This window comes from Cohnella lupini (assembly GCF_003386205.1).
Taxonomy (GTDB): domain Bacteria; phylum Bacillota; class Bacilli; order Paenibacillales; family Paenibacillaceae; genus Cohnella; species Cohnella lupini.
In genome coordinates this window covers 1-115,343 of the sequence record NZ_QRDY01000016.1, presented here as the reverse complement: position 1 = coordinate 115,343, position 115,343 = coordinate 1, and the positions used below count along the sequence as shown (strand labels likewise).

Below are 115,343 nucleotides of genomic sequence, written 5' to 3'. Positions count from 1 at the left end.
TACTCTATCGCGAAGAGGAGAGGGAAATGCTTCCCCTTTGCAAAGATCAAGGAGTTGGAGTCACTCCGTACTTGCCTTTGGCAGCAGGCCGGTTAACCAGAGATTGGAATGAGCAGACCTCGCGATCCGATAATGATCAAGTAGCAAAGGCATTATTCTCAAGAACGGAAGAAGCTGATCGCAAAGTTGCGGAAAGAGCTGCGGAGGTTGCTTCTAACCGAGGCCTTCCACGCGCACAAATAGCACTTGCGTGGTTGTTGCAAAAGGAAGAGATCACAGCACCTATTATCGGGTCGACCAAGATCAGCCATCTCGAAGATGCGGTTTCGGCTTTGTCGGTTAAATTGACAGCTGAAGAAATCACGAGCTTAGAAGAGCTATATGTGCCCCACCAACTGGTTTGAATAAGGTAAAAATAAAAATTTCTATTCGGGGGTGAACCGTTCTAAGTAATGTTGCCGCTTCCGATGCGACGAATAGACTGCGCTATGTTGCTGGTCCCGACGCAGAGGAGCTGGCTAAATTAAGATGGTCTCAGTCGGAAGAAAAATATATGGCAACGATGAGGGGTTTATTAGGTCACACCGATTGGTGCCGCCAATCCAAGAAACCAAATCCAGCGGCGAATTAAGCTGTTAGGAGCTCAAGGTGGATAAAAGTCAGAGATTGCGGGGCATCCATTATTGGGTGCCTCTTAATTTTGCCGCGCGAGCTGTTAATATTGAGTTCATAAAATTAATTTACCTTATATACGAGTCGGTTAGCATAATCACATGTGCTCCATGGAACACGAATACAACTATCACGGGGGGAACAAGCATGAAACAAAATGTCCTAGTTAGCGGGGCGAGTTTTGCCGGGCTCTCAACAGCCTACTGGATGAGTAAGTTGGGCTACAACGTCACAGTTGTTGAGATTGCTAAAGGTCTCAAACGAGGCGGCACGCCGGTAAATATCCGCGGAAATACCGTCGACATCGTGAAACGTATGGGGCTGCTCGACCAAATCCAGTCGAACCACTTAAAGATGGAATTGACGGAGTACAAAAATTCGAATGATGTTACAGAAAGAACGGAATTACGCGAGGATCTCGCGGATGATGAATATGAAATCGAGCGAGATGTATTGCTGAATATGATGTTCGGGGCCGTCAAAGACGATGTCGATTTTATTTTCGGCGATAGCATAGCATCGTTGAAGGAAGAAAGTAACGGCGTCGAAGTAGCTTTCAAAGGGGGCCCAAAGCGCTCTTATGACCTGGTATTCGGCTGCGACGGTATTCATTCGGTCGTCAGAAAAGCGTGCTTCGGCGAAGAGGCGGAATTTACGCATTTTCTTAAAACTTATTTCTCTATTACGATCGTGAATAAGTTGTTGATTAAGGAAAATACTACGCAGATGTACAACGAGCCGGGCAAGGCGATCATGCTGAACGCCTACAATAATAAAACAGATATCGTCCTTTGCTTTTCTTCGGATAAGGAAATTCCTTACGACTACCGAAACGAAGAACAGCAGCGGAATATCATTCTGAATCGGTTTTCAGGACTAGGCTGGAGAACACCGGAATTGCTGGAAGAAGTGGAGAACTCGAAAACCTTTTACTTCGACAAGCTTTGCCAAGTGAAAATGCCGTCGTGGACAAAGGGCAGGGTAGCGCTAGTTGGTGACGCTGGATACTGCGCTTCTCCGGCTGCCGGCATGGGCGGGTCACTTGCGATAGATGGGGCGTCCGCCTTAGCCGATGCTTTCCGGAAGTGCCATGGAGATTATGAACGTGCGTTCCAAGAATACAATAAGAGTTTCCGTCCTTTCCTAGAGGAAGTGCAAACCACCGCGGAAATGTTCGTAGATTTTCTTGTCCCTCCAACCGAAGAAGCCATTCGCGAAAGACATACGCAAGAAGTATAACAAAGCGAGAACAGAGAAAGGGGCCATCCCGTAAAGGATGGCCCCTGCCTATTGAAGGGTCAGCAAGTTGCCACACAGATAGCTTGAACGGCCAAGCATGCAGGAGCGCATATGAAAGCGAAAATGCTGCATGCGGCTTGGCAAATCGTGCCCGCTCTAAGGCATCTGGCGATGCACGCGGGATCGGTTCCTTTCCCGGGGTTCTGACGCTTAATCAGCCTTTTGATCACGCGTTCTAGCTTCGCGAATAGTCGCTCAAGAGCGAGCTCTAGAGACTTATCGATGCAGATCTTCAGTGTCGTGCCATCTTTAAACTTCACTTTTTTAGCACCTGTGCAATGGCAGCCTCTATTACATCCGCAACTGGCTTTGAACGGAATGATTGCTTTCTTGTTAATGAATCCTCTTGCGATTATATCGTCGTTCTTCTCCGCGAACACGATGTTGGCGCTGGTAATGCCTTTCACCTGCTTGCCGAAGAAAGCGGTAAGTCTGCTGCTCGAGCGGGTCAGCGATTGCAGCTTGACCGTGGCCAGGTTGCATGCGTTCTGCGTTACGTTCAGGAAGAAGTCGGAGATGCCGCGGTTTGGATTGGTAACGAATTCGATATTCGCGCTTAAGATGCCCTCGTGTTTGGTCTTCAAGCTTGCCGTTGCGTTAAGGGTGGCCGTTCCATTGATCGTGCGAAGCAGTCCAGGCATAACTTCACTCCCTCAGTACCCTGATAGTATTGGAATAGACACAATATATTCAGAGACATGAGGTCCGGAGTGATTGAGTTACCTATCTGATGGAGTGAAATATTGGCCGTGCTCCGCGCTAAGCTTCCAATTCATCTATTCCAAGAAAAGCGCCATCTTCTGATCAATCAATCCGATGAACGATGCCGCTCCGTTGTTGTTGCCATCGAACATGACGGATGTGAGGAAGATTTGCTCCCTTAGTTGCTGCAGTTTCGAAGAATAGACTTCCTCCTTCTCTACCAACGTGCCGGTCATCGTATCATATGCATAATCCAAGTTAAACTCCATGGGTTCATAAGCAAAACGTTGGCCGTAGAGGCTCTTCACTTCCTCTTTGGTCATGCCGATCTGAGCCCCGCGAGCCGTCTTGTAAATGTCTTGAGAGCCTTCCGAAAGTGCGAATCCTACTACCTTGTTGTCTCGATAAAACACAGTCACGCCCGATTTATAGTTAATGGAATTCGTTTGTGCCTGACTTCCGCTACCGAGCGCCTTTTCTATGTCCGATCTCGCGTCACCGTAACATAGCGACTTATTATCATCAACTCTAGTAATGCACATATCTTCCTTCGAGAATGTATCCGCCTGAAATTTCCCCATCTATTCTAACCCTCCTATTGATAACTCTAGTCTACTAATTCAGTTAAAAAATTACAAACCAGGAAGTTTGAGACGACAAACAGGCCGGTCCCCGATCGAATAGGGGACTGGCCTGTGTCGAGTACAAAATATTGAACATCGCAAGCACATATTTCTACCTTACGATAAGGCGGGACGAACAGTAAGATATAGGGGCAAGCGCGAGCTTTTCGTATCGCACGATAATGCTTTGGGAAGGAGGAACTAATGAATTGGTTCGGCTGGAGCATTCAAGAGATAACTATCATTATTGGAGGGAAGCTTTTAATGAGACGACACGTTAAAGGATTGTTCGTTTTGGTTTTCTTGCTTTCGATGATTCTCCCCGTCGGCATCGCGTCCGCAGATGCCGAGAGCTTTAAGATTTCGCAAACGGGCACTATTGTAACCGCTGTCAATCGCTCCATCGCCGTTACTTACGATTTATCTACCGGACGCGGCGCTTTTAAGAAAGGCGCAACGACGCTCTTGTCCAACTTCTATTCGGACTATCAAGTCGCCGGCTCTACGGCGCGCGTCCATTCCTATGATCCGGGAACGAGAACGGCATCATGGACGTCGATCGGCAACGACCAATACGGCAAGAAAGGCAAACGGCTGACGATTACGAACGTCTTGGACACCGGCTCGACGATCGTTCTGCGCCTGACGATGTACGATAACCAGTCGTACGTGCTAGCCGACATGACGGTGAACAACGCGACGAGCCAATCGATCGACGTGCTCGAACCGATCGCGGCGGACAATCTGGATATCGGTTCGGGCAACGATAAGCGGATCTATACGACGCCTTACACCAACAACTACGATTTCGGCGTCGCTCCCGTCCAAGATTTCGGCAAAAGCCAGAACGGATACGACAAGCCTTACGGAGTCGACGACGTCTGGAGCGCTTTTAACGGAACGAGCTATTGGGTCGCGGCCATGTTCGACGATGCCGGTAAGAACGGATTCGTAGCCGGCGCGGCCACGACGAAGAATTGGAAAAGCATGCAGCATCTCGGTCAAGCAACCGTCGCCAACGGGCCTCTGACCGGATTTTCCGTCTATAATGCCGGCGGTCAGCAGAGCGGGACTTCGGTGTCTTCGGACTTGTTTTTCCTCGGCTATTTCGACGACTACCGGACCGGACTTGAGACATTCGGGGAAGCCTATTCCGTCGGAGAGCCGATGCTGCCGTGGAGCGAGCCGGTTCCGAAAGGATATAACACGTATTACAATAATTATGTTAACGACTACGGAACGGCCGACGCGCTATTCAGCACGACGGATTACTTCGCGGCGAACCTCAAATCGCTCGGCTATAACTATATGAATCTGGATTGCTGCTACCAAGGCGTCAAAGACAAGTCGGTCGTCGAGAACCTGCACGATTACGTGAATTACGTGCATGGCAAAGGTATGAAGGCCGGGTCCTATGCCGCTCCTTTCGCGATTTGGGACAAGCTGACCGATATCGTGCCTACGACGTCTTATACTTTCGATGAAATCGCGCTTAAAGACGCGAACGGCAATAACATCATGTCCTATCTCAATACGCCGATCGTCGACGCGACCCATCCGGGGGGACAAGCCTACTTAATATGGCTGACGAACTATTACTTCGTGGAGCCCGGGTTCGATTACGTCAAGCTGGATTTCCTTGATTTCGGCATGTTCGAAGGCAGCTTCCACGACGCCACCAAGAACGGGATGCAGGCATACCGACTCGGTATGGAAGCCATGCGCGATACGCTGCTTGCCGCCCCTCAGAAAATATTCATTCACGAATCGATCGCGCCGTTGCTGCCTTCGGGTTATGCCCACAGCAGAAGAACCGGTTGCGATACGACGATAGGCCTGAACGATAACGCCGGCATTCAATATTCGGGCATGGAACGCCAAGCCTTGAATGCGGCTGCCTCTTGGTGGACGAACGGAACGTTATACAAGTACAACGACGGCGACATGGCGATATTGGAAAACGTCATTCAAGGCGTTTACGGCAAAACGACGCTAAATCAAGCGACACTCCTCTCTACGGCCATTTTAATGGGCGGAGGACATTGGCTGATCGGCGATAATATAACGATGGTCACGGAAGACCGAATGAAAACGATCGCGATGAACCCCAGCTTGATGGACGTATCGAGTATGGGCAAAGCAGCCAAACCGGTAAGCATGACGAATTTCTACCACAAAGGCGAGCGATCTCCGTCCGTCGTGTATATGAAAGACGATAGAGACCAAAAAGGAGATATGGACAAAAAGGACAAGAGTAAAGGCACGATCGTCGGGATTTCCAACTGGGATATGTACAACGCGAAGCCCGTGGTCGTGAATTTCGAAGATCTCGAATTAAAAGGCAACGTTCCGTACGCGATTTCAGAGCTCTACAGCGGGACGAAACTCGGGACGTTCACGGGCAGCTTCTCGCGCGTGCTCAAGCCCGGCGAGTCCATCATCCTTCGTATAACCAACAACGGCCACGGAGAAGGCGTAGACGTTCCCGTCAATCTGGCGCGAGGCGCCGGCGTCTCCGTAACGGCTTCTACCTACTACGGCGAAGGGAATGAAGGTTCCAAAGTGATCGACGGCGATCTCTCGACACGTTGGAGCGCCGCTTGGCCAGGAACCAACGACGAATGGTTGGAGATCGACTTCGGCTCGCCGACTGCCTTAAATCGCGTCGTCGTTAACGAATACGGCTACGACAAGCAAGAGTACCAAGCCTGGCAATACTCGCTTCAATACTGGGATGATGCTACGTCCCAATACGTCGACCTGACGAAAGGGTTGGTGCTCGGCGACCGCAGATTGCTGGACTTTCCGACCGTAACGACTTCTAAAGTCAGGCTATACATCAAAACGGCCCACTGGCTTAATTCGGTGACCGAAATCGAGGCGTATAACATCCCTGGCAACACGGGCTACGTCATCGCGCAGGACACCAGCAATGTCTCGTATTGGGGTTATTCGGACATTCGCGCGCAAGTTCAAAGAATGCAGACGTTCTCGCTGACAAGCGGCAATTTGCCGAAATTGGACGTCTATTATTACGAAAGCTATGTTAACAAGCTGCCTGAAGATAACCTGTATCTGGACGTCGTGGAGTTGGACGCTAATCTTAAGCCGGTCAAGAAGTTGTTCACCGCGGCTATCCCTCCCCACAATATCATGGGATCTCCGCAGCCATATTCGATCTACCCGAGACTGACCGGACTCGACGTCAATAAGAAATACGGGCTGGTCTATCGGTCGCCGAACGCGCTGGACGACGGATCGACGGACAATAAATACGGGTTCGGCTACATCAATCAAGACATCTATGCCGGGGGCATCGCCCAGTATTCCAACGATGGCGGAGCTACCTGGCAGCAACAGCAGGATACCGATCTCATTTTTACGATTTATAAATAGCAATTGCCTATAATAAACAAGAAGCTGATGCTCAAAGCATCAGTTTCTTTTTTGTATACGAAAAATTTAACAACAAAAATATATTGTTTAACAATAAATTATATGCTAAATTCAATATAAATTTAACGAGCGCAATAGAATCCGTATTACAGGGAGGCACTATATGATGAGCACCAGCGAACCCATAATCAGTCTGCGAAACGTAACGAAAAGAATCGGCCGTTCCACGATCATCGACGATCTGACGTTCGACGTTCCGCAAGGGGAGATTTTCGGCTTTCTTGGCCCGAACGGGGCAGGGAAAACGACGACCATCCGAATGATCGTCGGGTTGATGACGACGACTAATGGCCAGATTCTGATCAAAGGCAAAAATATTAAAACCGAATTCGAGCAAGCGATTCAGCATGTTGGCGCCATCGTCGAAAATCCGGAAATGTACAAGTATCTGACCGGATACCTGAATCTCGTTCATTATGCGCGCATGGTGCCGGGCGTGACGAAGGAGAGGATCGACGAAGTGGTTAAGCTGGTCAAGCTGGAGAGCCGCATTCACGATAAAGTGAAGAAGTACTCGCTCGGCATGCGTCAGCGTCTCGGAGTCGCGCAAGCGCTGCTGCACCAGCCCTCATTGCTGATTCTCGATGAACCGACGAACGGCCTTGACCCGGCGGGAATTCGCGAGCTGCGAGATTATTTGCGGCAGTTGACCCGTTTCGGCGGCATCACGGTTATTGTATCCAGTCATCTGTTGTCCGAGATGGAGCTGATGTGCGATCGGGTCGCCATCCTCCAGGGAGGAAAGCTTGTCGACGTGAAGCCGATTCAGTACTTCACCCAAGGGAGCGGGCAGGCTCAAACCTATCGGATCGAAACGCAGCAGCCTGAGCTCGTAATGGCGGCACTGAGCCGAATGGACGGTATAGAAGAGGTCAAGCTGGGCGTGGAGGGGATCGTTGAGCTGACGACCGAACGGGAACGCATACCGGAGATATTGGCGGAGTTAATGCAGCATAGCGTTCGGATCTACGGCGTCGAGACGGTTCGCCGGTCGTTGGAAGACGGGTTCTTGGAATTGACGGGGGGCAAGCAGATTGTTTAATTTGGTGCGCAATGAAAACATGAAGATATACCGGCGGGTGCGGACGTGGATCTTGGTCGGATTGTTGGTCGCCTTCGTGCTTTTCATCAATATCATGTCATGGCAATTCGACGGCAAAGAGTCGCAAGGCGACGGCTGGCGTACGGTGCTGCAACAGGAGAAGGAGCATCGGAACGAGGTTCTGAAGAAGCCCGGATTGGAGGCGGAGGACCGCACATTCAATCTGCAGCGGATCGCCGTCATCGACTATCATTTGGAGCGGGATATACGAACGGAGGATGGCTCGATCTGGGACGGCGTGAACGGTTCCGCGCAGCTGGCGATCTTGATCTCGGTGTTCACCATTATTATCGCGGGAGATATCGTAGCGGGCGAATTCGCGTCCGGAACGATCAAACAGCTCCTCATCCGACCTGCCAATCGTCTGAAAATCCTTATTTCCAAATACGTTGCTTCCTTAATGTTCGGAATCCTGCTGCTGTTCGCGTTATTCGTCGTATCCTTTCTGGCGAACGGGGTATTATTCGGCTTCGGACATCTGGATTTACCGCTGATCGAGGTGAAGGAAGGTGTAATCGTGGAAAATAATATGTTCCTCAACCTCTTGCAAACGTATATGCTCAACGGGGTCTCGACGATTCTGTACGTGACGATGGCCTTTATGATCTCGTCCGCTTTCCGCAGTAGCACCATGGCGATCGGATTCTCCATAGCTGCCCTGTTCGCGGGAAATATCCTTCTGGAGGCCTTGCAGAGGTTCGATTGGAGCAAGTACTTATTGTTCGCGAACACCGATCTCACCCAGTATCTGAGCGGGCAACCTTATCAAAGCGGCATGACGCTTTCTTTCTCCATCGGCGTGCTTGCGATTTATTTCGTAGCCTTTAATCTGATTTCATGGCTAATGTTCACGCGAAGAGACGTGACTTCTTAATGAACCGATCGTAATAAGGTCGCAATAGTTTATAAATAATTCGAAGTCCTAATAAAACCGGTCGTTCGGGCATTTGCCTGAACGACCGGTTTTCGCAATCATGAAATTAATTATAGGAACGTTACGGTGGTGGAATCGCTGCCGATCAAGGTACCGGAAATGTTGAAACATTCTGCTCGAATAAGATAAGTCCCGCCCGGCAGCATATTCTTAGTCATTGACGACAAGGTATGGCGTATTTCGTAGCCGCCTGAAGGAGCGTAAAGCTTACCGGAATTGTAAGTTCGGTTTCCTGCGTTGGTCTCCTGAATGAAGAGTTGATATTGGTAGGTACCTGCAGCCTTCGTAAAGCCGATATAGTTAGGAACCGTAGCGTTGGTGCTGTTCGGATACGGGTTAAAGAAATTGACCCCTCCGCTTGCGCTTGCTTGGGAGGCTATCCCGAGCAGCAAAGCAACGGCCATCACAAGCGATAAAACCTTTTTCATTAATTATTCCTCCTTTGATTTGGTTAATCGTACCTATTCCGGCCGAAATAGGTATTTAAACGTTGTAGAAAGCGCTTGCAGAGAGCATATCATAGTTTTGAATAAATATCTATATTTAGTATTTAATGGTTATAAACGAAATGGAGAGACTGCTGGAAGTCAACAATATGCGTGACCTCACTTAATAAGGCCTCTTTACCTAAGTATATCTAGATTGCGTACCGATAGCCGTGAGCGTTTACACGAAAGTTATGACAGCCTCTACTGTAATTAGAAGAAAGGCGGCAGATGAACCGGTTGCGATACGATGATCGGCCTGAACGAATCGAGACCCTTTTTTACCGCTTACAGAGTAAAAAAGGGTAGTCCTTTAAGAGTTTATGATACTCATAAGGACTACCCTGGATATTAAATCTAAACTCGGTTGATGTGACGATTATAATTTACTTGTTCAATTGTGCCTGCATTCTCAGCAAAACCGTTACAGCCTCTGCTAATGTTGTTTTACCGTTAGCATCGAATTTGTTCGCGCTCTTACCTCGTACAACGCCCAGTTTCTTCAGTGTCGCAACGTAATTTATCGCCCATGCTGGAATATCCTTGTTGTCTGCAAAACCTGTCGCGCTATTCGGCTCAACGGTTAGATTGAGCGATTTAGCGATCATCAACGCCATCTCGGAGCGCGTGATTTCGGCATCCGGACGAAATGAACCGTCCGTATAACCTACAATAATGTTTGCATTTACCGCTTCCCCGACTTCCTTCTGCGCCCATATACCGATCTTCGCCGCATCCGTGAAAGTAAGCGTCGATCCTTCCCCTGTCGGCTTCAACACATTCATCAGCATAACCGCAAAATCCGCGCGCGTAATTAAATTGCTGTCCGTTGAAACTCGAATTACCGTAACGGAATAGGTCTGCATTGTCGATCCGTCCTGTGCCGTCACCACCACCTCGAGCGCGTTGCTTCCCAGGTTTAAATGGATGGCTCCCGATGCCGTTCCGCTTGCCACCGCCGATCCGTTCACCTTCACCGTCGCATTGCTATCCGATAGGGCAGGTGTTACCGCGATGCTGCTCACGCTATTAGACACAATGGCCAAGTAGCTTGTCGCGTCGGGCGTGAAAGGCGAACTCAGCGTAGCGCCGGTCAGCATCAGTCCGCTCAAGTCGGCGTTACTGCTCAATGTCGGCACTGTTGTCGGTGCAGTTGTCGGCGCAGTTATCGGCGCAGCTGCCGCTCGAGTCACGGTCACCGTATACGCCTTCGTCGTCGTGCCGTCCTCAGCGGTAACTGCCACCGTGACCGTGTTGCTTCCTACGTTCAAGTCAATCGTTCCCGACGCCGTTCCGCTTGTCACCGCCGTTCCGTTTACCTTCACCGTGGCGCTAATATCCGAAACCATCGGTGTTACCGTGATGCTGCCCAAGCTATTGGCCACATCGGCCGTATAACTTGTCGTGCCGGGCGTGAACGACGGACTCAGTGTAGTGCCGGACAGGCTCAGTCCGCTCAAGTCGGCGTTACTACTGGCATGGCTATTTTGTAATATCGTTCCCGCATCCCCCACTACCACTGTTGTTCCGTTGCCGGAGCTGACGCCATAAAGAGGGTTTGCCACTCCAGAAGCGTGACTTGCCCAGCTCACTCCGTCACTGGAGGTCAGTATCGTTCCGTAAAATCCTACTGCCACAAACGTTCCATCGCTGTAGCCGATTCCCAATAGAGGATATGGGGTGCCTAAAGTTTGGCTCACCCAGCTCTCTCCATCACTGGAGGTCAGTATCGTTCCGTTTATGCCCACCGCTACAAACCTGCCATTGCCGTAGCTGACTTCAGCAAGGATCTCCAGAGTTCCTGACGGGTAACTCGTCCAGGTCTCGCCGTCACTGGAGGTTATGATCGTCCCTCTATCCCCCACCGCAACAAATGTGTCGTTGCCGAAGCCGATGCCCGCAAGATTATTCGATGTGCCCGACGCACGGTTAATCCAAGTCACGCCGTCGCTGGAGCTTATGATTGTCCCGCTAAATGCCACCGCAACAAATGTGTCGTTGGCGTAGCTGATACCCATAAGATTATCCGTTATGCCCGACGCACGGTTTATCCAGGTCATACCGTCACTGGAGGTTACGATCGTCCCGTTTGCCCCCACCGCCACATACATGCCGTTGCCATAGCTGACGCCAGAAAAATCCTCCGCGGTACCCGACGTACGGCTCGTCCAGCTCGCACCGTCACTGGAGGTCAATATCGTTCCGAATAGCCCAACTGCAACGTATATATCATTGTCGAAGGTAACATCTAAAAGAGGCATCATGTTACCTATCGTGCGGGTCGTCCAGCTCGCCCCGTCACTTGACGTCTCAATCATTCCGAAGTCCCCCACCGCCACATATATACCATTGCCATAGGTGACGTCTATAAAACTGTTCATGACGACTGGCGGAAGGCTTGTCCAGCTCACCCCGTCGCCCGAGGTCAATATCGTTCCGCGTATCCCCGCTGCAACATATGTACCGTCTTCGTAGACGATACTCAATAGATGATTCGTTGTACCCGACGCGCGGCTCATCCAACTCGCTCCGTCACTGGAGGTCAATATCGTTCCCATGTCCCCCACTGCCACATAAATGCCGTTGCCGTAGCTGATTCTGTTGAGATGATCCACAGTACCCGAAGTGCGGCTCGTCCAATTCACCCCGTCAACTGAGGTCAATATCGTTCCTGATATACCTACCGTCACGAACAAGCCGTTACCGTAGGTCACGTCTTGAAGAGGTTCCGCGGTAATCGGCGCATGACTCGCCCAACTCACCCCGTCGCTGGAGGTCAATATCGTTCCAGCCATACCGACTGCTACATACAGGCTACTGCCATAGATAACGTCAAGAAGGTGCTGTGCGGTGCCTGAAGTGCGGCTCGTCCAGTTCACTCCGTCATTAGAGGTCAGTATCGTTCCATCTACCCCCACCGCCACAAACATGCCGTCGTTGTATGTGACACCATAAAGATAATTTGCAGTGCCTGACGTACGGCTCGTCCAGGTTACGCCATCACTGGACGATATTATCGTCCCAGTACCCCCCACTGCCACATACATGCCATTGCCGTAGCTCACGCTACTCAAAGTCTCGCCCGTGGGCAACGGACTAATGACATTCCACTCGTCAAGAGAATCGGCAGAAGCAACAGCAGGGATCATTCCTGCTAATAGAAATAATACCGTTAATAAAGAAATACAACGTCTTACCATTGATTCTTTCACTCACCTTTACTAGAATTCGAATCGATTTATTTATCTGCCGTTGAGATTCTACCTACCTTTCTCGCATTATAGTTGTTAAATGGTTCAACTCTTTCATTTTAAGCGGGGCTGACTGTTCATTTCTTAATGTAGTCTTAATGAAAAGCCATGGCCGTATTCTATTTTTCATTGATGCTATAATGAAATCGACTCAACCGATAGATGGAGTGTGAGTAAAACATGGATCAAATTCTGATCGTCGATGACGAGCCCGACATTCGTGACCTGATTCGTTTACACCTGGAACGTGCGGGATGGGACATTGCAGAAGCGGAGTCCGGACGGCAAGCGATCTTCAGTGTGCGTGAGCAGCCTGTCTCATTGATCGTACTGGATATTATGATGGACGACGGCAACGGCTTCGAGGTGCTTCGCTACTTGCAGGAGCATCAACCGGAGACGCTGGTCATTGCGCTTAGCGCGAGGAAAGAAGTAGAGGATAAGATCGATGCGCTTGGACTCGGGGCCGATGATTACATGACTAAGCCGTTCAGTCCGATGGAACTGGTGGCGAGGATTCAGGCTCACCTTCGCAGGCGTCATCCCGAAACGTCTAGCGGGCCTGACGTTATTCAAATGAATAATCTTATTCTGGATATCGATAATTACGTTCTTATCAATGACGGGGAGAGGCATGAACTGACTCAGGTCGAATGCGAGCTGCTTCAAGTGTTCATGCGCAATCCCGATCGCGTGCTGACGAAGAGTGAAATCTACAAGCAGATCTGGCAGCATGAAAACTACGACGACAATAACCTTAGCGTCTTCATCAGCCGTATTCGTAAAATGCTTGAAAGCGCACCGGGCTCCCAGGCCCATCTTCATACCGTTCGCGGCATCGGCTATCGCTTCTCGGGAGACGGACGATGAAGAGTCGCACCAAGCTATGGCTGATGATGTTGTTCGGCGCAGTTGGAAGCATCGTCTTATTCTTTACGATATCCCCGTTGACGGGGAGAATTTGGAACCCGGGTTATGATCTACAAACGTTTACTTCCATCTCCCAAGAAGCGCTTACGGCCATTGAGCGGCAACAGGCCTACTCGTGGCCGGAAGTTCAGCCGATTCTGGAAGATGTGTTGCGCCCGTACCCCGAGATACGCCTGGAATGGCTGGATGAAGACGGATCGACGCTATTTGATACCTCCGGCGAGACAAATACCTACGATTTCCGCCAATTGGCCGATCGTGTTGTCCATATGCCGGATCATCTATGGAGCAAGAACGAGCCGATCACGCTCGCTTATTCCGTCGTCCATGACAACCGGCCCTATTACTTGCTCCTGAGTTTATCCGGCGAAGATATGAAGTCGGGACAAATGTATTTTTTCCTGCGAACAAACAAAGCTTTGATGGCATTTATCCTGCCTTTGCTGCTGGCAATGCTGTTTCCCTATCTTCTTTCCCTATGGTTCTTCTCATCGACCAACCGGCGCATTCGCAAGCTGAACGTAGCCGTGAACAAGATCGGCATCCGAAGCGACCTTATCGTCCTGAAGGACGAGTCGAGAGACGAAGTCGGCCAACTGACCCGTCACTACAACTCGATGGCCAAACGCATCCAAAGCCAGGCGGCCGAAATCGAACAGTTTGAAAATCGCCGAAAGGTACTGTTGTCTAACCTATCTCATGATTTGCGTACGCCGTTAACCATGATTTTGGGATACGCCGAGACGATCCGGACCGGCGCTTACAAGGACGAGAACGAGCTGCAGTCCGGGACCAAAATCATCCTGCAGCGCTCCCGCTATATGGACAAGCTTCTTGACCAGCTTCTGGACATTGCCCGGTATGAGCAGCATGTGCCCCAGTTGGAGCGCGCCTCGCATAATCTGTCGGAACTTATGCGAAAGGTCGCCGCGGATTATCTGTTGTTCCTGGACGGTAAGAACGTCGTTGTGGAGGCGGACATTCCAGATGCGGATATCGAGGTCATGATCGACGCGCCGCTGATCGAACGAGCTTTGCGCAATTTGATGGACAACGCCGTCCGTTACGGTGAAGAGGGGCATTATCTAGGAATTGGATTGGCGGAGGAAGAAGGGAACGTTATCCTGTCGGTCATAAATCGCGGCAAAGGTGTCGCCACGGAGTACCGCGAGCGCATCTTCGAGCGATTTTACCGGGTTGATGGTGGAAGAAAAGGCGAAGGACTCGGCATTGGGCTCTCCATCGTCAAGGAAATCGCGGAATCGCATGGCGGCAGCGTCCGGCTGCTTGATAACGTAGGTAGGACGGAAACCGTCTTCCAACTTAGGCTTCCTAAGGGGCTGTCCCATAAACGTTACTCCGAACAACTTCAAACCCGCTAAAGCCAAAGACCGACCTTGCGGGGTCGGCTTTGGCTTTTTTCTTGAATTACTCACCGCCAATAATCTCGTTATACTGTTGCGAGATTTTATTCCAGTCCGGATTCTCGGAACCGTAAACGATTAATAACTTTTGTATGGTATCGTTGATGCTGGGGTTCACTACTTTATCTCGCTGCAAATGAATGTCTAAAGCAACCAGCAAAATTTTCGCTAGATCCAAATCTTCTACGTTAATGGAACTTAAATCGTCCGCAGGAAAGAATTTTTCCAACATATGAAATGCCGATTTGCTATCTTCCTTTGAATATAACAAATCGTAGAGGATCTCGAAATCTTGTGCATAATCCCCGCTCTCGATGGTTCTAAAGAAAACTGGATCGGAAAGATCCGCATTCGGCGTTCCAATGTAAAATGTATTCCCGCCGACATCCGTCAGCATGAATCTTCGATCTTCCGCAAGATTTTTCAATTTCGATATTCGCGGTATGCCGGAACGGGGGATTTTTCCTAAGCGTTGTTTCAATCCGGCAGTGAAATCTTCATATACCCGATTTACGTCGTCCACTTCGATATAGCACATTTGGGGGTTTTCATGAGGCAATATTCTCTTGGTTACATAAAAATGCAGCTCAAGCGAACCGTAACGTACAACCGCGTAGGGATGTGGTCGGGTGTATATTTGAACGGTTTCGAATCCCAGGCTCTCATACAAGGAAACCTGCTCCTTTATCGAGGGGCACGGCAAAATCGGTTTGATGTTGATCATTACTTTCCACCTCTTCTTTCATGAAATTAACGGATACATCAAGCGTATCACATTCATGCAAATGATAAGGTTTGTTGAAGTTTATCGATTTATTAAAGCGATAGATAGGTGAAATCCCGTCATTTTCTTTAATGAAAAATTATAAGGTTGATCGTCCGACTGAGTGCGCTTTGTTGTCGATCCGGACGGCAAATCCATATGGGCGACTACAAGTTATTACAGCCGCGCTTGACATGCAATCAAATGGTTGCATATAATACGAACATGGACAAATTATTTAAGGCACTAGCGGATGGGACGCGAAGACAACTGCTCGACCTCTTGTTCGTCCATAACGGGCAATCCTTGGGCGAGCTCTGCAAACAAATGACGATGACTCGTCAAGCGGTCACGAAGCACTTGATGCTTCTGGAAGAAGCCAATCTGGTAACCGTCGTGTGGCAAGGACGCGAGAAGCTCCATTATCTTAATCCGGTACCCATCGGGGAGATTTACGAGCGTTGGATCGGCAAGTTCGAGCAACATCGGATTGACGCATTAAACACACTAAAGCAAGCCTTGGAGGAGGATTCTAATCATGAATAAAACGTCATTCGTGTACACGACTTACATCGCGACTACGCCTGAGAAGCTATGGGTAGCCCTTACTAACGGCGAATTCACCAAGCAGTATTTTTTCGGAAGCGAGATCATTTCGGATTGGCAAGTAGGCTCCGGATTTAAGCTGATCAACAAAGATAAGGTTAAGGTCGATCATTACGGGGAAGTTCTAGTCAGTGAGCCCTATCGCTTACTGACGATTACATGGAGCGTTAAAGACGTTGAAGGAGATCGATTCTCTAAAGTTACCTATGAACTAACTCCGATGAACGCTACGGTTAAGCTTACTCTCAGACACGAGGATCTATTAGAGAAGGATATTCGCAAGGATGAAGGTAAGATCGAAGGGTTCAATAACGGATGGCCCGTCATTCTCAGCAATTTAAAAAGCTTACTGGAAACGGGCAACATCCTGCCAGCCTTTTAACGGATCGACAACGAGGGGGAACTTTGAAGAACGAACTGAATACTGACCTCGAATACAGAGTCCGGCGAGATGACCGCCGTGCTCTGTATTTTTTATGATAACCTTAAAAGGTATCGTCCGTATGGTATTATGTAGGGTGCTACATAACTGCAAAAGGAGAAACTTCAGATGAAGCTCAGTAAGACTAACAGGTACCTCTGGCTTATGGCTGCAATTATATTGTTGTTCGTGAATGGAGCGACGGTTTACGGCGAGGAGGTCCCGTCTGCTTGGAAGGAAAGTTGGAAGGTCGACATTGAAGAAATGGCGGGTCATCGGATATACTCGCCTTCCTTTCCGCGTATTAGCTCGGATGGAACGGTTTACGTGAGGCTGTCTCCAAGATCCGAAGCGGACTATGCGGATTATGTTGCCATTGCTGCCGATGGCGCAGTGAAGTGGAAATATCGCTCCCCTCTCCGAAACATGGTGAATCTAAATCTTCGGGATTATGAAATAGACGCGAAGGGGAACTTGTATTTAAATTATTCATCCGGCCAATCGTTAATCGTTCATAAAATCGGAACGGACGGGAAGCTTCAAGCCCAATTTACTCTACCTGGGGCGAACGAGAAAAAACTGCAAGAGAGAATCGATTATAAAGCGGATGGTACGATTCGAATGGCTCTTGCGCTCGAAAGCGGAGATGTCCTAGTGTACCAGTTAACTTCTCAAGGGAAAGTAACGGGATACAAGAAGATCAATCAAAATTACAAGGAAAACGGCGGGGCGGATATCTCGAGCGATATGACATTCGTAGGCGATTATCTCGTCGTTCATCAAAGCGAATATATCGACGTTTATGATGAAAAAGGCCAAAGAGAGTTTCGCTTCGTCAAACAAAGCAATGAATGGTTTCAATTTGAAATGACGAAAGACAAGCAATTGATCGGAATTGGTCGAACGTATAATCGAAGCGGGGGAAATACGACGGAAAGCAGCCGCTTAGTTAGCATTAATAGGTCGGGAAAAGTAAATTGGTCTCTTGGATTAACAAAAGGGAGCAGCCTGTACAACCTGAAGAATAATTTCATCTACACCGTCACGGATCGTGAAAACGGGATAACCCGATTAATAAAAATCGACCCTTCTACGGGTAAAGAGACAGCTAGTTACGAGCCCAAGAAATATCTAGCCGTTGAAAATAATCATTTTGCAAATCAAAACCGCGACTATCAAGACGATGCCATTCTTCAAATTACCCAATACTCGGGATATGGAGGGAAAGGGTCGCAGGAAGCATTGCTGGATCCATCGACTCTAAAGGAATTATCTATAGAGCCGGTTTCTTCTATCGTTACCGAGAAAAAGAATGTACGAGCTACTTTGGACACGAAGCTATATGTTCAACGAAGCAATCAAATGTATGTTATCCTCTGGAATAGCATCGAGGTACGGCGGTTGCAAGTATGAAATAACCAACGATGATGCCCCTAAACCGGAACTCCTTGTATAAAGGAGCCGGTTTTTTTGTTATGTTTAATCGGTGCTTTAAAAAGATCGGCTGGGAGAGACGACATTTAATGAATAAACAAAAACAACTGAGATCCAGTTTTTTGCTTTTGATTACCGCATGCATCTGGGGGTTCGCTTTTGTGGCGCAGCGTCAGGGGATGTTGCACACGGGTCCTTTTACCTTTAATGCGGTTAGATTCGCCATAGGAGCGCTGTCGTTGATTCCGCTCATTCTCCTGTTGGACAGGAAATCCGGACAATCGTCGAAAGAGATCAAAGCCTCGGTGCAACATTCGGCAGTCGCGGGGTTCTGGGCGGGTATTATCCTCTTCTGCGGGTCGTCCTTGCAGCAAATCGGACTCGTCCATACCACGGCGGGAAAAGCTGCTTTCATTACGGGTTTATATATTGTCATTGTGCCTTTTCTTGGCTTGTTCCTGAAGCAACGCCTTAACTTAAACAGTACGCTAGGCGCGATCGTAGCGGTTATCGGTTTATATTTGTTGTGCGTGAGAAATGATTTGACGCTTGGCAAGGGAGACTTATACGAGCTCGTCGGAGCGTTCTTCTGGTCCGCGCATATTCTGATTATAGACAAGTTATCTCGTAAAACGGACGTGATCAAGCTTTCGTTCTTTCAGGTGCTGACCTGTTCGATTCTTAGTTTTGTCGTAGCCGCAGCTACGGAGAAGATCGATTTGACAGGCTTGTCGCAAGCTCTTATTCCCATTCTGTATGGCGGGATATGCTCAGTCGGGATTGCATACACTCTGCAGGTTATCGGGCAGAAGAATGCACAACCAACGCAGGCTGCTATCATTATGAGCATGGAAACGGTTTTTGCGGTTATTGGCGGGTATTTCATTCTTAATGAGCTGTTGGGAACACGGGGCGTCATCGGCTGTGTGCTAATGCTGGTGGGAATGATTGTTCCGCAGCTTCCGGGAATCCGAATCTCTCGCGGTATCGTTAAGCGCGACGGGGTGGCGTAGACAGCAAAGATTGGAAGGGCCGGGAATCTCCCCATTGGAGAGACTCCCGGCCCTTGCTTTTCCGGACAGATCATTTCAGCAGACGACTTCGGTTATAGGCGATCCCGCATGAACAGCGATGAATACCGAATAGCGAGTTATACAACGGATTCCATTGCTCAACGAGCCGGTGGAATACTTTGCGGGTTGTTAAACACGTTTTCCGGGTCGTATTTCGCTTTTACTCTCCGTAATCTTGGGAAGTTCGCTCCGTAATACACCGGCCCGGAGTTTTTAATTCCTTGGTCCGGAACGTTGATATAGGATCCCACGATATAAGGCTGTAACTTCCGGCGCGTATTGCGAACTAGGGCGATATTTCTCGCGGCATTGGATTTGTTGACCCATGAGCTATTCCACTCCACGTAATATTTCGCTTTACGCCAGTAGAATGCCGTTGCTCTTGGCGCTACGCGGCTTACGGCTCCGCCCCAGTTGAGGAAGAAGAATCCGGCGGGAGTACCTCCCTCTGCCTTCTCTAAAAATTCGCGCATGGACTTAATGGCCGCTTTCGGGAACGGACGCCTGCCGAAGCCGGAAGAGAACTGGTTACTGAACTTTTGAGTCAGCACCGGATCGGGAGGCAATAAGAAGTTCACGGCTTCCGGGTAAGGTAGCAGCTTAATCACTTTCGTGGGCGTTCCAACGCTCGTAACGGGCTTCAATAGGCGGATCGCCTCCGTTTTCGATCCGAGGAACAGACCGATCATCGATACATTGCCACCCTTTTTCGGGCCGATCGATAGTTCGCTGCCAAGTCTGGTATCGACGGAAGGCGCCCATCTTTGCCAGGCCTTGAGCACTTCTTCGAATTGATCCCAAGGCCAAGTGATGGTGTATACGGTCGCCTTCTCCGGTGCTCGAATCGTTCTGAATTTGTACTGGGTATACACGCCGAAGTTTCCGCCGCCGCCCCCGCGGGAAGCCCAGTAGAGATCGGAGTTACACTTTTTGTTGGCCCGAATGATTCTTCCCTTCGCGTCTACCATCTTGAGCTCGAGCAGATTATCGCTGATGAGGCCGATCGTCCGTTGGAGAGGCCCGATTCCCCCGCCGAGCGTGATACCGCCGATGCCAACGGATGGGCTATCGCCGAAGCCGCCAATGAATCCTTGCCGCGCGAGCGTTTTCGCGATTCTTCCCACTGTATTGCCCGTTCCTACGGCGACTGTTCCTTTTTTCTTATCCAGCTTGAGCGTCTTCAAGTCGCTTACATCGATGACAAGTCCCCCGTTGACCTGCGACAGGTTGACTTCCAGTGAATGCCTTCCGCTTCTTGGCCGAATGGGGACGTTATTCTCGCGCCCCCACCTGATGGCGTTTGCCACATCTTGCGTTTTCTGAGCGAAGACGAACACTTTGGGGAACTTGTTAGTGTGGGGATCCCAATTTTTACGTGCGGTTTCATAACCCGGGTCGCCTTTGAAGATAACTCGCCCGGTAAGCTTCGTTTTCGTTTTCAGTAATCCCAACTCCCTGAGAGCAAATTTATACGCTATGGTTCTACAAAGGAACCCTATATCGTATGAAGGACATCAGTCTAGGGAGTGGGCGGGCTATTAAATTATTACCGAGTGTTTTTGTGCAGTTTCATCACGGCCAATGGGGAGAGAATTTTTGGCGATGCGGATAAAATTTTGGGCGGCTATCGAGAGACTCCGTCCTTTTTTGTATGCCGCAACGTAGCTGCGGGTCGTGTTCTCGGCCATAATGCGGCAATAGGTCGGTTGCTGGCGTTCGGTGGTTGAACCAATGAGAATCTCCGGCACGAATCCTACTCCCATCCCGGTGGCGACCAAAGCGTTAACCGTGTCCCAGTTCATAGTCTCGAATACAATATGAGGCGTAAAGCCCGCCTCGTTGCATAGTCGATGCCCCATGGGCGTGAATTTTTGCTCCATTTTCAGAAAGATAAACGGTTCGTTCCTAACCATTCTCAGGTCTATAAAGGGCAAACCAACAGACATGGCAGGGGTCAAATTTCCATTCAACTCATGACTCTTAGGTATGGCAAGCAGAATTTGCTCCAGATAAACATGCTGATACTCGATTTCCTTGTGGGCTATGGGAAGCGGGATCAAGCAGAAATCCACCTCATCCTGTAGAATCAGTTCCTCCAGCACGGCGGAATGCTTCTCAAGAATGTCCAGCTTGACGGAGGGGTACTGCTTGCTAAAAGCAGGAATAATTCGGGGCAGATAGTGGTTGCTGTAAAATGGTGAAATTCCGAAGCGAAGATTCTCCTCCCTCCTGTTAGCGAGAGAAGAGATTTCTTGCGTTAAGCGCGAGCTCTTGTTGATGATCTCCTTTCCCTCTCTCACGAATAGCTCGCCTGCGCTTGTCAGCTTAACCGTATTGTTCTCGCGAAAGAATAAGGGCGCCTGAAGCTCGATCTCGAGCTTCTTGATGCACTGGCTTAGGGCCGGCTGGCTGATCGAGAGCTTCTGGGCCGCTTTGGAGAAGCTCAATTCCTTGGCAACAGTAAGGGCGTACTGAATGTCGCGTAATTGCATCTTCATCTTCCTTATAAGTTTATTTTATAACTGTATAGTATATAATTATCCGACAATTTTCAATGTGTATTGATGCGTCGGCTTTTTTTGATTAATTTTACATAAATATTGTAATTAATAGGAATTAATCAAGCAAAAAAGAATTAATAATGTCACACAACAGATTTTACAATGCGTTTACTCAACGCATATTACTCATGGGCTATAATTATTTTATATAACAAACATGAAAGAAGGGTTAATTCAAATGAAAAAATCATCAAGGTTACTCCTCTTATCCTTAATTCTTTGCTTCGTCGTCTCTGCGTGCAGCAATCCATCGACAACGAGCAATGCAACGAACGCGAGCTCGGAGTCTAGTACGAACGAAGCTTCGGATACGAGCGAAACGGCAGGTTCGAAAGAGCTGGATATTCTAAAAATCGGCGTGGCCGAGCTTCCTAAGCATATGGATCCTTCCCGCGATGTCGGAAATGCGAGCATTCGTATTCAATATAACATCTTCGAGACGCTGCTTCTCGCAGATCAGAAGGATAATTTCTCGTTAAAGCCGATGCTGGCGACGGAATGGAAGAGGATCGATGACTTCACGTTGGAGGTCACGCTTAGAAAGGGAGTCAAATTCCACAACGGAGACGAGATGACGGCCAAGGATGTTGTCTTCAGCTTTAAACGCTTGCATGAGGATCTGCAAGGACTCGAGTTGGCGGCTTCGCTATTATCCGTTGTTAAAGAAGTGCAACAAGTCGACGATTACAAGGTTCGGATCATTACGAACGCAATCGATCCTATTCTGGAACAGCGCATTGCTTCCAGTTGGGGCTCTTGGATCGTTCCGGCCGATTATATCACCGAGGTTGGCAATGAAGCCTTCGCGGCGAAGCCGATCGGTACAGGTCCATATAAAGTCGTTTCCTATTCTCCGGAGAAAGTCGTATTAGAACGCTTCGATGATTATTGGGGCGAGAAGCCGGCCGCCAAAACGATCGAGTACGACTACTACCCGGAAACCTCGGCTCGGATGACGGCGCTCGTCACCGGAGAGGTAGACATGATTACGCAATTACCGCTTGATCAAGTTCCTACCGTGGAAGCCAACAACGATCTCAGCGTAAAAGGGCTTACTCTCAGCAATATGCATGTACTCGTGTACAACACGAAGTCCGGTCCGCTAGCGGATAAGAAGTTACGTCAAGCGCTAAGCTTGTCCATCGACCGTCAAATGCTTGCCGATACGCTGTGGCAGGGCAAAGCTATCGTACCGAAGGGTCACCAATTCATGGAATTCGGCGATAATTATATCGATGATTATCCGACTGCGGAATACAATCTTGAGAAAGCCAAGCAATTGCTTGCGGAATCCTCCTATAAAGGGGAGCTCATCGAATACGAGCTTAAACCGAACTATTACACCTTCGGCAGCGAGGCCGCGGAAGCCATCGTAGATATGTGGAAGCAAATCGGCATTAACGCCAAGGTTAAATTTACGGAGAAGGTTGAACGCCAATCCGTCTCCAATTGGTCCAACACGATGCGTTTCCCTGATCCGAGCGGCGGATTGTGGCTGTTGTGGGGCCCGGATGCCAAGGATAGCACTTGGCCGGACATGAGCCAAGACTATATTCAAACGGGTACGGAGTTGTCCTCTATCTTGGATCCTGCCAAGAGGAAAGATCTGGCTAGAAAGCTCATGACGATCTGGGACGAAGAAGCGCCGGGAACCGTCCTCTACTACCCTTATGAGAGCTGGGGAGTCCGTAAGGGACTGGATTGGACGCCGTATTCCTCCCAAGCGATGGATTTCAGAGCGGATAACTTCAAGGTGCAATAAGGGTTCGGGTACTGAGGGGAAGGGATGACCATGGAGAATGTCTTAACTGTAAACAACCTGAAAACCTATTATTTTTCCAAAAATAATGTAACTCCCGCAGTGGATGGCGTAAGCTTCCGTTTACTCAGGGGCGAGGTGCTTGGGATTGTCGGCGAATCGGGCTGCGGTAAAAGTACCGTTGCCCGTTCCATCCTGGATCTGCTGGATCGATCCTATGCCAAAATTCAAGGCGGCGAGATTCTGTTCCATGAGCATGACCTCTTAAAGCTTAAAAAGAAGGACTTAAATCGGATAAGAGGCAAGAAAATTTCGATGATCTTCCAGAACCCGCAGTCCTCGCTGAATCCTGTATTTACGGTCGGCAACCAGATTGCGGAGATTCTGAACATTCATGAAAGAATGACTAAGCAGGAAACGAAAGCGAGAGTCATCGAACTGCTGCGGTTGGTCGGTATACCCGCTCCCGAGACAAGACTGACGAGTTACCCGCACCAGCTGTCCGGGGGCATGCAGCAACGGATCATGATTGCTATAGCCCTAGCTTGCAACCCGGAAGTCGTGATTGCCGACGAACCGACAACGGCTCTTGACGTAACCATTCAATCTCAAATCCTAGCCTTGATGAACCAAATCAAGACGAAGCTTCGGATGGGTATGCTCCTGATCACGCACAATATGGGCGTAGTCGCGGAGATGTGCGACAGAGTCATGGTCATGTACGGCGGAGTCGTGGTGGAACAGGGGGAGACGGCGAGTATATTCGCCTCTCCTTCTCATCCTTATACTAAGGGACTGCTAGCCTCTATTCCGAGCATTAAAGAGGACAAAGAGGAGCTGTATTCCATTCCGGGTGCAGTGCCGAAATTAACGGTTCCCGTGAACCATTGCCGCTTCGCGGATCGCTGCCCTCATGCGTTCGGCAAATGTCACGAAAGCGAACCGCCGTTCTTCGAAGTGGAGAACGGCCATCAAGCCAAGTGCTGGCTCCTCGAGGATACAGCCGGGAGAACTCATAATGGATAATAACAACGTGATCGTAGAGGTCAACAACGCGAAGAAATATTTTCCCGTCAACAAAGGCATGCTCGGCCAAAGAACCGTCGGTACGGTCAAGGCCGTGGACAACGTGAGCTTCAAGATCTACAAAGGAGAAACGCTAGGATTGATAGGGGAATCCGGCTGCGGCAAATCCACTCTTTCCCGCTTATTGATGGGTCTGATGGATGTTACCGATGGCCAAATTCTATTCAAGGGACAGCGTGTGGGGACTAAGGCATCGAAAGACTTTCGGAGGCAAACACAGATGATCTTTCAAGACCCCTACTCGTCCTTAGACCCTCGTATGTCCATCCGGCGCATTATTGAAGAGCCGCTTCGAATTCACTCGAAGCTGAACGCTAAGCAAAAGCTGGAGATCGTTCTGCCGTTACTGGAGAAGGTCAGTATTCCCGAAAGCGCGCTGAGCAAGCATCCCCATGAGTTCAGCGGCGGCCAGAGACAAAGAATCGGCATTGCCCGGGCTTTGGTTACGGAGCCGGAGTTCATCATATGCGACGAGCCCGTATCGGCGCTCGATATGTCCGTGCAAGCGCAAATTCTGAATCTGTTCAAGAAGATGCAGCACGAATTCAATCTGACTTATCTATTCATTTCTCATGACATGAGCGTGGTCCGGCATGTCAGCGATCGGGTTATGGTCATGTATCTCGGGAAAGTAGTCGAGCTTGCTTCGAAAAACAAGTTTTTTAACCGTACGCTTCATCCTTACTCCATAGCTTTAATGGACGCTATTCCCGTTTCCGAGCCGAACGCCGTCAAAGTAAGAACGCCATTGGAGGGGGATCTGCCTAGTCCGATTAATCCTCCTGCGGGATGTCCCTTTCAAACTCGCTGTCCTCACGTCAGTCAGGCATGCCGCGTCCGAATGCCACCGTTGAGAGAGGTGGAGCCCGACCACTTCGTCGCCTGCCATCTATTCGGCGAGGAGGGGATACAGTGAGCGCATTTATTGTCAAACGGCTTGCGAAGGCGCTGTTCACCATATGGTTCGTTCTTACTTTAGTATTCTTGTTAACGAGATTAACCGGCGATCCGACCACTTGGCTTCTGCCCGACGACGCTTCGGCAACGGTAAGAGCCGAGCTTCGCGTTTCTTTGGGCTTGGACAGGCCGATCGTCGAACAATATACGGATTATGTAAGCGCGTTGTTTACCGGAGATATGGGGAAAAGCTATCACTATCTGAGACCTGTCGGCGAGCTATTCGCCGAACGTGCAGGTCCGACGCTTACTTTGGCGGCGATTTCCTTTGCTCTTGCCATTCTGTTCGGAGTGCCTATCGGGATTATCGCCGCGGTTAATCGCAACTCCTTATTGGACCGGTTCACGATGGGTATCTCTATTGCAGGCTATACGATTCCTAGCTTTGTGTTCGGTATCTTAATGATCTTTCTATTTAGCCTTCAGCTACGATTATTGCCCAGCGGCGGAATGAGCACTCCTCTGCACTATATTATGCCGTTGCTGACGTTGACCGTGGATTCCGTAGCCAATATTGCTCGTCTAACGAGAAGCTCGATGCTAGATGTCTTGCGGCAGGAATACTTGGACAGCGCTCGCGCTAAGGGAGCCGGAGAACGAGTCGTCATCTACAAGCACGCCTTGCGCAATGCGCTCATTCCGGTCGTTACCGTCATCGGTCTACATCTGGGCACGATGATCGGCGGTACGGTCGTCGTGGAAACGGTGTTTGCTTTTCCCGGCATCGGCTCGCTCCTCGTGACAGCCGCGCAATACCGGGATTTTCCCGTTATTCAGTACGGCGTGATGATTGTTGCCACTACCGTCATTCTTGTAAATCTTCTAGTGGACTTAAGCTATGGCTTACTAGATCCGCGCATACGCGACAATTTTTGAGGTGGGACACCGATGAGAATTAAGAGCTACAGCATTCCAACCTTCATACTGGTGTTAATCATTTCTTTCTTATTGATTGTAGTACTCTCTATTCTGGCCCCCGTTTTTTTTCCTATTGATCTGGGAGCCACTAAATTGACCGCGCGGCTGCTTCCTCCTTCCTTCATGGAAGGCGGCAAGGCCGAATTCTTCTTGGGAACCGACAATCTAGGCAGGGATTTTATGATCCGGTTGTTCTACGGAACGAGGAATTCGCTGTTTATCGCTTTTGCCGGCTTGGTTATATCCGCGGTACTAGGTACGTTACTAGGTGTTCTAACGGGTCTATATAAAGGTCTGTTGGATTCGATTGTGTCATTTCTAGTAGACGTAAAGCTTTCAATTCCTTCGCTGATTATTTCGATTGTCTGCGCTTCCGTCTTCGGCTCCAGTAAACTCATTATGATTCTGATTATTGGACTGACGGGGTATCCAAGCTTCACCAGGCTGGCGCGTGGCCAGACTATCCAATTGAAAGAAGCCAACTTCATGGAAAGCAGTCGGGCGCTCGGCGCCTCTAAGCTGCGAATCGTGTTTGAACATGTACTTAGCAACATCTCTTCACCCATGATCGTACATGCGACCATGAAAATCAGTTCTTTCATCCTTCTGGAAAGCTCGTTGTCATTTCTCGGATTAGGTATCCAGCCACCCGACGTTTCGCTTGGCTTAATGGTCAGTGCCGGACGTGACTATTTGATCAGCTCGTGGTGGCTAAGTATTATTCCTAGCGTAGTTATTGTTCTGATTGTGGTACAGGTGTCGATGATCGGCGACTGGCTACGGGATCAGATGGATCCAAAACTCAAAAATTCATAAATTTAAAAGGGGCTTTAACCTATATATGTTACTCATCGCGCACAGAGGCGGCACGGACCGCTACCCCGAATTGACGTTAGAGGCTTCGCAATGTTCGTTAGAGCTAGGAGCGGATTATGTAGAGCTCGACATCCGCTTTACCAAAGATAATGTGCCCGTCATCGCCCACGATTCCGATGCTTTAAGGCTATTCGGCAATTCTTCGAAGATCAGCGATTTGACCGAGGAGCAATTTAAATCGTTGAAGTACCTTCTTAATGACAGTTGCCATCCCCATACGCTGGAGGAAGTACTTAAGAGCGGCGTAGCTCCTATTCTCTTTCACATTAAAGAAGGAGGCTCGGCTCTTACTCGGATATTGGAATACATTCGTGCGCATGGGTACGAGGACAAGGTGATTATGGGGGTCGTGACTGTCGGTGATGTTCGTCTTGTGAAGGCTTTCAATCACGAGATCAAGGTATTGGCCTTCATTCCTTCGAAGGAAGCGATCATGGAGTTCATTGAGCAAGGTGCGGATATTATCCGGTTGTGGGAGCCATGGGTCGATGAACCATCCGTGTCGCTTGTTCAACAGGCGGGTAAGCAGGTCTGGATCATGGCGGCTTACGGAGGCATTATCGGCAATACTTCGGCTGAAAAAATCGTACAGTGGAAGCACATGGGCATCGATGGCGTGCTAGCCGATCTCGTTGCCGAGAACAAGGCTCTTCTGTAGTTTTCGTTACATGGTTTTGTGAGGATAGGCATAAGGAAGACAGGCGAGGAATTCGTGCGCCTGTCTTCTTTCTATTCGTGGTGCTTAGCGGGTTTCTATATAGTTGCAATAGCATGCTATTCAGCGTATACTGCAATCATTAGTTGCAATAGCATTCTATATAAGGAGGTGGAGCAAGTGGAAGCAGATTGGACCGATGAAACCAAAGGCGCCGTAGAATCGCACGGGAAGTACATTTCGGCTATTTATCGACACATGCAGATTCTGATCGCAGCCGAGCTGGCGCCTTATCGGATCGGGAGCGGGCAGTATATTTTTCTGATGGCGATCGCGGGCCAAGAGAAGATCACGCAGAAGGCGCTGAGCGAGGATTTGCTCATCGATAAGACTACGACCGCGAAGGCGATCGCCAAGCTGGAAGCCGAGGGTTACGTTCGAAGAGAGGCCGATCCGGCGGATAATCGCTACCAGTTGCTCTATCTGACGGAAGCGGGCAGAGCGGTCGTTCCGAAGGTTCAAGAAGGGTTGAACCGCGTCAAGAGCATAGCCCGAAGGGGCATCAGCGACGAGGAATATGCGTTCATGCTGGTTCTATTGAAAAAGGTACTCCGCAATGTGAGCGAGTAACGAAAGAAGAATACGAAGGAGGATGGAAACATGATTATGGCTTGTCCGTTTATCGTAATCGATAATTGCAAAGAAGAGATCAAGTTCTATCGGGACGTGCTTGGCGGAGAGATTAAGATATTGAGAAAACAGGGGGAAGAGGTTTACAACGCGGATATTCTGTCGGGCGGCGTTACGATTAAATTTGCCGATACGCAGGCAGCGAGACCATCGTTGAAGGGCGACTATGTCAGGGTCTTCTTGAAGATCGAGACGGAAGAATCGTTTCGTCGCATATACGGGCAATTCGCGGCGGGCGGACATATTAATACGGAAACGTACGAGGCTCCCTTCAACGGATTGCTGGCCGTCGTCACGGATCGAAACGGCGTTTGCTGGGTTCTTTCTTACTATCGGGAATAGTCGAAGACGTCAATCGTTCTCCGAGCGATCATCCCCGTACAGCTCGTTCAAATGAGCGATATGACCGACTCCCCAGTCATTCATCGCTTGAATGACGGGCTTCCATTTCCCGACAAGGATGTCTAACGCCGTTTCGAATTTACAATAAGCAGCCATGGTATGTCATCGCGCAATCGGGCTTGCCGTAATTGTTCTACTTGGAGCCGTGGTACATGTTAAGCGTAAGGAATATAAGGAAATCGGCGTAAATATCGTGTTCTTGGCGTTAGCCGTATTCGTAGCGATCGGTCGCATGTGAGTAAAGAAGCTTCATGAAAAATAGAGCATCCTCCGATTTGCGGTCGGGGGATGCTCTATTTCATTCCTATACAATTGCGTCATCGAGCGTTGACCGGTCGTCCCAAGCCTGCTGCAAGGCTTGCGAGAACACTTCTTCCGATTGGGCGCCCGACAAGGAGAACTTACGGTCGATGGCGTAGAACGGAACACCCCGTATGCCTAAATCCTGGCTAGCTGCTTCCTCGTTGCGCACCAGATCGGAGAACTGATCTCCGGCCAGCATCGCGATCGCTTCCTCGCGGTTCAACCCTGCCTCGGCAGCTATATCCGCAAGCGTATCGTGGTCGCTTAAGGTTTTGTTTTCGCTAAAGTAAGCGCGGTATAGCAGCTCCGAAATCTCCAAGCCCTTTCCGTGCCGTTCGGCAAAATGGCATAAACGGTGCGCATCGAACGTGTTGGCCAGCACTAAGCCATCGAATTGAAAGTCAAGCCCGTCCGCCGCCGCTTGGTTTTTCAGGCTCACGTTACCCGCAATGGCTTGCTCGCGGCTCATGCCGTATTTTTTGGATAACATATCATATACGTCATAAGGCAGTTGCTCGGGCATCTGAGGATCCAACTCGAAGCTTCGGTAGACGACCTGAACGCGATCCCGATGAGGGAATTTCGCAAGCGCGTTCTCAAAGCGGCGTTTGCCGATATAACAGAACGGACAAGCAAAGTCCGACCAAATTTCCACTTTCATTTTATTCTCTCTATTCCCCACGATCGGTTACTCCGCTTCGCCCACAAGCGTAAACCTTTGGTTTACGTGCTGCGGATGTTCGATCTCGTCCAACAAGGCGATCGCGTAGTCGGCATAGCTCAAGTAGCTTTGACCTTGGCCGTTCAAGATAACATGGTCTTTGCCGAGCTTGTACTCGCCGGTTCGTTTCCCGTTCGGGTCGAAAAATCCGGCAGGACTAATATAAGTCCAGGTGATGGAATCGGTATTTTGTAACTCCTCCAACTGTTTGCCCGCATTCGATGCGGTTGGATATACGAAGTCCGGAAACTCCGGAGTGTCCATAAGCTTCAACGTATTTTGTTCATCGACGAATAGGCTTCCCGCGCCTCCGACGACGATTAGTTTCGTATTCGGAGCGTTCTTGAGCGCTTGAACCAAAGCTCTGCCCGAGTCGACATACAGATGTTCTTCGCCATCCGGCGCTTTGAACGTGTTAACGACGACGTCGAAGGCTCCCAGATCGGACGAAGTCAGGTTAAATATATCCTTTTCGAGAACGTTAACGTTCGAGTCGGCGATTTTCGAAGCGTTTCTCACGATAGCCGTCACTTCATGCCCTCGGTCCAAAGCTTCTTTCATGATCAAGCTTCCGGCTTTGCCAGTGGCGCCGATGATTCCGATTTTCATGATTATCCCTCCGTTTATAGATAAGTCGTTACAAGCCTAAGCATATTTCTTATATTATGTGTTTAGTCGGATTTTTAACAGTAGTCATTAATTTATAACCTAGTCTCATAAACAGAACTATCACGCGGCAGATCTGGCGAAGTGCGAAACAAATTAGATAAGCACGATAAAAAACAGAGGCTTCTCTTTCGAGAAGATCTCTGTTTGGTCGGTTACTCTTTTTCAAGCTGGGGAGCATTGTTATATCCGAATTCAATGACAGCGCCATTCGTGTCTTCTACATTCGAAATCGAAAGAGTGATAATATCCCCGGCCGGCAAGCCGTCATACCATGAACCCACGTCAAGGTCCACTTCGGTGCCGCTTTGAAGCAGAGTAGCGGAATCCGGGTTTATAGGTGGTGACATCATATTTATCATACTACTAAATAAGTAGTTCCCTACTGTTTCTGCTGTAACCTCATCAACTGGCATGTTAAAAGTCGCTCTCAGTATATTGAGGGATTGGTAACTGAGCCCGGTAACGGTCAGTTGTGGCGGACCCAGAAGGGTATAGCTCGCAGTCATGACATCGCTAGTGATTGCACCGGCTTTAACCGCTATTGCTTTAATCGTTATCGCATTGTCGATGATGATCGGCGAGCCGTAGACAAGACTGTTAACGGAAGGCGTACTGCCGTCAATGGTGTAGAGAATTTCCGCGCCGTCCGTCGTCGTGCTCAGGGAGATTGCCGTACCGTAAGCTACCGGACCGCTCATTGGGTTAGCCGTTGGAGTTTCGACAGTAATCGGCACCGGTGTTGGCGTAGGCGTTGGTGTTGGTGTTGGTGTTGGCGTAGGCGTTGGTGTCGGTGTTGGTGTTGGTGTAGGCGTTGGTGTTGGTGTTGGTGTTGGTGTTGGCGTTGGTGTTGGCGTTGGTGTCGGTGTTGGCTTGATTTCCTCAAACGTTTGCTTGGCTTCGAAGGAGCTTAAGACGAGAAGATCCCTAGTTGCGTTGGTGTTGCCGCCGAACTTTCCGTCCGGGCCATTGGACAACAATTTGAGGTTTATAGCGGCGGCGACGTAACCTTTAGCCCAATCGGATACCGTATCGTCGTTGAAGCCAGCGGTAGAAATCGCTTCGTCCTTTTTCCCCAATCCCTTGATCCAGAGCGCAGCAAGCTGCTCCTTGGTTACGTCGGCATCCGGGCTAAACTTGCCCGCCCCTGTCCCGTCGGTGATGCCGGCTTTTTTGAGCGCTTCGATATAGGGCAAAGCGAAGCTATTCGAATCCACGTCCGTAAAGCTGGAGGTTTGTAGGCTTGTATCGACATTCAGACCGAAGATTAGAGCGGCAACCTTGGCGAACTGGGCGCGGTTCATCTCTTCCTTCAACCCAAAAGTATCGTTCCCGACGCCTTCGAAAATTCCTTTCGAGATTAGGGCATCGAACTTGGCTTTCGTCGCTGCGTCCAAATCCTTCAAATCGGAAAAATCGGCCGTCGTTTTCGCGAACGCGATGGAACTAGGCAAACATAGAAGCGACGCCATCAAAAGACTTAACCATTTTCTTTTCATCTAATAAAGATCCTCCCCTAAAATGATATAAAAATCGATAACTTAGATCCATAGTACTAATTCGATCTCAACAAAATATAAACACGAAATGACGCGAAAAGTCCGAAAAACCCTGTACAAGAAAGGGAACTCCGGGTTTTTTCTATGGATTTCCACCATATGTAAATGACAAATCAAAACTCTGATTCTATCGAAATTTGTCATCCGCGCTATTTGATATTCAGCATCTTCTTTACTTCGGTTCCCGGCTCCAACTTGAATTCAGTTTGAAGTGTTCTTCTTAGCGCATCGTATTGTTTCATGGCAGATAATCGATCGTTATTCGCCAGATGCGCACGAATGAGCTTCGCATGAATCTCCTCGTTCCAGGGCACGAGCTTAAGCACCGTTTTCAACATTTTGATCCCTGACGACCAATCGTTTTCACCCGTATAATAGTCGTTTATCCTAAGCAGGAGAACCACGTAATCGTTCTCGACGGTTCTTCTTGCCTCTTCGGCCCAAGCGTAATGGTTCTTCTCCAGGTAATGTCCCGCGTATAATTTGGCGATGTCCTCGAAGTCGCGAATATTACTATGGTCGATAGACTCGCCCGAGGAGACGAAGCTATGAAATCGCAAGTAATCGCAATCCAAATCTCCGACGTCGATGCGGTAATAACCTCTATTGTGCTGAAGGATGCCTTCAATTCCGATGCTGGCTAAATTTTTGCGTAAGTAGTAAACCGATGTATTTAAGTAGGCGGTGGTCTTCTCCGATTCGCTTCCCCATAACGCATCCATTATCCGATACCTGTCTACGGCTTCTCCCCGATGATGGACAAGATAAGCGAATAGCTCCTCCGCCTTGGATGTACGCCATTTTATTTCCTCTCCGCCCGGTGTTCCTGCTTCCACCTTAAACCGGTTAAAACAGGTCACTTTGGCACGAATCCGAGGTCGGGAATCGGGTACAACATCGATCGCTGCCAGCAACCGTTGCGCATACCGGTCGCTCGGATGCTTGTTAAGGCGCATGGCTAACAACTCGGCGATACCCGGACCTTCGTCAACGAAGCTGCGGATGAAGCCTTGCGATTCTGCCAATACCAAAGCCGTTTCCAGTCGAACGAGCCCCTCTTCCAATCGTCCGATGGCATGCAGCGACATGCTTTGCATGATTATGGCTTTGATCCGGTCACGGAGTCGATCTTCTTTGAATAACAAGGCATCCAGACGTTCAGACAAAGTTAAGGCTTCTTCGGCGCGTCCGCATGCCGCCAGCACCTTGGACAGAGCCAGATGCTCGGCTACCGCACCAAGCGAGATTTCGTCCGAATACGTCATACCGCACCGATCCAGCCAGGCGGTCGCGGATGGAATATCTCCTTGTCGTATGGCTAGACAGGCTTGCTCCGCTTCGATCTTGCGCACGTATAAGTCATAATCCGGAGAATCGATCCTTGATTTTACTTGCTCCAACAGATTCGCGGCTCGGGTCTGATTTCCTAACGTCTGTTCGATTCGCGAAGCGCTTATGTAAATGTGGAGCATGGTTCGCCCGATAAGAGGCGTATCGTTTTGTCTGAGCACCTGACCGATGCAAGCGGCAGCTTCGTCCAGCCGATTCCACTCATAGAGTAGCTTACTATATGTAGCATAGAGCGGTCCTGCTAACGGATGCCCGTCTCCGAGCCGCCAAATACGGAACATGGCCGTCAGGAAGGAGGCAGACCCGTGATGATCGTTAATGAAGGCCAAGTGATCATCGAACTCTTCGAAGCTGTGATGATTGTTGTTCCCGATCGCCGTAAACAGGCCACCATTCGGCAAATGGCGATCGGCCAAGTAAAAGTATTCTTGAGTGTCGGCCAAGTCCTTGCGCAAGTAGGATGAGACCCCGCATAGAAAGTAAACGTTGCCCATGAGTTCTTGCCAAACGGTCTCGTTCAGAGTCTCCTTAAGCGCTTCATAGCGGGCTTTGGCCAAGTCTATCTTAGCGGAGGCTGCTTCCCATTGTCCTATTGCAATCAATAAGAGTAGATAGAACATTTCGACCATAGGACGCTGCATGATGAAGCTTTCCGGTACTTGCAGAACCCAACCGCTTAACGCGATCATTTTTTTGTGAATCAACTCGAGAAGACGATGCTCCATCAACCGAACGATATCTTCATACCGTCGTCCCGCTAAGTAATGTTCAGCCGCATCTTCGACGAAGCCTTGGCTCTCCAGCCAATGCGCGGCTCTAGCATGCGCTTGAGCCCGCTTGTCCGGATCGCGGATCGAGAAGGCGTGCCGCAGAAAGTCTGACAGTAAGTGGTGGTAACGATACCAATATCGCTCCTCGTCAAGCGGAATAATGAACAGGTTGAGCTGCTCCAGCCTTGCGAGCTGAGCCTGACAATCGTTCCGACCCGTTACGGCTTCGCACAAGGAATGGTTCATTCGCGTCAGAATAGACGTCTCGAGCAAGAAGCGCAACGGCTCCGCCAGATTCTCGAACACTTCCTCAAGCAAATAATCCGAGATATGCCGCGTCCTTCCGCTGAATCGCCGAAGAGACTCCTCCCGATTTGAGCTTCTCCCCAACGAGATCGCAGCAAGCTGTAATCCGCTGATCCACCCCTCCGTCTGGTGTAGCAGCTCCGCCGTCTGTTTCCTCGTGAGGGACAAGTCCGCCCTATTCTCGAAATAGACGAAACTTTCATCCAACTGAAATCTTAAATCATCCGTCGTGACGCGTTGAAGTTGTCCCTTAGCCAGAAGTCTTGCGGTCGGAATAGTCAATTCTGTTCGGCTTGCGATATAGAGGTGAAATAGAGGGGGCAAATGTTCAATAAAGTAAGCCATGGATTGGTGAATGGAGGGAAGGTTAATGAACTGATAATCGTCGATAACAAGCGCGATATCTTGCGTAATCCGATTTAATTCGTTCAGAAGCGTCTTGATCGCGGGCTCCGAAGACGGGGATGAGACTGATGGGGAAGAGGGGCCTTCCTTCAATAACGGCAATACCGAATGTCCGAAGCCGGGAATAAGGGCTTCGACGGAAGCCGTCACGTAACTCCAGAACTGGATCCAATCATTGTCTTGCGTATCCAGAGAAATCCATGCTACGGGAAGGCTACACGATTGAGCCCACTGGCTTAACGCCGTCGATTTGCCGTAACCGGCTTGAGCGGAAACAAGCGTTAGCTTGGTCTCTAGACCCTCGTTGAGCCTAAGCGTCAACCTTGGACGAGGAACAAGTGTACCGTGTATATGGGGAATAGAGAGTTTCGTTTTTACAATCACCGTGGGGCCTCCGCTACTTGCGCTAGATGATCAGCAATCTTTACTTTATTTGTATATTCTACGAAAGATGTCGGAAATCCTTCGATAAGATAACAAGAATCATCGGGAGCGGAAGCTAGGGAGGCGTGCGATTATATTTTTCTCCATTTCCTCTTATTAAGTTCTGAACCTATGGACTAAATCGTCTAATTCGGAGGCCATCTTCTGCAAGGATTCGGTCGCTTGGAACAACCCTTCCATGGAAGTTGCTTGATTAAGAGAGAAGTTAGCGACTCCAACCGAGCTTTCCCAGGCTGTCCTGGCGATGGATTCCAGCTCGGTAAAGGTCAATGCAATGTTAGTCGATTGCGAGGAAGCTTCCTCGGTAATATCCCGAACTTGTAAGCTTCGCTCTCTGACATCGTGAATAGCGTGAAGGATCTGTTGGAACGACTGGCCGGCTTCCGTCATCATATTCATTCCCGTCTGAACCTCGGTTCGGCTTGTTTGCATCGTCTCGAACGCCAATCGAATCTCGTTCTGAATGGAAGCGATGAGTTGGGAGATCTGCCTGGTGGCTTGCTTGGACTCATAGGCAAGTTGTTTCACTCGATCCGCTACGACGGAGAAGCCTCTTCCGTGTTCGCCGGCGCGGGCCGCCTCGATGGAAGCGTTAAGGGCCAGCAGGTTGGTCGTATCCGAGATGTCCTGGATCGTGCTGACGAAACGGGCGATTTCCTCCGATCGCTCGCCCAAATTACGGACGATGTCGGCGGAGCGTCCGAATGCCGTCTGAATCGACTTCATCTGCTCGACATTGCTGCGGATGACTTCGTTTCCCGCCTCCGCCTCCTTCACCGCGCTCCACGCGGAGTTATCGACTGTCTCGGAGAATTCGGCAATTTTTTGAAGTCCGTTATTGATTTGCATAAAAGAATTCACCGTCACGGCTACGCGATCGACCTGCCTTTCCGAGCCTAAGGAGATAGTCTGAGTAGCATCCCCGATCTGCTTGGCCGTTCGGACCGTCTGGTCCGCGGATTCGTTCAGCGTATCGACTCCGATCGTTAACTCGGAGGAGGAGTCTGCCACTCTTCGAATCAGACTGCGCAAGTTACGTCTGAGCAGGTTCAAAGCCTTGGCTGCATCGCCCAGCTCATCCCGTTGAAGAAGCCGAAGCTCGGCTTCTTGGAGGTTGCCTAATGACAAGATCTCCAAGCTCTCCACGATTTTAGCCGCGGGCTTGGAGATGGCACGAGATGCCCGCAATCCGATAATAATGACAAGAGCAAACAAACCGACCGTAACTCCGAGCGATTGAAGCAGCTCGGACTCGAAGCTCGCATCGCTAAGTCTTTGCGAATGAAGTCTCTGGGCGAAGCTGTACCACATTTGCCCGTTAAGCCCCAGCAATAAAGCCGCCAACGTGAATGAGATCATCAGCTTGATTTGGATCGTATACTTCATAGGGTACGCCTCTCTCTAGTAGAACATCTGCAATACCATGTCTATCGCTTTGATTCCCAGGAAGGGAATAATGATTCCGCCGATTCCATAGATCAGGATGTTCCTCAGCAGCAGTTTTTCCGCAATCATCGGTTTAAACCGCACGCCTCGCATGGCAATCGGAATAAGAGCCGGGATTATTAAGGCGTTAAAAATAAGAGCGGACAAGACCGCCGTCTCCGGCGAGTATAGATGCATGATGTTCAGCACTTCTATTTGCGGAATGACTCCCATGAGAATAGCGGGCAGGATGGCAAAGTATTTGGAGAAATCGTTCGCGAGGCTGAATGTCGTTAGCGCCCCCCGCGTGATAAGCAACTGCTTGCCAATGAAGATAACCTGAATGATCTTAGCCGGATCGGAGTCCAGATTGATCATATTGGCTGCTTCTTTGGCCGCGATCGTACCGCTGTTCATCGCGATGCCGACATCCGCTTGAGCCAATGCCGGAGCGTCGTTCGTGCCGTCACCCGTCATAGCCACCATTTTACCTTTCGCTTGTTCTTCTATGACAACTCGGATTTTCCCCTCCGGTTTACATTCGGCGATGAACTCGTCCACGCCCGCCTCTCTGGCGATCGTCTCTGCGGTGACGCGGTTGTCTCCCGTGCACATGATTGTCTTAATGCCCATTTGCCGCAGTTCGTCGAACTTTTCCTTCAGCCCGGGTTTGATCGTATCCTTCAAATAAATGAAACCAAGCATACGGTTACCCTTGCACACGGCTAGAGGCGTGCCGCCCTCCCTGGCGATTTCCTCGCTTAAACTATCCGCCAGATCCGGAGACTTTCCGCCAATTCTCTCGATATGAGCCTTGATTTCTTCGACTGCGCCCTTATAATAATCGGTATTCTGAAGAATTAGTCCGCTCATCCGGCTTTCCGCCGAGAAGGGCACGATAGCGCCACCGCCGTATTTTTCATCGTTCCACGTATATTCAAGATTTCTGGCGTATTCCAGAACGGATTGACCTTCGGGCGTCTCGTCGTAAAGCGACGTGCCAACGGCTGCTTCGACAAGCTCGCTCTCGGTCACTCCGGAGAGCGGGATGAAGCGGAACGCCTTGCGGTTGCCATAGGTAATCGTACCGGTCTTATCCAAGATGATCGTGCTGATGTCTCCCGCCGTCTCGACCGCTTTCCCCGACATGGCTAACACGTTAAATCGCGTTACGCGGTCCATTCCGGCAATGCCGATCGCGGATAGCAGGCTACCGATCGTGGTCGGGATCAGGCAGACAAGGAGCGCGATCAGCGTGGATGTTTCTATCGTGATTCCTATGTAGCTTGCAATCGGCACAAGCGTAATGACGACAATCATGAAAATAATCGTCATAATAACGAGCAATATATTCAAGGCTGCCTCGTTCGGGGATTTCTGCCGTTTGGCTCCCTCGACGAGCGTGATCATCCGGTCGAGGAAGGTAGCTCCTGGATCTGCCGTAATTCTGACCTTGATCCAGTCGCTGATTACTTGCGTACCGCCTGTTACCGAGCTGAAATCGCTTTTCGCCCGCTTCAGCACGGGAGCAGATTCTCCCGTAACCGCGGATTCGTCGACTGCCGCGATTCCTTCCACGACTTCCCCATCTCCGGGGACGAAGTCGCCAATCTCGATTAAGATCAGATCCCCTCGGCGGAGCTCCGAGGAAGGGACGATTTGTTGAGTGCCATCCTTCCGCAGACGTTTCGCATTTGAAGCCTTTTGCGTTTTTTTCAACGAGTTGGCTTGCGCCTTTCCTCTTCCTTCCGCTAATGACTCCGCAAAGTTGGCGAATAGGATAGTGAACAGAAGAATGAGGAAGACTATAAAATTGTAGCTCTGCCTACCCGCCGTATGGAACGTATCAGGAAATAAAATCATGAGAAGGACAAGAACGGCCCCTCCTTCTACGACGAACATTACCGGATTTTTAAGCAACACGATCGGGTTAAGCTTCCATACGCTATCCCTCAACGCTTTGAGAAATAAGCTACCGTTCATCCGATAATGGCTATAATTCGACATCTTACAAGCCCCTCCATAATCAAACCGATTTCAGAATTTTTCGATATGCAGCAGCGCATATACGAGATAGATGAAGAAGGCCACCGCAAACACGCAAACAATAACCATTTCGCTCCTCCTTGCTTGAGCCATAAAAAAGAAGTCCCGGAGCTAGTGAAAGACCACTCCCGGGCTTCATACTACGACAGCATCGTTAACAAAGTAAAATTCAAATGAGGCGACTATTGGTGACTAAAACGAGAAAAACCGTATGCTAAAGCGCGTTCATCTTTGCGTTTCCTTCTTTATCCAACATAATGCTAATTACTTCATAGGTTTTCATTAACATAGCATTGCGAAAAGGTCTTGCAATTTTGAGACGACCGGTCTATTATGGATGAAGGATAAGAGAAAGGGGAATTGTATATGAGTCCCAATACCCGGGAATTGATTATCGATGCCGCGCTCGAGTTGTTCCATTCGCGTGGTTATACAGCGACCGGCGTGCTTGATATTACGAAAGCTGCAGGCGTACCGAAAGGGTCGTTCTACCACTTCTTTGCAAGTAAAGAAGCGCTCGCCGAAGCGACGGTACAGAGGTACGCTCGCGGGACTCATGTGGAGCTATTAGCCACCACGGAACAATCCCCCTTGCGTCGTATTCACAACCATATCGACGGAATAATCGATACGGCCGAGCAAGACGGCTTCGGGAGAGGATGTTTGTTGGGGAATTTCTCGACTGAAATGCCATCGCAAAGCGAGCTCGTATCAAGTGTCGTCGCAGAATCCATTGGCGAATGGGTGACCCAACTAGCAGCGGCGATTACCTCGGCAAGGGAGGCGGGTGAAATCACTACGAATTCGGATCCCTTGAGATTGGCCAACCATATCGTCGCCAGCATCGAGGGTTCACTCGCTCAGGCTAAGGTTACGCGCTCTCGCTTACCTCTAGATCAGTGCGCTACCACAATCTTCACCGATTTATTGAACTAAAAGTCACAGTGCCCAATGATACTGACCGTAAAAAGTCAGTAATCGATCATGATCAGTAGACGACCGGTCTACTCAAAAAAGGAGAAATCAAAAATGTCCCAGTACACTGCACCTATCTTAACCGTTAATTCAAAAAATAATACAACCTTCGCCTATCGGCGCTTCGGTAAGACCGGTTCCACGCCGGTTGTGTTCCTCCAGCACTTCAGAGGCAATATCGACAACTGGGATCCGGCGCTCGTCGATAACATCGCAGCCGAACGCGAGGTTATTCTCTTCGACAATAGCGGCGTTGGACGCTCGACGGGAACGACTCCGCGTACGGTTACCGAAATGGCCCAAGGCGCATTAGCATTCATCGATGCGCTGGAGTTGACCCAGGTCGATCTGTTCGGCTTCTCGCTTGGCGGCTTTGTCGCCCAAGAAGTCGTGCTCCTTCGTCCGCACCTTGTTCGCCGGTTGATTCTTGCCGGAACCGGGCCGCAGGGCGGCCGTGGTATGCACGGATGGAACGAAGAGATTCGCGGTCATGCATACAAGGATGTCCAAGGCGCCGAAGACGTGTTCTTCCTCTTCTTCGCACCAACGCCGACCAGTCAAGCCAAGGGTCAGGAGTTTGTTGGACGTATCTTCACCCGGACGGAGGATCGCGATGAGTGGCCAACATTAGAGGTGCGCGATGCTCAAGCCGAAGCGATCATCAACTGGGCCATTCCGGATATGAGCAAGCTGGCACGCCTAGCGGGAATCGGTCAACCGACCCTCGTCGCCAACGGCAATAACGATATCATGGTTCCGACCGTGAATTCCTATCTGTTAGCCGGCCATATTCCGAATGCGGAGTTGATCATCTACCCGGATGCGAACCACGGCTTCTTGTTCCAGTACCCGCACGAATTTGCCGGAGAAGTGAACCGATTCCTGAACAAAGATTAAGTAGGGCATGAATATACAACAAAAGGGCCTCTCAAGAAACAAGCGGGAGGCTCTTTTGTTATATAGTGGTACTTCGGCTCATACGTTATCCTTTAACCGAGCCTTCGGTCTATGGCAGTCGCTTAGCGGAAAAATTTGATTTACAGGCATATTTTGGCGTGCTATATTGGATGTGTAACCATTAATAATTATATAGGTGGTTACATAAGGATGGGGATGAATGCGGATATTGAACGTTCATCGGATTCTGCCCGAGGAGATCGACTCTTTTATTGAAATCGGCAGCGCCTCCGGTCATGAAGCCGAAGTTAAGCAATACCTGGAGCAAATGATAGCAATCGGATCTATCCGCGCGGAATGGTGTTATATCGTGAAAGATGAGGAACGACCGCTCGGAAGGGTAGCCTTCTGGACGCTTCCCAAAGTCGGCAAGCCGCTTGCGATGGTCCTATTGGATATGTCTTGGAACAATAGCGATTATATGGATATCGGTCGGTTATTGCTGCAGAAGACGTTTGCGGATATGCAGGAATTAGGAGCGACGATAATAGATTATGTGTTAGACGCTCCGGTCGTGGCCCCTCAATGGCAAGGGAATCCGGAAGAACGAGCGAACTTATTGGAGCATGTCGGATTTCGGCTTAATCGCGAAACCTATCGATTCGAGCGGAAGCCCCCTGATATTGCGCAGAACGAACCGGATAGCAAAGGCCTGGTATTCAGAACGCTTGCCGAAGTCGGCGAGGCGGCCTATATCAACGCTATCGAGCGGGTAAGCAGTGCCATATTGGACCGTCGAGAGCAACGGGAATTAGTCCTTAAAGGGTCGGGGAATCATGCTAGGGACTATTTTCAAGATCTTCAGCAGATGGAATATGAACCTGAGTGGTGGCAATTGGCTTATACGGCGAGCGGTGATCTCGTTGGCTTGGTGATGCCGGCTTCAAGTCCTACTTTTTCCACGATCGGATACATTGGCGTTGTCCCGGAGCAAAGAGGGCACGGTTATATCGATGTTCTGTTGCGCAGAGGAACGTTAATCCTCGAAGAGGCCGGGGCCGCAGTCATTCGAGCGGATACGGACGTGAATAACATTCCGATGGCCAATGCGTTTCGACGCGCAGGATATACTCAATTCGCTACTCGGCGGGAGTACGGCATTGAGATTGGCTCATAGATTAATCGGTTCATAAGTTAAGCTGCCATTGCAGAACATAAAAACAGCTCACTCGGGTATCCGAGTGAGCTGTTTTTCATTTTAACGCCGCATCACCAGTTGTTGCCCGAGACTCTGTTGACCGTAAAGTTCGGGCTAAGAGCTTCGCCGTAAATGGACGTAATTCCCGGATTGTTCACTTTAACGTTCGTGAAGCTTGCCGAGCCGATAACCGGTCCTTGGCCTTGCTCCGCTCTAGCGACAAGCTTGATGCCGTAGCGGACCGGATTATTGATGTTGACGTTCTCTACGCGAATGTTTTGCATCGTAAGGGCATTCGGATGCATCGTCTGGAACATCAATCCGAAATAAACCGAATTGTTGATATCGATATTTTTGACCAGGATATTTTTGAATGCCCGGTCGCCGACGTAGAACCAGATCGCTCCGAAGTTCTGGTAATCGTTGATCTTGTCGTCCGCCGCGACGCTGGTCCAGAAATCTCCGCCGGTCCGGTCTAACGTAATTCCGTCGAATACCGTATCCACGTCACCGAAGCCCAAGGTGTTGTATCCGAAGCTGTAGCTGCTGATCGTGATTCCGGGGTAAGTCAGGGTGTCGGCGCCGTAGAGGTTCTGGAACAAGTTATCCGAGCCGCCATAGGCCGCGAAAGCAGCGGCGCGTCTTACGGCAACAGCCGTAAGGTTGGTGTACTCGTTTCCTACGTTGTAAGAGCCGCCGGCATCGACCGCGCTGAACAAGGCGAAGGAATCGTCCCCTGTCCCTCTAGCATAGTTGTTGTCGATAATGTTGTAAGACGAACCGTTCGTCATGTTGATTCCGTCCGCATACATATTTTTGATGCGGTTGTCGCGGAAAGTATTGTAGGAAGAGTTGACTCCCCAATACAAGCAGACGAAGTGTTCGGCCCATACATTCTGGATCGTAACGTTCTGCATGCCGTTGCCGTCGATGAATTTACCCGGTCCGTCTACTCGATTAATATAGTTGCCCCAAGCGGACAGGTTTTTGACGGTCGAACCGTTCGCGCTCGAAGCGATGTTAAATCCGACGTCCGAGTTGGATTGGTCTTGCGGAGCCGTCAGCTTGGTATGCCATGGACCTGCGCCGATGATTTCGGTAGCGCGTCCATAGATGAAGATTTTATTGGTGATGGTCCACGTTCCCTCAGGAATGAAGATCCCTTTCTTGGCGGGATCCTGCCTGAATTCGTTCAGCGCCGTCTCAATGGATTTCGTAGCCGAAACCTGAACGTATTTGCTCGGATCGGGGTTGGAAGCCGCCGGAGCGACGTTTTCCGTTTCGATCATGTCGACGTAGATCCAAGAGACGTCGCCGGCGTCTTTTTGGATTTTGATCTTCGTACCCGCCGGATACACTTGATCGAGCATCAGCTGGGAATCTTCATAGAGCCAGTAAGCTTTCGTGCCCGAATTGTCGTAACCGAGCCGACCAAGCGTAGTTGGCGATGCATACAAGTAAGAGAACTTGGAGGTTACATTGAATTTGCCTTTGCTTACTCCATCGGCATAGATACCGACCGTTCCCGTCGTATTATCCGCCACGGCGTTACGCAGGACGAGCGCATTGGCCGGAGAAGTCAGCGTAAACTCGACGTATTCTCCGTTCGCGTCCAAATATACCGCCGAGCGTCCGGAGGCTTCGCCGGCATAGTCGCCGGGAGCGAAGTTCGGAGCCAATCTCGTTCCGTTCGTGCCGTTGGAAGGCAGCTCGGCTTCAATTACGGTGAAAGGCATGTTAGCGCCCCGTCCGGAATAGAGGCTAGTCGTGCTTACGTTGTTTGCTTGCTTGATGCTGACTTCGTTCGCATCGACCGCAACCGTGGAGGTTATCGTGTAGCTGCCGTTGACCGCCGTCCACGTTCCCATACCGACATTGACGGATTGCCCGGCGGCTAATGCGCCGCTGTAGGAACCGCTCAAGGTTTGGATGGTTGCGCCGGCTGCGTTCTTAAGCACTAAGGTAATAGCGTGAGCGCCGCCCGCCGAAGCGATGTTGCCTTGGTTGCTCAGAGTAGCCGTGAAGGTGACGGTGTTGCCCGCGCTTGGATTGCTTGGGTTCCACGTCGTCGTCGCGACTAAATCGGAACTAGGCACGGGAGCGACGACGAGCGACGACGGACTCGCGAAGGCGTTGTTCGCGTCAGTCTGCTCGACGACGGTGTTGCTCTCGTCAACCTTGGAGCTGACGGCGTAAGTTGCCGCATTTTTAGACCCGGCATTGAAAGATACCGTTGCCGACTGGCCGGCTGTAAGGGCGCTAACCGGTGCAGAGCCTGCCAGCTGGTTGTTCAAGTAGAAGTTGACGGTAGAGGCGGGCGATCCGGCGTTGCCGATGTTCGTTACGTTCGCGCTAAGAGTAATCGCGTTCGTCTCGAGCGGAGAAGCCGGCGTCCAAGACATGCCCGTAATCGTCAAGTCCGGGTTTGGCGCAGCCGTGCCGAAAACTTGGAACTCGGCGATCTGACCTGCCGGGGCACCGGAGTTGGTCGTGATGTTCAATTGCAGACGTTTTACCGTTGCCGTAACCGGAATCGTGACAGTGTTGCCGTTGGATGGATTGAACGTATACGTTTGCGCCGAGACCAGGTTGCCGAATGTCGTCGTATCCTGGTTGTGGCCGAGCACTTGGATCGTTTGGGTCCTTGTTGCCCAAGCCGCAGCGGGGTTCAATTTCAGCACGATGGAAGTGATGTTCTGATTAGCTAACAGGTCGATCGTTAGTTGGCTCGGATTGCCGCCGCCTTCCCAATAGGTGTTGGTATCGTTATCGTTGGCGTTCGTAGCCACGAACGTGAAAGTTGAGGAAGATGCGGTTATCGGCTTGCCCGGTGCAATGTTGCCGCCCGGTGGTGGCGTTGGTGTTGGTGTAGGTGTTGGTGTTGGTGTAGGTGTTGGTGTTGGTGTAGGCGTTGGTGTAGGCGTTGGTGTAGGTGTAGGCGTTGGTGTAGGTGTAGGCGTTGGTGTAGGTGTAGGTGTTGGTGTAGGCGTTGGTGTAGGTGTAGGCGTTGGAGACGTTGGGTCTAAAACGATTTGGTCAAGATTGACGTTGGCTGTGTCACCGGAGTCATATTTGTACGCGATCGTGTTGTTACCGGCATTCAAGGTAATGTTCTCTACCTTATTGCCCCATGTATCCCAGTTCGCCAAGCTAGGCAACGAGGATTGACGGGTTTTCGTTCCGTTGACGTAGAGGCTTACCGTCCTTGCGTTACCGTTCGCATTACCATATTTCAGCGTTGCATTGTAGTTTCCTGCTGCCGCTACGTTCACCGTGAACGTCGTCGTTGCGCCTTGCGTCCAGTATCCATCGATGAATCCCGTCCCCGAGTAGCCGGTATGATCGGTGTTTACTTTCGCCCCGCCAGTCAATGCTGCGGATTCGGCTTGGTAAACATTCGAAGGCGTCGGCGTTGGAGTAGGCGTCGGCGAAGCTGTGCCATAAATTTCGAACTCGGAGATTTGCCCGGCTGGCCAGCCCGTATTCGCCGTAATATTCAGGCGAACGTAACGCGTGCTCGTCGCGGTAAAATTGATCGTGACGGAGTTATTCGCAACCGCAGGGTTGAATACATAAGCGGCCGAGCTTACAATGTCCGAGAACGTCGTGTTGTTCGTACTGCCTTGGACGGCCAGCGTTTGCGTTCGAGTTTCCCATCCGGCGGGGATTTTCAGCACGACCTGGTCGATAGTCGTATTCGCGCCGAGATCGACTTGGATCCATTGAGGAAACGCGTTGTTCGTGCTTTCCCAATACGTGGCCTGATTGCCGTCTTTCACGTTATTCGGCGTATATACGTCGGATTGGCCGCTTGCCGTGATGGTTTTGCCAAGAGTGAGGTTAGGACCGCCTGCAGCGGAAGATGAGGAAGGGTAAAGAGTAAGCTGCGATAGCAGCACAACGAATGCCAAGAACATAATGACGATGGGGTTCCTTTTCAGCGATTCGTTCATGGATAACATAAATAACCTCCACGTATGATATTTGTACTCATTAATGCGCTTTCATTTCTCCGCAAGGTTGTATGCCGTTGCCTATAACCTCCTTTGCCGTGTATTGCCGCGCTCATGGATGTTGGAAATATCGTGATGTTAACCTAGCATAAAACACTTCCATTTCTTCCTGAAGATGTATTCCTACGCTTATCGTGTGTAATTTTATTGAGAAAGGAAAGGTTACTGCTTAGGTCTCCGTTATTCGGTGCCAAAGGCTGATTTTCAAGGTAAGTAGAATGGTAATCATCGTTATTCAAGCTAATAAGTTATTTTAGAACCAAAGTAGGATGAAGAACATCATTATTGCTCGAATTCTTAAACAAATGAGAACAAGAATAGACCAATAGGAATGAAAAGCATCTTTATCCAGCATACATCTTGAATGTGCATCAAAAGTACATTAAATAACATCGCTATTGGAGATGATGACCTCGCGATAGATTGGCTTAGCGCGATGGGTATTGTTTGCCATCTCATAGTATCCCAACGTACAATTGAGCCATTATGCTAGATCAATTATCCGCTTAAGAATCGGAGGGAACCCACCATGTTCGGCAAAAAAGAACAATCGTCCGTACCGGAATCAAAACGGGAAGTACCGGTCTATACCGTGCATTCTTTGCCCAGACCATACGAAATTATTTGTACCGTTTATACAGGCAAGATCAATAGCGACTCTCCCGGAATCGTGCTGCAACGGCTGGGACAAGCCGGAGGGGCGATCCCCGAGTGCGACGCGGTCATCGGTATTATTGTCTCGCACATCGCGGCGCAACTCGTTCAAGCCTACGGCACGGCCATTCGTTATCTTTAGGAATGAGATGATGATGAGGAGGAGGAGGAGTACGATGAGAGGATGGAAAAGCTGGAAAGCGGGAACGATCGGTTTTCTGTGCGGCGGCGTGTTTTTCTCGGGAATCGCGTATGCGGCAACCGGGTCGATTAAAGTCGATTTCCGCGATATTCGCTATTATTTCGACGGAGTAAACAAGCAGCCCTCCAAGGATACCCGGGGTTTTATCTATAAAAATACGACTTACGTCCCGCTTAGGTTCGTAGCCGATTCGTTGGGAAAGCCGGTAGAATGGGTAAATTCGACGAACTCCGTCTATATCGGAAGCGAGCCGAAGCCTTCGGAGAATACTCCGGCAACTCCGACGGCGCTGCAAGTTTTCCCGAAGAATAATCCTTGGAATACGGATATTTCGGGTTATCCCGTACACGGGGATTCGAAGAAATTCATTGCCTCGATCGGCGCGAATATTGGCGTTCACGCGGATTTCGGAACGGAATGGAACGGTGCGCCTATCGGAATTCCATATACGATCGTCGGTAAGGACCAAGCTAAAATGAAGGTTACGTTCACGGATTACGCGGATGAAAGCGATCCGGGCCCTTATCCGATCCCATTGAATGCGCCGATCGAGGGCGGTCCGAATAGCGATGGCGATCGTCACGTCATCGTTATCGATAAGGACAATCAGTTGCTATACGAGCTATACAATGCGCGTCCGTCGGACAATGGCTGGACGGCTTCGAACGGAGCCAAGTGGGACTTGAAGTCCAACGCGCAGCGACCGAAAAATTGGACGTCGGCGGATGCAGCGGGACTGCCGATTTTCCCCGGGCTCGTCCGTTACGAGGAAGCATCGGCCGGAGAGATCAACCATGCGCTGCGGTTTACGGTCAGCAAGACGCAGAAGGGGTTTATCGCGCCTGCCAGCCATTACGCCTCGAATAGCGCCGATCCGAATCTTCCGCCGATGGGACTGAGATTGCGGCTACGCTCGGATTACGATATTTCCGGGTTCTCGGATACGAACCAAGCGATCCTTCGAGCGTTGAAGAAGTACGGAATGATCGTGGCCGATAACGGCAGCAATCTCTATCTTAGCGGCGTGCCGAACCCTCGCTGGGACGACGATGATCTGCACGATCTCGGCAAGATTAAGGGAAGCGACTTCGAAGTCGTGGATACGGGTAAAATCGAAAAGTAGAGTCGGTGATTGGGCGTTCTTCGCGGCGAGGTAAGGTTGCCCGATCAGCGGCTGCGAGGTACAACCATAGGTCAAGCGGCATATACTAACATCGAGCAGTAATCCTCCTGCGAGGAGGTGATGCAAAGTGATAGGTACGCTTACTCATTGGATGGAAATCGCAATGTGGGTTGTATTGGGCTCAATGGCCGTCGATTTTCTGATCGGTTTATTCAAATCGCTCACCGGTGGCAAGCTGTCGCATGAACCCGTGCTGGGCTATTTGAAAGATATCGTCTACTACGTGCTGCCGCTGTTTGTACTAGCAGGGATCTCCATTATGGATTCGACGGGCTGGATTGTTTTGATCGCTTATTACGTGGGAGCGTTCGCCGTAGTCGTGAAGTATGTAATGGATATTAAAGCGAAGCTGTAAATAAAACAAAGCAGAGCAAGGCGGAGAAATCCGCCTTGCTCTGTTTTTGTATTGTTTTGAGCTTTCAAAGGACCCCCGTGGAGGTGAGAACGGAGAGAGATGCTCGAATATTTCGAGCAACGGAGCTATAAATATCACCAATTATTCTTAGGGAAATAATTACAAAAATTACGAAGTATATTATATGGATTAGTAACATTTAGCTTGACAACATGTAAGTTTGACATTAGCATATGGATAAAATAAGGGTTGAATCCAAAATTAAGGAGATATAATCCCACATAAAGTGACATTTTCCGCATTCATTTCGCTCTAAAATCTGGGACTATTCCGACTTTAATATTCAGAATATTGAGAAAACTAAGACTATAGTACTAGAGGTCGATAGGAGGATTCCCTTGAATGAAGCTCTACTACAAATCGAACACTTAACGACCTCGTTCCGAATTGCAGATCAATATTATGCGGCAGTAGACGATGTGACGTTATCCGTCAGGGAAAACGAGGTTCTTGCCATAGTAGGCGAATCCGGTTCAGGTAAGAGCGCGCTAGCTTATTCGATCATGGGCCTCCACACGAGGGCGAAGACGGAAGGAGATATTTATTTCAACGGTCACAATATTGCGCGTTTGTCTCCCTCTAAGCTCAATAAGCTAAGGGGAAAGGACATGAGCATGATCTTCCAAGACCCGCTATCGGCATTAAATCCGCTGATGATCGTCGGCGCCCAGATTGAAGAGGTCATTCTTCTTCATCAGCCTAAGCTATCGAGGAAAGATAGAGCCGATAAGGCGGTCGAGCTATTAGCAAAAGTGGGAATTCCCCGTCCCGAGCATACATATGGCCGATACCCGCATGAGTTGTCCGGAGGGATGCGCCAGAGAGTGATTATCGCGATCGCCATCGCGAATGGGCCTAAGCTGCTTATCGCCGATGAACCGACCACCGCGCTCGATGTCACGATACAATTGCAGATTCTCGAGCTGCTGAGGAAGCTGAAGGCCGACAGCAAAGCCGGAATAGTCCTAATCACTCACGATTTAGGAGTCGTTTCCGAAATGGCGGATCGGGTTGCCGTTATGTATGCCGGACAAATCGTGGAGATTGCCGATATTTATACCTTGATCTCGAAGGCTAGGCATCCCTATACGAGATCATTGCTCCAATCTATTCCGACTGCCGGCGAAACGAAGTCTCGACTTCACGTCATTCAAGGCATCGTTCCTTCCCTGCAGAATCTTCCGCGTCAGGGCTGCCGTTTCCGATCAAGAATTCCTTGGATCGACGAATCCGCGCATGAGGAGCAGCCGATCATGCATGAGATTGCGCCGGGGCATTGGGTTCGTTGCAGCTGCTATAAACACTTCCGTTTCCCGGACTCGAAAGAGGAGGAACTTCGCCATGTCCTTCCTTGAGGTTCGTGATTTGAAGGTGCATTTTCCAAACCGCGGCGGCTTGTTCAGCAGGAAGACCCAGCCGATCAAAGCCGTAGACGGCATTCATTTCGATATAGAGCAAGGTCAAACCTACGGACTTGTAGGCGAGTCCGGCTCAGGCAAAACCACTACGGGTCGGGCGATTATCGGACTGAATTCGATTACGTCGGGCAGCGTGACGTTTGAAGGGCGACAACTGACTTCAGGCGACTTGCAGAGGCAGGGGGCATTTCGCAGGGACATTCAAATGATTTTCCAAGATCCTTATTCCTCGCTGAATCCGAAGAAAAGGGTGCTGGACATTATCTCCGAGCCTTTGCGTAATTTCGAGAGGTTGTCCGCAAGCGAAGAGAAGGCTCGCGTTCAGCAGCTGCTGGAGCAGGTAGGTCTGTCGCCGGAATCGATTCTGAAATACCCGCATGAATTCTCCGGCGGGCAACGTCAGCGGATCGGCATTGCCAGAGCTATCGCGCTGAAGCCGAAGCTGATTATCGCGGATGAGCCTGTATCCGCTTTAGACGTATCCGTACAGGCGCAGGTGTTGAATTTTATGCGGGATATTCAGAAGGAATTTAACCTCACTTACTTATTGATCAGCCATGATCTCGGAATCGTTCGCCATATGTGCGACCAGATCGGCATTATGTACAAGGGACGCTACGTGGAACAGGGTACGACCGACGATATTTTCGATAACCCGCAACACATCTATACGAAGCGTCTGATTTCGGCCATACCCGATATCGATCCTACCAAGAGGGAAGAAAAATACAAGTTCCGCGAAGAGGTTAGAACCGAATACGAGCTAGCTTATGGAAACTATTTCGGCGAAGACGGCTTGGCGTATCCGTTAAAACCAATTTCAGAGACGCATTTCGTGGCTTTGCCTGGGAGAGGTTGAGGACGATGTGGAGGACGGTAGCAAGAAGATTGGTCATTATGATCCCGCAAATTTTATTATTGAGCATTCTCGTCTTCCTTATGGCTAAGGCCATGCCAGGCGATGCGTTGACGGGTCTTCTCGATCCGAGCATCGATCCGGCCGCAATGGATGCGCAACGCGTGAGGCTTGGTCTTAACAATCCGTGGCACGTGCAATATTGGGATTGGATTACGCAGGCGGTGCAAGGAGATTTCGGGCAGTCGTTCCGTTTCAAAATGCCGGTGTCCGATCTGATCGGTCAGCGGATGATGAACACCGTTTGGTTATCGCTAGCTACTCTAATCCTTACCTATCTGATCGCAATTCCGCTCGGCATCACTAGCGGACGATTCAACGACACGTGGGCGGATCGGCTAATAACGGGCTATACCTACATAGGCTTTGCGGCTCCGTTGTTTATATTTGCCCTACTGATGTTATGGGTGTTCGGCTTTCACTTCGGCTGGTTTCCGACCGGAGGCAGCGTTGAACCGGGGACGGAGCCCGGAACCGTTCAATACGTAGCGAGCAAAATATACCACTTGTTGTTGCCGGCTATATCCATGGCTTTAATTACGACGGTGACAACGGTTCAATATCTGCGCAGCGAGATTATCGACACGAAGCAGAAGGATTTCATTATTACCGCAAGAGCAAAGGGCGCCTCGGAGGCACGCGTGTATAATCGGCACATTTTGCGAAATTCGTTATTGCCTATCGCCGCATTTTTCGGTTACGAGATTACCGGACTGATCGGCGGGACGATATTTATCGAGAATATTTTCAGCTATCCGGGAATGGGCCAGTTGTTCCTTAGCTCGATCTCTTTGCGAGATTTCAGCGTCGTAACTTCCCTGGTTTTATTGTACGGAGCGGCTTCCATAATCGGGGCTTTGATTTCGGATATTACCTTAAGCATAGTTGACCCCCGTATTCGAATTAAATAAGAACCGGAAACGTTGAGGTGGAATGAAATGGACAAGGCACCGATCCCGATATCTTCGGCGAAGCAACCCACGGCCAAGCAACCCAATAAGAGTCCGTCGGGCTGGAAAATCATATGGCGGGAAATCGTGCGGGACAAGGTGGCTTTCATATCCTTGATCTTCTTATGCCTGGTCATCTTGAGCGTCTTCGGAATATCGCTTGTTCTTGATCAAGAACAAATCGTCTCGGTAGATTTATTCTCGCTTAAGCAACCTCCTTCCGAGCAGTTCTGGCTGGGCACGGATTATGGCGGACGCGACGTATTCGGACAATTAATCATCGGAACCCGGAATTCATTGTCCATTGGCATTATCGTTACCGTGCTTACGGGTCTGATAGGCGTCTTGGTGGGACTCGTCTCCGGCTATTTCGGGGGGACGGTCGACAATATCTTTATGCGTTTCGTCGATTTCTTTATGATTTTACCGACTTTGATGATCGTTATCGCGTTCGTCACGGCAGTGCCTAAGTATAGCATCGTATCCTTTTCTCTCATTATGACAGCTTTTCTGTGGATGGGGATTGCAAGGCTTATTCGATCCAAAGCGTTGCAGGAGAAGGAGATGGATTACGTTCAGGCCTCGAGAACGTTGGGATCTTCCAACTTGAAAATCATGCTAGTACAGGTTCTGCCGAATTTAAGCTCCATTATTATCGTAACAATGACTTTGAATTTGGCGGCCAATATCGGATTGGAGTCCGGTCTATCCTTTCTCGGATTCGGCTTTCCGGAGAGCACGCCAAGCTTGGGCACCTTAGTCAGCTATGCTACGGACCCGCAAACGCTAGAGTCCAGATGGTGGATATGGTTACCCGCATCGCTACTGATTCTAGTATTGATGTTGAGTATAAATAACGTCGGTCAAGCATTAAAGCGTGCGACGGATGCGAGACAAAGAAAAGGATAATGGAGGAGAGAAACGGATGACGAAGAAGAAGCCGGTGAATGCAAGGTCGTTGTTTTTTCCGATTATGATGGCGCTGACCGTGTTGCTAGCGGCGTGTTCATCAGGCAATGGGAACGAGGAAAGCAGTCCTTCCGCTACGACGGAGACGGCAACTCCTACGTCTAGTGCAAGCGCAAGTCCAAGTGCAAGCGAGACGCCTGCCGCGGAGGACGGACTTTATTCCATCAATGATTTCAGCAATGTAAAGAAAAACGAAGGCGAAGCGATAAAAGGGGGATCGATTACATTCGGACTCGTTTCGGATACGCCGTTCGAAGGAACGTTGAACTTTAACTTCTATTCCGGCGACCCGGATTCTCAAGTATTAAGCTGGTTCGATGAAGGGCTGCTGACTTGGGATAAGAGCTACGTATACACCAATGACGGCGCTGCAACCTATGAGGTATCGGAGGACGGCAAAACGTTTACGTTCACGATTCGGGACAACGTAAACTGGCAAGACGGCAAACCGGTAACTGCCGAAGATTGGCTGTTCGCCCATGAAGTCATCGGTAACCCGAAGTATGACGGTCCTCGGTACGATTCCAATTTCACGAATATCGTAGGGATGGCGGAATACCATGACGGCAAAGCGAAAACCATCTCCGGGATAGAGGTGCTTTCCGAGAAAAAGCTGAAGATAACGTATATTCAATCGACGCCGTCCTTATTGACCGGCGGCGTGTGGAGCTATCCGCTAGCTAAGCATATCTTCGGCGTCATGGACGTGGCTAAAATATCGGCATCTCCGGAAGTACGCGAGAAGCCGATCGGCTTCGGGCCGTTCAAAGTAAAAAGCATCGTTCCCGGGGAATCGGTGGTCTTCGAGAAAAACCCGGATTACTGGCGGGGCGAGCCTGCCTTGGACGAGGTTGTTCTGAAGGTCATTAATCCAACGACTATCGTTCAGCAGCTGGAAACCGGCGGAGTCGACCTCGTCGATTCATTCCCCGTTGATCAATATCCGGACAACGCGACTCTCTCCAACGTGGAGTTCCTGGGTACGATTGACCGGGCGTACACTTACATGGGCTTCAAGCTAGGAAAATGGGATGCAGAGGCCGGAAAGGTCGTTCCGGATGCAAAGGCTAAGATGGGCGACGTGAATTTGAGGAAAGCGATGTGGCTTGCGGTCGATAACGATCAGGTCGGCAAAAAGTTCTATCACGGCTTGCGCTGGAATGCTACGACCTTAATCCCTCCGTCCCATCCGGAGTACCATGATTCTACGAATCCGGGGGTTGCTTACGACCCGGAAATGGCTAATAAAATTTTGGATGATGCAGGGTACAAGATGGATGGCAAATTTAGAACCAATCCGGATGGAAGCGAATTAGTCATTAACTTCATTTCCATGACCGGAGGCGACATTGCACAGCCGCTTGCCCAATATTACGTGCAGTCCTGGCAGGCCATCGGACTGAACGTGCAGTTGGAAATGGTGGAGTTTAACTCCTTCTATGACCGCGTCGGCGCCAATGGCGAGGATGACCCTAAGGTGGATGTTTACCAGGGCGCGTGGAGCGTGGGTATTGACGTTGACCCTTCGGGTCTATACGGGAAAGATGCGATTTACAACTTCCCAAGGTATGAAAGCGCGGAGAATGATCGGCTGCTAGCGGAAGGCATATCGGAAAAAGCGTTCGACGTGAAAGTACGTCAAGACATTTACAAGCAGTGGCAGAAGCTCATGGTAGACGAGATTCCGGTCTTCCCGACGCTGTACCGCGCCGTGCTCGCTCCGGTCAACAAGCGGATATTGAACTATGCGATCGGAGACGGAACGAATCTATATCCTTATCAGATCGCCGTTTCCCAAGACAAACCGTTCGTCAAGGAGTAATAAGAGCATAACGGATAAGAGCTGTCGAGATAGTCTCGACAGCTCTTTGTATTCCTCCGACAGCTTAGCGTTCGTCATCGCTTCCGTGTCTACAGCTTACGGGCAAAGTCATTCAAGTGACCGGTCATTTCCTGAATCTCTTTGATAAAGGCCGATATTTGCTCCGTCGACACCGCCTGCTCCTTGCTGATCGAAGCCACTTGGTTAATAGCTTCCCCGATCTGATGCGTCACCTCTTTAAGTTCCTGCAGCGTTTGGCGGATATCCTTCGTAGATGCGATCGTTTCCAGGGACAGCTTGCGAATCTCTCCGGCTACGATGCCGAAGCCCCTGCCTTTATCCCCGGCGTGCGCCGCTTCGATCGAAGCGTTCAAGCCGAGCAAATTCGATTGATCGGCAACGTTCTTGATAACCGACACCACTTGATTCGTCTTCTCCACGCTTTGACCCCCCTCTTGCGAGAGGACGAGCAGTCGGCGGTTAAGATCGGCTATGGCGTTGGATCCGCTGACGGCTTGAACGATTTTATCGTTCGCTTGGGACAGGGCGACGACGATCTGGTTCGCGAGCTCGATCAGCTCGCTGTGCCGTCGAATTTGAACGGCGACTCCGCCTATGACGATGCCCTGATCATCGTGAACCGGAAGAGCCGTGCCGGTGAATTCGAAGCCGTAGAACTCGGCCGGAACATCTCCCCGGAAGAATGTATTTTCCGTCATGGCTATAACGAGAGGTTCCTCGGGATTCAATTTATGCCCGACGCCGATTCCGAGATTGATATTTTCCCCGGGATAATAGGCAATGAATTGGGTACGATCGCACACGGCGATAGACATATCTGCCGGAACGGCAGCTTGTATAATAGGCAGGAGCGTCACGAGACTTTCCAGCGATTTGACATTGTTGTTCATCTATTCAATTCCTTTCCTAATAAAACGAATTCTGTTTCTGTCCTCTATTTATATCGTCGGAAAGCCTCGTGAACATAAGAAGTCGGCACCGATTGAGATCCGGATATCGTCTGCGGAAAATGAAATATATCTCATAAACTTTACAGCCGGGACCGTTTCTTGATAACTTAAAAAAAGAGAAGGTTATCGAAGGGAGTCCGATTGACTCTGGAAAAGAAGAAGAACAAGCAGATTAGCAAGCCAATTCTCGTTGCGATCTTGGCTCTGCTCTTATTGGCAACGATGCCGCTTAGCGCAATAACCGCCCAGGAAAAGCCGGCTGCAACGAAGCCTATTACCGTCACGTTGGACGGGAAAGACGTAAAGTTAAAGGATCCGGTGATAGTAACGTCGGGAAGGCTGTATTTGCCCGTCGCGCTGTTATCCAGGATGTTCGGGGCGCAAGTCGATTGGAATAACAATAGCGAAGAAACGACGATTAATACCGCATATGGAGATCGAATTATATTAGGCAACGGGGTACCGGTCGTCTACTTTAACGGTACGCGCTATGTTATGGACGATGCTCCATTCGTGGAGGAAGGCCGGATGTATATTCCGTTGCGCGATGCCGCGGAGTTGTTGCATGCGAGGGTGAACTGGAACGAGGAGGAGCGGGTTGCCGGGCTTGAATCGGTGCCTCGCGCCGTCGTGACGGAGCAATTCGGCTTGACCGAGATCGTCAAGCAGATGGGTAGCAGCAACGACGAGCTGTTAAAGCGTAATGGCCTGAAGGCTAAGGACAGCATCGAAGTGGGAACGAAGCTTCGCGTAGTGATTCCTACCCTATTCGACCGCGAGGCGAAGCCCTTCACGGAAGAAGATCGGCTATTGCTGGCCAAGATTACGCAAGTCGAGGTCGGGGATGAGTCCTATGAAAGCCAGTTAGCGGTGGCGAACGTCATTCTAAACCGGGTGAAGGACTCGCGGTTTCCGAAGACGATCCGTGACGTAATCTACTCCGGAAAGCAATTTCCGCCGGCCCATAACGGGTTGTTGGATAGAAGCGTACCGAAGGCAACCGCGCTTCGCGCCGCCAAGGACGCCTTGAACGGCAAGAACAACGTGGAAGGCGCCGTCTACTTCTACAATCCGAGAGTGACCAAAGGCGACTTCTGGTCCGGCCTTTCGACGGTCGGCACGATAGGCTCTCATCGTTTCGCGAAGTAGTCGCGGACGATGTAAATATGTAATTGGTGATTGTTAAGTTAAACCGAAGAACCGTTGAGCCCCCGCCGTAATCGGCAGGAGCTCAACGGTTCTTTTGGTCTATAACGGAATTAGAGGCATTAGAAGCAAGTGAACGAATCGATACGTTGAAGATCGAAGCCGGAGAACATCCAGAAGAAGCCGTTCCACCGAAAGCCGGATATGGACGTACGACCGACGAAAACGGGGTAGAACCAGAAGCCGGCGCCGTTTTGCGGCCAAATGTACGTATTGCGGAACAGGCAGCGGGAGATGGCTCCCGGATCGATGGCAAGCGCCTGCGCCGAAGCTAGCGGTTGTTGGGGAACGAATTGAGGCGGCGGCGAAGTAGGGGGCTCAAGCCCGCCTTGCTGTCCGAAAGGAGGCGTAAAGGCCAATAGGATCACTCCTTAGGTAGTCGTGTTGTTACGATCTTGTTCTTAGATCAGATCAAGGAAATAGCCAGTAGGTTAAAAAGAACGAGCGGAAGCACGAAGTTGTTATAAGGGTTAACGGGACCCGGATACGGGCCTGGGAAGAAACCGCGAGCATAACCCTCGTTCGACAGGGACAAGTATACGATTCCTCTGTCGCAGTGAACGATGTGTCCCTCGAAGACGTCGCCGTCCATCGTCTCTACTTTGACCCATCGATTAGCATGGTGAGAGCATAAGTGATGAACATGGTCTTTGATGGACTTCAACGTCTCATGGTGTTGGTTATCGCACTTGTAGATCGGCGTCAGCTGTTCGTTTGCCGTAATTGACGAGCTCATGTTAGAAGACCCCCCGTAACGTTCGAAGATGGGGTATTGTATGCGAACGCCTAGGTTGGCGTTACAGGGGAATCGCTATTTCGATGATGGGTAAGAGGAAAATGGTCTTAGTTTAGGTCTTTCATTTCCAATAGCGATGACTTTCAATGTATTTTGAGACGCGTTACCAAATGTATGACGAATAAAGATGTTAATCATTATTATGGTTCTACTTTTGTACTATTCTTTTCAGAAATTCGATCTATAGTGATGTTCTCCATCCTACTTTCAATCCATTTTGACGCATTAGCTGGAATAAGGATGATTAGCATCTTACTTACCTTGATTCATTACCATTGGTACCCCACTAGATCGCAGTCACTGACCCAATACTTCCATAATCCATCAAAAAGACCCTAGGATCGTGTACTCTAAAGAGTGCCGATTCTAGGGTCGGGTTTTTTCGCTCAAGATCGATGTCCCACAGTTATAACCACGTTCCCCTTTTTCCGCCCCGTTTCCACGTACCTATGAGCTTCGGCGGTCTGTTCCAAAGGATAGCGCCTATCGATGATTGCCTTAAGCTTTCCCGCCTCGAAGAGTTCTTTCAAGAAAGCCAAGTTCTCTTTGCTCTGCTGCAAGCCCGCGGCCGTGAAGATGGCTTTTCGTCCGCCGAACTTCGAAGACCATGCCATGCGCAGCAGGGTTCCCAATTTAGGAACGGTCGACAGATAGATCCCTGTTTGTTTTAACGAGCTCTTACACCGCGAAAACGAACTTTTGCCTATCGCGTCGAAGATAACATCATAGGTTAGATCGCTCTTGGTAAAATCCTGATGCGTATAGTCGATGATGTGATCGGCACCCAGCGACTTTACCAATTCTACGTTCACCGAACTGCATACTCCGGTAACTTCCGCTCCGTAATATTTGGCAAGCTGTACCGCGTAAGCGCCGACCGACCCCGAGGCGCCATTAATAAGAACCTTTTGTCCGCTCCGGATATTCGCTTTATCCCTCAAGAACGTTAAAGCTGTCGTTGCTCCATCGCAGACGGCGGCGGCTTCTTCGTAAGACGCGTTAGTCGGCTTTAAGAATAAGACTTTATGTTCCGGCAGACATAGATATTCGGCATGAGCGCCAAAGCTATTCGGACTCATTCCGTAGACCTGATCACCCTTCTTAAATAGCGTGACGTCGTGGCCGATCTCGTCGATCTCCCCGGCAAACTCCACGCCTTGCTTGACGTTCTTAGGCTTCGTTAGACCGTAGATTAGCCTGATCATAAAAGGATCTGCTTTGCGAAAGGCGCAGTCCGATGGAGTTACGACTCCTGCGTATATTTTGATCCGCACTTCGTTGTCCTTGGGAGCGGGCATTGCTACCTCTTCGAATTGGAGAACGTCCGGCGTTCCGTATTGCACGCGCGCTATCGCTTTTATATAAACTCCTCCTTATTTTCAATAAAGAAAACTTCTTCCAACGGAGAGGCGAAGACGAGAGCAATACGGAATGCCAATTCCAAAGAAGGAGAGTATTTGCCTTGTTCGAGGGCTACGATGGTTTGCCGCGTCACGCCCGCTTTCTCAGCCAATTGTTGTTGCGTCATTTCATCATGGTTAAATCGTAATTTCCGGATGTGGTTGCCGATCGGAAGCTTGCCCATCTTAGACTCCTCTCCGATAAAGGAAGAGCTGCGTGAACACTCCGACCATCTCAGACAGGAGTCCCGCTGAAATAAGAATGATGAACATCGCGGAATGCGGCATCTCCAGCACCAAAGATCCCATAGCCAGAAGAAAGCCGAGAGTGAACGCGTAATGGGAGTTCTTGGTGGATTTTAATTCGATTAATTTGTCTCTCTCATCGGAGAAAGCAGGCTCTGCCTCTTTCGTAGTTATTCTATAGACGATGTTGAATACGATCGTAATGACGATTTTCGCCACGATCGACACCGGGATCAAGATTAAAATGAACGCCCCCCAGAAGCTGAGGGTATCCGTCGAATCCAGACCGTCCAAAGAGTACTTCCGAAAGACGTACAAACAATAAAGTCCAAAGATTAGTAGGGTGCCGGTTAAAGATACGATATTCTTCTTTTCTTGATAGGACATTCTGTATTCCTCCATTTAGATTAAACGTTAGAGTAATGTATGATGTACATAATGTAACTTATAACATACATTAAGTAAATAGTATTTTACATATAAGATGAAAAAAAGGCCAAGGACCGCCTTCTTACATTGCGGGTGTCTTGGCCTTTGCCGTGTATGGATTTGATTATTCCTGAGGGCGAGTACCCGGCTCCAAACCCGTTGAAGTCGCCGTTTTAATAAGCCGAACCGTTAAGTCGTTATGCATCCGAATTTGGCAGGATAGTCTGACCGAGGCATCCTCGATTCCCTTGTTCCGAAGAACCGTCTCTTCCGCTTCTTCCATCGTGCCGGCATCCCCGGAGAGTACCTCTACAGCGCAAGTCGTACATCTGGCGTTTCCGCCGCAGCGGTGAAGGATGTCGATTCCGTTATCCTCCAGCGCCAGGACCAGCTTCGTACCTTCGATCGCCTGAATGGCGTCTCTTCCTTCTACTTGAACCGTCGGCATTTGCTTTCCTCCTCGTACAATAAGTCTATCTGTGTACCTGACACAATTATATTAAACCACTAACTAAGCTGTCCGTGGTAATATTATTACTGAGTTGGAACCTTAACTTCAGATATTCGGGTGCCAATTGTTGTGGGCGTGGTATAGGTGCTGGTCTTTCTTACGGTGCCGATCAATTAAAAAGCTTAATACTAAAATGAGATTGGATATAGTTTATGACGAGTTTTTATAATACTTTACCTTGGCCGCTATATCTTTTAATAACAATAGGATTGGGTGCATTCTTAGTACAATATTTTTCAAGGAAAATGACAGAATATACAATTCCACTTTGCATTGGCGTAATTTTAATGTCGTGTTCTTCCATTTTCGCAGGTATTGTTAGAATTCTTTATTTATTAGACTTAACTTGGCACATAAAGCTAATTGAATCTTTGCCTTTGTTCGGGCTTATCGGTTTGCCTTTAATCTTTGTTGGTGGAATTTTGAGGACAAAAGTTGAACCCGAAAAAAGAAGAATCATATTGCTTGGTGGTACGATTGCTATAATTAGTTTAATGATGATTGGAACTGTAGTAATTACTTCATTGTTTTAATTATACAAGAAACTAAGATTCATCGAATATATTCATTAGTGTCGAAACGAGGTAAAACCATGAAAGTAATAGAAACAGAGAGATTAATTCTTCGTTACCAACAGGTCGAAGATGCGGAATTTATTCTGGAGCTCTTAAACGACCCGTCGTGGATTCAGAACATCGGCGATAGAGGCGTAAGAACGCTCGAAGACGCGGGGAAGTACATTTTGAATGGACCGGTAAGTATGTATTCCCGATTAGGGTTCGGTTTTTATTTGACGGAGTTGAAGGACGGCGCCGTTCCGATCGGTATTTGCGGGCTGATCAAACGGGATTTCTTGGAGGACGTGGATGTCGGATTTGCATTTCTTCCTAGGTTCTGGGGAAAAGGGTACGCGTACGAGGCGGCTTCGGCCGTGATGGATTATGCGGAATCCGTGCTGGGGTTCAAGCGCATTGCGGCGATTACGTCCGAAGATAATCATGCATCCGCCAAGCTGCTGGGCAAGCTCGGATTGACATTCGAAGGCGTAATTCCTTATGCGGATACCGATGAAAAAGTGAAATTGTTCGCGAAGAATGTTTAAGCTTCACCGGGTGACGGATATCGAACGAAGCGAGCGCATAAAAAATGCCGGGTTCTCTCTAAGGGGGAGACCCGGCTCTTTGCGTGGACCGAATTGACTTATTTCCGCAGGGATTTCAAAGCTCCGCTCCACGCGACGACTTGGTTCAGCATATTGCCGACCGAGGCTTCTTGTTTAGGGTCGGGCTTCAGGACGGAGAAGTTCTCGAAATCGTTGAACAACGATAAGGAGACTTGGGCTTGGACGTCCGCTAGCTTGAGTTCTCCGGCGATCTGGCGAAGATGCTCGACCGCCCGCGTACCGCCCGCGCTGCCGTAACTGACGAATCCGACCGCTTTGTCGTTCCACTCGCGATATAAGAAATCGATGGCGTTCTTGAGCACGGCAGAAGTGGAGTGATTATATTCCGGAGTTACGAATACGTATCCGTCGAAGCTCTGAATTTTTTCGGACCATACAATCGTATGCTCGTGCTTGTAAGTCCCCATGGCCGGCGGAATCGGCTCGTCGTACAGAGGCAGATTGTAATCCGCGATATCGACCAGCTCGAACTCGGCATCGCTGCGCTTGGCGGCAATTTGATAGACCCAATGGGCGACGTCCGCGGCTTTGCGACCCGGTCGCGTGCTTCCGATAATGATGGCGATCTTGCTCATGATAGATTCCCCCATGGAATGAATGGGCGCTAGCTTCCGTTTTTTCTTGGATGAAATATAGGTCTAGTTGCAGAGGAAACGCGCGGTCCCTTGGAAATATCGTAGCTCAGCGTAGGCAATAGAGCAAGTCTCGCGGACTATAGAATCAATTGGATTGCATAGTTCTAGTAGCCTGTAATAGTATGAAAGGATCTTATGCGATCGATGGGACGTGTTGAAATGAGAAAAGGTTTCTTCATTCTTCTAGCGTTTCTTCTGACATCGGCGACCTTGACCGGTTGCGTAACGCGGAATGATTCCTCGACGAACGCCTCGACTACGCCTATAACTACAAACTCCATAGAGTCGATCGCCCCAACCACGCCTTCATCAACGCCGCCGTCGAATCCGGCAACAAGTTCGGAAGCCGTCGAATCGGAGGCACCTATTTTTTACGGCGTCCGATTGGTCGATAAGTCCGGAAACTCCTTACGGGAGTGGGCTTCGGATGGCTTTGCCATGGTTCAGCCGATTCGCGTGGATCAAACCGAAGGGGAGCAAATGCTAGTATACGGTGCGAGTAGCAGTACCCCTGAAGTTCTGCGGGAGGACGGGAGCCGCGAGGCACTGACTGTCCCGGAATGGACGGACGAAGAGTCAAGCTTCGGCAACGATTACGGTTTCGAAGTTCTGTATTCGGATCGGCTGCTGGACGACGAGATATTCGCGGTTAGAGGTAATCGAGTCCTGTACTTAGTCAATAATAAATCCGGAAAGACCCGTAAGCTGTATACGTCGAAACTGCCCGTTTACGGAGTTGCGGCTTCGCCGGATAATAGCCGGGTTGCCCTGCTAACGGCGTCGGAACCCGGCCTGACTCCGTTTGCGGATCTGATCGTGCTGGATCGCAATGGCCGGGAAGTATACGGCAAGCCTAAGGCGAGCTATATTTCGCATAGCGACGGGTTTTTGGTCGTTTATCCCATGGTTTGGACCGATGAGCATAACATCGCCGTTCCGCTGATCGGGAACGAGAAATACGGAAACGGCGGAGTCGACATGATCGATATTGACGCGGAAGAGGCGGTCTTCCTGGAGAAAAGGACTCTTTCGGAGGAGGAATTGCGGCTTCTGGAGCCATTTGCAGGAAAACCCGAATTTCCGAATGAACTGCGCATCCTGCCGGAGCCCGGTAAGGAGACGGATAATTATGCGGTGGAGATGGCAAACGGGGATATTTGGCTGCTGAATAAGACGCCTGGTCAAGTCGTAAAGCTCGGCAACGGCATGCTGCTCAAATGGACGAATGAAGGAAACGTTCTGCTGTTGGAGTCCGAACCGGAGCAACCCGCGTACTACATTGGTCTGGATGGTTTCTAAGGTCCGCGCGCGAGACAGATTTTTCTATCAAAAGGATGTGTAGTTGGCTATGGATATTTTACGAAATGAACGAGATGAAATATTGAAAGCGGCCGAACGGTTCTGCAAATCGGAATTGGAGCATGATCCGAGCGGGCATGATTGGTGGCATATTCATCGCGTAGTGCAAATGGCAGATCGCATGGCACGTGAAGAAAACGCGGATTCGTTTATTTGCGCTCTTGCCGCGCTGCTGCATGACGTCGCGGACGAGAAACTCAACGAATCGAAGGAGAGCGGCCTTCGTAAAGTACAGGATTGGCTCGAGGGGCAAGCGATGGCGGAAGAAGAACGCAGTCACGTGTTGGAGATTATCTCAACCATGTCTTACAATGCGGGAGCAAATCCTCCAATGCGCACGATAGAAGGCAAAGTGGTGCAGGACGCGGACCGTCTTGACGCAATCGGAGCGATAGCCATTGCGAGAACGTTCGTGTATGCCGGGTGGAAGGGCCATCCCATTCACGATCCGAATTTACCGCCTCGCGAGTCCATGACGCCCGGCGAGTATCGTCACGATAAGAGTACGGCCATCAATCATTTTCATGAAAAGCTGCTGAAGCTTAAGGACCGCGTAAATACGCCCTCCGCCAGAAGAATAGCAGAGGAGCGGCATCGTTATATGGAGCAATACGTAGAGCGGTTTTACGAGGAATGGGAAGGGCGAATATAGAGCGGAACTGACGCAAGAAAAACGACTTAGTCGTCCTTGGGGCTGCTGGGGATAAATAACCCGGTCTGGACGGGTTATTCGGCGGAATTGGGGCCGCGAGGGACAAATAACCCGGTCTGGACGGGTTATTCGGCGAAAATGGGGCTGCTGGGGATAAATAACGCGGTCTGGACGGGTTATTCGGGGAAGTTGGGGCTGCTGGGGATAAATAACCCGGTCTGGACGGGTTATTCGGGGAGGCGGAGTTTGTGGTTAATAGTGTGTATATTTTCTCATGTCAAAGAAGGGTGCCGGACGTATTTCGTCCGACACCCTTTTTCCTACCTGTATAGTAACTTCTATATTACTGCGAAAGAGCAGCGCGATCGTTGAAGTTTTTCGTGTATATCGCTTCGACCTTCTCGTCTCCGGCCGCTTTCATGTCGTTCAGCATTTTGTCGAAGATGCCGTTCGCGTCTTCCGGAGTTTTGGCGAGAACCGCTTTCGTCAAAGCCTGCTTCACGATATCGTTTACCTTCTGTTCGCTAAGAGCTTCTGGCGTTCCGCCTTCAGGCCCTAGATTGTCGTAAGGCACGGAGTCGAATAAGGAGTCGGAAAGGTTCTTGAGCGCCATTTGGTCGACGGCGTTGCGTTGATAACGGCCTGCCAGATCGTAAGGCGTGCCGTCGGTTCCTTTGCCGTTCTTGATGAACCAAGTCCATTTCCGAATGCCCGTTTCCTTGGAATACGTATTCGTATCCTTCTTGAAGCCTTCCAATACTTCCGGACGTGGAGTACGTTTGCCGTCCTTCATATCCCAGTGCTGGCCTTCGATTCCCCACATCAGCAAATATTGGCCTTCCTCGCTAGCCAGATAGTTCATGAACTTCATCGTGCGTTCCGGATCTTTGTTTTTCTTCGTGATCGTGATGGCATCCCAGCCGAGCGAGCTGCGTCCGCCGTAAGTCGTCTTGCCCGGATCTACGCCGTCGGCTACGACCTTGTAAGGGAACAACTGCGACTCTTCGCCGAGATCCTTCATCAGAATGCTGTTCGGAGCCGCGGGATCCCAGTATGAGCCCGTCGACGCTAGCACGGTTCCCGTAGCCAGCTTCTGCTCCCACACTTGCTTCTTGTTGATCGCCCACTCTTTATCCATCAACCCGGAATTGTAGAGGTCGTTCATATACAGAATCATTTCGCGGTATTTCGGATTCTTGACGTCGAATTTAATCTGTCCGCCATCCTCGAAGAAAGGCATGAGGCCGAACATCCCCTTGAAGGTGTTCATCGAGCCTCCGAAATTCTCGCCGTCCATCGTAAGAGCGATCGTTTCTTTGCCGTTGATGGTTGGATACTTCGCTTTGAAATCCTGGAGCAACTGCTTGAATTCGGCCGCGGTAAAAGGAACGCCGCCTTCCGCTTTGTCCGGCATAAGCTCCTTCAGAATATCCTTGCGGATGTTAAAGCCGTATACGGGCTCGTTCTCGAAGCCGTACCAGTTGGAGAGGTAGTAGTTTTTGCCGTCCTTGTAGCGCGTCTTGTTCAGAACGTCGCCGTACATTTCCTTCACGTCCGGACCGTACTGTTCGATCAGATCGTCCAACGGAACGACGGCTCCCGACTCGATATATTTATTGACCAAGTCGCTTCTGCGGTCGAACAAAATAATATCGGGTAGATCGTCGCTCGCCAGCATCAGATTTAGCTTCTCTGCGGGATTTCCCGTCGGTTGCTGAATATCGACCGTAATTCCCGTTCTTTTCGTTATTTCCGCGGCGACGGCATTGGTGAATTTGTCGCCCGTATTTTTGTCGAAAAAGGTAAGAGTAAGCGGCTCGTCGGCAGGAGCTTCCCCGGAAGCGCTCTCACCGGTAGCCGTCGAGGCGTTGGAGTTGGACGAATTGGAAGAATTAGACGAATTAGAGCTGCAAGCGGATAATGCGGATACAACGATGATAACTCCGACGAATAGGATGAGCCATTTTTTCAATCGCATAGTGATCCCCCTTATAATTGACTTCATTATAGTTCGTTATCTTGCCAATGCAATAACGTTTAACCGAATAGGGACATCACCTCCCGGAATAACTTCTTTAGGACTAGCTTTTGACTGCGCCTAACGTCATGCCTTTGACGAAATACTTTTGCAGGAACGGATAGACCATGAGAATGGGTAGCGTGGCGACCATCGTGGCGGCCATCCGGATCGTGTCCGGTGACACAGCCATCCTTTTGGAAGCATCGGCAGCCTGTTGCGCGTCGTTAACCATCGACCCGGTTTGATATTGATTGAGGATTTTGACCAGAACCGCCTGCAGCGTCTTCAAATCCGAATCATAGGTAAACACGTAAGAGTCGAACCAAGAATTCCAATGCATGATCGCCGTGAACATTCCGATGGTTGCCAGCACCGGCGTCGTGAGGGGCAGGATGATGCGAAAGAAAATTTGCAAATAGTTGGCTCCGTCTATCTTCGCGGACTCGTCCAGCTCCTGCGGTAGCTGCTGCATGAAGGTTCGAACAATGATCATATAGAACACGTTCATCATGCTCGGCAGTATATACACCATGAAGTTGTCGATGAGATGCAGGCTTTTTAGCACCATATAGTAAGGGATAAGCCCGCCGCCGAAGTACATCGTGAAAATAAAGTAGAGCGTCCAGAAGCGGCTGCCGACGAGCTCTCGCTTGCTTAGCGTATAGGAGAGCATGCTGATGACGACTACGGCGAGCGGCGTTCCGATGATCGTCCGGAGCGTCGTGACCTTGATCGCGGTCCAGATCTCGCCGTCGGACAGGATTTGCTCGTAGCTGGCCAAGCTGAAGTCCCGCGGCCAGAAATATAGATTTCCTCGCAGCGTATCCTCGGCGCTATTGAGCGAGATGATGAGAATATTCCAGAAAGGATAGAAGGTCACGACGAATACGGCAGCGATGAACAAGTAAACGAAGGACATGAAGAATAAATCGTTTCTCGATTTGACCATGATGCGTTCTCCTCTTCGCTTAAGCTAAAACAGCGACTGTTCTTTCATTTTTTTGGCCAAAGTATTGACGCTTAACACCAGGATGAAAGCGACTGCCGATTTGAATAGTCCAACCGCGGCTCCATAAGAGAACATCCCGTTCTGCAGCCCGTATTTGTACGTGTAAGTGTCGATAACCTCGGAATATTCGAGCACCGTGTTATTTTGCAGCAGGTATTGCTGATCGAAGCCCGCATTCAGAATGCCGCCGATCGCTAGAATCGCCAGAATAATAACCGTAGGCCTGATTGAAGGAAGCGTAATGTGAAGCATCTGCTTCAGTCGGCTTGCGCCGTCCACCTTCGCTACCTCGTACAGCTCGGGATTGATCGCCGAAATGGCGGCCAAGTACATGATCGCGTTGAAGCCCATATCCTTCCACGTATTCGCGATGGCGATAATCCACCAGAATAGCGGCCCTTTCTGCATGAACTGAACCGGCTCGTCGACGATTCCGAGTCCGGTCAGAATACCGTTCAATACCCCGCCGGAGGAAAGCACCGTAATAATGATGTTGGCCGCGATTACCCATGAGATGAAATGGGGCATGTAAGATACCGTTTGAAAAGTCCGTTTAAACCAGCCGTTGCGCACCTCGTTGATCATTAGAGCGAGCAAGATCGGCATCGGGAATCCGAATAGGAGCGAGAGGAAGCTCTGCGCCAGCGTATTGCGCATGACCCGATAGAAGTCGCCGCTCGTGAAGAAGTAATGGAACCATTCGAAGCCGACGAACTCCGTCGTGAAGAACTGAGAGAAGAACGGGCCTCCGCCCGGAGAGTAATTCGTGAACGCCATATAGAGGCCGAACATCGGGACATAAGAGAACAACAAGGTGACGACGAATGCCGGCAGCATGAGCAGGAATAGCAATTTCTGCTCTTTCAGCCTGTTCCCTAAGCTGGATCCCGTGCGCCCTCGTCGGCCCTTCGGAGGGACTTGCGTATTTGTTTCCGCTTTCATTAACGATTCCATCGTGAAGCCTCCTGCCTGACTTGCGCGGTTTAGTGACTTCATTATAGAGTCGGCCCGCACATCCATTCCATACAAGCATCTACCGATTCGTAACCGAAATCGCCGCACTTGCCGCCGCTCCATTGTTGAAATGCGTTATAACAGATACACTAGAAAAATCTCGAAGCTTTAGCTTGTTAGGAAGGTGGGGAGAAGCATGCATAGCATTCTAATCGTCGAAGACGAAGCGATCGAGCTGGAGACGATCGAGCATTACGTTCCGTGGGAGAAGCTCGGAATCACGGTCGCTGGAACGGCCCGCAACGGGAAAGAAGCGCTCGGCAAGCTTGCCGAATTGAAGCCCGACATTATACTGACGGACGTGCGAATGCCGATCATGGACGGGCTGGAGTTCGGAAGAAGAGCGAAGCAGATCGATAAAAACGTGAAAATCATATATTTGAGCGGACATAACGAGTTTCAATATATTAAAGCCGCGCTCAACATCGAAGCTGCCGGCTACTTGTTGAAGCCGATCGATATGGAAGAGCTCTTCGCCTTGATGGAGAAGGTGAAGAAGAAATGCGAGGAGGAGCAGCTGGCGGGCCAAGGAGAGGACTGGGTGCGTGAAAAGCTATTGGTGCGCATTATACGCGAGCCGGATCCGGAGAAACGCGGCGAGTGGGTCGGCAAATGGGAGCAAAGCTTGTCCGATATCGGCGCGAGCAGGGAATTTGCCGTCGCATGCGTGACCTTCGACGCGCCGGCTGCTTATCCCGCCTCGGCCGCGCAGGATTCGGGGTTAGCCTTCGCGGATAGAACCGAGTGGTTTCGTTCAATCGCCAAGGAGACGTTAGCCAACTTCGTTATCGCGGAAGTGGAGCAGAATGCTCAGTACGTATGGTATCCGCGGAAGAATGGTAGCGGGGCGGCCGTTGCGGAATCGAGCTTCTGGGAGCGATTGTTGGAGAGGGCCGAAGGCTCCTTCGATACGGTGATTACGATAGGTTTGTCCGATTCTCATGTTGGCTTTGACCGGATATGGGAGGCTTGCAGACAAGCACGGGCTTGCAATGACGAGAAATTCTATCGGCTGGGCGGGGCGGTTATTACTCCGGCAGATCTGAAGCCGACCAAGCAAACGGACGAAGACCGCGAGCAGACGGCGGTTAAGCTGGTCTCCGCCATTCAATCGGGAGATGCCGAGGAGGTTAACCGGCAGATCGGGTCGTTGTTCGCGACGTTCAGAGAAGAGAGAATCAACCGGAATTATGCTTTGCGGGCGGTGATTCGGCTCCTGTCCGCGATCGAACAGCATTTCTCCGCATTGCTGGCGGGATCTTTGAAGGAGCGGTTGCTCGTCGACGATTGGAGAGAAATATCGGCCATGAGCTCCTGCGCCCATATTCTGGCTTACGTCGAATATTTCTGCGAGGAATTGAGGACGGCGGCAGGCGAACGCGACGTCGATCGCAACCAGAACGTGACCGACAGAATCGGAAGAATTATTGCAGAGAGGTATCATCTCCCGCTGACGGTAGAAGAGATCGCCAAGGAAGTCTACCTTTCTCCCAACTATATTAGAACGATTTTCAAGGAAAAGACGGGCGAGACGATTCTCGATCACTTGACGAAAATACGGATCAACAGGGCGGCCGATCTCTTGAAGGACAAGTCGCTTAAGGTTCGGGAAGTGGCGCATGCGGTCGGTTACGAAAACGTCTCTTATTTCTGTTCAATATTCCAGAAGCATCGCGGCAGCACCCCTAACGAATTTCGGAAAATTTTCTTATAGACGGAGGAAGAGAGATTGAAGAGGCTAACGGCAGGGCTGACCAGACCCTTCAACAACTTGCGGCTGCGAGAGAAGCTGTTCGTTATGTTTCTGCTCGGCGGCATCCTTCCGTTGTTGTTCTTCGTTCTGTATTCTTATCAAACGATAAAGAGCGAGCTGTCCGACCAGATGTACGCGAACTCCGTATCCTCGGTCGCCCAGATCAATACGAACTTGGAAAACAAGCTGGAGAACTATACGCAGCTGTCTGCTACGCTCTACTTGAATAATACGCTGCGCGCTTATTTGACGAACGATTACAAGCTGGACCCTACTCTATACGTCGATGCCTATCAATATATCAACAGCACCTTCTCCAACGTTCTGACGACGAATCCCGATATCCACTCCATTTCCATCTATATCGACAACGAGTCGATGCCGGCGGACAACGTGTATATTAAAAGAATGGACTCGGCCTTTATTCAATCATCGATCTATCGTTCACTGCGGAATACTTACGGGAACGTCCGCTTTATTTCGAAATCGGCCTCGGGGGCGGAGCCTCCCATGTTCACGTTGACGCGCATGCTGAACATCGGTAATCTCGATAACGCGTACGGTATTCTGACCGTCGACATTCTGGAAACGGACATCTATCGCTTGATGGAGAAGGAAGCCTCGGACAAGACCGTATTGATCGTGAACGAACAAGGCGTGATCATGTCCGCCAAGGACAAAAGCATGCTGAACCGTCCGTTATCCGAGTACGTGCGAGAGGAATTCCCGAGCGACAGGGAAGGGCGATTCGATAGCTCTTATCGCGGACAGAAGATGCTGGCGGTTTACAATACGACCAAGCACGGGTGGAGAAGCGTCTCGCTTGTCCCGTACAACAGCTTCTTGGCCAAAGCCAATAACGCGGCGAAGCGTATCCTAATCTATGCGCTCGTCAGCTTCTTCGTCATGGCGTTGCTTATCTACATCACGGCGCGGCTGTTCACCAAACGCGTCGATTATTTGGTCGGCATAATCCGGCGCATCGAACGGGAGGATTTCGAGCTTGTCGACATTCGGCCGTTAGGCCGGGATGAGATCGGTCAGTTGGGCAACGTGCTTCGCAAAATGTCGCAGAGGCTCAGCAGCTTGATTTCCGACGTGTACAAGAAGGAGATCGACAAGAAGGAAGTCGAGATGAACGTGCTGCAAGCCCAGATTAACCCGCATTTTCTTTACAACACGCTCGCTTCCATTTCGTCGCTCGCCATCCGGAATTCCGATCCGCGGATGAACAAGATGGTGACCGACCTTGCCAAGTTTTACAGAATATCGCTTAACAAAGGGAAAAACCAAATCTCCATCCACGAGGAAATCCAGCTTACCCGTTACTACGTGGCTATTCAGGAAGTCAGATTCGCCGATCTAATCCGCGTGCATTACGAGATCGAGGACGCGGTAATGCCTTGCCCCATCGTGAAGCTGACGCTGCAGCCCTTCGTCGAGAACGCGATGAACCACGCTATATGGGACGATAAGCTGGGGATCAACATCATGATCAAAGCTTATTTCGAAGGGACGGACATCGTACTGAAGGTTATCGACGACGGCATGGGCATGCGAAGGCAGGACGGAGGCGGGCGGGAGCTTCCGGCCAGCGGCGACACCTTGTTGTCCGGCTACGGCATCCGCAACGTGGACAACCGGATTAAGCTGCTGTACGGCGATTCTTACGGAATCTCGATATTCAGCAGGCTTGGCATCGGCACGACGGTGACGATTCGCATTCCGGGAAGATTAGCTTGATTGGAGAGCTTTAGCCATTTGGCTGGAGCTCTTTTTTTATGTGGAGGCGGCGCTGTGCGCGGACTTCCACGTCCAAATCTGGTAATTCGCATCGCAGTTGGCATTCTGCACGTATTAACACGTCCAAACCGGGTAGCTTCCGACGCGGCCGGCGTTTTGCGCAGAGTAACATGTCCAAACCGGGTAACTTTCGACGCAGTTGGCGTTTTGCGCAGAGTAACACGTCCAAACCGGGTAGCTTCCGATACTACTGAGAAAAAGCACCACCAAGTAAGTTTATTTCGGTTCGCCGAAATAACCGTTCGAGACACGGCTAATTTGAGGAAATCATCGTCCACGGCCGAAATAACCGTTCGAGGCACGGCTAATTTGAGGGAATCGTCGTCCACGGCCGAAATAACCGTTCGAGACACGGCTATTTTGCAGGAAAGACTCCTCACGGCCGAAATAACCGTTCGAGGCACGGCTAATTTGCAGGAAAGACTCCTCACGGCCGAAATAACCGTTCGAGGCACGGCTAATTTGAGGAAATCGTCGTCCACGGCCGAAATAACCGTTCGAGGCACGGCTAATTTGAGGAAATCGTCGTCCACGGCCGAAATAACCGTTCGAGGCACGGCTAATTTGAGGAAATCGTCGTCCACGGCCGAAATAACCGTTCGAGGCACGGCTAATTTGAGGAAATCGTCGTCCACGGCCGAAATAATCGTTCGAGGCACGGCTAATTTGAGGGAATCGTCGTCCGCGGCCGAAATAACCGTTTGAGGCACGACTAATTTGAGGAAATCGTCGTCCACGGCCGAAATAACCGTTCGAGGCACGGCTAATTTGAGGGAATCGTCGTCCACGGCCGAAATAACCGTTCGAGGCACGGCTAATTTGAGGGAATCGTCGTCCGCGGCCGAAATAACCGTTCGAGACACGGCTAATTTGAGGAAAGGCTCCTCACGGCCGAAATAACCGTTCGAGGCACGGCTAATTTGCAGGAAAGGCTCCTCACGGCCGAAATAACCGTTCGAGGCACGGCTAATTTGAGGAAATCGTCGTCCACGGCCGAAATAACCGTTCGAGGCACGGCTATTTCATAGATAAGAAGCTGTAAAGCGAGAGGAATACAACACGTATCTAAACGAGGGAAAAATTCCAGATAATGTTTACTTGTACGGTTTTAAATGATACGATATGTATCAAATATAGCGGTATTAGGGAGTTTTTCACATGGGATCGATGCTGTATTACGTCAGCCAGCTTTCGCCCTATTGGCAACTGATGCTCTTTCTGATCGGCGCCGTGTATTCCTTATGGCTCTATAATTTCGTGATTTCCATTCGAGGTTTCGCCCCGCCTGCGCAGCTCGCCAAGGCCGTCCATCAACGAAAATTCGTCATTCTCGTCCCCGCTTGCAACGAGGAGAAAGTCATTGCCTCGCTGCTATCGAGCTTGAAGCAGCAACAATATCCATCCGATAAATTCGACGTCGTCGTCTCCTGCGATAATTGCACGGATCGAACGGCGGATATTACAAGGAGTTTCGGCTATAGAGCGCTTATTCGGCATAACAAGGTTCTGAAAGGAAAGACGTACAACATGCGATGGGCCATGGAGCAAATCGACATGGAAGATTACGAGGCGCTCGTCATGGTGGACGCCGACAATCTGGTGAAGGAGGATTTCCTCGACCGGATGAACGATTTTCTCGAAGCGTACCCCGAAGCCGATGCGGTTCAAGGGTATATCGATACCAAGAACGTTCAAGATTCGTGGATTACTCAGGTGTCCGCGCTTAGCTATTGGCAAATGAACCGATTGTGGCAGCTCGCCAGATTTCGGTGGGGTTTGTCCGCCGCTCTCGGCGGAACCGGGCTTGCCATCCGATGCTCGTGCATCAAGCGCATCGGGTGGAACCTGGAAAGCTTGACGGAGGACCTGGAATTCACGGCCAGTCTCGTTACCGAGGGGAGCCGCGTTCATTGGAACCATCACGCGATCGTCTACGACGAGAAGCCTCTTAAGCATAGGGCTTCTTTTCGCCAGCGAACGCGTTGGATCCAAGGTCACTACTGGGTGCTCCTCAAGTATGGACCTAAGAATCTCCTGCTTTTCCTCCGAACCCGATCCCTCCGTCATCTTGATCTCTTCTTGTACTTGGCTTCCCCTGTTCGGACGGTCGTCGTCTATTTCATCATGCTGGTCGGATTGATTATCCCGATCGTGCAGTTCGCGCTTCAACCGGAATGGCAATTCCAACAAACGATCACGGCCACTTGGATGCTGTTCCTGATCCTGCAAGCGGCGGTATTGACGATTGCCGGACCAAGCCTGCATTTCGGCAAGCTTACCCTTAAGTATGTTCCGCTCTTGTTTCTGTATCTTTGGTTCGGTTTGACTTGGATTCCGGTGATGTTCAAGGCTGTCTTCTTGGTCAGGCGGCAGAACGATTGGGTCAAGACGGAGCATACGAGGAATATGGGGATGGCGGATCTTTACGGCAATCCTCAACAAAAAAATTAGGAGGAGGCATGAAGTAATGATTGAGCACAAGGTAGTTCGCGGTTGGCGGAAGAAACGGGTCGGATTGGCGTTGGCGAGCATGCTGGCGTTCGCTTTCGCCCTGACTTCGACGGCGAGCGCGGAGGCAACGGAGGTCGTCAAAGGCAGTGCGGTAGCGGCGGCGGGCATCGATCAAGGAATTGTTCTTCTGACGAACGGCAAGGTATTGCAGGTCGGTATCGGCAATAACCCTATTCAGGTACCCGCAGGATTGACGGACGTAATCTCCGTAGCGGGACTAGAACAAGGATATGTCGCTCTGAAGTCTGATGGAACCGTCACTCAGTGGGGATCCAACTTAGACATGGATCTTAATTACCCAGAAGATTTGTCCGGAGTTACTGCAATCTCGGCAGCTTACGATTCGATTATGGCTTTGAAATCGGACAGGACGGTCGTGCAATGGGGCAGAACGTACGCATACGTTCCGGAAGGGTTATCGAACGTGGTAGCCATAGCCCAAGGGACTTTTCATCATTTGGCTCTAAAGTCGAACGGTACGGTCGTCGGTTGGGCTTATAGCGGCAGCTTCTCGGGCGCGGACGTACCGGCCAATTTGTCCCAAGTTACCGCGATAGCGGCGGGAAGCGGCTTCTCCCTCGCATTGAAATCGAATGGAACGGTCGTATCGTGGGGGTCGCAGACCGAGGTGCCGGCCGATTTATCTAATGTCGTCAAGATCGCCGCGGGCGGCGGCCATTCGCTTGCGCTTAAATCCGACGGGACGGTCGTCGCTTGGGGGAGGAACGATACGGGAGAGTCCGATGTTCCGGAGGAACTGTCCGGAGTCGTGGCAATCGCCGCGGGCGATTACACCTCGTGGGCGCTGAAAAACGACGGGACGCTGGTTCAATGGGGAGGCTTGAATCCGCAGCATAAGATAGATATTCCCGGCAGCACCAAGCTCGAGTCCTTAAACGTGAGCGGTGCGGTGCTCTCGCCGCAGGTTAACGACGACGCTACCGCTTATACCGCCTACGTCAATCCGGCCGTGACGGACGTCGAGGTGACCGTGGGATTGAAGACTCCCGAAAGCTCCAACCTGATCGTCGGAGATCAGATTCATACGAGCGGACAATCGTTGAACGTTCCCTTGGCGGGCTCTTCGACTTCCGTTGCGTGGAAGGTCGAACCCTATCTGCTGCCTAACGTTGCGGACTTTACGCTGGATATCGTGAAGGATTCGACGCCTCCGACTATCGAGTTCGGAACGAACGGCAATCCGGAAGCAGCCAGTTGGGCGGCATCCACGGTAGCGGTTTCCGATTCCGAAAGCGGCGCGGATCCGTCCACCCTGGAGTACGTATGGACGCCGAGCCCCGACTCGCCCGCGGAAGACTGGAATTCCTTCGCGAACGGGGCGAACGTCAAGCTCCCCGACGGCGCGGCGGACGGCGATTGGTACTTGCGCGTCAAGGGCTCCGACATGGCGGGTAACACCGCCGAAGCCGTCTCTGCCGCTTTCCTGATCGATGCCTCTTCGGGTGGTCCGGGAGATCCTTACGAAGTAGACTTAGGAAATGCCTACTTCTACTTGAATGCCGGCAATGCCTATAACGCCGTCTATTATTTCTCGAAGGCTTACGCGGCTGAAGGCCTCGTGCCGGATGATCAGGCCGCTTACGACGAAGCCTCGGCCAATCTTCAAGCTCAAGCCGTCGCCAAGCTATCGGCCGGTCAACTATCCGATGGATTCGCGGATTATGAACTTCTCGGCGAATCGGAGGGGGCTCCGGAGGCTATTCGACAAGACGCGCTGAACGTCTTGAATGCCGGAGAGAACCTGAGCCTGGCGCTCTGGTACTGGGATTCAGGCAACGACTACAACGTCATCAGCTACTTGGGACAGCTAGGCTCGCCGCATAAAGATAGCAGCGGCGTAAAGGCTCTAATTGAAGCTGCGGCGACTCGGCTTCATCAATCGGCGATCGCCGACATTCAATCGGGCGAATGGCAACGAGGGTATAGCAAATATGCCTTGCTGGCGGTAACTTCCGGGGTGCCGACGGTCATTCAAGAAGATTCGGCGAGCAGCCAGGCTCCGTCCGTGAACGTAGGAATCGCCCAATGGTACTTGCTCCACGATAACTACTATAATGCAAATTACTATCTCGAGCTGGCGATATCCGGCGGCGATGTCAGCAGCGGAACATTGGCCTTGAGAGACTTTGCCGCTAGCCACACTTAAATTAAACATCGAGACTTTAATCAGACAATAATCCACCTCCGCAAAGAGGTGGATTATTTTTATACTGATATTGCGTAATATCCATGGCATATATAATAACAAATAATGGGCAAAAATGACGAAAAAACACTGGTAAATATAGGACTTAATTCTTATGTTATATTATCTTACACATATATATAATTACCTCAGTTACATAAATAAATTTATAACACCAGGAGGCAAATATTATGACATTCACAGTTAACGGAAAAGGATTCAAACGGCTTTTAAATACTTTCCTAGTCTTAGCAATGATTACGACAATGGCAACTAGCGTTTATGCCGCTGATCCCGTTCCTCCGACTGCACCTACGGTTGCCGCTATTCCTGATGTTAAATTGAAAGACTTAACTGCCAAACCTAACGTCATCGTCATCGCGACGGGCGGAACGATCGCGGGTCAAGTCGCCGACGGAGACCCTACGAATCTACAGAACTACCGCGCAGGTACTTATACGATGGAAGATATGGTCGCGCAATTGCCGCGGAAAGATAAGATCGCGGACGTGTCGACTTATCAATTCGGCAATAAAGGCTCCGGGGGATATCTCATCACCGAGCTGTACGATCTGTCCCTTGCCGTAGACCAAGCCCTGAAGACATACGACGGCGTAGTCGTCACGACGGGTACGGATACGATGGAGGATATTGCTTACTTCCTAGATCTGACGGTTAGAAGCGAGAAGCCGGTTGTCATCACGGGAGCTATGCGTCCGTGGGATGCTATCGGAACCGACGCGCCGGCGAACTTGTACAACGCGATCAAGCTTGCGGGCAGCGGTAAGACGAAATGGTTCGGTACTGTCCTAATGCTGAACGATGTTATCCAAGCGGCAAGAGACGTAACGAAGTCGAACGCTCACCGCCTGGATACGTTCGAGACTCCGATTCTGGGAGCTTTGGGTTATATCGACCAAGACAGCATCTCGATCTATCGCGCTCCGGGAAGAGTAAGCAAAGCGGGCAAACCGACATGGTCGACTCCGTTCGATCTTAGCAAAATCACCAAAGCGGATCTGCCGATGGTCGAAATCGCATATGCGTATCAAGAAGCGGGCGGCGGCGCGATTAAAGGTTTCGTAGCGGACGGAGCAAAAGGAATCGTAACGGCCGGAACCGGCGCAGGCGGAATTTCCGCCAAGATGAGCGCGGCCCGTACGGAAGCGATCAAGCAAGGCGTCCTTTTCGTAACGACGACAAGAACGGGTTCAGGTACGATGTATCCGAGCAGCTCGGACGGCATTATCGCCGGCGATAGCTTGAATGCTCAACATGCCCGTATGCTGCTGCTTCTCTCGTTGGCTTTCACGAAGGACCAAAAAACGATCAAAGACTGGTTCGCAACCTTTGGAGCACAGAACGTCGAGACTAGCGCTACAGGATCATAAACCCTCAGGAGGTAAGGCCATATGTCATCGATACGAACGGGTTTCATGCCCAAAAGGCTCTTAATTCCTCTTGCAACGGCAGTGCTGGGTTTATCGATCTCGGGTTTAGGCGCCACGAAAGCATTGGCTGCGGACCCCGTTCCGGAATTTCCGATTCCGGCGCTCAGCGATACGTTCAAGACTTCGCCGCTTCCTAACGTCATCGTCATTGCAACAGGCGGAACGATAGCGGGTCAAGTCGCCGACGGAGATGCCACGAACCTGCAGAACTACCGCGCGGGTACTTATAAGATGGAGGATATGGTCGCGCAATTGCCGCGGAAGGATAAGATCGCGGACGTGTCGACTTATCAATTCGGCAATAAAGGCTCCGGCGGATATCTCATCACCGAGCTGTACGATCTGTCCCTTGCCGTAGACCAAGCCTTGAAGACATACGACGGCGTAGTCGTCACGACGGGTACGGATACGATGGAGGATATCGGTTACTTCTTGGATCTGACGGTCAGAAGCGAGAAGCCGGTCGTCATCACGGGAGCTATGCGTCCGTGGGATGCCATCGGAACCGATGCGCCGGCGAACTTGTACAACGCGATCAAGCTCGCGGGCAGCGGTAAAACGAAGAGTTACGGAACGGTGCTCATGCTGAACGATATGATCGATGCGGCTAGAGATGTAACTAAGTCTAACGCTCACCGAATGGATACGTTCGAGACTCCGATTCTGGGATCGCTTGGTTACATCGACCAGGACAACATTTCGCTCTACCGGATGAACGCAAGAGCTTTGAAGGCAGGCACCCCTCAGTGGGCGACTCCTTTCGATTTAAGCAAGATTTCGAAGAACGATCTGCCGGTTGTAGAGATTGCTTACGCCTACCAGGAAGCGGATGACGGAGCGATCAAAGGATTCGTAGCGGACGGAGCAAAAGGAATCGTAACGGCCGGAACCGGCGCGGGAGGAATTTCCTCCAAGATGAGCGCGGCCCGGGCGGAAGCGATCAAGCAAGGCGTTACCTTCGTCACGACGACGAGAACCGGTTCGGGTACGATGTATCCGGGCAGCACGGACGGGATCTTGGCGGGCGATAGCTTAAACGCCCAACATGCCCGCATGCTGTTGCTTCTCTCGCTGGCCTTCTCGAGCGATTTCCCGACGATCAAGCAATGGTTCGAGGATTTCGGAAGACAGGATATCAGTCAAGATGAAATCGCGGACGGAGATCCGACGAAACTGACGGATATCGCGGGTCATTGGGCTACGGCCGCGATTGCAAAAGGAGTCACCGGCGGTATCGTAACCGGGTATTCGGACAGTACGTTCAAGCCGAATCAGGATCTGACGCGCGCGGAATTCGTCGTCATGCTGATGAACGCATTGAAGCCTGCGGGACCCGTGCCGGAGCTTAAATTCAAGGATGCGGACGAAATCGGCCAATGGGCCGAGCCGTCGATTGCACAAGCGGTTTACGGAGGAATCGTTAGCGGTTATTCGGACGGTACATTCAAGCCGTCCACTCTGATCACCCGTTCGGAAATGATCTTGATGCTGGCTAAGGCATTGAAATACGACACGGCGGGTACGGTTAATACCGGCTTTGCGGATGACGAGGCTATCCCGACTTGGGCTAAAGGCGCGGCGAAAGCCGTGAAGGATGCCGGAATTATCAAAGGTCGAAGCGGAGGAATATTCGCGCCGGAAGGTACCGCATCGAGAGCCGAAGCGATAACGACCTTGGTTAAATTGCCTATCAAGTAATGATCGAGCCGAACTGACTAATGGAACAACCCGCCTAGGCGCTTGGCCTAAGGCGGGTTGTTCTTTGTTCGGACGAATCGTTGAATGGAAAGACGTCTTTAGGAGAATGTTGTAGTAAAACGACGATCAGAGGGCGAGCTCGCGCCGCACGACGGGGGCCACTTTGACGGCCAGCAATTCAATCGCCTTCGCAACCTGGGAATATGGCATTCCGCCGATATCGATCTGGGCCATGAAGCGGCTATGGCCGAACAGCTCGTGCTGATGCATTATTTTCTCGATTACCTGCTCGGGACTGCCGACCGCAAGCGCGGTTTCGGGTCTGGCCATCTGCTCGAATTCGGGGCGGGATATCCGTCCTCGCCCTGTTCGCCGACCCAGGAATTGTTCGAAATAGCTGCTGTAATAAGGATAAAACTCATCCCGCGCCTGTTGAGAAGTCTCCGCAACGTAGCCATGGCTGCTAACGGCGACTTTCAACCGCGAGGGATGATGGCCTGCTTTGAGGCCGGCTTCCCGGTACAGCTCGACGAGGTGTTTCGCGCCTTCCGGTGCTCCGCCGAGTAACGCCAGTGCCATTCCAAGGCCGAGCCGGCCGGCATTCACGGCGCTCTGCGGAGTTCCGCCGACGCCGATCCATACGGGCAACTCCGATTGAGCGGGACGTGGCGCGATCTCCAGATCGTTCAAAGCGCTGCGGAATCGGCCGTTCCAAGTCGTGCGATCATTCTCGCCAAGCTTCAAGAGCAGGTCGATTTTCTCGGAGAACAGGTTGCTATAATCGTCGAGATTGTAACCGAACAGCGGGAAGGAATCCACGAATGCTCCCCGTCCGGCTATGATTTCCGCGCGGCCGTCCGACAGTAAATCGACGGTCGCGAAATCCTCGAACAGCCGAACGGGATCAACGGTACTCAGTACCGTCGTCGCGCTGGTTAGCCTGATCCGTTCGGTCGCCTGGGCGATAGCGGCAAGTACGACGGGAGTGGAGGTCGCGGCGAATTCCAGCGTGTGATGCTCGCCGACGCCGAAGACGTCAAGACCGGCATCGTCGGCCAGTTTGGCTGCGTCGATGATTTCACGTAGGCGCTGCTTCGCGCTTATCGTGCTGCCGTCTTGTCCGGGAACCAGGTCCCCGAAGGTATAGAGGCCGATCTCGAAATCCGTCGGTTTCCTTTGCGCGTCAGTGGTCGATCCGTTATCTATTTGATTGCCCTTTATGTTATCCATTAGTGCACCGGCTTTCCTGTTTGTTATTATTAGAATGTTGCCGCCGTTTCTTGCATCGGCCGCAATGTCATTATGCGCCCGAGATTGCTTTTTGCGAAGTAGGCACATTAAGGTGTCAGGGTAACATCAAAGTAACCATGTGAACGGGAGCCCCGGTATGGATAACGATATGCAATACTGTACGGTCGAGCCGGCGCTTGACGTGATCGTCGGGAAGTGGAAAATTTCCATCTTATTCTTACTGTTTCAAGGGACCAAGCGGTTTAGCGAGCTGCAGAGAGATATTCCCGACATCACGAAAAAGGTGCTCGCTTCGCAATTGCGGGAGCTGGAAGAGCAAGACATCATACGGCGCGTCGTCTATGCGGTCGTCCCACCGAAGGTGGAATATTCGCTTACCGAATACGGCCATTCCGTGAAGCCCGTGTTACAGACGATACATCAGTGGGGCAGAGCTCATCTGGAGCATATGGGGCTTAAAAAAGGCATCGAGGAAACGACGACTTGAGTATGCTCCATTCATCGAATTCTCCACATTCAAAAACCCCATTCCTTCGGATTTGCTCATCCGCCTAGAATGGGTTGTGATTTAACTCATATGTTTGCCATTATCAGAATCTAAGTTTGCCAAATAAGAAAATGTCTATATTTTACTGAATTTACACACTGTCCCATTTTTGAGGAGGTAAAGGGTCGGGCGCATTATCAAAGCCATTTATTATGTTTTTTGTTTTTGAAACAATAAAGTATTTGCACCTTTGGCAAGCTTATTGTTCCAGAACACATTTTTGAAAAACTTATGGTAAGCGAGGGCACCGGTTAAATCGTTCAATAATCTTTACCTAACGGGGCGGGCCAGTGCTTCGGTAATTTCATTAAGCGAACGTGCAGAATAGCGCCATCACAGTTCTTGAGTGATGTCTCTAACCGCAAGTCACGAGTGACTTATCAATGCTCCCGAGTGCTCATTAAACTTCGCAAACGCGCAGCCGTATCCGTTGAAGCTGTATAAATCATGATCTTCAGATTCGGATTGGTCGGAAGTTGCAAGGTCACATGTTCAAACTCCATCTCTCCGATACGAGGATCGTATCTCCGTTTGTGGCGGTCTGTTATGGCCTGAACGTCATGTAACGGCCATATCTCGCGAAACAGCTGGCTGGTCTGCATGAATTCTTCAATAAGTTCCTTAAACCTCGTATCAGAAGGGAAGTGTGCGTAATCCGCACGAAAGTGAGCAATCAAGACTTGTGCTCTGGCTTCCCAATCCTCTATGTTCGATCCTAGCTTAGCGTCCGTCAAAAGACGTCTCATCCAATTGGGTCTCTGGTGCATAGAAAATGACGGTAAACGGAAAACTAATTCGGCTGCTTTGTTCCATAACAACAAGTCCCAGTACCTTCCAATCACGAATGCTGGATTCGGATCAAGAGCCCTTATCGTCCGTTCCAAACCTACATTCAATTGCTGGTCTTCTACCTCTTCCTGTTGTACCGGTCTTGCAAGAATATGGAGATGGTGACGTTCATCCTCAGTCAATCGCAGCGCTTTTGCTATGTTATTTAGTACATCCTCTGAGGGATTGACATTTCTGCCTTGTTCTAAAGAGGTATACCATGATGCTCCAATATGGGCAAGCTGGGCTACTTCTTCCCTTCGAAGCCCCGCTGTCCGTCGTCGTCCATAGGATACTAACCCTACATCTCCTGGAGTAAGGCGTTCTCTACGCGAACGCAAAAAATCGCCTAACGACATTCTGGAAGAAATCTCTTTCATTTATGACTCCTCCTTATCCTGACACTTCCAGTCATACGATAGACGCAGGAAGGATGCTATTTGCACTTTCTATTATACTGCCCGTATAGCATCAAATAAAACGAAGGAAAGGACTTGAAAAATGAACATTTTTGTAACTGGAGCCACAGGTAAAGTAGGAAGCCGTTTTGTTCCGCGTATGTTACAGCGCGGTCATCACGTTAAACTGTTGGTTAGGGACGCTGCAAAGGCGGACTGGCTTCACCAGCAAGGGGCTGAAGTTTTAGAAGGCGATCTTCTGCAGCCGGACAATTATGTTGACGCTCTCCGGGGCACTGATGTTGTGGTTCACTTGGCAGCACAGTTCCGTGGTGCAGACGAGAACACCACCAGTATAGCAAACATCGATGGCAGCATAGCTTTAGCTCAAGCTACGTTGAAGGCGGATGTGCCAAGGTTTATTTTTTCCAGCACCAATCATGTATACGGTTCCGGGGATCATTCGAGACCGAGCCGTGAAGATGACGAGTTGAAGCCCGCCTTTCCTTATCCTCAAACCAAAGCTGATGCCGAAGTGGCGCTGCTACTGCTTCATCGCGAACAGGAATTAGGACTGCGCATATTACGGCTTCCATTTGTCTATGGTGAGCACGATCCCCATATCAAGGAAGTTCTGCCGTTATTGCGTAATTGGAATCCAGCCAAACGAATGCATATGGCTCACCATGCGGATGTAAGTCAAGCCCTGATGCTCGCAGCTTCCACACCAGGTATTGATGGCCGAATCTACAATGTTGCCGACGATGCACCGATCTCCGTTGCGGAGTTGTTGCAGCTTCATAATAGCGAAGTTTCGTCAGAAGCGCTGCAGCAAGATTTTGATCCATGGAATATGATCGTCGATACAACGCGTATAAGAGACGAATTACATTATCGACCGATTTACCCGTCGTACTATTCGGCAAGAGATGCAGGTGCACTTTAACAAAATTGAACTCGAGTAGTCATTTGATTTTTTGAACTAAAGGATTACGTTTGATGAATGATGCGTTTTGAAATCCCATTGGCTAGTCCAGAAAAGTCCTTGATAATCAAGGGCTTTTTCATTTTGGAAGCATAAGTTTGCCGCGGTAAATTGGAAGCATAAGCATGCCAAAACGGCAAATTTAAACGTGCCTCGGCCGACTCGCTTTAAACTTCATCCGTCGCGCTTTTCCCGGATTGCTGTGCTTAAGTTCCGCCAAACTTACGGTGCCGCCAACGAATCGTCTACTTGGCGAATGCTTCGGCGCGGCATCGGAAAACTCAACAAGAGGAGTCCGGCTACGAATACTAGAGTTCCGCTAATAATGTAGATCGTGATCGGGTCGTTGAAAAACAGATAAGACCACAATATCGTAAATAGGACGGTACTGTTCCCGACAATCGCAACGACCCCGAACGGCACGCCGCGCTTGATGGCCTCCGCGAACCAGAAAAAGCTGAGGCCCGTAATAACGCCAAGCAGGACCAAAGCTCCCCAAGCCCATACCGTAATCGGGCCGATAAAACCTTGCGATTGGATCGGAATCGGAGCGGCGACGATGATCGTGCTCAATAGGAAAACGGATAAATTCATGTTGCCGTTGTCCATCGTCTTCAAGAGCATCCGCTGGCTTAATACGTGCACGGCGGCGCCGATGCCGGCCAGCGTGAACAGAAGCGTCGTCAGGCCGCTGCCGCTCGCCAGCTCGTCAAGCGCGGTTCCGTTCCAACCGATCACGATAACGCCGACGACGCAGAACGCCGCGGCAATCCAGCCGCGGAGCGATATTTTCTCCCTGAACAACCATCCTGCAGCGAACAAGAGAACGACGGTCTGAACGGGCTGAACGAGAATATTGCCGTAGGAATAGCCGATATGCAAAGCGATATTCTCGAACGTGTAATTGGCGGCTTTGCCGATCGCGCCTATCCAGATCCATTTCATCCCCAGACGGAGCTGAAGCTTGCCGTCCCGAATGTACAGAAAGACGATCAGACAGATCACGCCGAAGAAGAAGCGCGCGAACGAAATAATGGAGCTGTCCACCATAGTCGACGCCGTTTTGACTAGAACCCCTACGAAGCTCCAGGCTAACGTCGCCAGTAGGAGCAGAACATAACTCAAGAGGGTGCACCTTCTTCGATGATGAATGATTCAAGCAAAAAAGAGGTTGTCCCCGTCAAGTGGAGAGATCGGGGCAACCTCTAGCGAATAAATTACTTGTCGAGCTGTTCGCGCCATTTGTATTGTGGCTTCCAGCCAAGCAGCTTCGTGGCTTTGTCGCTATTGAGCAGCGATTCGTGTGCTTCAAGCGGAGCGCGGAAGTCGATCACTTCCGGATAGCGGGCGGTCATCAGCTCGCGGCTAGGAACGGCCATGCTCGTCTCGTCCGAAGCGAGATTAAGCGCGACGGAGCCAAGCCCGTCGGTTTCGATCGCTAGACGGCAGGCTTCAGCCGCGTCGCGAGTATCGATGTAGCTCCACAGAATCCGTTCGCGCTCCTCCGGGTTGTTGATCCAAGATGGGAACCGCTCGTACCATTCCGGCGGAATGACGTTGCCGAGGCGCAGCGATACGACCTGAATGCCGGATCTGCGGTAGAACATGTCCGCGGTTTGCTCGTTGACGATCTTGGACAAGCCGTAGCTGTCTTGCGGCAGCTGCGGATGCGCTTCATCCATTGGCACGTATTGCGGGCCGAACGGATGAACGGCGAAGCAAATACCGTACGAAGATTCGCTAGAGGCGATGACCGCTTTCTTGATGCCAAGACCGGAGGCAGCCTCCAAGACGTTGTAAGTCGACATCACGTTGTTGCGGAACGTCACTTCGGGCGGAACCATCCCTGCCCGCGGAATGGCCGCCATATGAACGACCGCATCCGCGCCGGCCAGCGCGCCGTACGTCTGGCCCAAATCTTCAAGATCCACGATCAGCGTGGGGCACAATGCCTCATCCGGTTGTCGCGTATCGACGTTTAACACCTCATAGCCATGCTCGACGAAATGCTTAACGATCCATCGGCCCAACATGCCGCTTCCACCTGTTACGACTACCTTTTTTATTTTATCGCTCATCGAGATCTTTCCCTCCGTATCTACTTCTCAAGCTTACTAAAGTATAATGTCCGAGCTTGCGACAAGTCTAGTCTAGCCGAACATAAGGGTTCCTGTCGATTGCGCTCAGTGGTCACTTGCTTAATCGCCCCGAAGCGCGATCGCGATATTGCTTGGGGGTAAGCCCCGTCGCCTTCTTGAATAGTCCGAAGAAGTGGGATAAGTCGCCGAATCCGACACGGCTCGCGACTTCGGTGACGGACAGGGTCCCCGCGGCAAGCAGCCTCCGCGCTTCATTCAGCCGATACTCGGCGACGAAACGCATGATCGTGTCCCCGGTTTTCTCCTTAAATAGCCTAAGCAAATAAGAACGGGATACCGGAAACCGCTTCGTCACGTCCTCGATCTGAATGTTCTCCCGATAATTCGCGACGAGGTATTCCAGCACGTCTCCCAATAGAGAATCCTCCGCAGACTTGTCCCTCTCCGTGCTTTGCGGCGCATGATGTAAGCCCATGATCAATACGAATAGCTCGGAAAGCGTACTGAGCTGAATCCACTGTTTGAGCGGACCATCGTGAGCCAGCGCTTCAACCAACGTCGCCAACAAAGTCGTCGCCCGATCGAACTGCGCATGATTCAAGTAGAAGTGACCGCCGTCGCCATCCGGCCCGGCTAGAAGCTGCGTTATTCCGGCACCGGGGGATGCGCAAACGGCATCCAAGCTTTCCATATACGGTACGTCCACGGACAGCACGTAACGGTGAAACGCGGCATTCCGATCGGTATAAGGGCGGTGAACGACGTGCGGAGGAATCACCGTCAGCGTTCCTTCGTGCAAAGGATACATGCGATTCCCGCAAAACAGAGTGCCCGAGCCCTTCGTGCACAAATAAAATTCGAAACCGCGATGAGCGTGCATGACTCGCTGTTGAATCGAATTCGTGCGCTTGGCGCAATGAACCGGATAATCGGCGAGGAAACGGTCGGTGACGTCATCCCATACATAGGAAGGGGAAGTTTGGCTGTTCGGTGTCGCAAGAGACATGTCAACGCCTCCATAACATTCTGAAATGGCTCCTTCATCATAACATCATCCGTGGACGATTCCCCACTTTTTCGGTACGTTTTCCCAAGAGTCGGAGACGTTCGATTGCTACACTAGTCAAAGAAGATTACTTTCTTGAAGGAGTGGGGAATTCATGCCAAAGAAACGCATAGCCGAGAAAATATGGCTTCAGATGAAAGAAAACCACGCGGGAAGCTGGGGGATGGACATCGATCATTGGGACTGGGTGCCCGGCGTCGGCGTCATCGCCATGCTTGAGTATTACGAGGCGACGGACCGGCCGGAGGTGCTAGAATACTTGCGGCAATGGGTTGCCCGCAACCAATCCAAAGCCGCCGGCTCAAGGGTCATTAACGGAATCGCTCCTTACGCGATCTTCCCGGCGCTCTATAGGGTGACAGGCGAAGAAGCTTACCGGGACGAAGCCGTTCGAATCGCGGAATGGCTCGTCGCCGAGGCTCCTCGAACCCGCGAGCAAGCGTTCGAGCACACCGTCACCGAGCAAGTAGCGTTCGCCGAGCAGGTATGGGCGGATACGATCTTCATGGCGGTGCTATTCCTGGCGCGAACGGCTACGATTACAGGCCATGTGGTATTTGCCGAGGAAGCTCAGAGACAAGTGTTGATTCACCTTCGATTATTGGAGGATCCTGCGAGCGGCGTCTTGTTCCACGGCTGGAATTGCGTAACTCGCGACCATATGTCCGCGGCTCGCTGGACGAGAGCGAACGGCTGGATCGCGGCGGGCGTGCCGATGATTCTCGAAGAGACGGCGAAGCTCGTCCCGGTGGACTCTGAAGTCGCAGACCGATACATTCGATTGATGGATGGATTGCTAAGCTTCCAGCGGGAGGATGGGTTATGGAGCACGGTGATGGACCAAGCGGAGTATTACCCCGAAGTGTCCGGTAGCGCGGGAATCGGCTACGGACTGCTAAGGGCGATGGAGGGAGGGTGGCTTCCGGAGGAAGCGCGATATGAAGAAGCCGCCGATCGTGTATTGCAAGCGGTCATCTCCCACGTGATGGAGAATGGAATCGTTGCGGGCGTATCCGGAGGCACTCCTGTCATGGATAGCATAGAGGCATATAACCAAATCCCGCAATACTCGACGTTGTATGGTCAAGGTCTCTCGTTAATGTTGCTCGCGCAATCTGTGCGGGGAACTCTTTAATCGTAGCGGTGTATTTGTCTTCTCATCCATTGGGACGCTACCCATTTTTCGCCGGCCTCAACGGGATTTCCCCCATGTAGCGTTAGCTCGTTTAAGCGGATATCGTTATAAAAATATTCAAAATAGACGGCGCTGCCTTTTTTAGGCGTTACTGAAAACCGAAGCGCGGGAAATTCCGTTTCGCCGCCCTCGTCCACGTCATTTAAGTACATCACCAGCGTGCTAATGCGATTATTGGCAACATTTCCGGACGTAAAATAGTCAAAATGAGGCTGATACCGTTCACCGGGTTTATAATGTAAAATTTGCAGAGGTTCCGCATGTGAAACCGGGATATTCATCAATTCGGAAATTCTGGTTTCGACGGTTCGGATGCATTCGTTCTCGCTTTCTTCGAAGAACATGCTGCTGTTCGTCCTAATATCGCTTTCTAAGTGAGATTTGCCGATTTTCGCTCGCTGCAATCTGTTCTTAGCTAAATCAATCAGTGCATCGCATTCCGCGTGGCTTAATACGTTTTCCAATATCATAATCAGCGGTTCGTGAATTCTACCGACAATAAGAATCTCTTTATCCGTTGTTTTGATTTTGTTCCCGATCGTATTAAATATCGTCTGCTCTTTAACGGCCATTGTCTCACCCTCCACTCTTGAAAACTGTAAAACGATAGAATGAAGATTAAGTCCGGTCGTTATAAGAGTTCTTCGCAACGATAGAAATCCCTTCCAAGTGCGCAAATATTTAGAAAAGGCTCATGATCGATGAGTACTAACGGTAAGATCGACCCGATTGTTTTGGATAGCCAAGCTTGCCTCATAGTATCCACGGACGCAGCTAGACGCGCCGCATTTACATTGGTAAGCACCTGAACATCCGCATACATAGAATTTCGTTTTCGTAAATCCTGGATACACATTGGATAGTTTCTCGTAGAATGCATGAGCGTGGTGAGTGAAAATTCCTAACACCTTATTTCTCACTGCAGAAGGGATAGCTCTAAAGAAATTATCCGTCTCCTGTTGGCTCACGATATGGGTGGGGTCTATCGTAATTCCGCTCACTCTTAGGGGCCAATGGCAATCTATAATATAGTAGTAATTGGGGTCCAGCGTCTTAAGCAAGCTGATACTAGCGTAGCTGAATTTGCCGGACGCATTGTCCAGCCAGACATATTTCACCTTCCCCTGCGTACCTGGGAAATTCATCTGACCTAAGACATTGCCTAAGTATTTCTTGAATTGCGCCCTCGTGTTATCCTCCCAATTTCCTATCGATGCCTTAAAGGGGATCCCTTTGGGCTTTAAGATTGCCGTAGCCGTGTCCTTGAATGCTTTATAATCCACGTCTGCTTGAGTCCCCGTTGACCCGTGCTTATTATCCCCTCCGAAAATAACGAACTTCTTATTGCCGGATTTCACCGCTTGGGGAAGCAAGTTTCTAAAAATACTCAAGCCATTCTGATATCCGACATGGCTATCGCCAATGATCGCAAAGTTGACAATCTGAGTAGCGGTGCGGAACACCCTTTTGGACTGGGGAATTGTGCCGATTTTTCGATAGGGTCGAGATAGTTTCTTTAATTTCAAGCTAAAGTCACCTCTTCTGAGCATTCATGGGAATCCCCATAGGATATTCAGAAGTGCTCGGTTTTTCTTGGGCAAGCCTACCGGTATACACATAAATGACAAGTCATCCGATATTTAGAAAAGAGAATTTAAATAGGCGGTGCTTAGACATGAACAAAAACGTGTATATTCTCGGTGAATTGAATGTGGACATGATTCTGAAAGGCCGCGACGTCGTACCGGAATGGAACAAGGAGAAGCTTCTCGATTCTTTCGATATCGTTCTCGGATCTTCATCCGCCATTACGGCTTCCGGACTATCCGGGCTCGGACTAAATGTATATATGGTAAGCGTCGTTGGGGACGATCAATTGGGGCATTTCTGCATCGATCAGTTGAGGGAAAGAGGCGTTGATACGCGGTACGTCACTATAGATAAGACGCTAAAAACCGGCGTGACCGTCTCCCTCTCCACGGAGAAGGATCGCGCATTGCTCACATATATGGGCGCAATTCCGCATTTAAGGCCGGAGCATCTGCCGAAGGAGCTGTTTACGGCAGCGGATCACATTCATTTTGGCTCTTATTTTTTGCAGGAGGATATGAGAACGCACTGGTTGCAAGTGTTCAAAGAAGCGTCCGCCGCGAATATCGGCACTTCGTTCGATACGGGTTGGGATATTCACGAACAATGGTACCCGGACCTCATTTCCGAATTATTGGAGTATACGACGTTCTTCATTCCTAGCGAGGATGAGTTGATGCGAATTTACCCGGCAGAACAATTGGACGAGGCTCTTGTACAATTGCCTGTTAAGCGTAATATCGTCGCCGTAAAGCGCGGCTCGAAAGGCGCGGTCATGCTGGATCGGCAAGGGAACCGTACATGGGGAGAACCGTTCCCGGTAACGCCGATCGACACGACCGGCGCCGGGGATTCTTTTAACGCGGGGCTCATCTATCGTTATCTAACTGGCGGGGATAGCCGCGAGATGCTCGATTTTGCCTGCGCTTGCGGAGCGCTGGCGACTCTTCGAATCGGAGGAGCAAGCGCGGCCCCCTCCGTTGAAGAGGTCCGGTCGTTTATGAAAGGCCGCTAAGGTGGCCGAAGTTCGATACCCCTGAAGGACAAGCTCGAATTAGCCACCCGTAAAAAGGGATGAAGGACGGTCTTCTAAGGGCGAGGCTAGATTAAGTCAATTCCACCGGAAAAGTCGCTTTGCTAGATTGAAGAGCGTACCCGCCTATATTGAATGTAAATAAGTTATGCGTGGCGCTGACGGTAGAGCTGATACCGAAATTAAGAGTCACCGACATTCTGCTTGTACTCAACGCTTTTTTGGGAATAACGTACATTTTATATTTTTTATCGCGGATCTCCGTGTAATGGTTTTGAGAGGGATGCTTGAAGAGGGTCGGCTTAAATACGTAATTCCATGTCAAAAGTTTTCCGGTACGCTCTTGTTCCAGGAATGCATTGTGCTCCTTCGTGTTCTCCGGATACACCGCGACGCCTCGTAAGGATAAATCCATCGCGCCTTCTTTATATAAACCAGCCAATGCCCATTGCTTCTCTCTGAATGAGATTTTGTTTATTAATACCTTCTGATTAAGAACAACGAGATACGCATCCTTCACTTTAGCCAAAGAATGCTTCGTTCTTGTCTCGACTTTCTTACCATCCACCGTAATATAGCTGGTTTCAAAATCCCTCGGTTCCCAGTAAAATTCATTAAGGCGGCCGGGAATTTTATTCAGGTACGGATCTTTCGGATCATCCAAATCTATAACGTAGAGGCCGGTCATTTCGGTCTGGTACTGCTTGTCGGCCGAAGTCAGAAGATAGTCCCAAGAGGCGCGCGTGGTCTGCTGACGATATGGATCTTCATGAGTACCTTTCTTCTTCGTCCCGATGACCTGACCTTTCTCATCGTAAAGGTTGTACAAATAATGATTAAACATTGTCATCATATTGGTTCGATGCCACATGATCTCCGCCACGGAAGTGGCACGTTTATCGATTGGCAATGTATTCCCGTCTAGCACTTGCGAGAATCGGGTACAAATCGCTTGTGCTTCCTGGATCGTCACCTTCTCATATTTGCCAAGGCGATCAACCTCGGAGAAACTCGTCATTATCCCATTAGACATCGCTAGATAGAACCACTTGAGATCATCCGGCTTCTCCTTGCTACCGATCATATGTTTCTTGGATGCGATTACAGTGAGCTTAGCGACCTCGGTGCGGGTAATCGGCGTTGTCCAATCGCCCTTCGCGAAATCTTGGGGCTTAATCCATCCGGCGCCGATAGCTGCTTGAATATAAGGTTCATTGCCAAGCTCGCTCGATTGCGGCGGAAGCAGCTCTGCGGATGAGACTAATTGTTGAATGAAGTCGCCTCTACTAATGCTGTCCGAGTCTGCATCCGCGGCCAATACGGAAGAGGGGGCACCGCGCGCGGAAACCAGAAGGAGTCCAAGCATAAGGAAAGCCAATACAATCTTGAAACGGAATTGCGATAATCGAATCATCTGCCTATCAACCTCTCATGATCGTCGTATCTACTAAAACACTCCGTTGATTGTAACATATTGTAAGTGTTTGTTGAGGGAGACCGGCAAATACTTCGTAACGGCATCTTGAACCGATGGCCGACAAAGCTACGCCTTCAATGAGAAGGGCAAGGGCGATGAGGGTGAAGTTGATATCATCAAAAGCGTTCATTTTCTCGTCCGTGCCGCGTTCGGTAATGGAGACCCTCTCCGGTTGAAGAGGGCTATTAATCACGCCAGCAGAAATACGGACAATCAGTCGCATTCCGTGACTATTTATGTTTTTTCTGAAACGCTTCCTTCATTATGAGCTTAAGCATGCTCGGCTTGACCGCCGTAGTCGCTACCGCCACGACTTTGCGAACGTATTCCTCGCTGGATGCTTGCTCAAGTAGGCAGGCCGCGAGATCGTTCCTCGACGTGAATCTCCCTTTGATATAGGTTTCCGCCATCTGGTATGGGGTTACTTCCAGCGTCTCGAACAGTCCGGAAGGTCGTACAATCGTCCAATCCAGATTACTTGCTTTTACTTGTTGCTCCATTCTCCTCATATCCTCGTACAAAGTTCGACCAATTGTTTTAATGATAGCTGGTTGGACGATTTTTTCGAAAATAAAGCCGCCATCGGGATCAATGTGGGGATCGGTAGCGCTCGAGCTCACGCAGACGAGGCGGCGTACGCCGTGCTTGTTCATCGCCTTCGCGATATGATCCATTCCTTGCGAATACACGGAAATCGGTTGCCGACTGAAGGGAACACCTAACGTAGATAGCACGGCGTCCTGTCCCTCGATCGCTTGTTCGACCGACGCAAGATCGTACACGTCTCCACGGAACACGTTCAATCTTGCGTTCCGTAGCGGGAACGCTTCCGGATTACGGGTAACCGCCGTGACCCTATGTCCCCCCTCGATTGCTTGTTTCGTTAATAACCTTCCCGTAGGACCGTTCGCTCCGAACACGGCAATATTCATCTTAATACCTCTTCTCTGTTAGTAGATTGTTTGTATAGTGAGTGTGCACTCACTCATAATCTGACGAAGAATAGGAGTGGAGGTAGACGTCGCCTCAGTTGGTGAGTGCGCGCTCACTCAACATTAATATAGAAGCTCCTCTTGACACTGTCAAGAGAAACTTTATTCCCTTGTTCATGAGAAAAGCTGACGCGTCATCGTCAACAATACCTCTTCGACGTATTTGGCCCGCGTCTCTTGCGGTTCCTCTTCTCCTAGGAATTGCAGATGGAACGCATGCTGAAAACAAGCTCCGAGCAACAAATCCGCAATACTGCGAGCATTTACGTCCAAATTCACCCGCTCCAGCTTCTGCTCCGCGCGAACGTAAGTCGCGACGATCTCGTTGGCCCGGTGTGGTCCTTCGTTCCTCTGCTCGAAGCTTTCCCGATGGCGAACGAGAAAATCGGGCTCCGTGAACATCGAGGCGGTCATAACGATCGACAAATGGAAATAATCCAAGGCGGCTAGGGCAACCTCCGCCAAATTCTCCTTCACGGTTCGGGTTCCTTTTCGACCGGGAAGCTTAAATAATACATCCAGGAACCCTTGTAGATGTCTCTTCATGACCTGAATGCACAAATCCTCTTTGCTATGAAAATGATTGTACAAGGAGCCTTCCGAACAATTCGCTATGCGCGCGATTTCCTTGGTGGTCGTCTTAGACAGTCCGTTCGTTCGTATAGCCTGCTCGGCTGCTTCCATTATCCTATCGCGGAGTTCCATCAGTATTCCCCTTGTGTCGTAATTGAGATGTTCGAAGTGGACATTTACAACTTCGATTATTCGGGATAACCCCATGCAAGTCAACTGTGTCCTCAAGGTTGCCGGACAGGGGGATGCATCCGCCTTTCGATCGATGGGTGCTAACCGGAGTCGTAAATCCGGGATTAAAAAATCAAAGGAAAAGAAAAGGTGACGAAAGCAGCCCACAGTCCGTAGACCGGCAAATACTTCGTAACGGCGTCTTGAATGGCTAGCGGTCCGGTTTTGTCTCCTTGGAAACGCACGTAAGCAAGGATAATCCAAAGGAGATGGGCAAAGATCAGCAGATTTACTCCTAAGACGGCAATTCTGTTGGGCGTAATCCCGTAAGAAGATAGCCTGAACACGATGGCCGACAAAGCTACGGCGTCAATGAGAAGAGCAAAGGCGATGAGGGTGAAGTTGATATAATCGAAAACGTTCATTTTCTCGTCGGTGCCTCGTTCAGTAATGGAGAAGATGGTGACGGCCAATACGCATAGGAGCACTCCGTTGAAAACCAACAGGAAATCGCGGTCCAAGAATGGACTTTTTCCGATTGCAATCACCGCAATGAGGTAGGCTAACAAGGTTGCCAGTACAAGCGGACTGAAAATCCTGGCGATGTAGGGCGCTATATTTTTGGCCAGCTTAATGTCCATCGTTACCAAGTAGGCAGCTACGACTGCCAGTGCGGCAGCACCGAATACAACGACGTTACTCATATAGAATTCTGTGAAATCCGTACCTACGAATTTAAATAGCTGCATGGAAATTGCGGTTAGCGCCATTCCGCTTATGGCCATGCAGGCATATAAGATGCCGAATTCTCCGTTAAATTTCAGATAGGCTAATCTTGCGCTGCCTTTGGCATGTTCGTTTCCAGTAAAGGCTAGCCCCATGACTACCCATAAGAAAATGGGGAGGTGGAGATAAGCCATGATCGTGCTGTCTTTATCCTCGAGCGGGAGCACGTTCATATAAATTCCGGAGATCAAGAATAACGACGCAAGGGCGTAGACGACGTTTCTCTTGGAAGGGTTGTGGAATACGAAGTAGATAGCGATAAAGGGAAGGACGCCGAAAACAAGGTTAATCGGGGCTATGACTTCTTGTTCGGTAAAATAAAAAAGGAGTCTCGTGGTTATCCCGGCCAGGACTGCTAAAATGCCCATGAAGAAGAAGTTTCTCCGAAGAAAAGTAGTCTTGTCCGCGTTTTCCGTCACCTTGAAGTGCAGTCGTTCCTGCCAAACGGCAAGAACCTGCGAATCGGGGTTTTGTTCCCAGGCAGAGGAGAACGACTTCTTGAAGGCTTCGGGTTCTGTTCTAAACAATCTCTCCAGCTCGCGGGGATTGTCCATGTTCTCGGTAATGAAGTTGATATTGTTCATCGGTAAACCTCCCCTATGCCTGGGTTTCGTCGCTTCTGTATTCTAGAATATCTCCCGGCTGACAATCTAAATGCTTGCATATCGCCTCTAGAGTTGACAATCGAACCGCTTTTGCTTTGCCGTTCTTCAATATGGAAAGGTTAGCCATCGTAATTCCGACCCTCTCCGAAAGCTCCGTTACGCTCATTTTCCGCTTCGCCAACATCACGTCGATATTGATTATGATCGCCATTATATTCACCTCAGACCGTTAAGTCGTTTTCTGATTTGATATCAATAGCCTCTTTAAGAAGCTTCTGAAGAACGGCGGCGAATACGGCAATGACCAAGGAGGCGAAAACGATAACCATTCCGATTACGATAATCCCCGGGGCATCGTCTCTGTCCGCCACGAAATAGAAGAGAGGCAAGCCTAACGCATACAGAACGCTGATGGCGATCCCGCAGTTCTTGATATTCTTTAGAGCCCGCACGGATAAATCCGAGAACGCCGTGTTCTTGTCGATGTAGCTTAGTAGTTGAAGCGCTTGATACAGAGCGACGTAAAAAGGAATCGCCGACGCATACATATCGATGTACCAGAGAGATCTCATATACGTCCTATCCGGATACAATTCCACAGCGTAATTCGCGATCTCCGGCACCAAAAAGACGCACAAAGCAAGTACCGCAATTCCAATCAGAACAATAGCTAACCTCAAAAAGAATGTCGTTCCTCGTTTCATAAGAAAGCCCCTCACTTATAATGAATTAATTCGATTTTAACACAAATTTATCGTTTTACAATAATTTTGTGGTGAGAATTGATGTGTATTTGTTGTTAGGGTGGAAGGGTGTTTGAGGGGGCTTCCGGATGTTCTAGTGGATATACAAAAAAAGTACAGAGCAGCAGGGAGTTAGCTCCCTGGGCTCTGTACTTGGAATTTGTATGGGATTGAAGGTGCGGGTGTTCCGGTGAGGTTAAGGATTTTAGCCCGAGGGGAGTTCCCGGCGAATATTCGAAACCGAACCATTAGTCAAATTGGCTATTGCAGAATAAAGGGTTGTGCTTGTTGGGTACGAAATATTAGCGCCATTGATAAAAGAGATTGAATACATAATGTCTGTCCCACTTGCAGTAGTTATTGCGCTAACAATAAAGAGTGCGTTTTGTGTTGTGGCAACTGCTTCCGCGGGTGAATCTAACAAATTAATCTGGTATTGTTGCGGGTGCTCGCTTTATAATTCTATATTTCTCAGAATCTACTTCATCATTGTGGAAATCATAAATCCATCCAGTATCTTTGAACGCCGCTAATATTCTTTCATTTCTACTATTAACCTCAAATTTTGGTCGCCCGCCACCAAAAACTTTAATCAATTCATTAAACCCAAGTATGTTCAAATATTCTTTACATGTAATCTCATTCATTTTTGGAATTAGAGATATAAACAAACCTTCTTTCTCATTTTCAACAACATTATTCTCATCAAATATTTTTCTAATTAGCTTATCACTCGGGGTCAACGAATTCTGTTCAATCATATGGGCTATGTTTTTAATTGCCAAATCGTATATTATCCCTTGAATTGAGGGATCCCAGTTTTCATAAGAAGCAAAGAGATTGATTAGATCATTTCGGTTCAGATTATTCTTCAAAATATACTGATTCACGGCAATTGAATACATCTTATGCAGAATAGACACTGGTTGATTCGTTAATTTAAGTAACGGAATTTGAATTTCAGCATCAACATCCCATGAAAGAATAAAGATCATCTCATCAAAGTTAAAGTATTCAGAAGCAGTAGTTATCTCATTTACATAGTCATTCAGATTCTTAGCAATGTAACTCGGAATTTGGGTAGGATAATTTTCTCGGATAAATTTGAGTGACTCCAAATTCATTTTAATGATTTCTTCTTCAATAACCACTTGAAACTTTTCATCTGAAATCCCTAGAACATTAAATGAGTTGTAATTAAACTCCAGCGAAGATAGAATCTCTCTGTACCTATTGTTTGATAATTCATTACAAACAATGGTTGCGTCAAATAATTCCTCCGCCTCATCTATATTTGAAGTTCTATAACTTGAAAATTCTAATATTCCTTCTCCGCTATTTATATATTTAATAAGCGTAGAATCTAATCTTTTCTTCTCACTAAAATAGGTAATAATATTATCCTCAGAATACAAAATGACTCGATTCTCAAATAAAAGCTCCCATAATGAACTATTCTTTATATCATTTAAAGAAGTTATTCGTGTCTTAAGTACACAAATGTATTCATTTTTTTGTTCATTAGTCACTTCAATGTCATCATAATTAAGAACAAGTATTACGGTTTCCTCTGAGTCCTCAATCATCCCTTCACAATTGGCTAAAATAATTCCCATATACTTTTTAAGGTTTTTATTTACATATAGAGCCAAGGGTGATTCGAACTGAGACATAACTATTGTATAGTTCTTATGCCGAATCTCTAACTTATTTTCTATCAAATATATTTTATTAATTATTAGTGAAAGATTATCAAAATTTAATTCGTATAGTGAGTTCTTATACACAGCGTCAAACAACTCTTGCACAGCACTATTATAATCAATATTTATAAAGGATACTTCAAGCAAACCGAACCCATCAATCAGTTTATCAATTTTCGGGTCACTTATTGAAAGGTAGTTACCACTTTCAGAAATATATTTAGTCAAACAATTATCTTCATTGGCGGTAAGAATATTCTCTTTGCTTGAATAGTAAAGAGTGTATATCGAGAAAAGCCTTATATTCTTGTCCGATATTGCACGTTCTTTTATCAAAGATGAGAACATTTCTGGCCATCTAGAGTTAAGATTAGCTACGAAGCTGGGCATCTCTCTTGCAGTTTCAAAATATCCGCTTATAAATTTATAGTTCCTAGTTTCTTCCAGTTGGTCAATAAATCTATACAGCAATTGTTCTTTATCGGGTGTTTGTAATAGATAATTCAACAAATCGAAATTAAGGATTTCTTCTTGTTCGAAATCCACCGCCTTAAGTCTTTCAACAACCTTTTTGGGGTCTCTAAGTTGAAATGTAAATTCTTTGGCCTTTTTATCTGTTATACTTCGTAAATAAGTCTTATCAACCCTACTAAGACTGTTTTCATAAAAGTAGGTCATATAGTCTGCGTAGGTTTCATCAATATAGCCATTACGTATTAGATACTTGAGCAGATCAAAATAATCGCTTCCTTTGATTTCACTAAAATCTGTTTCTTCACCTATTTCGTTTTTACTTGTCACTTTAAATATCGTATCAATATTCTCTCTTGTAATAATATCTTTTAGTTGTTTAGATCGTGTACGAACTATTTCATTTTCTATTTTTAATAGTTCTTCTTCCAAAGAAGGAAGTCGACCATTTAATACATTTTCAATAGCCTCTTTTCTTTCTGCAAGCTCAGTAGTATATATTAGTGATAGTCTTTGTTGTTCCTGCCAATTATACATATTTTGACTTCTTACTCTCTTGTCGTTATAAGCAGCATCCAACTCTTGTAGAGAAACTAAATGTTCTTCTTTTGCTAAATCAATTGACTCTCTTTTTTTCGTTGCTTGTTCTTTAAGTTTTTCTATCTCTTTGTTAATAAATTCTTCTTTCTTATCAAAAAGAGTAAATACCATTCCTTTGTTAAGTTGTAGATTGCTAAAATCCCTTGGGAACAGATTTTTAAACGCTACAATTGCTAACATTTTATTGCAATCAAGTTCTGTCGTATTAAGCCTATTAAAGTAAACAATAAATTCATTATACAAGTTTTTAAGCAGTCTCATATCATCTGTATATAATGCTAATCCTTGTAAGAAACTCTCGTCTAACAGTTCAATAGTACCATCTTCTTTAAAATGTGAGATAAACTGGTCATAGGAGTTTGAACTGCTCACAACCGGAACTACCGGTAAGATATAATCAAAAAACTTTGTACGATCTTTTGATATAAAAATATCGTCACGAAGAAGATAAATAAACCGCAATTGAGTTTTTTTTGCGTTCTTTAGCTGTAAATTTACTAAAGTATTTACTTCTCGAAGTCGTTCAAAAATTTGACTAGCATTAAAACGATCCATATCTTCAAATACAATTACATCTGCATTGGCGTTTTCAAATAGATATAGTACTTCATTGAGATATTTATCAAAATATGACTCTTCGTGCTCTTCGAAAATTTCTATTTCATTGCCTTGTAAGTTTATTTTTCTAAATATATTTCTATTTTTCTGTGTCTTAACCAATATATATATATATAAAGTTAATAATATTGCACTCACTAATCCGCTGACCAATAGTGAACTACTTTGTGTTGAAAAATCTAAGCGCGATTTTAACCAATTTGAAGTTAAGGACTCAACATATTGGCTCCATTTTTCAAACATGAACAAATGTAAAGAAGCCAAAAACAACATAACAAGAAATATTGTATTGTTCACTATATTTTTCGTTTGGATTTTTTTCTTAACCTTGAATTTGGTTTGAGGGATTTTATCAGCAGAAATTTGATGCATTAATTGATTAAGAATTTTACCTTCCAATATTGTTTCTTTTGTTTGAGTTTCATCGCTTTGATCTAATGATTTGAAATGTGCTAGTGAAATATGTAAAAAGCGTTTATTAGGGTGCTTCTTTTTATATGATTCTAATACGCTACTTTTACCAGCACCGTACGATCCTGAGATAGCCACGTTTCTGACATCAGAGTTATCAAAAACAAAATCTAAACCTTCTTCATATACTTTTAAGTCAACGTCACTTACTGGTGTTAGTTTCTGAAAATTATATTTGCTCTTATCCATATGTTACCCTCGCTTATAAATAACATTTAATTAAAATGTGAGAAATTATTCCAAAATTAATATATCATGCAGATTGACCTAGAGTATAGATATAATGAACTATTACTCAGTGACAACTACGACATCCTTCGGAGGGGGTTAAGTAATATTTTGATAAATACATTCAAGCATTATCTATATTCCTACAAGAATCGAGAATTGGAGTATTTGTATTCGGAGCACATAACACCGCCAAAGTTTATTACACGGCATAGTAAAGTATTTTCAAAAATCGAATGTTGACCCCGGGTTGACTTTAGCGTAAAAAAATACAGAGCAACGGCAACTCTCTCGCCGTGCTCTGTATTTAGCTTAACATACTACTATACTCTTTCCCGACTTTATTCCTCACCGGTCACAATCGGATTCCCCTCATACGTAATCCAATCGCTCCAACTACAGTTAATATCTTAGAGAATTCAAATAATAGAAAAGGATCGGTTACTCTACCGATCTTAGATTGACGAGACCCTCCCTGTCATTATGTATGTTCGGGGGTTCTCGTCAATCTAAGACTATGGTGTAATCTACAGACTTTTATAATCCGCAATAAGTTGTTCAAATTTTTCCCTACGCGCTGAATTCGAATTATTCACAAAACTAATATTATTACTCCATTTTATCAGGAATTCCATTTGAACGTGACTTAAAGAATCTATGTTAATTTCACCTTCTACAAATAAACCAACTAGGTAGGTAATGACATCTATCCTATCTGGAGTTTTTATTACAGCAGCTTGTTGTTTGATAAATGCCAAGACACTATCTAGTGCATCTAATGTTACATCGAGTAGTTTACGGGTCTCTTCAACATTTAATTTACCAATGGCTATTGGCTTAGCATCCGAGGGAATGGGGCTGGAATTACTCGTTTTAGGCAAACCTGTATACTTAAAATAAGCAGAGTTTAATGCCGCTAATGGGATAGACACTTCGGCAGATTTTCTGGGAAACAGACTTCCTAAATCATTTGCCTCCAGTTTCTCCGTAAATGGATAGACGTAATAAGTATAAAAGTCGACACCTTTTGTTAACATATCAGATAGATATACCATGGTTTCTGTGACTTGGCTGCCTGCTAAATTTAACACTTCAAACCATTCCATTTGTGCTTTTCTAGACAAATCTGTAGCTTGATTGACAACATAAGTGTATGCAAAATGTTTTCTTCTTACTTCTGATAATACATCCCTAATTTCTTCCTTATTTAAGAATGCCACTTTCGAAATATAATTTCTAAATACATCTTGATCCTTATTGTACAAAATACCAGCCGGAATTTGATAAGAGTCCGGTTTGCTGTCAGGTTCATTTACAATAAACTTACCTTTCCGAATATCGAGAACTATGTGTGCATAATCAGGATTGTTAATATAGGCGTTATAGTTGGCGGATAAACGTTGTTGCCCATCTGCAACCGAAATTTTTCCTTTTATTTCATCCCCTTCTAAAACTTCCCTTGTCATGAAATTAATTTGTTCGACAACTTTTTCGGGTTTGTTGATAACATTAACAGATATTGGTGCCATGGGCGCTTTCCCATTAAGTTGATAATTAAATAGCGCAGCCACTTTTTCTTCTGTCCATCGAATATACGTCTGGAAGACAGGTAGCACTATTCTCTTTTCTTGAATCTCTTCACAGAGCCTTCTAATGCTTAAATCTAGCCTTTCTTTACTTGCATCAAATAATGCGCTTTCTGAGAGTTTTTTTAAAGTTAATTGAATGCTGCTCATCTGATCTCCCCCATATAATTATTTTATTAATCCAAATATAACTCCAGCAGCTATAATTGTCAAACAATTTTAGCTGCTCGATTAATTATTGTTTTTTTCTCGTAAACTGCATTAATTAATGTAAGCAGCTTGATAATAATAATATCCAAAAGTTAAATATATGATTGATAAAGTGAGGGAAAGATGTAATTTTCCACACTTGATTCTTATATCTCGAGTTTTACAACTAGGCTAAGGCACCACCTTACTTTAATCAACTATGTTTAACTATGTTGATTTATTGTTGGGTTCTTTTTTTCGTAGGCTCACAACACTTCTATGGCGGGGTATTTCCAGCCCTTGTTTTTCTGTAAAAGTTAATGTCAGGATTACGAGCGTATAATTGGTCTGACCATGCTGAAATTATTTTCAGGAATCGCGTTGACTCTGTGTTGACTTCGAGACATAAAAAATACATCGCCGGGGCGTACAAGCCGCATGCGATGTGTTCATCAAGAAAGTACTGCTATTCGTCTTTCGCGCTCCTGGAGAATCGGCACGACGTGGTCGACGAAATCGTCTACGCCTTCGGGTAACATGGTCGAGCAAGATGAATTCGTTGACCGCTTCGGCGCGGAAGTACTTCTCTAGCTCATCCGCCAGCTTCACGGGACAAGCGGCACTCTCGGAGAAGCGTTAGTTTTGTTCATTGGTCAACTTTTTCACCCGGTCCGTGACGCTCTTATAGTTCTCGCTGCCCGTATCCCCAAGCTCGGGGAACGGGTTCGTCCAGCGGATATTGGCTGAGGTCGTGATGGTTAAACCTGAACCAACGTCCCAAATAACGCTCATATTTGGCTTGCACTTCTTATTCCGTCGCGTCGACGACCGGGGTGATATCGCAAAATCGAATCATGCTCCGCGATCACGCGAAAAAGGCGACGCGGGTGCCGATGGGCATCCTGCGTCGCCTTAAATCTCGCAAACCTTGTTTGATTTACAGCCGAGAGCCGCCGCTCGCGTCGATCAGTTGCCCGGTAACCCACCGGCTGTCGGAGGAGGAGAGAAAGGAGGCGATATCCGCGACGTCGTCGGGCTGTCCCCATCTGCCGAACGCGGAAAGGCCGGCCGCGAATTCCCGCCCTTCCTGGCTTTGCAGCGTGGCGACGTTCATATCGGTATCGATGATTCCGGGGAGGATGGCATTCACGGTGATTTTCCGATCTCCAAGATGCTGCGCCAAGACGTGGGTTAAAGTATTCACGGCTCCCTTGGATACGCTATACCCTAACAGGCTAGGCATGGCTATCCGCGTAGCGGAAGAAGAGATATTAATGATCCTGCCGTTATTCCTCAGTCTCGATAAGGCTTGTTGAACGATTAGAATAGGAGCGTTGACGTGTATGCTCATGACCTCGTTCAACGATTGCTCCGTCGTCTCCTCGATCGATAACGCTTGTCCGACTCCGGCATTGTTAACGAGTATATCGAGCGGGTTAATGCCGATCAGAACCTTCATCGCCGCATCGAATTCCGCGAACATCGCATCGACTCCATCGCTATCCCTCAGGTCGGCGCCGATCGCGAACGCTATTCCGCCATTAGACTGTATTTCTCGAACGACTTCTTCTGCCGCCTCCTTATTATTCGCATAATGAACCGCCACGATCGCGCCGTCCTGCGCCAACCTCAACGCGATGCCGCGACCGATTCCCCGGCTTGCGCCCGTCACTAAAGCCACTTTACCTTGTAATCCGCTCATGCTTTCAGCTCCTCTTCTTTTTTACATGTTCAGTTATAACATGGGGTCGCATTCGTGATGTTGCTCTCTCATTCACCGACTATGGTCTTGTCAATCGCGAAACCTTTCTCTATAATCAAAAATGAATGGGGGCTCGCTAAAGGTGCAAGTGTTGAAAGACGACATACGGCAAACGATTCTGCGGGCTTCCCGCGACGAATTCGCGCAATACGGTTATAGGGGTGCATCCGTAAAAAGAATCGCGGACAAAGTCGGGATTTCGGTTGGAAACTTGTATAGGTATTATAAGGGCAAGGAAGCCTTGTTCGACTCCATCGCGGCTCCGCTTGTACATGAGCTAGAGGGGCTAATAAACGCACATGAAAACCGATCTCAAGACAATGGCAGCAGTATTTTCGATGGGGTCGTTCATGCATTGACGGCGATCGTTGAGGAATTTCGCATACCGCTCTTAATTTTAATCGACGGAGCCATAGGAACGCGTTACGAGGACGCCGTTCGGAAGATTCATCAAGCGATGGCGAATAATATCGCCAGCCACTTGTCTGAATACAACCGTAAACAGGGACGGGAGGAATTCGAGGAGGAAGCCGCGTGGCCGATATCCGTGGCGTTCATGCAAGGGTACTTCGAGATTATTCGGCGTAACGAAGACCCGGAGGATTGCAGAAGAATGGTTAGGCAATACGTTTCGTTCTGGTATCAAGGCTTGCGGGTGTTTGTATGAACGCTCCGCATTCTTTTTTGCCTTAATAATGAATTATAATTCACTTTTGGAGGATGCATATGAGAAAAGATAGTCGTCAGTTCATAAACGGAAAGGGATATAAGGTAGAATACTCTCTCGTTGGAAGCGGAGAACCCGTCTTGGTTTTACATGGGGGCCATTCGAATTGTTTCGAAGAACTGGGTAATTCCGAGCTCGTCGAGCAAGGCTATTCGGTCATTACTCCATCAAGGCCGGGTTACGGGAGAACGTCGAGGGAGCTTGGCGATTCGTTGAATACCGCATGCGATGTATATATCGAGCTTCTGGATGAGCTGCGGATTCATCAGGTACACGTCATTGCGATTTCCGCAGCCGGACCTAGCGGCATTCATTTGGTTTCGCGATACCCCGATCGGGTGAAAAGCTTAGTCTTGCAATCGGCTGTAACGAAACGCTGGTTAACTTCCGACGATAAGTTATATAAGTCTGCTCGGATTATGTTCCATCCGATTATCGAGAAATTCGTTTGGGCGCTTATGCGTCTTATGAACAAGATTTCTCCGGCTCTGCTCTTCAATAGCATGATCCCCTCTTTTAGCAGCTTGCCGAAGGAGAAAGTATTACCGCAGATCGATGTCGAAGACAGGCGCCGTTTCGGGAAGATGATCGACCTTCAGAGGTCGGGATACGGATTTTTGATCGATCTGGCGCAAACAGGTAGCGATATGACTTCCCTGCTGTCGGCCGTTCATTGTCCTGCCTTGATTATGCATAGCATCCACGACTCATCCGTACCGCTGGAGCATGCTCGTCATGCCCGACTGAATATACCGAACGCTCGGCTTTGCGAGCTTGATTCTTGGGGACATTTAATTTGGCTTGGAGCGGGTAGAGCCGAAATGTACCGTATGTTGTTTGCTTTTCTAACTGATAACAAAAAAGTTAACCTTTCTTGATCATTAATTAAGTATTTACTTAATTAAGTAAATGGTTTATTATTGGTTTATGGATAAATTCACCGCTATCGCAGACCCGACAAGACGCAGCATTATCGAAATGCTGGCCGACCAAGGCCAATTGACCGCTTCGGAAATATACGATCATTTTCAGATCAGCCCTCAAGCGATTTCGCAGCACTTGAAGGTTCTCCGCGAGGCGAATTTCGTTCTGGTGGAGAAGAGGGCGCAGCAACGACTTTACTCGATGAATCCGGACGCGATGGTCGAAGTGGAACAGTGGGCCAGGCAATACAGGGAAATCTGGAGCCGTCGTTTCGAGGCGCTGGACAAAGTACTGAAAGCGCAGAAAGGGAAAGCTCTGACAAATCGAAAAGAAGGGAACGATGGAAAAAATGACGATTAACGCGGAAATCAATCTTACGGCGGAACCGGGAACTCAAGCGATTAAGATTACGAGGGAATTCGACGCGCCTCCGGAGCTCGTATTTCAAGCTTTTACCGATCCGGAGCTTTACGTGGAATGGCTTGGGCCAAGAAGGCTCACGATGACGCTGGAGGTATTCGAGCCGAGAAGCGGTGGAGCTTACAGGTACATTCACAAGGACGATAAGGGCAATGAGTATGCTTTTCAAGGCGTGTATCATGAGGTGACGGTACCCGAAAGAATTATCCAAACCTTCGAGTTCGAGGGCTTACCGGAGAAGGGGCACGTCAACCTGGAGATCGCGACATTCGAAGAGGTTCCCGGCGGGAAAACGAGGTTGATCATGGAGTCCGTTTTCCGGACTGTCGCCGCTAGGGACATGGCCTTGAAGTCCGGCATGCAGAACGGAATCAAGGATTCGTTCGAACGTCTGACCGAGCTTCTGGAGAAGTTGACAGCAAAATAACCGGTATATCATTCCCAATTTACAAAAAAAACCCACCTTTCGGTGGGTTTTCTCGATCGTGTGGCTATTAGATTAATTTTAACGATACCAGCATTCGGTAGAGCAACTCGGAGCACTCGGCACGAGTTGTTTTCTTATCCGCTTTAATCGTAAACTGTTCCGATTGCTTTATAATTTCTTGTTGCAATAAGGCATCAACCGCCTGTGCAGACCAGGTGCTATACCCGGCGGAACTGTTAAAATGCTTTAACGAAGCGGTATCAGCCGATTTGTAGCCTCCATAAATTAGTGCTTGGTAGATGATGGCCACCATCTCTTGCTGCGTGATCATTTGATCCGGACGGAACGAACCGTCCGTGTATCCTTTGAACAACCCTGCCGTAACGGCAGCCGATACGGAGTCGGAATACCATGCGTTCTTGCTTACATCCTTGAATTTGGATATTCCCGTCGATGGGATTATTCCTAATGCCCTGACTAGCAGGGAAGCGGCCTCCGCTCGGGTTACAAGTCCCTCCGGCTTAAAGGAGTTGTCGTTGTATCCCTTAATGACCATGCGCGATGCCAATCGATCTATCGCGTTGGCAGCGAAGAGCGTTGTAGGAATATCATTGAATTTGTTTTCTTGAGAGATAACGGAATAGATTGAATTTCCTTTTCGATAGATGGTCGCGATTACTCGTCCGCCATCCTTCTTGAATGTAGCTGGAACGGGAATCGCTTTCCCGGAAACGGGATCTAGCATCACGGCAGATAAAGTCTCAATAGATTTGTTCGAGAGCTCAAGGGCAATGACATGACCGATGTATTGATCCGTATCATCGAATTGAATCGTGGAGCCTTTGGTGGTTTCTCCGCGAATCGTAAATTCATAAGGCTGACCAACCGGGTCCAATTTCAGTTCGCTTAGAAGTTTTGTAGCCGAATCGGATGCCGTTCCTTTTAACTGGAATACGGAAAGAGTGAACTTAACGATCTCGTTATCTTTCCCGGAGGTGTATAATGCACCGACGGGAATTAGGAAGCCCGACTTCGTTCCTTGGATCTCGATAAATGCGTTTTTGTCTTGGTCGTTGATTTTACCCAATTGACTGCTATCAAGAGAGAAGGAGATCTCGTCTGCGGAATCCTCGACCTGGATGGTTAATTTATTAGATTCGCCGCTCCATTTGGATAACTCGTCGTTTAACAATTCATCGTTCAACTTCACTTGGATCTGAGTTGTACCGTCTGGCTTCTTGATCAACTCAGATTGGAAAAAGCTTGTTCCCGGTTGGTTTGGCACGCCACCACCGCCGCCACCACCGCCGCCACCACCGCCACCACCGCCGCCACCACCACCGCCACCGCCGCCAGCGCCACCACCACCACCACCACCGCCACCACCACCGTCGGGAGGAAGAATAACTCCACCACCGCCACCACCAGGAACAGGGGGGGTACCACCACCGCTACCACCGCTATAGTCCTTTAGGACATAGAAGCTTTCCCGTTTGCCTGGGGATGTGACGCTAACGAATAACGCCGGGTAAATATCGTTGAATAGCAAATTGCTAATTGTTAGCGAAGTTTGTCCGGATGCTACGGTTTTTTGTCCGTATAAAGACCCATCAAGGGCGTAAACTTTAACCTGGTCTCCTGATTGGAGGCCGATAACGGTTACGCTGTCTGTCGGACCATATGCATTGGTGACCGTAATCTGCTCGGGCTTAGGAGCAATCGTCATCCTATCGGGAATTTCGGTAAGATAATATCCGGGAGATTCGTTATCGTTCTCATCGATCAATTGAACAGCAATTACAATTGCTCCATCCGGTATCGTGGTACCTTGCGCGATAGGCAATTCATAGTTGGCTTGGCCGGAAGCCGTTACGAACCCGAGGGGCTGTCCGAGAATATCCTCTTCATCGCCGAAATAAATAGCATATCGGTCACCCGGCAATTCGCCCTCTGCTTTGCCGAATGTGACTTTTCCTCCGATGGTTTCACTAGAAGCATCGGTATCGATTAGAATAGCATCTTCGACGTAATACGTATCCGCATCCCATAAGCGGATGATTGTTTCAGCTTCTTCCATAGGGCGATCTTGACTGTAGGTTCCGCTAACGATAGGAGTTATACCGATTTTTTTGACCAAATTAGGAATTGTCTTATTAATCCTATACGAAAAACTGCCATCCTGCTGCCGTGAATAGGAGTAAACGAACTCATCGTACGTTCCGTCAACAGGTCGGTTATTAGCGTCATAGTATCTCAGACGATATTTGACTACGCTTTGGGCCATTGACCCGGGAATGAACACTAGTTGTCCATCGATCAACGTCGACTGGGGATTGTCGTCAAGGAAAAATGGAGCGATTGGTTTGAACCCTTCGTTCATTTGTTGGTTCAAGCTTTCATAGCTTTCGAATTTCAATAACGAATATTCTGGGTTATCGGAATCTCCGTTACCGGTATACAGGATGATGGAGCCATCCTCTTTAATATGGCCGTACGATATCGGAAATGGCAACGAATAGATTAGGTTAAAGGTATCCCTATTGTAGAATCCGTTGGTAGCGAGTACGAGGTTACCGCGAGCAGAAAGCAAATTAGCGTTATAGTATTCGTTCTTATACGTGCCGTAAATTAGATTTAAGTCATTGGAAGCAAATCTAGTCGACGCATAGTAAGTATAATTATCATCTAGAATAATATTTCGAGTTCCATAAGAGCTGCCCTCCGCGGTTTGTTGTACGATTTGCTTGGACGCGGTGTTCATCTTAAATAGTTTTCCGCCGGAAGAACCCGTCTCGCCGATATACAAAGTCGAAGCATCGGATGATAGAGTGAGCCGTGGAGTACTGTAACTCATTGGGAAAGTGGTATAAACCGTGTCGAATACGCTGATATTGCTGAATCCGCCCGGAGTTACGTAATACGCCTGCCCGATCCCAGCAGCGATATCGTTCGTTACTTCACCGACTTCAAGTTCGGTTATAGGCGCCATGAAGTCTGTTTCGTTGTTCGTATCTATCTTTGCAATATGAGTGCTACCGCCTAACGATACGTATAGAACACCGTCGCGAATGTCAACATCGGTGGGCTGAGAGCCTATGTATCGATCATTCAGAACCTCGAATGTTTCCGTATCCAACTGCAGTAAACGATTGGCTTCACGCGAGACCGCGTATAAGTAGCGTTCATTATCGCCATAAACGAAAGCCGTCAATTCCCGATTAAACGTGACCTGATTATTGTCGTTAGTATAATGAATTGCCGTATGATCAAAAGGAAGATCAAATGTCCGTTTATTGATCGATGTCGATCTGGACTGATAAGAATAAACGCTTCCGTTGCTATCGACAGCTAACAGCGAACCGCCGTCTAAGGAATCATAGGTTGCAACCGTTGTACCGTTTTCTTTTAAAACGACTCCCGAATTCGTATAAAGATAATCGTTTCGCGCGGCTAAAATATGACCTGAATACGTAGTGGAGACGATTCGTTGGGTGTTCGGGTCCACTTGGAAGTTTCCATAGTAAACCGAATCATCCGCAACTAAAAGGGATGAACTGTAACCGCCTTCTTCAGGGCTCATAGTCCATAATGGGGATCCGTTCGACGAATTAAAAGCGAAAAGCTCATATCGGGATATTCCGGTTTCTCCAGCGTAAAGTCTATGTGTCGCACGGTCGATCGCCAACTTCGGTTGATAGATCGTATTTTGAATAACGGATTCCGAACCGGTCGTCAAATCCTTATGGCGAATGGAAACCCACTGATTGCTACCCGCGTAATAAAGATGTGTTCCGTCTACAGCTACTTGAGATGGTTTTTCCGTTGTAGCTATCGTACTTTCCAAGCTTTGGGTGGCCAGGTTCACGACGGCGATCAACGTCGCGCCGCTTAAAGCAATGTATAGCTTGTCTCCATCCACGTCCATGCCGTCGGGAGAGGAACCGATGGGGAGGCGCTTTTCGATCTGAAAGGTATCCAGTCGAATAAATAATAATTCATTGGTGTCGAACGAGGTAGCATACATATAGCCACGTTGATCGTCGATCCACATACTTCGTATAGTAGAACCTATACTAAGATTTTGATTCGTTTGTGTAGGCGTGTATGCAGATGCAGCCGGAGTAAAACTTCCAATCGGAAATAAGGAGAAAATACATAGAATTACAATTAATAATGCCGTTAACTTGCGCGTTCGATAATGAAACATAGAATGAATGTGCACCCCTAATTTTCCGGATAAGTTCTAAAGCAATTACATTGTAACTTATATCCACTTGAGTTATAAAGCGGAATTATTATGGAATGTAAGTCGTAACGTAAAAAAGCGCCATCCCTTAGTCTTTATAGGGACAGCGCTTTTTGCTATTCTTCGGACTTGCCGTTCAGGTGATTTAGAAATTGGATAGCCCTCGAAGATTTCGGGTTATTCAGCACCTCTTGAGGAGAGCCTTGCTCGATGATAAGACCATCGTCCATGAGAATAATATGGTCGGCTACGTCCGCCGCGAATTTCATTTCGTGAGTGACGATCGCCATCGTCATGCCTTCGGCTGCCAGCTGCTTCATGACCTTCAGCACATCCCCGACTAATTCGGGATCAAGCGCGGACGTCGGCTCATCGAAGAGCAGCACTTCCGGGTCTATGGCCATCGCTCGGGCGATAGCGACCCTCTGCTGCTGTCCTCCCGATAGCTTATGAGGATAGGAGTCGGCTTTATCGGCAAGGCCTACTTTCTCCAGCAGAACCTCCGCGCGTTTTCGAGCCTCGCCTTTGTTTTTCTTCTGTACCGTCACTTGCGCTTCCATTATATTTTCGATTGCGGTCATGTGCGGAAATAAATTAAACGATTGAAACACCATTCCCGTACTTTTGCGCAAGGCTAGAATGTCTTTTTGAGGGATTTTCGCGCCTGCATGAAACTCGAAGGAGTTGTCCCCCAGCTTAATCGAGCCCCGATCGGGCACTTCCAGCAGGTTGAAGCATCGCAATAAAGTGGTTTTACCCGACCCGGACGGACCGATGATGACAAGCACTTTCCCTTTGGGCAAGGTGACATCTACGCCTTTAAGCACTTCCAGAGAACCGTAAGATTTATGCAAGCCACGAATTTCGATCATACTCACGGCCTCCTTTAGCTGGCGGAGAAACGTTCGAGACGTTTCTCTACTTTATTTTGCAGAACCGACAAGACGGAACAGAATAACAAGTAAATGACTCCCACTTCGCAATAGATAAGCAAAGGTTCATAATAATAAGCGACATACTGTGTTGATTTCTTGAACATCTCGACGAAGGTGATGACGGACACAAGCGATGTATCCTTAACCAGACTGATGAAGGAATTACCCAGAGGCGGAATGGATACCCGCGCGGCTTGAGGAAGAATAATGCGCCTTAAAGCCTGCAAGCGCGTCATTCCAAGCGAATAGGAAGCTTCCCATTGGCCTTTCTGAATCGACAAGATCGCGGCTCGCACGATTTCCGATCCGTAGGCTCCTACGCTTAGCGAAAGCCCGATTATCGCCGATATATAAGGACTTAATATAATGCCGGCGCTAGGTAATCCGTAGAAAATAATAAATAGCTGAACCAAGAGTGGAGTTCCTCGGATAATCCACACGTAGAAGCCCGCGATAAGTTTAGGGATCCTCCAGGAGGACAACCGGATGAGCGCGGTAATTACGGCGATGATTAAGCCCAATGCGAATGTAATCAAAGTGAGCGGAATCGTATAAAGAACCCCTGCTTTAAGCAGGGGCCAAAAGGTATCCATAACAATTTGTATTTGACGATCATCCATCGTTCAGACATCCTTTATGCGGTTCTTTTATTTGGAAACGTCGGCTCCGAAATATTTCTCGGAAATGGTTAAGTAAGTTCCGTCGCTTTTCATGGCGGCTAGCGCTTCGTTTACGGCTGCGATCAAGTCGTCGCTTCCTTTACGGAACAGCGCGGCGCTAGAGGAAGCATCTTCCGTTTCGGCAACGGATTTGATTTTCACGTCCGGTTTTTGCTTCTTCAGGTCAAGGAAAGACAAGCTGTCGTTAATGGTCGCGTCCACGCGTTTCGATAGCAACAAATCGATCGCTTGGTTAAAGCCTTCCGTATCTACGATCTCGGCTCCGTTTTCTTTGGCGATATCCGCCAGGTTGCTCGTTAACGCTTGAGCGGATTTCTTGCCTTTAAGGTCGGCCAACGTCTTGATCTCGTTGTTATCTTCATGAACGAGCAGTACGGCTTTGGAGACGATATAGGAGTCGGAGAAGTCGTACTTTTCTTTACGATCATCCCGAATAGTAACTTCATTAAACACGGCGTCGAATCTCTTCGCATCTAGTCCGGCAAAAATACCATCCCATGGCGTTTCGACGAATTCGGCTTCGACTCCCAGACGTTTGCTGACTTCTTGCGCGATTTCGACATCGAATCCGGTTAGCTTTCCATCCTTGTCATGGAAGGTAAATGGAGCATACGTTCCTTCCGTTCCGATGACGAGTTTTCCGCTAGCTTTTATCGCTTCAAGAGCACCTTGAGAAGACGGGCTTGACGATTCAGTATTTGCAGCCGATTCGGCGGGCGATGCGGAAGGCGAGGCGGAGTTGGAAGGCGCTCCGGAGTTCGAGTTTTTACCGCAAGCGGCCAATAAAGCCACGGTTAGTACGAGTGATAATGTTAATAGGCTAGTTCTTTTCATAGGTAGTTCCCCTCTCAACTGTCTGACTAAGTCAGTAAATTGAATAGTACACGGTCTTGATGTCGACGTCAATATTTATCCGACAAAAACAGTAGGATTAAATAAAATCGCCATAAAAACTTCAAACTTGATGAAAGTGTTTACCAATTGCATGAATTGTATGAATGACGGAAGGGTTGGCCTTTAAAATGTTATAATCACGCTAGACCGACGGGACGAGAAGGGTGATGGAATGAGCTTAATACGTTTGGAAAACGTGACGAAGAAATACGAAGATACGATGATCTTCCGCGATATTTATTTTAAGGTGAGCAAAGGAGAGCGGATCGGCTTAATCGGTCGGAACGGCGCCGGCAAATCGACCGTGTTCAAGCTGATCATGGCAAGGGAGGAGCCGACTTCGGGGAAAGTGGAGGTCGATCCGCAAGCCAAGGTGGGGTACTTCTCGCAATTCTCGGAATTGCGCGGAAGCCTGTCGGTTCAGCAGGAGTTGGAGATGTGCTTCGAGCAAGTCGCGCTTATCGAGCGGGAGCTGCAAGAAGTAGGCGAGAAGCTGGGACAAGTCTCGGATAACGAAGAGATGGATCGCTTGCTAACGAGGCAAGCCGAGCTATTCGAGCAAATGGAGCATCTGGACGGCTGGAACGTGTCCGTCGAGATCGATACGGTTCTCACGAAGCTCGGGTTCAACGATAGATCGCGCAACCAGCCGGTCGACGAGCTGTCCGGAGGCTGGAGAAACCGAGCGGCTCTCGCCAAGATGTTAATCCAACTGCCCGATGTCGTATTGCTCGACGAGCCGACGAACTACTTGGACATGGAAGGGATCGTGTGGTTGGAGCAATGGCTGCATCGGTTCAACGGAGCGATGATTCTCGTATCGCATGACCGGCAATTCATAGACAGGGTAGTCACTCGGACGATCGAGATCGAGAATTATCATTTTCAGGAGTACGAAGGGAATTACACCGACTATATTCGCAAGAAGAAGCTGCGGAAGAAGGAATTGGACCGCCAGTTCGAGTGGGAGGAAGAGCTTCTGCTCATGGAATCCGAGGCTATAGATAGCCGCGCGAGCAAGAAGTCGTCCAAGGACCGCTTCGCACGCCAATTGGCGGATAGTAAGAAGCGAGTCGAGCCGCATCCGGTAAACGTGCTGATAACGGATATATACGAAAGACTGCGGTTTCCGGACAAGCTCTGCGAAGCGAAAAACATAGGACAAACGTACGACGGCAGAACGATTTTCCAGAACGTGAGCTTCGACATACAGAAGGAGGACCGACTGGTGATCGTCGGCCCTAACGGGAGCGGAAAATCCACGTTGATCAAGGTGCTTACGGGACAAGAGAAGCCTGAGACCGGAGAAGTCGCTTGGGAGAAGGGTGTTAGCTATGCGTATTTCAACCGGGTGTGGGAGGAATTGGACCCTAAGGACACGGTGAGTCACGCCGTGAATACCTATGGTCTGGGTCTCGATGCGCCGCGCAAGAAGGTGAATAAGTTCCTATCCATGCTGCAGTTCTCCGAGATGGATCTGAGCAAAGTCATTGGAAACCTGTCCGGCGGACAGAAAGCCCGCGTGGCTCTGGCGAAGTGTCTGTTGTCCGGCGCCGCCGTCATCATCCTGGACGAACCGACCAACCATCTGGATCTGACGAGCATTCAGGTCATGGAGCAGGCGCTGATCCATTTTCCCGGTGCCGTTATCACGGTCAGCCATGATCGGTTCTTCATAGATAAGATTGGGACTAAGATGCTCACGTTCGACCCTATTTCGGGAGTAACCGAGCAGAGCCTATAGCAGGTACGGGGAGGGAATAGGATGAAAAAAGTACTGCTGACGGGTTTTGATCCGTTCGGAGGGGAAGTGATTAACCCTGCTTGGGAAGTGGTTAGCCATTTTCAAAGTAAGCCGTATGATGAATTCGAGGTGGAGGTCAAGCAGATCCCGACGGTATTCCGCAAGTCGATTGAAGTACTAACGCGGGCGATACGGGATGTTCAGCCGGATGTTGTCATTAGTCTCGGACAAGCGGGAGGCCGAAGCGATATCTCGGTTGAACGCGTGGCGATCAATGTAGACGATGCCATGATCCCGGATAACGAGGGCAATAAACCGATCGATGAGATCATTGTCGCGGACGGTCCATCGGCCTATTGGTCTTCATTGCCGATCAAGGCGATTACGGCGGATATATGCAAGTCTGGAATACCTGCCTCAATATCGCTCTCCGCGGGTACGTTCGTATGCAATCATCTTTTTTATGGACTTCAGCATATGATTGCCACGGAGTTTCCGAATGTAAAAGGCGGCTTCATTCATATCCCCTATCTGCCGATACAAACCGTCGGACGATGGCCGGCGATGCCAAGCATGAGCTTGGACGTTATGGTGAAAGCCATCGAAATGGCCATAATCGCAAGCGTTCGATAAGTATCTGAAGGATGCGGATCATGTGCACGAAGGTGTGAGACGGGTTAGATAATAAATGGCTTTTTGAGGGAAGGGTCGTCCGATTTTTCGGACGGCCTTTTTTGAAACATATCGCGCCTAGCCAAGCTAGGCACAACTAGCCGGTGGAAGTCCGGTCGAGGTAAGAGCCAAGTCGCCTCGTAGCTGACGGGCAACTGGTGGAGAGAT

99 protein-coding genes and 2 pseudogenes (1 of these 101 running past the window's edge) are annotated in these 115,343 nt (G+C 49.2%); 53 read left to right on the top strand and 48 right to left on the bottom strand.

Translation table 11 applies throughout. The annotated features are described in order from the left end of the window. Together DFP95_RS21405 and DFP95_RS21400 are read left to right on the top strand one after the other, a co-directional pair. A protein-coding gene (locus tag DFP95_RS21405; protein ID WP_115994731.1) for an aldo/keto reductase crosses the window boundary here: on the top strand, positions 1-404 show its 3' portion. Its footprint begins 568 nt before the window's first position; the window shows 404 of its 972 coding nt (coding positions 569-972); its start codon lies off the left edge, out of view; the stop codon is at positions 402-404. 415 nt (positions 405-819) lie between these two features. Next, positions 820-1,911, top strand: a complete 1,092-nt coding sequence (locus tag DFP95_RS21400; protein ID WP_115994730.1) for an FAD-dependent monooxygenase — start codon at positions 820-822, stop codon at positions 1,909-1,911. Between the two features lie 59 nt (positions 1,912-1,970). On the opposite strand, the gene DFP95_RS21395 is transcribed toward DFP95_RS21400, so the two are convergent. After that, complete coding sequence (locus DFP95_RS21395; protein ID WP_115994729.1) at positions 1,971-2,612, bottom strand: hypothetical protein; 642 nt, start codon at positions 2,610-2,612, stop codon at positions 1,971-1,973. Between the two features lie 135 nt (positions 2,613-2,747). Continuing rightward, complete coding sequence (locus DFP95_RS21390) at positions 2,748-3,254, bottom strand: hypothetical protein (protein WP_115994728.1); 507 nt, start codon at positions 3,252-3,254, stop codon at positions 2,748-2,750. Between the two features lie 306 nt (positions 3,255-3,560). On the opposite strand from DFP95_RS21390, the gene DFP95_RS21385 reads away from it, so the two are divergent. From DFP95_RS21385 to DFP95_RS21375, 3 genes are all read left to right on the top strand, one after another. Further along, positions 3,561-6,692 carry a discoidin domain-containing protein gene (locus DFP95_RS21385; protein ID WP_115994743.1) on the top strand — a complete coding sequence of 1,044 codons (3,132 nt, stop codon included), beginning with the start codon at positions 3,561-3,563 and terminating at the stop codon, positions 6,690-6,692. A gap of 163 nt (positions 6,693-6,855) precedes the next feature. Beyond that, positions 6,856-7,794 carry an ABC transporter ATP-binding protein gene (locus DFP95_RS21380; RefSeq protein WP_425453311.1) on the top strand — a complete coding sequence of 313 codons (939 nt, stop codon included), beginning with the start codon at positions 6,856-6,858 and terminating at the stop codon, positions 7,792-7,794. After that, complete coding sequence (locus DFP95_RS21375; RefSeq protein WP_115994726.1) at positions 7,787-8,728, top strand: ABC transporter permease; 942 nt, start codon at positions 7,787-7,789, stop codon at positions 8,726-8,728. Before DFP95_RS21380 ends, DFP95_RS21375 begins: the two co-directional genes overlap by 8 nt. Before the next feature lie 110 nt (positions 8,729-8,838). Here the strand turns inward: DFP95_RS21375 and DFP95_RS21370 are convergent, their stop codons facing one another. Next, positions 8,839-9,216, bottom strand: coding sequence for a hypothetical protein (locus DFP95_RS21370; protein ID WP_115994725.1), 378 nt, complete (start codon positions 9,214-9,216; stop codon positions 8,839-8,841). Between the two features lie 443 nt (positions 9,217-9,659). Next, positions 9,660-12,473 carry a cadherin-like beta sandwich domain-containing protein gene (locus DFP95_RS21365; protein WP_147304201.1) on the bottom strand — a complete coding sequence of 938 codons (2,814 nt, stop codon included), beginning with the start codon at positions 12,471-12,473 and terminating at the stop codon, positions 9,660-9,662. A gap of 231 nt (positions 12,474-12,704) precedes the next feature. Between DFP95_RS21365 and DFP95_RS29860 the strand changes: the two are divergent. The 4 genes and pseudogenes from DFP95_RS29860 to DFP95_RS21355 all read left to right on the top strand — a co-directional run. Then, positions 12,705-12,986, top strand: a pseudogene (locus tag DFP95_RS29860) (response regulator); the annotation flags it as partial. Continuing rightward, a pseudogene (locus DFP95_RS29855) lies at positions 12,963-13,065 on the top strand (DNA-binding response regulator); the annotation flags it as partial. The pseudogenes DFP95_RS29860 and DFP95_RS29855, both read left to right, overlap by 24 nt. Positions 13,066-13,100: 35 nt before the next feature. After that, a complete protein-coding gene (locus DFP95_RS29850) occupies positions 13,101-13,394 on the top strand; it encodes a winged helix-turn-helix domain-containing protein (RefSeq protein WP_425453312.1) in 294 nt (97 codons plus the stop codon). After that, positions 13,391-14,836 (top strand): sensor histidine kinase, encoded by a 1,446-nt coding sequence (locus DFP95_RS21355; RefSeq protein WP_115994722.1) that lies wholly within the window; start codon positions 13,391-13,393, stop codon positions 14,834-14,836. The genes DFP95_RS29850 and DFP95_RS21355 overlap by 4 nt, the downstream gene beginning before the upstream one ends. A 46-nt stretch (positions 14,837-14,882) precedes the next feature. On the opposite strand, the gene DFP95_RS21350 is transcribed toward DFP95_RS21355, so the two are convergent. Then, complete coding sequence (locus DFP95_RS21350) at positions 14,883-15,602, bottom strand: VOC family protein (protein ID WP_115994721.1); 720 nt, start codon at positions 15,600-15,602, stop codon at positions 14,883-14,885. 264 nt (positions 15,603-15,866) lie between these two features. Between DFP95_RS21350 and DFP95_RS21345 the strand changes: the two genes are divergently transcribed. The 4 genes from DFP95_RS21345 (at position 15,867) to DFP95_RS21330 (ending at position 19,115) form a co-directional block, all read left to right on the top strand. After that, positions 15,867-16,187 carry an ArsR/SmtB family transcription factor gene (locus tag DFP95_RS21345; protein WP_115994742.1) on the top strand — a complete coding sequence of 107 codons (321 nt, stop codon included), beginning with the start codon at positions 15,867-15,869 and terminating at the stop codon, positions 16,185-16,187. Beyond that, positions 16,180-16,629, top strand: coding sequence for an SRPBCC family protein (locus tag DFP95_RS21340; RefSeq protein ID WP_115994720.1), 450 nt, complete (start codon positions 16,180-16,182; stop codon positions 16,627-16,629). The genes DFP95_RS21345 and DFP95_RS21340 overlap by 8 nt, the downstream gene beginning before the upstream one ends. Positions 16,630-16,797: 168 nt before the next feature. Continuing rightward, positions 16,798-18,081, top strand: coding sequence for a hypothetical protein (locus DFP95_RS21335; RefSeq protein ID WP_115994719.1), 1,284 nt, complete (start codon positions 16,798-16,800; stop codon positions 18,079-18,081). A 110-nt stretch (positions 18,082-18,191) separates the two neighbouring features. After that, positions 18,192-19,115 (top strand): DMT family transporter, encoded by a 924-nt coding sequence (locus DFP95_RS21330; protein ID WP_115994718.1) that lies wholly within the window; start codon positions 18,192-18,194, stop codon positions 19,113-19,115. 158 nt (positions 19,116-19,273) lie between these two features. Here the strand turns inward: DFP95_RS21330 and DFP95_RS21325 are convergent, their stop codons facing one another. Together DFP95_RS21325 and DFP95_RS21320 are read right to left on the bottom strand one after the other, a co-directional pair. Beyond that, the gene (locus tag DFP95_RS21325) at positions 19,274-20,617 is read right to left on the bottom strand and encodes an FAD-binding oxidoreductase (protein WP_115994741.1); all 1,344 of its coding nucleotides are present in this window, start codon (positions 20,615-20,617) and stop codon (positions 19,274-19,276) included. A gap of 96 nt (positions 20,618-20,713) precedes the next feature. Continuing rightward, positions 20,714-21,667: a LysR family transcriptional regulator gene (locus tag DFP95_RS21320; protein ID WP_181907551.1), complete on the bottom strand. Its 954-nt coding sequence runs from the start codon at positions 21,665-21,667 to the stop codon at positions 20,714-20,716. A 247-nt stretch (positions 21,668-21,914) separates the two neighbouring features. Here DFP95_RS21320 and DFP95_RS21315 point away from each other — a divergent pair, with 247 nt between their 5' ends. The 8 genes from DFP95_RS21315 (at position 21,915) to DFP95_RS21280 (ending at position 29,019) form a co-directional block, all read left to right on the top strand. After that, the gene (locus DFP95_RS21315; protein ID WP_181907550.1) at positions 21,915-23,498 is read left to right on the top strand and encodes an ABC transporter substrate-binding protein; all 1,584 of its coding nucleotides are present in this window, start codon (positions 21,915-21,917) and stop codon (positions 23,496-23,498) included. A gap of 30 nt (positions 23,499-23,528) precedes the next feature. Further along, a complete protein-coding gene (locus DFP95_RS21310) occupies positions 23,529-24,521 on the top strand; it encodes an ABC transporter ATP-binding protein (protein ID WP_342768275.1) in 993 nt (330 codons plus the stop codon). Next, positions 24,514-25,497, top strand: a complete 984-nt coding sequence (locus DFP95_RS21305) for an ABC transporter ATP-binding protein (RefSeq protein ID WP_115994714.1) — start codon at positions 24,514-24,516, stop codon at positions 25,495-25,497. Before DFP95_RS21310 ends, DFP95_RS21305 begins: the two co-directional genes overlap by 8 nt. Next, complete coding sequence (locus DFP95_RS21300; protein WP_220376433.1) at positions 25,494-26,414, top strand: ABC transporter permease; 921 nt, start codon at positions 25,494-25,496, stop codon at positions 26,412-26,414. The genes DFP95_RS21305 and DFP95_RS21300 overlap by 4 nt, the downstream gene beginning before the upstream one ends. Positions 26,415-26,426: 12 nt before the next feature. Then, positions 26,427-27,272: an ABC transporter permease gene (locus DFP95_RS21295; protein ID WP_115994712.1), complete on the top strand. Its 846-nt coding sequence runs from the start codon at positions 26,427-26,429 to the stop codon at positions 27,270-27,272. Positions 27,273-27,297: 25 nt separating this feature from the next. Continuing rightward, on the top strand, positions 27,298-27,990 hold the full coding sequence (locus DFP95_RS21290; RefSeq protein WP_115994711.1) for a glycerophosphodiester phosphodiesterase: 693 nt from the start codon (positions 27,298-27,300) through the stop codon (positions 27,988-27,990). Between the two features lie 177 nt (positions 27,991-28,167). Further along, a complete protein-coding gene (locus DFP95_RS21285; protein ID WP_245987822.1) occupies positions 28,168-28,617 on the top strand; it encodes a MarR family winged helix-turn-helix transcriptional regulator in 450 nt (149 codons plus the stop codon). A 30-nt stretch (positions 28,618-28,647) separates the two neighbouring features. Beyond that, positions 28,648-29,019 carry a VOC family protein gene (locus DFP95_RS21280; RefSeq protein WP_245987820.1) on the top strand — a complete coding sequence of 124 codons (372 nt, stop codon included), beginning with the start codon at positions 28,648-28,650 and terminating at the stop codon, positions 29,017-29,019. 9 nt (positions 29,020-29,028) lie between these two features. Here the strand turns inward: DFP95_RS21280 and DFP95_RS29020 are convergent, their stop codons facing one another. The 7 genes from DFP95_RS29020 to kdpB all read right to left on the bottom strand — a co-directional run bounded on the left by DFP95_RS29020 (position 29,029) and on the right by kdpB (position 39,035). Then, positions 29,029-29,175 (bottom strand): hypothetical protein, encoded by a 147-nt coding sequence (locus DFP95_RS29020; RefSeq protein WP_181907549.1) that lies wholly within the window; start codon positions 29,173-29,175, stop codon positions 29,029-29,031. A 208-nt stretch (positions 29,176-29,383) separates the two neighbouring features. Beyond that, positions 29,384-30,064, bottom strand: a complete 681-nt coding sequence (locus DFP95_RS21270) for a DsbA family oxidoreductase (RefSeq protein ID WP_245987818.1) — start codon at positions 30,062-30,064, stop codon at positions 29,384-29,386. Positions 30,065-30,070: 6 nt separating this feature from the next. Continuing rightward, positions 30,071-30,712 (bottom strand): NAD(P)-dependent oxidoreductase, encoded by a 642-nt coding sequence (locus DFP95_RS21265; RefSeq protein ID WP_115994708.1) that lies wholly within the window; start codon positions 30,710-30,712, stop codon positions 30,071-30,073. A gap of 212 nt (positions 30,713-30,924) precedes the next feature. Next, positions 30,925-32,268 carry an S-layer homology domain-containing protein gene (locus DFP95_RS21260; RefSeq protein WP_115994707.1) on the bottom strand — a complete coding sequence of 448 codons (1,344 nt, stop codon included), beginning with the start codon at positions 32,266-32,268 and terminating at the stop codon, positions 30,925-30,927. 209 nt (positions 32,269-32,477) lie between these two features. Next, positions 32,478-35,543 (bottom strand): AfsR/SARP family transcriptional regulator, encoded by a 3,066-nt coding sequence (locus DFP95_RS21255; protein WP_115994706.1) that lies wholly within the window; start codon positions 35,541-35,543, stop codon positions 32,478-32,480. Between the two features lie 156 nt (positions 35,544-35,699). Further along, the gene (locus DFP95_RS21250) at positions 35,700-36,989 is read right to left on the bottom strand and encodes a methyl-accepting chemotaxis protein (RefSeq protein WP_115994705.1); all 1,290 of its coding nucleotides are present in this window, start codon (positions 36,987-36,989) and stop codon (positions 35,700-35,702) included. Between the two features lie 15 nt (positions 36,990-37,004). Then, a complete protein-coding gene (gene kdpB, locus DFP95_RS21245; RefSeq protein ID WP_115994704.1) occupies positions 37,005-39,035 on the bottom strand; it encodes a potassium-transporting ATPase subunit KdpB in 2,031 nt (676 codons plus the stop codon). Between the two features lie 405 nt (positions 39,036-39,440). On the opposite strand from kdpB, the gene DFP95_RS21240 reads away from it, so the two are divergent. The 3 genes from DFP95_RS21240 (at position 39,441) to DFP95_RS21230 (ending at position 42,123) form a co-directional block, all read left to right on the top strand. After that, entirely contained in the window at positions 39,441-40,010 is a 570-nt protein-coding gene (locus tag DFP95_RS21240; protein ID WP_115994703.1) for a TetR/AcrR family transcriptional regulator, read from the top strand. Between the two features lie 93 nt (positions 40,011-40,103). Beyond that, positions 40,104-40,946 (top strand): alpha/beta fold hydrolase, encoded by an 843-nt coding sequence (locus tag DFP95_RS21235; protein WP_220376431.1) that lies wholly within the window; start codon positions 40,104-40,106, stop codon positions 40,944-40,946. Positions 40,947-41,166: 220 nt separating this feature from the next. Continuing rightward, positions 41,167-42,123, top strand: a complete 957-nt coding sequence (locus DFP95_RS21230) for a GNAT family N-acetyltransferase (RefSeq protein ID WP_115994701.1) — start codon at positions 41,167-41,169, stop codon at positions 42,121-42,123. 92 nt (positions 42,124-42,215) lie between these two features. On the opposite strand, the gene DFP95_RS21225 is transcribed toward DFP95_RS21230, so the two are convergent. Beyond that, a complete protein-coding gene (locus DFP95_RS21225; RefSeq protein ID WP_115994700.1) occupies positions 42,216-46,106 on the bottom strand; it encodes a discoidin domain-containing protein in 3,891 nt (1,296 codons plus the stop codon). A gap of 580 nt (positions 46,107-46,686) precedes the next feature. Here DFP95_RS21225 and DFP95_RS21220 point away from each other — a divergent pair. From DFP95_RS21220 to DFP95_RS21185, 8 genes are all read left to right on the top strand, one after another. Further along, the gene (locus DFP95_RS21220) at positions 46,687-46,953 is read left to right on the top strand and encodes a hypothetical protein (RefSeq protein ID WP_115994699.1); all 267 of its coding nucleotides are present in this window, start codon (positions 46,687-46,689) and stop codon (positions 46,951-46,953) included. Between the two features lie 34 nt (positions 46,954-46,987). Further along, positions 46,988-48,136, top strand: a complete 1,149-nt coding sequence (locus DFP95_RS21215; protein ID WP_181907548.1) for a stalk domain-containing protein — start codon at positions 46,988-46,990, stop codon at positions 48,134-48,136. A 127-nt stretch (positions 48,137-48,263) separates the two neighbouring features. Continuing rightward, positions 48,264-48,551 carry a hypothetical protein gene (locus DFP95_RS21210; protein WP_115994697.1) on the top strand — a complete coding sequence of 96 codons (288 nt, stop codon included), beginning with the start codon at positions 48,264-48,266 and terminating at the stop codon, positions 48,549-48,551. A 398-nt stretch (positions 48,552-48,949) separates the two neighbouring features. Then, the gene (locus DFP95_RS21205) at positions 48,950-49,966 is read left to right on the top strand and encodes an ABC transporter ATP-binding protein (RefSeq protein ID WP_115994696.1); all 1,017 of its coding nucleotides are present in this window, start codon (positions 48,950-48,952) and stop codon (positions 49,964-49,966) included. Then, positions 49,953-50,888 carry an ABC transporter ATP-binding protein gene (locus DFP95_RS21200; RefSeq protein ID WP_115994695.1) on the top strand — a complete coding sequence of 312 codons (936 nt, stop codon included), beginning with the start codon at positions 49,953-49,955 and terminating at the stop codon, positions 50,886-50,888. Before DFP95_RS21205 ends, DFP95_RS21200 begins: the two co-directional genes overlap by 14 nt. 5 nt (positions 50,889-50,893) lie before the next feature. Next, positions 50,894-51,856, top strand: coding sequence for an oligopeptide ABC transporter permease (gene opp4B, locus DFP95_RS21195; protein WP_115994694.1), 963 nt, complete (start codon positions 50,894-50,896; stop codon positions 51,854-51,856). 27 nt (positions 51,857-51,883) lie between these two features. Next, positions 51,884-52,804, top strand: coding sequence for an ABC transporter permease (locus DFP95_RS21190; protein WP_115994693.1), 921 nt, complete (start codon positions 51,884-51,886; stop codon positions 52,802-52,804). 16 nt (positions 52,805-52,820) lie between these two features. Further along, the gene (locus DFP95_RS21185; RefSeq protein WP_115994692.1) at positions 52,821-54,686 is read left to right on the top strand and encodes an oligopeptide ABC transporter substrate-binding protein; all 1,866 of its coding nucleotides are present in this window, start codon (positions 52,821-52,823) and stop codon (positions 54,684-54,686) included. Positions 54,687-54,775: 89 nt separating this feature from the next. Here the strand turns inward: DFP95_RS21185 and DFP95_RS21180 are convergent, their stop codons facing one another. Then, positions 54,776-55,597: a methyl-accepting chemotaxis protein gene (locus tag DFP95_RS21180; RefSeq protein ID WP_115994691.1), complete on the bottom strand. Its 822-nt coding sequence runs from the start codon at positions 55,595-55,597 to the stop codon at positions 54,776-54,778. 201 nt (positions 55,598-55,798) lie between these two features. On the opposite strand from DFP95_RS21180, the gene DFP95_RS21175 reads away from it, so the two are divergent. Continuing rightward, positions 55,799-56,806 (top strand): cell wall hydrolase, encoded by a 1,008-nt coding sequence (locus tag DFP95_RS21175; RefSeq protein WP_245987816.1) that lies wholly within the window; start codon positions 55,799-55,801, stop codon positions 56,804-56,806. Positions 56,807-56,925: 119 nt separating this feature from the next. On the opposite strand, the gene DFP95_RS21170 is transcribed toward DFP95_RS21175, so the two are convergent. The 6 genes from DFP95_RS21170 to DFP95_RS21145 all read right to left on the bottom strand — a co-directional run bounded on the left by DFP95_RS21170 (position 56,926) and on the right by DFP95_RS21145 (position 60,182). Beyond that, positions 56,926-57,231 carry a transporter gene (locus DFP95_RS21170; protein WP_342768274.1) on the bottom strand — a complete coding sequence of 102 codons (306 nt, stop codon included), beginning with the start codon at positions 57,229-57,231 and terminating at the stop codon, positions 56,926-56,928. 38 nt (positions 57,232-57,269) lie between these two features. After that, positions 57,270-57,599 (bottom strand): hypothetical protein, encoded by a 330-nt coding sequence (locus tag DFP95_RS21165; RefSeq protein WP_115994689.1) that lies wholly within the window; start codon positions 57,597-57,599, stop codon positions 57,270-57,272. A gap of 446 nt (positions 57,600-58,045) precedes the next feature. After that, entirely contained in the window at positions 58,046-59,020 is a 975-nt protein-coding gene (locus tag DFP95_RS21160; protein ID WP_115994688.1) for an NAD(P)-dependent alcohol dehydrogenase, read from the bottom strand. After that, positions 59,017-59,244 carry a helix-turn-helix transcriptional regulator gene (locus tag DFP95_RS21155; RefSeq protein WP_115994687.1) on the bottom strand — a complete coding sequence of 76 codons (228 nt, stop codon included), beginning with the start codon at positions 59,242-59,244 and terminating at the stop codon, positions 59,017-59,019. The genes DFP95_RS21160 and DFP95_RS21155 overlap by 4 nt, the downstream gene beginning before the upstream one ends. A gap of 1 nt (position 59,245) precedes the next feature. Beyond that, on the bottom strand, positions 59,246-59,692 hold the full coding sequence (locus tag DFP95_RS21150; RefSeq protein ID WP_115994686.1) for a hypothetical protein: 447 nt from the start codon (positions 59,690-59,692) through the stop codon (positions 59,246-59,248). 166 nt (positions 59,693-59,858) lie between these two features. Then, positions 59,859-60,182 carry a 2Fe-2S iron-sulfur cluster-binding protein gene (locus tag DFP95_RS21145; RefSeq protein WP_115994685.1) on the bottom strand — a complete coding sequence of 108 codons (324 nt, stop codon included), beginning with the start codon at positions 60,180-60,182 and terminating at the stop codon, positions 59,859-59,861. A gap of 215 nt (positions 60,183-60,397) precedes the next feature. Here DFP95_RS21145 and DFP95_RS28695 point away from each other — a divergent pair, with 215 nt between their 5' ends. Then, the gene (locus DFP95_RS28695; RefSeq protein ID WP_147304200.1) at positions 60,398-60,778 is read left to right on the top strand and encodes a hypothetical protein; all 381 of its coding nucleotides are present in this window, start codon (positions 60,398-60,400) and stop codon (positions 60,776-60,778) included. A 59-nt stretch (positions 60,779-60,837) separates the two neighbouring features. Next, complete coding sequence (locus tag DFP95_RS21140) at positions 60,838-61,347, top strand: GNAT family N-acetyltransferase (RefSeq protein ID WP_115994684.1); 510 nt, start codon at positions 60,838-60,840, stop codon at positions 61,345-61,347. Between the two features lie 98 nt (positions 61,348-61,445). Here the strand turns inward: DFP95_RS21140 and DFP95_RS21135 are convergent, their stop codons facing one another. Beyond that, positions 61,446-62,003, bottom strand: a complete 558-nt coding sequence (locus DFP95_RS21135; protein ID WP_115994683.1) for an NADPH-dependent FMN reductase — start codon at positions 62,001-62,003, stop codon at positions 61,446-61,448. 219 nt (positions 62,004-62,222) lie between these two features. On the opposite strand from DFP95_RS21135, the gene DFP95_RS21130 reads away from it, so the two are divergent. Next, positions 62,223-63,362, top strand: a complete 1,140-nt coding sequence (locus DFP95_RS21130) for a hypothetical protein (RefSeq protein ID WP_115994682.1) — start codon at positions 62,223-62,225, stop codon at positions 63,360-63,362. Between the two features lie 49 nt (positions 63,363-63,411). After that, entirely contained in the window at positions 63,412-64,074 is a 663-nt protein-coding gene (locus DFP95_RS21125; RefSeq protein ID WP_115994681.1) for an HD domain-containing protein, read from the top strand. Between the two features lie 343 nt (positions 64,075-64,417). Here the strand turns inward: DFP95_RS21125 and DFP95_RS21115 are convergent, their stop codons facing one another. The 3 genes from DFP95_RS21115 to DFP95_RS21105 all read right to left on the bottom strand — a co-directional run bounded on the left by DFP95_RS21115 (position 64,418) and on the right by DFP95_RS21105 (position 68,057). Further along, positions 64,418-66,052, bottom strand: a complete 1,635-nt coding sequence (locus tag DFP95_RS21115) for an ABC transporter substrate-binding protein (RefSeq protein WP_115994680.1) — start codon at positions 66,050-66,052, stop codon at positions 64,418-64,420. 103 nt (positions 66,053-66,155) lie between these two features. After that, positions 66,156-67,043 carry a carbohydrate ABC transporter permease gene (locus DFP95_RS21110; protein ID WP_115994679.1) on the bottom strand — a complete coding sequence of 296 codons (888 nt, stop codon included), beginning with the start codon at positions 67,041-67,043 and terminating at the stop codon, positions 66,156-66,158. Positions 67,044-67,067: 24 nt separating this feature from the next. Next, on the bottom strand, positions 67,068-68,057 hold the full coding sequence (locus DFP95_RS21105) for an ABC transporter permease (protein WP_245987813.1): 990 nt from the start codon (positions 68,055-68,057) through the stop codon (positions 67,068-67,070). A gap of 196 nt (positions 68,058-68,253) precedes the next feature. On the opposite strand from DFP95_RS21105, the gene DFP95_RS21100 reads away from it, so the two are divergent. Then, positions 68,254-69,831, top strand: coding sequence for a response regulator transcription factor (locus DFP95_RS21100; protein ID WP_115994678.1), 1,578 nt, complete (start codon positions 68,254-68,256; stop codon positions 69,829-69,831). Positions 69,832-69,846: 15 nt separating this feature from the next. Next, positions 69,847-71,613, top strand: coding sequence for a sensor histidine kinase (locus DFP95_RS21095; RefSeq protein WP_115994677.1), 1,767 nt, complete (start codon positions 69,847-69,849; stop codon positions 71,611-71,613). Here DFP95_RS21095 and DFP95_RS21090 read toward each other — a convergent pair. Then, positions 71,538-72,536: a hypothetical protein gene (locus tag DFP95_RS21090; protein WP_115994676.1), complete on the bottom strand. Its 999-nt coding sequence runs from the start codon at positions 72,534-72,536 to the stop codon at positions 71,538-71,540. The genes DFP95_RS21095 and DFP95_RS21090 overlap by 76 nt on opposite strands. A gap of 295 nt (positions 72,537-72,831) precedes the next feature. On the opposite strand from DFP95_RS21090, the gene DFP95_RS21085 reads away from it, so the two are divergent. The 4 genes from DFP95_RS21085 to DFP95_RS21070 all read left to right on the top strand — a co-directional run bounded on the left by DFP95_RS21085 (position 72,832) and on the right by DFP95_RS21070 (position 79,539). Beyond that, a complete protein-coding gene (locus DFP95_RS21085) occupies positions 72,832-74,124 on the top strand; it encodes a glycosyltransferase family 2 protein (RefSeq protein ID WP_115994675.1) in 1,293 nt (430 codons plus the stop codon). 16 nt (positions 74,125-74,140) lie between these two features. Further along, positions 74,141-76,351, top strand: a complete 2,211-nt coding sequence (locus tag DFP95_RS21080) for an RCC1 domain-containing protein (RefSeq protein WP_115994674.1) — start codon at positions 74,141-74,143, stop codon at positions 76,349-76,351. A 230-nt stretch (positions 76,352-76,581) separates the two neighbouring features. Then, positions 76,582-77,781 carry an asparaginase gene (locus DFP95_RS21075; protein ID WP_115994673.1) on the top strand — a complete coding sequence of 400 codons (1,200 nt, stop codon included), beginning with the start codon at positions 76,582-76,584 and terminating at the stop codon, positions 77,779-77,781. A 21-nt stretch (positions 77,782-77,802) separates the two neighbouring features. Next, positions 77,803-79,539 carry an asparaginase domain-containing protein gene (locus DFP95_RS21070; protein ID WP_115994672.1) on the top strand — a complete coding sequence of 579 codons (1,737 nt, stop codon included), beginning with the start codon at positions 77,803-77,805 and terminating at the stop codon, positions 79,537-79,539. Positions 79,540-79,665: 126 nt separating this feature from the next. Here DFP95_RS21070 and DFP95_RS21065 read toward each other — a convergent pair whose 3' ends face one another. Next, positions 79,666-80,769, bottom strand: a complete 1,104-nt coding sequence (locus tag DFP95_RS21065) for an LLM class flavin-dependent oxidoreductase (protein WP_115994671.1) — start codon at positions 80,767-80,769, stop codon at positions 79,666-79,668. A gap of 157 nt (positions 80,770-80,926) precedes the next feature. On the opposite strand from DFP95_RS21065, the gene DFP95_RS21060 reads away from it, so the two are divergent. Beyond that, complete coding sequence (locus DFP95_RS21060) at positions 80,927-81,277, top strand: winged helix-turn-helix transcriptional regulator (RefSeq protein ID WP_115994670.1); 351 nt, start codon at positions 80,927-80,929, stop codon at positions 81,275-81,277. Positions 81,278-81,717: 440 nt separating this feature from the next. On the opposite strand, the gene DFP95_RS21055 is transcribed toward DFP95_RS21060, so the two are convergent. Beyond that, positions 81,718-82,545, bottom strand: coding sequence for a helix-turn-helix transcriptional regulator (locus DFP95_RS21055; protein ID WP_115994669.1), 828 nt, complete (start codon positions 82,543-82,545; stop codon positions 81,718-81,720). Between the two features lie 121 nt (positions 82,546-82,666). Here DFP95_RS21055 and DFP95_RS21050 point away from each other — a divergent pair, with 121 nt between their 5' ends. Beyond that, complete coding sequence (locus tag DFP95_RS21050) at positions 82,667-83,509, top strand: NAD-dependent epimerase/dehydratase family protein (protein WP_115994668.1); 843 nt, start codon at positions 82,667-82,669, stop codon at positions 83,507-83,509. Positions 83,510-83,770: 261 nt separating this feature from the next. Here the strand turns inward: DFP95_RS21050 and DFP95_RS21045 are convergent, their stop codons facing one another. The 3 genes from DFP95_RS21045 to DFP95_RS21035 all read right to left on the bottom strand — a co-directional run bounded on the left by DFP95_RS21045 (position 83,771) and on the right by DFP95_RS21035 (position 86,653). Continuing rightward, positions 83,771-84,673, bottom strand: a complete 903-nt coding sequence (locus DFP95_RS21045; RefSeq protein WP_115994667.1) for a DMT family transporter — start codon at positions 84,671-84,673, stop codon at positions 83,771-83,773. A 92-nt stretch (positions 84,674-84,765) separates the two neighbouring features. Further along, positions 84,766-85,626 (bottom strand): NAD-dependent epimerase/dehydratase family protein, encoded by an 861-nt coding sequence (locus DFP95_RS21040; RefSeq protein WP_425453308.1) that lies wholly within the window; start codon positions 85,624-85,626, stop codon positions 84,766-84,768. A gap of 112 nt (positions 85,627-85,738) precedes the next feature. Further along, positions 85,739-86,653, bottom strand: coding sequence for an AraC family transcriptional regulator (locus DFP95_RS21035; RefSeq protein WP_115994666.1), 915 nt, complete (start codon positions 86,651-86,653; stop codon positions 85,739-85,741). Between the two features lie 154 nt (positions 86,654-86,807). On the opposite strand from DFP95_RS21035, the gene DFP95_RS21030 reads away from it, so the two are divergent. Beyond that, positions 86,808-87,848, top strand: coding sequence for a glycoside hydrolase family 88/105 protein (locus DFP95_RS21030; protein WP_115994665.1), 1,041 nt, complete (start codon positions 86,808-86,810; stop codon positions 87,846-87,848). On the opposite strand, the gene DFP95_RS21025 is transcribed toward DFP95_RS21030, so the two are convergent. Together DFP95_RS21025 and DFP95_RS21020 are read right to left on the bottom strand one after the other, a co-directional pair. After that, positions 87,845-88,480, bottom strand: a complete 636-nt coding sequence (locus DFP95_RS21025) for a 2OG-Fe(II) oxygenase (RefSeq protein ID WP_115994664.1) — start codon at positions 88,478-88,480, stop codon at positions 87,845-87,847. The two genes, DFP95_RS21030 and DFP95_RS21025, sit on opposite strands and share 4 nt — an antisense overlap. 120 nt (positions 88,481-88,600) lie before the next feature. Then, positions 88,601-89,434, bottom strand: coding sequence for a metallophosphoesterase (locus DFP95_RS21020; RefSeq protein ID WP_245987811.1), 834 nt, complete (start codon positions 89,432-89,434; stop codon positions 88,601-88,603). Positions 89,435-89,583: 149 nt separating this feature from the next. Between DFP95_RS21020 and DFP95_RS21015 the strand changes: the two genes are divergently transcribed. Further along, positions 89,584-90,513, top strand: coding sequence for a carbohydrate kinase family protein (locus tag DFP95_RS21015; protein ID WP_115994662.1), 930 nt, complete (start codon positions 89,584-89,586; stop codon positions 90,511-90,513). Positions 90,514-90,604: 91 nt separating this feature from the next. On the opposite strand, the gene DFP95_RS21010 is transcribed toward DFP95_RS21015, so the two are convergent. From DFP95_RS21010 to DFP95_RS20960, 10 genes are all read right to left on the bottom strand, one after another. Then, on the bottom strand, positions 90,605-91,945 hold the full coding sequence (locus DFP95_RS21010) for a hypothetical protein (protein ID WP_115994661.1): 1,341 nt from the start codon (positions 91,943-91,945) through the stop codon (positions 90,605-90,607). Between the two features lie 293 nt (positions 91,946-92,238). Further along, complete coding sequence (locus tag DFP95_RS21000) at positions 92,239-92,940, bottom strand: NAD(P)-dependent oxidoreductase (protein ID WP_115994659.1); 702 nt, start codon at positions 92,938-92,940, stop codon at positions 92,239-92,241. Positions 92,941-93,114: 174 nt separating this feature from the next. Then, complete coding sequence (locus DFP95_RS20995) at positions 93,115-93,705, bottom strand: TetR/AcrR family transcriptional regulator (protein ID WP_181907547.1); 591 nt, start codon at positions 93,703-93,705, stop codon at positions 93,115-93,117. 164 nt (positions 93,706-93,869) lie between these two features. Then, complete coding sequence (locus DFP95_RS20990; RefSeq protein WP_115994657.1) at positions 93,870-95,114, bottom strand: DUF4153 domain-containing protein; 1,245 nt, start codon at positions 95,112-95,114, stop codon at positions 93,870-93,872. A gap of 13 nt (positions 95,115-95,127) precedes the next feature. Then, complete coding sequence (locus DFP95_RS20985; RefSeq protein WP_115994656.1) at positions 95,128-95,346, bottom strand: helix-turn-helix domain-containing protein; 219 nt, start codon at positions 95,344-95,346, stop codon at positions 95,128-95,130. Positions 95,347-95,356: 10 nt separating this feature from the next. Continuing rightward, entirely contained in the window at positions 95,357-95,839 is a 483-nt protein-coding gene (locus tag DFP95_RS20980) for a DUF2975 domain-containing protein (protein WP_115994655.1), read from the bottom strand. 464 nt (positions 95,840-96,303) lie between these two features. Then, positions 96,304-99,930, bottom strand: a complete 3,627-nt coding sequence (locus DFP95_RS20975; RefSeq protein ID WP_115994654.1) for a YobI family P-loop NTPase — start codon at positions 99,928-99,930, stop codon at positions 96,304-96,306. Between the two features lie 566 nt (positions 99,931-100,496). After that, positions 100,497-101,705, bottom strand: a complete 1,209-nt coding sequence (locus DFP95_RS20970) for a GmrSD restriction endonuclease domain-containing protein (protein ID WP_115994653.1) — start codon at positions 101,703-101,705, stop codon at positions 100,497-100,499. A gap of 675 nt (positions 101,706-102,380) precedes the next feature. Continuing rightward, positions 102,381-102,536, bottom strand: coding sequence for a hypothetical protein (locus tag DFP95_RS29015; RefSeq protein WP_181907546.1), 156 nt, complete (start codon positions 102,534-102,536; stop codon positions 102,381-102,383). A gap of 145 nt (positions 102,537-102,681) precedes the next feature. Next, complete coding sequence (locus DFP95_RS20960; RefSeq protein WP_115994651.1) at positions 102,682-103,446, bottom strand: SDR family oxidoreductase; 765 nt, start codon at positions 103,444-103,446, stop codon at positions 102,682-102,684. Between the two features lie 142 nt (positions 103,447-103,588). Here DFP95_RS20960 and DFP95_RS20955 point away from each other — a divergent pair, with 142 nt between their 5' ends. Genes DFP95_RS20955 through DFP95_RS20940 form a run of 4 tightly spaced genes read left to right on the top strand, consistent with a single transcriptional unit; the run spans position 103,589 to position 106,004 of the window. Further along, on the top strand, positions 103,589-104,173 hold the full coding sequence (locus DFP95_RS20955; protein ID WP_245987810.1) for a TetR/AcrR family transcriptional regulator: 585 nt from the start codon (positions 103,589-103,591) through the stop codon (positions 104,171-104,173). A gap of 59 nt (positions 104,174-104,232) precedes the next feature. After that, positions 104,233-105,111 carry an alpha/beta fold hydrolase gene (locus DFP95_RS20950; RefSeq protein WP_115994649.1) on the top strand — a complete coding sequence of 293 codons (879 nt, stop codon included), beginning with the start codon at positions 104,233-104,235 and terminating at the stop codon, positions 105,109-105,111. Between the two features lie 49 nt (positions 105,112-105,160). Continuing rightward, positions 105,161-105,517, top strand: coding sequence for an ArsR/SmtB family transcription factor (locus DFP95_RS20945; RefSeq protein WP_115994648.1), 357 nt, complete (start codon positions 105,161-105,163; stop codon positions 105,515-105,517). Then, a complete protein-coding gene (locus tag DFP95_RS20940) occupies positions 105,498-106,004 on the top strand; it encodes an SRPBCC family protein (protein WP_220376428.1) in 507 nt (168 codons plus the stop codon). Before DFP95_RS20945 ends, DFP95_RS20940 begins: the two co-directional genes overlap by 20 nt. A 67-nt stretch (positions 106,005-106,071) precedes the next feature. Here the strand turns inward: DFP95_RS20940 and DFP95_RS20935 are convergent, their stop codons facing one another. The 4 genes from DFP95_RS20935 to DFP95_RS20920 all read right to left on the bottom strand — a co-directional run bounded on the left by DFP95_RS20935 (position 106,072) and on the right by DFP95_RS20920 (position 112,699). Then, positions 106,072-110,028, bottom strand: a complete 3,957-nt coding sequence (locus tag DFP95_RS20935; protein ID WP_147304199.1) for an S-layer homology domain-containing protein — start codon at positions 110,026-110,028, stop codon at positions 106,072-106,074. Between the two features lie 338 nt (positions 110,029-110,366). Beyond that, a complete protein-coding gene (locus DFP95_RS20930; protein ID WP_115994646.1) occupies positions 110,367-111,122 on the bottom strand; it encodes an amino acid ABC transporter ATP-binding protein in 756 nt (251 codons plus the stop codon). A 14-nt stretch (positions 111,123-111,136) separates the two neighbouring features. Next, positions 111,137-111,805, bottom strand: a complete 669-nt coding sequence (locus DFP95_RS20925; RefSeq protein ID WP_115994645.1) for an amino acid ABC transporter permease — start codon at positions 111,803-111,805, stop codon at positions 111,137-111,139. Positions 111,806-111,832: 27 nt separating this feature from the next. Next, on the bottom strand, positions 111,833-112,699 hold the full coding sequence (locus DFP95_RS20920) for an amino acid ABC transporter substrate-binding protein (protein WP_115994644.1): 867 nt from the start codon (positions 112,697-112,699) through the stop codon (positions 111,833-111,835). Positions 112,700-112,931: 232 nt separating this feature from the next. Between DFP95_RS20920 and DFP95_RS20915 the strand changes: the two genes are divergently transcribed. After that, on the top strand, positions 112,932-114,503 hold the full coding sequence (locus DFP95_RS20915) for an ABC-F family ATP-binding cassette domain-containing protein (protein ID WP_115994643.1): 1,572 nt from the start codon (positions 112,932-112,934) through the stop codon (positions 114,501-114,503). 21 nt (positions 114,504-114,524) lie between these two features. After that, positions 114,525-115,136 carry a pyroglutamyl-peptidase I gene (pcp, locus tag DFP95_RS20910; protein ID WP_115994642.1) on the top strand — a complete coding sequence of 204 codons (612 nt, stop codon included), beginning with the start codon at positions 114,525-114,527 and terminating at the stop codon, positions 115,134-115,136. Positions 115,137-115,343: the final 207 nt, after the last annotated feature.

What these genes read in the sequence shown, in the direction of transcription:
- DFP95_RS20975 (WP_115994654.1), bottom strand. Translation starts at nt 99,930, where the DNA reads ATGGATAAGAGCAAATATAATTTTCAGAAACTAACACCAGTAAGTGAC.
- DFP95_RS21190 (WP_115994693.1), top strand. Translation starts at nt 51,884, where the DNA reads ATGGACAAGGCACCGATCCCGATATCTTCGGCGAAGCAACCCACGGCC.
- DFP95_RS21135 (WP_115994683.1), bottom strand. Translation starts at nt 62,003, where the DNA reads ATGAGCAAGATCGCCATCATTATCGGAAGCACGCGACCGGGTCGCAAA.
- DFP95_RS21070 (WP_115994672.1), top strand. Translation starts at nt 77,803, where the DNA reads ATGTCATCGATACGAACGGGTTTCATGCCCAAAAGGCTCTTAATTCCT.
- DFP95_RS21130 (WP_115994682.1), top strand. Translation starts at nt 62,223, where the DNA reads ATGAGAAAAGGTTTCTTCATTCTTCTAGCGTTTCTTCTGACATCGGCG.
- DFP95_RS20950 (WP_115994649.1), top strand. Translation starts at nt 104,233, where the DNA reads ATGAGAAAAGATAGTCGTCAGTTCATAAACGGAAAGGGATATAAGGTA.
- DFP95_RS21150 (WP_115994686.1), bottom strand. Translation starts at nt 59,692, where the DNA reads ATGTCCTATCAAGAAAAGAAGAATATCGTATCTTTAACCGGCACCCTA.
- DFP95_RS21290 (WP_115994711.1), top strand. Translation starts at nt 27,298, where the DNA reads ATGTTACTCATCGCGCACAGAGGCGGCACGGACCGCTACCCCGAATTG.
- DFP95_RS21165 (WP_115994689.1), bottom strand. Translation starts at nt 57,599, where the DNA reads ATGAGCTCGTCAATTACGGCAAACGAACAGCTGACGCCGATCTACAAG.
- DFP95_RS21370 (WP_115994725.1), bottom strand. Translation starts at nt 9,216, where the DNA reads ATGAAAAAGGTTTTATCGCTTGTGATGGCCGTTGCTTTGCTGCTCGGG.
- DFP95_RS21400 (WP_115994730.1), top strand. Translation starts at nt 820, where the DNA reads ATGAAACAAAATGTCCTAGTTAGCGGGGCGAGTTTTGCCGGGCTCTCA.
- DFP95_RS21345 (WP_115994742.1), top strand. Translation starts at nt 15,867, where the DNA reads ATGGACAAATTATTTAAGGCACTAGCGGATGGGACGCGAAGACAACTG.
- DFP95_RS21365 (WP_147304201.1), bottom strand. Translation starts at nt 12,473, where the DNA reads ATGGTAAGACGTTGTATTTCTTTATTAACGGTATTATTTCTATTAGCA.
- DFP95_RS21215 (WP_181907548.1), top strand. Translation starts at nt 46,988, where the DNA reads ATGAGAGGATGGAAAAGCTGGAAAGCGGGAACGATCGGTTTTCTGTGC.
- DFP95_RS20940 (WP_220376428.1), top strand. Translation starts at nt 105,498, where the DNA reads ATGGAAAAAATGACGATTAACGCGGAAATCAATCTTACGGCGGAACCG.
- DFP95_RS21395 (WP_115994729.1), bottom strand. Translation starts at nt 2,612, where the DNA reads ATGCCTGGACTGCTTCGCACGATCAATGGAACGGCCACCCTTAACGCA.
- DFP95_RS20945 (WP_115994648.1), top strand. Translation starts at nt 105,161, where the DNA reads ATGGATAAATTCACCGCTATCGCAGACCCGACAAGACGCAGCATTATC.
- pcp (WP_115994642.1), top strand. Translation starts at nt 114,525, where the DNA reads ATGAAAAAAGTACTGCTGACGGGTTTTGATCCGTTCGGAGGGGAAGTG.
- DFP95_RS21060 (WP_115994670.1), top strand. Translation starts at nt 80,927, where the DNA reads ATGGATAACGATATGCAATACTGTACGGTCGAGCCGGCGCTTGACGTG.
- DFP95_RS21220 (WP_115994699.1), top strand. Translation starts at nt 46,687, where the DNA reads ATGTTCGGCAAAAAAGAACAATCGTCCGTACCGGAATCAAAACGGGAA.
- DFP95_RS21305 (WP_115994714.1), top strand. Translation starts at nt 24,514, where the DNA reads ATGGATAATAACAACGTGATCGTAGAGGTCAACAACGCGAAGAAATAT.
- DFP95_RS21185 (WP_115994692.1), top strand. Translation starts at nt 52,821, where the DNA reads ATGACGAAGAAGAAGCCGGTGAATGCAAGGTCGTTGTTTTTTCCGATT.
- DFP95_RS21100 (WP_115994678.1), top strand. Translation starts at nt 68,254, where the DNA reads ATGCATAGCATTCTAATCGTCGAAGACGAAGCGATCGAGCTGGAGACG.
- DFP95_RS21295 (WP_115994712.1), top strand. Translation starts at nt 26,427, where the DNA reads ATGAGAATTAAGAGCTACAGCATTCCAACCTTCATACTGGTGTTAATC.
- DFP95_RS21075 (WP_115994673.1), top strand. Translation starts at nt 76,582, where the DNA reads ATGACATTCACAGTTAACGGAAAAGGATTCAAACGGCTTTTAAATACT.
- DFP95_RS21105 (WP_245987813.1), bottom strand. Translation starts at nt 68,057, where the DNA reads ATGGAATCGTTAATGAAAGCGGAAACAAATACGCAAGTCCCTCCGAAG.
- DFP95_RS21025 (WP_115994664.1), bottom strand. Translation starts at nt 88,480, where the DNA reads ATGGCCGTTAAAGAGCAGACGATATTTAATACGATCGGGAACAAAATC.
- DFP95_RS20930 (WP_115994646.1), bottom strand. Translation starts at nt 111,122, where the DNA reads ATGATCGAAATTCGTGGCTTGCATAAATCTTACGGTTCTCTGGAAGTG.
- DFP95_RS21115 (WP_115994680.1), bottom strand. Translation starts at nt 66,052, where the DNA reads ATGCGATTGAAAAAATGGCTCATCCTATTCGTCGGAGTTATCATCGTT.
- DFP95_RS21350 (WP_115994721.1), bottom strand. Translation starts at nt 15,602, where the DNA reads ATGATCAACATCAAACCGATTTTGCCGTGCCCCTCGATAAAGGAGCAG.
- DFP95_RS21065 (WP_115994671.1), bottom strand. Translation starts at nt 80,769, where the DNA reads ATGGATAACATAAAGGGCAATCAAATAGATAACGGATCGACCACTGAC.
- DFP95_RS21315 (WP_181907550.1), top strand. Translation starts at nt 21,915, where the DNA reads ATGAAAAAATCATCAAGGTTACTCCTCTTATCCTTAATTCTTTGCTTC.
- DFP95_RS20970 (WP_115994653.1), bottom strand. Translation starts at nt 101,705, where the DNA reads ATGAGCAGCATTCAATTAACTTTAAAAAAACTCTCAGAAAGCGCATTA.
- DFP95_RS21225 (WP_115994700.1), bottom strand. Translation starts at nt 46,106, where the DNA reads ATGTTATCCATGAACGAATCGCTGAAAAGGAACCCCATCGTCATTATG.
- DFP95_RS21015 (WP_115994662.1), top strand. Translation starts at nt 89,584, where the DNA reads ATGAACAAAAACGTGTATATTCTCGGTGAATTGAATGTGGACATGATT.
- DFP95_RS20985 (WP_115994656.1), bottom strand. Translation starts at nt 95,346, where the DNA reads ATGGCGATCATAATCAATATCGACGTGATGTTGGCGAAGCGGAAAATG.
- DFP95_RS20995 (WP_181907547.1), bottom strand. Translation starts at nt 93,705, where the DNA reads ATGGAACTCCGCGATAGGATAATGGAAGCAGCCGAGCAGGCTATACGA.
- DFP95_RS21235 (WP_220376431.1), top strand. Translation starts at nt 40,104, where the DNA reads ATGTCCCAGTACACTGCACCTATCTTAACCGTTAATTCAAAAAATAAT.
- DFP95_RS20925 (WP_115994645.1), bottom strand. Translation starts at nt 111,805, where the DNA reads ATGGATGATCGTCAAATACAAATTGTTATGGATACCTTTTGGCCCCTG.
- DFP95_RS21230 (WP_115994701.1), top strand. Translation starts at nt 41,167, where the DNA reads ATGCGGATATTGAACGTTCATCGGATTCTGCCCGAGGAGATCGACTCT.
- DFP95_RS21260 (WP_115994707.1), bottom strand. Translation starts at nt 32,268, where the DNA reads ATGAAAAGAAAATGGTTAAGTCTTTTGATGGCGTCGCTTCTATGTTTG.
- DFP95_RS21035 (WP_115994666.1), bottom strand. Translation starts at nt 86,653, where the DNA reads ATGTCTCTTGCGACACCGAACAGCCAAACTTCCCCTTCCTATGTATGG.
- DFP95_RS20920 (WP_115994644.1), bottom strand. Translation starts at nt 112,699, where the DNA reads ATGAAAAGAACTAGCCTATTAACATTATCACTCGTACTAACCGTGGCT.
- DFP95_RS21310 (WP_342768275.1), top strand. Translation starts at nt 23,529, where the DNA reads ATGGAGAATGTCTTAACTGTAAACAACCTGAAAACCTATTATTTTTCC.
- DFP95_RS21335 (WP_115994719.1), top strand. Translation starts at nt 16,798, where the DNA reads ATGAAGCTCAGTAAGACTAACAGGTACCTCTGGCTTATGGCTGCAATT.
- DFP95_RS21000 (WP_115994659.1), bottom strand. Translation starts at nt 92,940, where the DNA reads ATGAATATTGCCGTGTTCGGAGCGAACGGTCCTACGGGAAGGTTATTA.
- DFP95_RS29020 (WP_181907549.1), bottom strand. Translation starts at nt 29,175, where the DNA reads ATGGCTGCTTATTGTAAATTCGAAACGGCGTTAGACATCCTTGTCGGG.
- DFP95_RS21265 (WP_115994708.1), bottom strand. Translation starts at nt 30,712, where the DNA reads ATGAAAATCGGAATCATCGGCGCCACTGGCAAAGCCGGAAGCTTGATC.
- DFP95_RS20935 (WP_147304199.1), bottom strand. Translation starts at nt 110,028, where the DNA reads ATGTATGCTACCTCGTTCGACACCAATGAATTATTATTTATTCGACTG.
- DFP95_RS21040 (WP_425453308.1), bottom strand. Translation starts at nt 85,626, where the DNA reads ATGAGCGATAAAATAAAAAAGGTAGTCGTAACAGGTGGAAGCGGCATG.
- DFP95_RS21240 (WP_115994703.1), top strand. Translation starts at nt 39,441, where the DNA reads ATGAGTCCCAATACCCGGGAATTGATTATCGATGCCGCGCTCGAGTTG.
- DFP95_RS21320 (WP_181907551.1), bottom strand. Translation starts at nt 21,667, where the DNA reads ATGCAATTACGCGACATTCAGTACGCCCTTACTGTTGCCAAGGAATTG.
- DFP95_RS21110 (WP_115994679.1), bottom strand. Translation starts at nt 67,043, where the DNA reads ATGGTCAAATCGAGAAACGATTTATTCTTCATGTCCTTCGTTTACTTG.
- DFP95_RS21085 (WP_115994675.1), top strand. Translation starts at nt 72,832, where the DNA reads ATGGGATCGATGCTGTATTACGTCAGCCAGCTTTCGCCCTATTGGCAA.
- DFP95_RS21355 (WP_115994722.1), top strand. Translation starts at nt 13,391, where the DNA reads ATGAAGAGTCGCACCAAGCTATGGCTGATGATGTTGTTCGGCGCAGTT.
- DFP95_RS21280 (WP_245987820.1), top strand. Translation starts at nt 28,648, where the DNA reads ATGATTATGGCTTGTCCGTTTATCGTAATCGATAATTGCAAAGAAGAG.
- DFP95_RS21155 (WP_115994687.1), bottom strand. Translation starts at nt 59,244, where the DNA reads ATGGGCAAGCTTCCGATCGGCAACCACATCCGGAAATTACGATTTAAC.
- DFP95_RS21055 (WP_115994669.1), bottom strand. Translation starts at nt 82,545, where the DNA reads ATGAAAGAGATTTCTTCCAGAATGTCGTTAGGCGATTTTTTGCGTTCG.
- DFP95_RS20915 (WP_115994643.1), top strand. Translation starts at nt 112,932, where the DNA reads ATGAGCTTAATACGTTTGGAAAACGTGACGAAGAAATACGAAGATACG.
- DFP95_RS21140 (WP_115994684.1), top strand. Translation starts at nt 60,838, where the DNA reads ATGAAAGTAATAGAAACAGAGAGATTAATTCTTCGTTACCAACAGGTC.
- DFP95_RS21080 (WP_115994674.1), top strand. Translation starts at nt 74,141, where the DNA reads ATGATTGAGCACAAGGTAGTTCGCGGTTGGCGGAAGAAACGGGTCGGA.
- DFP95_RS21200 (WP_115994695.1), top strand. Translation starts at nt 49,953, where the DNA reads ATGTCCTTCCTTGAGGTTCGTGATTTGAAGGTGCATTTTCCAAACCGC.
- DFP95_RS21010 (WP_115994661.1), bottom strand. Translation starts at nt 91,945, where the DNA reads ATGATTCGATTATCGCAATTCCGTTTCAAGATTGTATTGGCTTTCCTT.
- DFP95_RS21380 (WP_425453311.1), top strand. Translation starts at nt 6,856, where the DNA reads ATGATGAGCACCAGCGAACCCATAATCAGTCTGCGAAACGTAACGAAA.
- DFP95_RS20980 (WP_115994655.1), bottom strand. Translation starts at nt 95,839, where the DNA reads ATGAAACGAGGAACGACATTCTTTTTGAGGTTAGCTATTGTTCTGATT.
- DFP95_RS21385 (WP_115994743.1), top strand. Translation starts at nt 3,561, where the DNA reads ATGAGACGACACGTTAAAGGATTGTTCGTTTTGGTTTTCTTGCTTTCG.
- DFP95_RS21330 (WP_115994718.1), top strand. Translation starts at nt 18,192, where the DNA reads ATGAATAAACAAAAACAACTGAGATCCAGTTTTTTGCTTTTGATTACC.
- DFP95_RS21030 (WP_115994665.1), top strand. Translation starts at nt 86,808, where the DNA reads ATGCCAAAGAAACGCATAGCCGAGAAAATATGGCTTCAGATGAAAGAA.
- DFP95_RS21050 (WP_115994668.1), top strand. Translation starts at nt 82,667, where the DNA reads ATGAACATTTTTGTAACTGGAGCCACAGGTAAAGTAGGAAGCCGTTTT.
- DFP95_RS29015 (WP_181907546.1), bottom strand. Translation starts at nt 102,536, where the DNA reads ATGAGCGTTATTTGGGACGTTGGTTCAGGTTTAACCATCACGACCTCA.
- DFP95_RS20990 (WP_115994657.1), bottom strand. Translation starts at nt 95,114, where the DNA reads ATGAACAATATCAACTTCATTACCGAGAACATGGACAATCCCCGCGAG.
- DFP95_RS29850 (WP_425453312.1), top strand. Translation starts at nt 13,101, where the DNA reads ATGAATAATCTTATTCTGGATATCGATAATTACGTTCTTATCAATGAC.
- DFP95_RS21250 (WP_115994705.1), bottom strand. Translation starts at nt 36,989, where the DNA reads ATGAAGTATACGATCCAAATCAAGCTGATGATCTCATTCACGTTGGCG.
- DFP95_RS21340 (WP_115994720.1), top strand. Translation starts at nt 16,180, where the DNA reads ATGAATAAAACGTCATTCGTGTACACGACTTACATCGCGACTACGCCT.
- DFP95_RS20960 (WP_115994651.1), bottom strand. Translation starts at nt 103,446, where the DNA reads ATGAGCGGATTACAAGGTAAAGTGGCTTTAGTGACGGGCGCAAGCCGG.
- DFP95_RS28695 (WP_147304200.1), top strand. Translation starts at nt 60,398, where the DNA reads ATGACGAGTTTTTATAATACTTTACCTTGGCCGCTATATCTTTTAATA.
- DFP95_RS21390 (WP_115994728.1), bottom strand. Translation starts at nt 3,254, where the DNA reads ATGGGGAAATTTCAGGCGGATACATTCTCGAAGGAAGATATGTGCATT.
- kdpB (WP_115994704.1), bottom strand. Translation starts at nt 39,035, where the DNA reads ATGTCGAATTATAGCCATTATCGGATGAACGGTAGCTTATTTCTCAAA.
- DFP95_RS21125 (WP_115994681.1), top strand. Translation starts at nt 63,412, where the DNA reads ATGGATATTTTACGAAATGAACGAGATGAAATATTGAAAGCGGCCGAA.
- DFP95_RS21145 (WP_115994685.1), bottom strand. Translation starts at nt 60,182, where the DNA reads ATGCCGACGGTTCAAGTAGAAGGAAGAGACGCCATTCAGGCGATCGAA.
- opp4B (WP_115994694.1), top strand. Translation starts at nt 50,894, where the DNA reads ATGTGGAGGACGGTAGCAAGAAGATTGGTCATTATGATCCCGCAAATT.
- DFP95_RS21180 (WP_115994691.1), bottom strand. Translation starts at nt 55,597, where the DNA reads ATGAACAACAATGTCAAATCGCTGGAAAGTCTCGTGACGCTCCTGCCT.